The sequence below is a fragment of the Allobosea sp. GW822-FHT05A11 genome, from assembly GCF_058800455.1.
Genome location: NZ_JBXAMI010000004.1, coordinates 497797 through 611195, shown reverse-complemented (window position 1 = coordinate 611195; position 113399 = coordinate 497797). Strand labels below are relative to the sequence as shown.

The window sequence follows — 113399 nt, the reverse complement described above, 5'->3', positions numbered from 1 at the left end:
TCATAGGTCTCCGTGAAGCGGATATGCCGGGCAAAGCCGGAATGGGCGAGGCGCTTCACATGGTCGAGCACGTCGTGGACGTTGACCGCGTCGCGCTCGCTCGGCCGCTCGTCGCCGAACAATTCGACGCGCTCGACCAGTTTCACGATCCGGTCGGTCTCGTCGCAGATGAGCTGCGTCAGCATCCGGTCGGAATCCGGGATCGAGCCTTCGAGCAGTTGCGCGGCGCCCCGGATGCCCGAGAGCGGATTCTTGATCTCATGGGCCAGCATCGCGCCGAGCGCGGTGATCGAGCGCGCTGCACCGCGATGCGTCAATTGCCTGTCCATTTTTTCGGCAATTGTCCGTTCCTGCAGCATCAGCACGACCGCATCGCCCTGACTGGGCAAGGGAGAGGCAAAGACATCGACGATGTGATCGGTTCCGAGGCGCGGCGTGCCGAGATCGAGGCGGTATTCGCTGACGCTGGCACCGCGACGCTGCACCTCCTCGATCACCCCCAGCACGGGTGAGCCGAAAGCGACGAAATCGTCGATGCGCTGGCGCTTGAGCAGAGCGGCACTCGACTGGAAGAAATCCTCGGCCGCCGTATTCGCATACAGCACGGCATGGCTCTCCCCGATCACCAGAACCGGCATCGGCAGCACGTTGAGTGCCTGGATCTCGATCGGGTCGAGCAGGTAGGCGCTGCGGCCTCCAGGCCCGTTGTCGGTAAACATCGCCGTCATCGCCTCATCCCCTCGGCTCAAGCGGCTTCACGATCGCGGTCGGTCGAGAACAGGCCCGTCAGCGCCGCCAGGACCTGCTTGGGCTGATCCGAGGTCAGAAGGCTGCGGCGCAGCTCGGCATCGGGCCGGCAGCCCTCGGCCACAGCCTCGTCCGCATAGGCGGCGAGATGCTTGCGGGCGTGGCGCACACCATGGGCGATGCCGATCAAGGCCAGCAGGCCTTCGTAATGCTCGCAGGCCAGCGCCAGCTTCTCCGCCAGCGTCGGTGCCCGAAACGCGCGCCCGTCGAGCGCCGCGCCGATCTCGCCGACCAGCCAGGGCCGGCCAAGCGCGGCGCGCCCGACCATGACGAAATCGGCGCCCGACTGCGCGAGGCAGTCCCGCGCATCCGCGACGTCATGGATGTCGCCATTGGCCACCAGGGGGAAATCCCCGGCAGCGCGCACCGCCGCGATGGCCTGCCAATCCGCCGTGCCCTTGTAGAATTGCTGGCGCGTCCGGCCGTGGACCGTGATCATCCGCGCACCCGCCGCAACCGCGCGACGGGCAAGCTCCGGAGCGTTACGGGAGGCGTCGTCCCAGCCCAGCCGCATCTTGACCGTCACCGGCACGCTGGTGGCGGCAACCGCAGACTCGACCAGCGCGACGGCATGATCGAGATCGCGCATCAGGGCGGAGCCGGCCCAGCCACCCGTCACCTTCTTGGCCGGGCAGCCCATATTGATGTCGACGATATCGGCGCCATTGGCCTCGGCCAGCCGCGCCGCTTCCCCCATCCAGTAAGGGTCGCAGCCGGCGAGCTGGACGACATGCGGCGACACGCCCTCGCCCTCCGCGCGGATGCGCGCTTCCTCGCTGCCGCGCACGAATTCGTCGGAGGCCACCATCTCGGATACGACGATTCCGGCATGGCTGCGGGCTGCGAGCCGGCGCATGACGATATCGGTCACGCCGGACATCGGCGCCAGGAAGGCGCGGGACGCGATCGGGATACCTGCGATGTCCAAAGGGGCAGCCTGCTTTTAAGGCATTTCTCTGGATGCATATTTATTGGACAATGCTGCGGGAGCGCAAGCGCTTAGAGAGAAATGCTGCATTGCAACAGCGTCGCACCCCCTGCCCCATCGCAGCAGAATTGGTTATGCCATGCGGCCATGACCCGCTTGCAGCCAGAATCCAGCACCGTGCTCCGTCACTCCGATGCGCCCCAGCCCGTCGCTGCCCTGCTCGTCGCGGCTGGCCGCGGCCTGCGGGCCGGCGATGGCGAGCCGAAGCAATATCGCCTCGTCGAGGGGCGTCCCGTTCTCGCCCATGCGCTGACGCCCTTTCTGGCGGAGCCTTCGATCGCGCGCATCGCCGTCGTAATCGGCGAGGGCGACGAGGCGCGCTACACCAATGCCATGGCCGGCATCGACAGCTCCCGGCTTGCGGCCCCGACGCTCGGCGGCGCGACGCGCCAGGCTTCGGTGCGGCGCGGCCTGCTTGCGCTTGCCCGCGAGGGCTTCGACGGCATCGTGCTCGTCCATGACGCGGCCCGGCCCTTCGTCTCCCGCGCACAGATCAGCGCGGCCATCCACCGGCTCGGCGCCGGCGCCATCGCCGCGATCCCCGCCTTGCCCGTTACCGACACCGTGAAGCGCACCAGCGCCGACGGCCATGTCGCCGAAACCCCGCCGCGCGACCAGCTCGTCACCGTCCAGACGCCACAGGCCTTCCGCTTCAAACCGCTGCTCGACGCCCATGAAGCAGCCGAGGCGGCGCTGCTGCACGGCTTCACCGACGATGCCGCGCTGATGGAATGGGCCGGCCATCCGGTCGCGACCTTCCAGGGCGACCCGGCCAATGTGAAGCTGACGCATGCCGCGGATTTCCTGCGGGCCGCGGCGCACCCCGGCAGGACCCTCGTGACGCGAGTCGGCACCGGTTACGATGTCCATGCCTTCGGCCCCGGCGACCATGTCTGGCTTGGCGGTGTCCGGATCGGGCATGATCAGGGCGTCATCGCCCATTCCGATGGCGACGTCGCGCTCCACGCCTTGACCGATGCCCTGCTCGGCGCGCTCGCCGACGGCGATATCGGCACGCATTTCCCGCCGAGCGATCCGCAATGGCGCGGCGCGGCATCGGCCCAGTTCCTCGCCTTTGCAGCCACGCGGGTCCGCGAGCGCGGCGGGCGGATCGACTTCCTCGACCTGACCGTCGTCTGCGAGGCCCCGAAGATCGGCCCGCATCGCGAAGCCATCCGCGCCGAGATCGCGGCGATCGTCGGCCTCCCCCTCGGCAAGGTCGCGATCAAGGCGACGACTTCGGAACGCATGGGCTTCACCGGACGCCGCGAAGGCCTCGTCGCCCTGGCGACTGCGACGATCCGCCTGCCCGAGGAGGACTAGCCATGTTCGATCTCGATATCCGCTCGCTCGCGGCCGAACTGCTGAACATGAGCATGGAGCGTGGCTTCACCGTCGCCACGGTCGAATCCTGCACCGGCGGTCTCGTCTGCGGTGCGCTGACCGCCATCGCCGGCTCGTCCTCGATGGTCCAGGGTGGCCTGATCACCTATGCCAACGAGGCCAAGGCCGCGCTCGCGGGCGTGCCGATCCTCCTGATCGAGCAGCACGGCGCCGTGAGCGAGCCGGTGGCGCGCGCCATGGCGGAGGGCGGGCGCACGCGCCTCGACGCCACCTTCGCGGTCTCGATCACCGGCGTCGCCGGCCCCGGTGGCGGCAGCGCCGAGAAGCCGGTCGGGCTGGTCCATTTCGCCTGCGCCGGCCCCTCCGGGACGCGCCATCGCGAGCGGCGCTTCGGCGAGCAGTCACGTGACGAAATCCGTCGGCTCAGCGTGTTGGAAGCACTCGACCTGCTGCGCGAGACGGTGCTGACCGGGCCGTGACCGCTCAGGCGCCCAGCACGGGCGCCGTACCGCGGCCATAGACCAGATCGGCGCGCTTCTCGAAGGCTTCGGCAAACTTGCGGAAGGCCTTGTCGAACATCGCGCCCATCAGCAGGCCCAGCATCCGGCTGGCGAACTCGTAGGAGATGAAGAACCCGACTTCGCAGCCAGCCTCATGCGGCTTGAAGGTCCAGCGGTTCTCCAGATAGCGGAACGGTCCGTCGACATATTCGACGAGGATCTTGAGATTTTCCGGATCGAGCGTGACGCGGCTGGTGAAGGTCTCGCGGATCGCCTTGTAGCCGACGCTCATATCGGCCAGCAGCACCTCGCCGCCGCCTTCGCGGGGTGTGCGCCGGCGCACCGTCAGCCCCTCGCAGAGCGGCAGGAACTGCGGATAATTCTCGACATCGGCGACGAGCGCGAACATCTGCTCGGGCGAGTGCCTCACCCGGCGGGTGCTGTTGAACATCGGCATCGAGGGCGCGCCTTCTCAGCCGCGGCTGTTGTGGCCGATACCGATCTGGGCATCGCGCGCTGCACGCAGCTTGGCGAAATCCTCGCCCGCGTGATGCGAGGAACGGGTCAGCGGCGTCGAGGACACCATCAGGAAGCCCTTGGCATAGGCGATGGTCTCGAAGCTCTTGAACTCGTCGGGGGTGACGAAGCGGATCACCGCATGATGCTTGCGCGAGGGCGCGAGATACTGGCCGATGGTCATGAAATCGACCTCGGCCGAGCGCAGATCGTCCATGAGCTGGAGCACCTCGTTCCGCTCCTCGCCGAGGCCGACCATGATGCCGGATTTGGTGAAGATCGTCGGGTCGAGCTCCTTCACCCGCTGCAGCAGCCTGAGCGAATGGAAATAGCGGGCGCCCGGCCGCACGGTCAGGTACTTGCCGGGGACGGTTTCGAGATTGTGGTTGAAGACGTCGGGCTTGGCCGCCACGACGACTTCGAGCGCGCCGGGCTTGCGCAGGAAGTCCGGCGTCAGGATCTCGATGGTCGTGCCGGGAGAAGCGCTGCGGATCGCCCTGATCACCTGGGCGAAATGCTCCGCGCCGCCGTCCTTGAGGTCGTCGCGGTCGACCGAGGTGATGACGACATGCTCCAGCCCGAGCTTGGCGACGGCATCGGCCACCTTGCGCGGCTCTTCGGCATCGAGCGGCTGCGGCACGCCGGTCTTCACGTTGCAGAAGGCGCAGGCCCGCGTGCAGGTGTCGCCCATGATCATGAAGGTGGCGTGCTTCTTTTCCCAGCACTCGCCGATATTCGGGCAGCCGGCCTCCTCGCAGACCGTGACCAGTTTCTCGGCCTTCACGATCTTCTGCGTCTCGGCCCATTTCGGCGAGCCCGGCGCCTTGACGCGGATCCAGTCCGGCTTGCGCAGGACCGGGTTCTCCGGCCGCTTCTGCTTCTCGGGATGGCGCACTTCCGCGGCTTGCGCCTTCGGATTGCCGGCATTGGGCCGCGGATCGCGGTTCAGCAGGTCGAGAACAAGCGCCATAACAGGGTCCGGGCTTCAACAGCAGGAGCCGGCCAAAGCCGGCACCCTCTAGCTAATCCCCAAAGCGCTCTGCCGCAACTGCCGGCCCCGGCAACAGAGCTTCACCTGCGACCGCGGGCCGCGTTCCAGATCACGATGACGATGATCGCGCCGGCCACCGCCGCGACCAGTGTCCGCCAGAAGCCGAAGACCGGAATCTCCAGGAGCTCCGCGACCTTGGCGCCGACGAAGGAGCCGGCGACGCCGACAAGCATATTGGTGAAGAGGCCGTGATCGGACGAGGTCAGGCGCTCGGCGATCCAGCCGGCAAGCAGGCCGATCAGCAGCGTCATGAAGAAGCCATAGCCCGGCTGGGCCATGGTGGCGGCAAAGCTTTCCATCGCGGATATTCCCCTAGCCATGCGCGAATGCGCGCGTACCCAACGGCGTCGGCTGCCGCCGGTTCCACGGGTGATGGTATCTCAGGCGATGAAACGCGCCAGCAGGATAATCAGGATGGCGCCGATGACCGCCATGCCGGCATCGTCGAGGAAGCCATAGCCGGTATTCAGGCGCCAGCCGGTCAGGCGCACGATGCCCTGCCCGACCAGCATGCCGAGCACGCCGACGACCGCATGGCGGATCACGCCGCCGCCACCGACGATCAGGCTCGCGGCGAAGCCCGTGACGGTGCCGAAGGCGACGGTCGGCACGATGACGCTCCAGTCGAGCGGCAGCGTCCGGCGCGGCGGCAGGATCTCGACCTCCTCGTCGCGGACGACGCGATCGGGCTTGGGCGATTTGCGGGTACGTGGCGGCATCGGCGCAATATGGAGCGCAGGCGGGCTGCCGCCAAGCGTCGGCGCACCAACTCTTGTCATTCCGGGGCCTCGCGCAGCGAGGAACCCGGAACCCACGACTGGGTGAGCCGGCTGCAACGAGGCACACGATGTCCGACCCGGTCGTGGGTTCCGGGTTCGCGCCTGCGGCGCGCCCCGGAATGACAGTCGTGTAGCTTCAAGCTGGCGCCCGAAGAGGAAACCTCAGGCGTTCAGCACCTTGCCGTAAGCGTCGAGCACGCTCTCCTTCATCACCTCCGACAGGGTCGGGTGCGGGAAGATGGTGTGCATCAGCTCTTCCTCGGTCGTCTCCAGGTTCATGGCGACGACGAAGCCCTGGATCAGCTCGGTCACTTCCGGGCCGACGAGATGGGCGCCGAGCAGCTTGCCGGTCTTGGCGTCGAAGATCGTCTTGGCCAGCCCGCTGTCCTCGCCGAGCGCCACGGCCTTGCCGTTGGCGACGAAGTTGAAGCGGCCGACCTTGATCTCGTGGCCGGCGGCCTTGGCCTTCGCCTCGGTCAGGCCGACGCTGGCGATCTGCGGGTGGCAATAGGTGCAGCCCGGGATCATCAGCTTGTCCATCGGGTGCGGATGCAGGCCCTTGATCGCCTCGACGCAGATCACCGCCTCGTGCTCGGCCTTGTGCGCCAGCATCGGCGGGCCGGCGACGTCGCCAATCGCATAGACGCCCTTAACGTTGGTGCGGCAGAGATCGTCGATGACGATGCAGCCGCGATCCGTCTTCACGCCGAGCGCTTCGAGACCGAGGTTCTCGATATTGCCGACGACGCCGACGGCCGAGATCATCCGGTCCGCCGTGATCGTCTGCTTGCCGCCCTTCTCGTCCTCGATATGGGCGGTGACAGAGTCGGCCCCCTTCTCGACCTTCGTCACCTTGGCGCCGGTCAGGATCTTCATGCCCTGCTTCTCGAAGGCTTTTCGCGCGAAGGCTCCGATCTCGGCATCCTCGACCGGCACGACCTGCGGCAGCACCTCGACCACCGTGACCTCGACGCCCATCGTCCGGTAGAACGAGGCGAATTCGATGCCGATGGCGCCGGAGCCCATCACGAGCAGCGATTTCGGCATCTTCGCCGGAACCATCGACTCGAAATAGGTCCAGATCAGCTTGCCGTCCGGCTCGAGACCGGGCAGCGAGCGCGGCCGGGCGCCGGTCGCAACGATGATATGGTCGGCGGTATAGGTGCCCTCGCCCTTGGCGTTCTTCGGCGGCGGCGTCTGCGGCTGCATGGCCGGCTTCTTGGTCGGCGCGACGGCGATCGTGCCGGGCTTGGTCAGCTTGGCCTCGCCCCAGATCACGTCGACCTTGTTCTTCTTCATCAGGAACTGGACGCCGTTGTTCATCCGCGTGGCGATGCCGCGCGAGCGCTTCACGATCGCCTCCAGATCCGCCTTGAACGAGCCTTCCAGCGTCAGGCCGTAATCCTTGGCGTGCTGGCCGTAATGCAGGATCTCGGCCGAGCGCAGCAGCGCCTTGGTCGGGATGCAGCCCCAGTTCGAGCAGATGCCGGCGAGATGCTCGCGCTCGACGATCGCGGTCTTGAAGCCGAGCTGCGCCGCCCGAATCGCAGCGATATAGCCGCCGGGGCCGGAGCCGATGACGATGATGTCGTAGTCAGCCATGGTATCTCTCCCGCCGCTCAGACCAGCATCGCCATGGGCTTTTCGATATAGCCCTTGAACGCCGCGAGAAGCTCGGCACCGAGCGCGCCGTCGACGGCGCGGTGATCGGTCGAGAGCGTCACCGACATCACCGTCGCGACGGCTGGCTGGCCGCCCTTGACGATGACGCGCTGCTCGCCGGCGCCGACAGCCAGGATCGTGGCATGCGGCGGATTGACGATCGCCGCGAAGTCCTTGACCCCGAACATGCCGAGATTGGAAACCGCCGTCGTGCCGCCCTGATATTCCTCGGGCTTCAGCTTGCGGGCCTTGGCGCGGGCCGCCATGTCCTTCATCTCGTTGGAGATCTGCGACAGCGTCTTGTGGCAGGCATCACGGATGATCGGCGTGATCAGGCCGCCCGGGATCGACACGGCGACGCCGACATCGGCATGCTTGTGCTTGAGCATGGTGTTGTCGGTCCAGGAGACGTTGGCGTCCGGCACGGCCCTGAGCGCCAGCGCGAGCGCCTTGATCACCATGTCGTTGACCGAGAGCTTGTAGGCCGGCTTGCCGTCCTTCTCGGGCGCCGCGGCGTTGAGCTCTCCGCGCAGTTTGAGCAGCGCATCGAGCTCGCAATCCACGGTGACGTAGAAATGCGGAACCGTCTGCTTGGCCTCGGTCAGGCGGCGCGCAATCGTCTTGCGCATGCCGTCATGCGGGACCTCCTCATAGGAGCCCGGCTCGAACAGCTTCTTGACCTGTTCGTCGGAGGGACCGCTCGCGAGCGGCGCAGCCGCAGGCTTCGGCGCAGACGGTGCAGCAGCGGCAGCCGGAGCAGCCTTGGCACCACCGCCGGCCTTGGCAGCCTCGACATCCTTCTCGACGATGCGGCCATGCGGGCCGGAGCCCTTGATCGCATTGAGGTCGAGCCCGGCATCCTTGGCAATGCGGCGCGCGAGCGGCGAAGCGAAGGCACGGCTGCCATCGGACTTCGCCGGGGCGGATGTGGCAGGAGCTTCGGCAGCCTTGGCGGGCGCAGCCGCCGCCGGGGCGGCTTCAGCCTTCGCAGGTTCGGCCTTGGGAGCTTCCGCCTTCGGCGCGTCGCCCTTGGCGGGAGCCGACACGCTCTTGGCGTCCTCGCCCTCGCCGGCGATCACGCCGATCACCTCGTTGACCGCGACATCGGCCGTGCCTTCCGGCACCACGATCTTGGCGAGCACGCCCTCGTCGACCGCCTCGACCTCCATCGTGGCCTTGTCCGTCTCGATCTCGGCGATGATGTCGCCGGACTTGATCGTGTCGCCTTCCTTCTTCAGCCATTTGGCGAGATTGCCCTTCTCCATCGTCGGAGAGAGCGCGGGCATCAGGATGTTGGTCGGCATCGGTCAGGCTCCAATTTTCCGCCAAGTTTTCTTTGGACCCCGGCGACCTAGCTCCAATTTGCTGTCGTCCCGAAGCTTTTGAGCAGCCCAGCGCATTTCATACTGCCATGTATAAAATAGATCGCCGGAGGCTCGGAGATCTGTCTCGTGGGTCTTCCAAATATGCTGAGCAACTTCGACGATCGTCGCCTCACCGCCGTGCGCATCGATCGCAGTCGCAACAGCTTTTTTAAGCTGATCGCGATTCATCATTGCAGGCTCACCGATAGCAGACGGCCTTGGCCGCCGCGACGACCTCGCCGATGTTCGGAAGCGCGAGCTTCTCGAGATTGGCCGCATAGGGCATCGGCACATCCTTGCCGGTGACGCGGGCGACGGGAGCGTCGAGATAGTCGAAGGCCGCCTCCATGATCTTCATGCCGATCTCGGCGGTGACGCCGGACTGCGGGAAGCCCTCCTCGACCGCGACGCAGCGATTGGTCTTCTGCACCGAGGCGATAACGGTCTCGATATCCATCGGGCGGATCGTGCGGAGGTCGATGACCTCGGCCTCGATGCCCTCCTTGGCCAGCGCCTCGGCGGCGCCGAGCGCATAGGTCATGCCGATGCCGAAGGAGACGATCGTCACGTCCGTGCCGGGACGCACCACCTTCGCCTTGCCGATCGGGATCAGGAAATCGTCGCCCTTCGGCACGTCGAAGGACTTGCCGTACATGATCTCGTTTTCGAGGAAGATCACCGGGTTCGGATCGCGGATCGCGCTCTTCAGCAGGCCCTTCGCGTCAGAAGCGCTGTAGGGCATCACCACCTTGAGGCCCGGCACGTTCGAGTACCATGCCGCATAGTCATGGCTGTGCTGGGCGCCGACGCGGGCAGCCGCGCCGTTCGGGCCGCGGAACACGATCGGGCAGCCCATCTGGCCGCCGGACATGTAGAGCGTCTTGGCGGCTGAGTTGATGAGGTGGTCGATCGCCTGCATGGCGAAGTTGAAGGTCATGAACTCGACGATCGGCTTCAGGCCGGAGAGCGCCGCGCCGACGCCGATGCCGGCGAAGCCGTGCTCGGTGATCGGCGTGTCGATCACGCGCTTGGCGCCGAATTCCTGCAGCAACCCTTGCGTGACCTTGTAGGCGCCCTGGTACTCGGCGACCTCCTCGCCCATGACGAAGACGTCCTTGTCGCGGCGCATCTCCTCGGCCATCGCGTCGCGCAGCGCTTCGCGGACCGTGGTGCTGACGAGCTCGGCGCCGGCCGGGAATTCCGAGGAGGAATCGTAAGCCTTCGCCTGAGCCGGGACGGTGTCCGGCTTGCTGGCGGCGGGCACGTCCTCGCTCTTGGCCTCCGCCGGCTTGGCTTCGGCTTTCGGCTCGGCCTTGGCTTCAGGCGCAGCAGCCTTGCCACCACCGCTGGCCGCAGCCGCAACATCCTCGCCCTCGGCGGCGATGACGCCGATCGGCGTGTTCACGGCGACGTTCTCGGTGCCATCCGCGACGAGGATCTTGGCGAGCACGCCCTCGTCGACGGCTTCGACCTCCATGGTCGCCTTGTCGGTCTCGATCTCGGCGATGATGTCGCCGGACTTGACCTGATCGCCCTCTTTCTTCAGCCACTTGGCCAGTTTTCCTTCCTCCATGGTGGGGGAAAGGGCAGGCATGAGAATGTCGATCGGCATGAACGCACCCGGATTCTAAGACGCGGGGAAAAGGATGAAGGCCGGTAGCGCGGGGCGATCAGCCCCGCGGGGCTTCCAGCAGGATGTCGGTGTAGAGCTCCGACGGATCCGGCTCGGGATCGTGGGTCGCGAACTCGGCGGCGTCGTTGACGATCTCGCGCACCTTGGCGTCGATCGCCTTGAGTTCGTCCTCGGCGATCTTGAAGTCGCGGATCAGGCGCGCGCGGACCTGCTCGATCGGATCGTGCTCCTCGCGCATGCGCTGGACCTCGTCCTTGGAGCGGTACTTCGCCGGGTCGGACATCGAATGCCCGCGATAGCGATAGGTCTGCATCTCAAGGATATACGGCCCCTTGCCGGAGCGGGCGTGCTCGATGGCGCGCTGGCCGGCCTCGCGGACGGCACGGACGTCCATGCCGTCGACCTGCTCGCCGGGAATGTTGAAAGAGAGGCCGCGGCGGGAGAAATCGGTCTGGGCCGAGGCACGATTGACCGAGGTGCCCATGGCATAGCGGTTGTTCTCGATCACGAACACGACCGGCAGCTTCCAGAGTTCGGCCATGTTGAAGCTCTCGTAGACCTGGCCCTGGTTGGCCGCGCCGTCGCCGAAATAGGTCATCGAGACCGTGTTGTCGCCGCGATACCAGTCGGCGAAGGCAAGCCCCGTCCCGAGCGATACCTGCCCGCCGACGATGCCATGGCCGCCATAGAAATTCTTCTCGCGGCTGAACATGTGCATCGAGCCGCCCTTGCCGCGCGAATAGCCGCCGCGCCGGCCGGTCAGCTCCGCCATCACGCCGCGCGATTCCATGCCGCAGGCCAGCATATGGCCGTGGTCGCGATAGCCGGTGATGACCTGGTCGCCATCCTTGGAGGCCATCTGCATGCCGATGACGACGGCTTCCTGGCCGATATAGAGGTGGCAGAAGCCGCCGATCAGGCCCATGCCGTACATCTGACCGGCCTTCTCCTCGAAGCGCCGGATCAGCAGCATCTCGCGATAGGCGTGGAGATCTTCTTCCTTGGTGAAGGTCGGTGTGTTGCTGAGGCTTCCCCCGACCTTGCCGGCGCTTTCCTTGCCCGCACGGGCCTTTGCCGGCTTTGCAGCGGCTTTGGGTTGAGCGGGAGCTTTCGACTTACGCGCAGCAACAGCCATAGGCGGTCCTCCAAGGTCATCCGACTATTGTTGTAGAGGATCGGAAAAACCTTGGCGAGGACGCTATCTCGCAATGCAACATGATCTAACCCATTGAAAAAAATGGGTTGATACGTTTTAACTGGAATTGAGTTAATCGATACGTCTGCGACTAAGCGGCGGAGGTATTTTGCCTCAGCGGCCCATGATGACGACGTCGTTCTTATGGGTCCGGCCGAGGATCTCGCGGGCATTCTCTTCCAGGAGATCGCGATCGACGGCCTCGTTGCGCACCAGAGCGAGCCTCTGCTCCCAGGATTTGCGCTCGGCCGTGAGGGTGGCAAGCTCCCCCTCCATGTCGCGCAGCGACTCCCGGATCGCGCCGCGCGCCTCAAGGCCGCGTGCGCCGTGCTGGGCGTGGAACATGAAATAGGCCACGGCCGCCCCCGAGACCAGGTAGAGGGCCAATGTCACGAAGATAGACCGGAGTCCGCGGCGAATAACCATGGCTGGAACGCTAGGCCGGCTTGGTTTCCGCCGGGTTAACGCGGGCATCCGGAAGCGGACGAACCCCACCGCAAAATCGTGCGATCTGCACGGAACGAGTTGACCGGCGCCAATCGGCTCCGTATTCACCGCGCCGGTGAGGGCGGGTAGCTCAGTGGTAGAGCACGTGACTTTTAATCATGTGGTCGTGGGTTCGATCCCCACCCCGCTCACCACGGCCGAATAGCTGCTGCGGCCGTACAGCGCCGCCCCCCGCAGATTCACATCTTTCAGCCAAGCCGCCGGGTTACGCCGCCACCCTTGTATGGGCGCGCCGGCCGGCTCGCCGGCCCCGGCAGCAGATAGGCGCCGCCGCCCGCCCCGAGCGCCGGCCAACCCGGATCGGCATAGGCGTTGAGCTCCCAGCAGCGCAGGCGCTCGCGCTCCGCATCGGTCGTGGCATCCGAGCAGGCCGAGACCTGCGAGCGCTGCCAGAATGCGGATGCCGGCCCGCAGATCGCCGCGAGCATCACCGCCGACAGGGCGGCCGGAATCAGAAAACTACGCATCGCCTGCCCTTCCGGCGCCTTGCATCGAACTCGGGAACGCTCATGATGCCGGCTACGGCCTTGCCGAAGGCTTAAGCGGAAAGGCATCCGGACATGACCCGCTGCCGATGAGCGGCGGCCATGCGGCTGCAACGAGCGGAACCGGCTTGACCGGCCCGCGTTCGGATCGGCATCGGCAGACGTTCGATCGTCATGGAAGCGTGGCATCGCCCCCGCTTCGCTGCCCAGGAGAATACGCCCGTGAAGCTGCCCATCGTGATCCACACCGAAGAAGACTACGACCGTGCCCAGCAGCGGGTGGAAGAGCTGAACGCGATGCCTGACGGCGCGGAAAAGGAGCGGGAGCTGCACGCCCTCGCGGAGGCCATGCTGGCCTTCGAACTCCGCCGTGACGACGCCGACGACTGACGGGCACACATTCCTCAATATCAGGAATCGTTGCTCGCATTGAGTTCCTCCGGGCGCAGGCCCTCGTCCGGCGGCGTCGAGCGCTCCGGGCTGGCCGCCCAGGCGACAAGGATTTCCGCGATCACATCGGCACGCGAGCGGCCTTGCCGGTGAAGCTCGACATGTCGATCGAGCGCCGCGAGCGTGCGCTCGTCGACGGAAAGCGTGACAGGGAGTGTCGGCATCGGAACACCTCGCGCGGCCGAGGTTGGAACAGCGTCGCGGCTGCGGCGTTTCCAACAATGCGGCATTGGATCACGGCTTCGTCCGGCAAGCAATCGCCCGGTACAATCAAGCAAATGCCGCCGGATCGGCAGTTCGATGCACCTGCGTGACTTTCTGTGCGGGCTCATTCGGCCGAGGCCTTAAATTCCTTCGCCGCCGATCCGAACAAAACCGCTGCTCGATTGTTCTCAATATGAGCCGCTCTACTGGCGGAAGCATTTTGGAGGAAGATATGATCAGGCATCATCATTTCATGCTGTCGACAGTTGGTGTCGCGATGCTCGCTACAGCTGCCATGGCCCAAACCAGCGCGCCGACGCCGCCGTCCTCAGCGCCCGCCGCGCCGACGGCCGCGCAGACGAGTGCTAGCACACCGGCCCCGACCAATCTCGCCGGCCAGGGCAAGTGGCGCACGAGCAAGCTGATCGGCGTCGACGTGTACGGCCCTGACGACAAGAAGGTGGGTGACGTCACCGAGGTTATCGTCGACAAGACCGGCAAGATCGAGATGGTCACGATCGGCGTCGGCGGCTTCCTCGGTATCGGATCGAAGGATGTCGCGGTTCCCTTCGACCAGGTGACCTGGAGCGACCAGCCGATGGCCGCGGCAGCCCCTGCACCCGCTCCGTCCGGCAGCGCCGGCAGCACGGGCGGCGGCATGGCCTCTCCGCCGGCCGCGGCAGCCCCGAAGGCGCCGGCGATGTATCCGGATCACGGCAAGATCACGATGACCAAGGACCAGCTCAAGGCGGCTCCGAGCGTGACCTATTCCGGCACCTGACGGAGCAACGGCCTGAACCGGGCCGGATAGCTCGAAAGGCCCGCCTCACGAAAGCGGGGCGGGCCTTGTCCTGCCTGCATCAGGCCGTGGCGATGTCTCGCAGCAGCGGCGGTATGGCCTCTGGCAGATCGTCCGCGATCAGCCCCATTCCAAGCTTCTCCCCGGCAAGACCATGGAGCCAGGCGGCAGCGCAACCGGCTTCGAAGGCGGGCATGCCCTGCGCCAGCAGGCCGGCGACCAGCCCGGCCAGCACATCGCCTGACCCCGCTGTCGCCAGCGCCGCCGATCCCGTGACATTGATCGCGCCGCGTCCATCCGGCGCGGCGACGACCGTATCGGCTCCCTTGTAGACGATGACAGCTCCGGACAGCGCCGCGGCCTTCCGCGCCCGTTCGAGCTTCGAGGGCTCGGCGGCAATGGCGGGCTCTTTGCCGAACAGGCGCTGGAACTCGCCCTCATGCGGCGTCAGCACGGTCCCGCCGCTGCGCGCGCCCAGAAGGCGGGCGCCACCATCGGGGAGTCCCGCAAGCGCGGTCAGGGCATCGGCATCGAGCACCGCCGGCCTGTCGTCCGCAATCACGGCCCGCAGCAGATCGCCCGCGCGCCGGTCGAGCCCCAACGCCGGACCGGCCAGGACAGCGGAAACCCGGCGATCCCGGAGGAAGGCCTCCAGTGCTCCACGATCGGCGACGGTCCGCTGCATCAAGGCGTCCGGCCCGCGCGCCGCATGAACCGGCAAGGCCTCAGGCTCGCAGAGCAGGGTCGCGAGCCCGGCACCGACCCGCAGCGCCGCACGCGCGCTCAGCCTCGGCGCCCCGACACCGGCAACCCCGCCGGCCAGGACAGCGACCGCACCGCGCCGGAACTTGTGTGTATCGGCCTGGTGTTCCGGCCAGGCATGGCGCCAAAGCAAGGGATCGTTGCGGAAGGCCATGACCCCGACCGCTTCGAGCGCAGGCTGAGCCGGAATGCCGATATCGGCGACCGTCACGGGGCCGCAGAGCGACCGCCCCGGCTGTAGCAGATGGCCTGGCTTCAGCCGGAAGAAGGTGATGGTTTCGCTCGCCTTGACGGCAATGCCGTCCACCCGGCCGGTATCCCCCGATACGCCGCTCGGCATGTCGACGGCGATGACGGGGCGTCCCGCGCCGTTGAGACATGCCACCGCTTCGGCAAATGCCCCGGCCAGCGGGCGCGTCAGCCCGGCCCCGAACAGCGCATCGACGAAGACATCGCCCTGCCTGTCGGCAAGCGCGTTCAGCGGCTCGATCGGTCCGGCCCAGCGCTCCAGCGCGATCGCGGCATCGCCGCTGAAACCATCCGCGGAACCCGGCAGCACCACGCGAACCCTGAGCCCGCCTTCGCGCAGAAGCCGCGCCGCGACGAAGCCGTCGCCGCCATTGTTGCCCGGCCCGCAGAACAGCGTGACGGCTCCTCCCGCCCCTGCCCGCCTGAGAGCAGCCTCCGCCACCGCACTGCCCGCCCGCTCCATGAGCGCGATGCCGGGCGTGCCCGCCGCGATGGCCACGCGATCGGCGGCTGCCATCTGCTGCGTGGTCAGCAAGGCGAGCTCCGCCCTGTCCTTCATGTCGGCGCGTCTGTCGTCCATGCCGCATCTTCAGGCGCCGTCCGGCAGGCCGCAAGCTGCGGCGGAATGCCGCTTATGATCAACCGATATGCACTTGCCCATTTTTTATGCTGTTTATTGCCTTTTCGCCGGGCGCGTTGGCGGGCGCTGCCGCATGGCGGGGCGTCGGCGCCAATGCTATGAGCAGAAGCAAGGCTGCAGGCGTTCAGGGCTGCGGGGTTCGTTCCCGCGCCGGAAGGCTCCGCCAGCTACAGTCCGGCTCGGCCGGATCTCGAGACGCAAGGGAGGCCGGTCGGCGCATGAAAAAGATCGAAGCGATCATCAAGCCCTTCAAGCTGGACGAAGTGAAGGAGGCGCTCCAGGAGGTCGGGCTGCAGGGCATCACGGTCCTGGAAGCCAAGGGCTTCGGCCGCCAGAAGGGCCATACCGAACTCTATCGTGGCGCCGAGTACGTCGTCGACTTCCTGCCGAAGGTGAAGATCGAGATCGTTCTCGCCGACGAGATGCTGGATCGCGCCATCGAGGCGATCACGAAGGCCGCCCAGACCGGCCGGATCGGAGATGGCAAGATTTTTGTATCGAGCATCGAGGGGGTGATCCGCATCCGCACCGGCGAGACCGGCGCGGACGCGATCTGAGATCGTCTCCCCATCATCGGATAACGAGCCGCAGGCCGGATGGAGCCGGTTGCGGCAGCGTGAATGTGAACATGGCTGGCAAGAGGAATTGCTGAAATGAAAAGCGCCAAGGATGTCCTCAAGGCGATCAAGGACAACGACGTCAAATACGTCGACTTCCGCTTCACCGATCCACGCGGCAAGTGGCAGCACTGGACCTTCGACGTCAGCATCATCGACGAGGACATCTTCGCCGAGGGCACGATGTTCGACGGCTCCTCGATCGCCGGCTGGAAGGCGATCAACGAGTCCGACATGCTGCTGATGCCGGATCCGACCACGGCCGTGATGGATCCGTTCTTCGCGGCTCCGACCATGGTCATCAACTGCGACGTGCTCGAGCCCGCCACCGGCGAACCCTATAGCCGCGATCCGCGCGGTATCGCCAAGAAGGCCGAGGCTTATCTCAAGTCGACCGGCATCGGCGACACCGTCTATGTCGGCCCCGAGGCCGAGTTCTTCATCTTCGACGACGTCAAGATCGCCGCCGACCCGTACAACACGGGCTTCAAGCTCGACGCCGCCGAGCTGCCGACCAACGGCATGACCGATTACGAAGGTGGCAATCTCGGCCACCGCATCGCCACCAAGGGCGGCTACTTCCCGGTCCCGCCGCAGGACATGGCGCAGGACATGCGCGGCGAGATGCTCGCGGCCATGGCCTCGATGGGCGTCGCCGTCGAGAAGCACCACCACGAGGTCGCCTCGGCCCAGCATGAGCTCGGCATGAAGTTCGACACGCTGGTGAAGACCGCCGACCAGCTGCAGACCTACAAGTACTGCATCCACAACGTCGCCCAGAGCTATGGCAAGACCGCGACCTTCATGCCGAAGCCGGTCTATGGCGACAACGGCTCGGGCATGCATGTCCACCAGTCGATCTGGAAGAACGGCAAGCCGCTCTTCGCCGGCAACAAATATGCCGACCTGTCGCAGGAGTGCCTCTGGTACATCGGCGGCATCATCAAGCATGCCAAGGCGCTGAACGCCTTCACCAACCCCTCGACCAACTCCTACAAGCGCCTCGTCCCGGGCTATGAGGCCCCGGTGCTGCTCGCCTATTCGGCGCGCAACCGCTCGGCCTCCTGCCGTATTCCGTGGACGACCTCGCCGAAGGCCAAGCGCGTCGAGGTCCGCTTCCCCGATCCGATGGCGAACCCCTATCTCGCCTTCTCGGCCCTGATGATGGCCGGCCTCGACGGCATCGTGAACAAGATCGATCCCGGCCCGGCGATGGACAAGGACCTCTACGACCTGCCGCCGCGCGAGCTGAAGAAGATCCCGACCGTCTGCGGCTCGCTGCGCGAAGCGCTGGAATCGCTGAAGAAGGACAACGCCTTCCTCAAGGCCGGCGGCGTCTTCACCGACGACTTCATCGAGAGCTATATCGAGCTCAAGATGCAGGATGTGGCGCGCTTCGAGATGACGCCGCACCCGGTCGAGTTCGCGATGTACTACTCGTACTGAGGGATTTTCGGCCGGCTGCGCAGGCACCGGCCGAGACCGCAGGACATGGAAGGCCGGGGCGGCAACGCCTCGGCCTTTTCGTTGGGCGCGGGCGTCGCGAAGCCGGGTAACCTCGCCTTCACGCGTGATCGGGCAGGTTCGGCGGAGAATTGCTGGATGGCGGTGCTCAGGCTTGCAGACGATCTCGATCAACGGGCGCTTTCTCGGCCAGCCGCTGACCGGCGTGCAGCGCTTTGCGTTCGAACTGACCAGGGCGCTCGACCGGCGGATCGGCGCAGGCGCGCTTCCCGAAACGCTCAGGGATGCGCGCTGGCGCCTCCTCGCGCCGGAAGACGTCCCCCAGACCGATGAATTCCAGCATATCGCGCTCGAACGCTTCGGGCCGTTCTCAGGCCACCTCTGGGAGCAGACCGCGCTCGCGCGCCGGGCGGCGGGCGACATCCTCGTCGGCTTCGGCGGCAGCGGCCCCCTGCTCCACCGCCGGCAGCTCGTCGTCATCCACGACGTCACCATCTTCCGTCACCCGGAAGCCTTCAGCAGGGCGTACCGCGTCACCCACAAGGCCCTCGGCTTCGGGCTGACGCGAACGGCGCGCATCGCGACGGTCTCCCGGTTCTCGCGCGGCGAGCTCGGCACGATCTTTCATGTCCGCCCGGACAACATTCCGGTGATCTACAACGCCACCGACCATTTCTCCGGGCTGGTTCCGGACGAAACCGTCCTGCCGCGCCTCGGCCTCGAGGGCACGAACTTCTTCTTCATGCTCGGCACCCTGAAGCCCAACAAGAACATCGATTTCGCCATCCGCGCCTTCGATGCTCTCGGTGATCGCGGCTGGAAGCTCGTCATCGCGGGCGCTCTCGACCGGAGCGGCGTCTTCAAGGCCGATGCGCCTGCGAGCGCCGACAACCTGATCTTCACCGGGCGGCTGACCGATGCCGAGATCGTCGCGCTCGAACGCCGGGCCCGCGCCTTCGTCTTCCCCAGCCTCTACGAGGGTTTCGGCATCCCGCCGCTCGAAGCGATGACGCAGGGCTGCCCGGTCCTGGCTGCGGATATTCCGGCGGTCCGCGAAGCCTGCGGCGAGGCGGCGCTCTATTTCGACCCGCGCGATCGCGCCAGCCTCGAAGACGCGATGCGCCAGGTCATGGATGCCGGCGGCAATATGTCCGGGCTGGTCGAAAAGGGCCATGCCAACCTCGCGCGCTTCTCCTGGGACAAGAGCGCAGAGACCCTGCTGTCGACTCTGTCGGACATGGCCGCGCCGCGGCGCTGACCACGCGCGTCACGAGATATCCGGTGAAGCACCCGGGCGCCGGAGCAGCGCGGCGACGGTCGCGACCGTCGGCGGAATGCACAGCAGCATGACGGCCAACGACACCGGCAGCGATGTCTGCGGCGTGCCGGCATTGGCGATCCCGGCGATGGCGAACGCGGCGAGCGCGCTGCCCAGCGTGAGCCCGGGCCAGCGGAACGGCATCGACAGGAACAGCGGTGTCCCCACGATCATGGCCACGGCCGCCCCCGCGGCACCGCTGTAAAGCAACCCGGTCAGCGAGCCGCCGGACAAGGCCCAGCCGGCGAAGGAACTCAGGTTGAGCAGGATGGCGTCGGTCACGGCAAGCCCGATGATAGGCCTGAGACGCTGCGTCAGATGCGCAGGCGTCGGCAGCAGGTTCTGGACCCAGGCCCGCAGCAGCGCCAGGATCATCACGGCCGGCGCGGCAAGCAGGAAGGTCTCGCGCAGTTCGGCCTTGACCAGCCAGGTCGCGGCCGGCGCCAGCAGGCACAGGATCACTGCCGCCGTCACCAGCGAGCAGTTCGCAAGCTGTGCGTAGTAGCCGCCGAGGCGCTCCCGGAAGGCCAGCGAACCCGGCTCGCGGTCATAGCTCGCGACCAGTTCGGGATAGCGGATCGCATGGAGCGCCGAGACGACCAGAATGAAGGGCCGCTGCAGCAGGTCGAGCGCCAGCAGCGCGCCGGCCGCGCCCTGACTGCCGATCACCGCCGTAATCAGCGCCTTGAGCCCGAGCGGCGCCAGAAGGCTGGCCACGGAGGCTCCGGCCGAAACGCCGCCATAGGCCAGGTATTTCTTCAGCAGATGACGCTGCGGCCGATGGAGCCCTCGCGCCAGCGGGCCCCCGGCAAGCCGCGCCAGCACGACATAGGCGAGGCTTCCGGCCAGCATGCCGGCCACCGCGCCCGAAAGCGTCGGGGCAAGCATGGCTCCGCCGATCGTGCCGATCGCCAGGAGTGACGCCCGGGCAGCCTGCAGGATCGAGAACAGCCGAAAATCCTGCCGGAAGCGCAGCAGCGTCAGGTGCAGCTCCGAGCCGCCCTGGAACACCGCAAAAACGGCTCCACCGACGGCGATGCCCGGCGCAACCGCGCCCGACGCGAGAACGCCTGCTCCCGCGAGCAGGCAAAGAGCAGCGCAAACGGCGAAAGCATACGCGATGACCGAGCGCTGCGCCGTCTCGTCGGCACCGGGATAGAACCGGCTGCAGGAGAACCGGATCCACTCGAAGACGGCAATGCTGGCGAACTGGCTGATCGTGACGAAGAGCGAATAATGCGTGAAATCCCGCGCCGGCAGGATGCGCGAGACCAGGAGCAGCAGCACGAGCGCCAGCACGGCCTGATAGACATAGGCTCCAAGAGCGGCGATCTGGCCCACCGGCGCGACGCTCCGCTCAGGCCGCGCAAACAGGCGCGGCAGATGGCAGCGCGTCGCTATCGGCCAATCCGCAATCCGTGACGATGACGCGAAACATCCCATTGCCCTCCGGCCACAGGCCTAGGGCATAAAGGTTGATATTTCCGCGCGGCCGAGGGGCGGCTTTCAGGAGAAATGCAAAACCGCAAGCCCGGCCGAAGCGGCGATCGCCGCAAGCCACCAGACCCAGCGCGAGGCATGCGGATCGCTCGCCGCCAGGGGCGTGCCGATGACATCTTCATGACCGAAGGATTCGCCGGCGAGGCGTGCAGCACGCTGCAAACCCGCGATACCCGCAACCGGCACTGACTGACGCGACGCCACGGCCTTCTCCCCCTGTAGACCGATCATAGCGCATTGCGGAAATCCGCATAGGCCTGAACGTGCTGACCATCCTCGGCACGGATGGTTAACGTGGCCTGAACGGCTCGGTTCCGCCCCGCTCTTGCCCAAGCCGGCGACAGGGATGTGACAGGCATGCGATCGCCGGAGACGAGGCGGTTTCGATCCGGGGATGAGGCGTCTATAAGCTGCCCCTGACAGGGCATGACGGGCCGCAATGCGCTAGAGTTCGAAGGCGCGAATCAGGAAGCATTTGGTGGCAATGGCGGATAACGGCGATCTTTTCGGTGCGGAGCCGGAGCGGCCCGACGCGGCGAGCCCGAGGCCGGAAGCCCGCTCGCCCGCCGCTGCCCCCAAGGCGCCGCAGCCGCCCACATCCCCTGCCCGCAACGGCACCCTTTCGGAGACCGGCTACGACGCCTCCGCCATCGAGGTCCTCGAAGGGCTGGAGCCGGTGCGCCGCCGGCCGGGCATGTATATCGGCGGCACCGACGAACGCGCCCTGCATCATCTCTTCGCCGAGGTGATCGACAACGCCATGGACGAGGCGGTGGCCGGCCACGCCACCTTCATCGATGTCGAATTGTTCGAGGACGGCTCGATCGCCGTCACCGACAATGGCCGCGGCATCCCGGTCGACCCCCATCCGAAATTTCCGGGCAAGTCGGCGCTCGAAGTCATCATGACAACGCTGCATGCCGGCGGAAAGTTCGATTCCAAGGCTTACGAGACCTCGGGCGGCCTGCATGGCGTCGGCGTTTCCGTGGTCAACGCCCTGTCGGACCGGCTGGAGGTCGAGGTCGCGCGCGGCAAGACGCTCTATCGCCAGATCTTCTCGCGCGGCCTGGCGCAGGGGCCGCTGGAAACCGTCGGCGCCGTCGCCAACCGGCGCGGCACCCGCGTGCGCTTCCACCCCGACGCGCAGATCTTCGGCGAGGGCGCGGCCTTCTCGCCGGCCCGCCTGTTCAGGATGGCACGCTCCAAGGCCTATCTCTTCGGCGGCGTCGAAATCCGCTGGACCTGCGCAGCGTCGCTGCTGAAGCCCGAGGGCGACGTCGCCGCCGAAGCGGTGTTCCGCTTCCCCGGGGGCTTGCGCGACTATCTCGGCCGCGAGATCGAGGGCAAGGACCTCGTCGCCGAGCCGATCTTCTCCGGCAAGATCACCCGGGAAGGCAGCCACGGCTCGCTCGAATGGGCAGTGGCCTGGCTCGCGACCGGCGAGGACGGCTTCTCGTCGTCCTATTGCAACACGATCCCGACGCCCGAAGGCGGCACGCATGAGCAGGGCCTGCGCATCGCCCTGCTGCGCGGCCTGCGCGACCATGCCGAGCGCATCGGTCAGTCCAAGCGCATGGCGCAGGTCACCTCCGACGACGTGATGGCGACCTGCGCCGCCATGCTCTCGGTCTTCATCCGCGAGCCGGAATTCCAGGGCCAGACCAAGGACAAGCTCGCGACGCAGGAAGCCCACCGCATCGTCGAGAACGCGATCCGCGACGCCTTCGACCATTGGCTCGCCGCCGCGCCCCAGCAGGCGCTGCGCCTGCTCGACTGGTCGGTCGACCGGGCCGAGGAGCGCCTGCGCCGGCGCCTCGAAAAGGAAGTCTCGCGCAAAACCGCGACGCGCAAGCTCCGCCTGCCCGGCAAGCTCGCCGATTGCTCGAATGCCGGCGCGGCTGGCTCCGAGCTCTTCATCGTCGAGGGCGACTCGGCCGGCGGCTCGGCCAAGCAGGCGCGCAATCGCTCGAACCAGGCGATCCTGCCCCTGCGCGGCAAGATCCTCAACGTCGCCAATGCCACGCGCGAGAAGCTCAATGCCAACCAGCAGCTCGCCGACCTGATCCTGGCGCTCGGCTGCGGCATCGGCACCCAGTTCCGCGAGGATGACCTGCGCTACGAGAAGGTCATCGTCATGACCGACGCCGATGTCGACGGCGCCCATATCGCTTCGCTGCTCGTCACCTTCTTCTGGCGCCAGATGCCGCGCCTGATCGAGAAGGGCCATCTCTATCTCGCCGTGCCGCCGCTCTACCGGCTCCAGCACGGCGGCAAGAGCGTCTATGCCCGCAACGACGCCCATAAGGACGAGCTGATCGAGACGGTGTTCAAGGGCAAGAAGCCGGAGATCTCGCGCTTCAAGGGCCTTGGCGAAATGATGCCGGCCCAGCTCAAGGAGACCACGATGGACCCGAGCAAGCGCATCCTGCTCAAGGTCATGGTCGATCACGAGGCCAAGGAGGAGACCTCCGACACGGTCGAGCGCCTGATGGGCAACAAGCCGGAAGCGCGCTTCGTCTTCATCCAGGAACGCGCCGCCTTTGCCGGCGAACTGATCGACCTGTGAGTTACGAGCCCTGCATCCTTGCAGGGCTGGGGCTCACGCCCGGCGGGCTGCCCGAGCAGACATTTCCCGGCAGGGTTCGCGCATGTCGAACCCTCCTCACCTCCCGGACCGCCATGATCGCCGACACCATACCTCCTGGGACTGGCCACTGACGGCATGGGCGAGCCTGCTTCCCCTCCATCTCGACGCGACGGCGATCTGGCATCCCCGGCCGGACAGGTATCCTGGGACGACATCCGGATCTTCAACGCCATCGCCGTCGGCGGGTCGATGGCCGTGGCAGCGGCGCGCCTAGGCCTGAGTGAGGCAACGGTCGCGCGCCGGCTGAAGGCCTTCGAGACCGGGCTCGGATTGCAGCTCTTCACCCGCGAGGCCAACCGGCTCGTACCGACCGCGATCGGCATCGAGCTCGCAACCGAGGCGGCCCTCGTGGAAGCCGCCGCCAGGCGCTTCGCGATCCGCGCGGACACGGCTCGCCCGCAAGCCGACGCGCCCGTCCGCATCACCGCCACCACCTCGATCAGCCTGCTCCTGACCATGAACGCGACGGCGATCTCGCAAGCCGCGGGCGGGGTCGAGATCGTCATCATCAGCACGCGCAACCGGCTCGACCTGGCGCGCGGCGAGGCCGATATCGCGCTCCGCATGACCCGGGTTCCGGGCGAACCCGGCCATTACGCCCAGAAGGTCGGGCGGCTGATGCAGGCGCTCTATGTTCGCCGCGACATCGATCCCGCGACCGCGCCGATCATCTCGGTCAATCGCGAAACCTCCTCGCGGATCGACGACCACATCATGGCCTATGCCGCCGGCCGCCCGATCGCGGCGCGCGTCGGCGATTCGGCCGCGCGCTACGAAAGCGTCCGCTCGTCCGGGGCGCTGTCGATGGCGCCCTGCTTCATGGGCGATGCCGATCCGACCTTGCGCCGCCTCCAGCCGCCGCCCGAGCAGACCGGTGACGACATCTTCCTGGTCTCGCATGAGGTCTCGCGCCGCAGGCCGGGCGTCGCCGCGGTGCTGAGCGCCCTGCGTAAGCTGTTCAAGGAACAGCAGGGCCGCCTCATCGGCAGAACCGGCGAGAATGCAGGCGATCGCTAAATTCGTCCGCAATCCGGCAAGACTTGGCTAACCATCCTTTTACTGCTGAGGGCGCATGCTGCCGCAAAGCTCGTGATGTCACGGGCCGTGGAGAGTGCGCCATGCGCCTGATCGAACTGTTCTGGAAGAACAATCGCGGCACCATCGCCGCCGATATCACCAAGGCCGGCGCGGCCATCGCCTTCCTGTCGGTCATCGCCGCGAATTTCCTGTCGAGCCAGACCGCTTCGCTCGACAAGGACCGCCTGGCCCAGGTCAGCCTCGCCGCCTCCAAGCGCGACCCGATGACCACCGGTTCGATCGCGCGGGCGGCGGGCGACACGAAGCTCGACCCCTGCGCCCTGCCCCGCTGATCAGGATCACCCTTGTCATTCCGGCTTCGCGCCTGCGGTGCGCCCCGGAATGACAGGTATCAGCCGAGCCAGCGCAACAGTTCCGCCGTCACAACCTCGGGCGCTTCCAGCGTCGACAGGTGACCGCAGCCGGGCACGATCGCCAGCCTTCCGCGAGCACCGACGAGGCCGGCCATTTCCTGCGCTTCGGCAACGGGCGTGATCTCATCCTCCTGGCCCACCAGCACCAGCACCGGAATCGATAGACCTGCCAGCATCGGCCGCGAGTTCGGCCGCTTCATGATCGCCTTTTGCTGGCGCACGAAACCTTCGGCTCCGACGTCGTCGGCCATCCCGCGCACCAGCAGGCGCAGCGGCTCATCGGTCAGGCGCGCCGGCGCGACCAGTTTCTGCCAAAGCAGTGTCGTGACGTTGTCGAAAGCCCCCTTCTCCGCCAGCGCGATCATCTGCTCACGCGGCAGGTTGGTCTCGGGCGTCGCCGGCTTGGCGCTGGTATCGAGCAAGGCCAGCCGCGTCACGCGCTCCGGCGCCTGCCTGAGCACTTCGAACGCGACATAGCCGCCCATCGACAGGCCGCAGAGCGCGAAACGCGGCGGCGCGGCTTCCAACAGGCGTTTCACGATAGCTGATAGCGTGTCGTCGCGGGCGTGATCGGCGACCAGGATCGGGCGCCCATCGGCGAGCGCAGGCCATTGCGGAGCATAAAGTTCGGCATTGCAACTCAGGCCGGGAACGAGAACGAGCGGCTCCTTCATGAGGTTAAAGCAGTCCTTTCAAGGCTAGATGATTGACTTTGCCGCGTTTTCTTTGCATTCCACACGGGTCCGAAGGCGCGCAGGAACTGTCGTCGCGCCAACGCGGTGGTTGAGCAGGTCATCCCGCCGTGTTTCACCGACCCAGAAGAAGCACCATACGCGATGTCATTTGCCGAACTCGGCTTGAGTGAAAAGGTTCTGACGGCCGTCACCGCCGCAGGCTATAGCACGCCGACCCCCATCCAGGCCCAGGCCATTCCGCATGTTCTCGCCCGCAAGGACGTTCTGGGCATTGCCCAGACCGGCACCGGCAAGACCGCGGCCTTCACCTTGCCGATGCTGACCATCCTGGAAACCGGCCGTGCCCGGGCCCGGATGCCGCGCACCCTGATCCTGGAGCCGACACGCGAGCTCGCGGCGCAGGTGGAGGAGAACTTCACCCGCTACGGCGTCAACCAGAAGCTCTCGGTCGCGCTTTTGATCGGCGGCGTTTCCTTCGGCGACCAGGATGCCAAGATCACCCGCGGCGTTGACGTCCTGATCGCGACGCCCGGCCGCCTGCTCGACCATGTCGAGCGCGGCAAGCTCCTGCTGACCGGCGTCGAGCTTCTCGTCATCGACGAGGCCGACCGCATGCTCGACATGGGCTTCATCCCGGACATCGAGCGGGTCTGCAAGCTCGTGCCTTTCACCCGGCAGACGCTGTTCTTTACCGCAACGATGCCGCCGGAGATCACCCGCATCTCCGAGCAGTTCCTGCACAACCCGGTGCGCGTCGAGGTCTCCCGCCCCGCCACGGCAGCAGCGACGATCACCCAGCGCCTGATCGCCTCCAATGCGCAGGATTTCGAGAAGCGCGAGACGTTGCGCAAGCTGATCAAGGGCGCGACCGACCTGCAGAACGCGATCGTTTTCTGCAACCGCAAGCGCGATGTCGCGACGCTGCACAAATCGCTGCAGCGCCATGGTTTCCCGGCAGTCGCGCTCCACGGCGACATGGATCAGTACGCCCGCATGGCGGCGCTCGAATCCTTCCGCACCGGCGAAAATCCGATCCTCGTCGCCTCGGACGTCGCGGCGCGCGGCCTCGATATCCCCGCCGTCAGCCATGTCTTCAACTTCGACGTCCCGACTCACGCGGAGGACTATGTCCACCGCATCGGCCGCACCGGTCGTGCCGGTCGCGAAGGCGCTTCCTTCACCATCGTCACCCGCCATGACGACAAGCTCGTCGCGGCGATCGAGAAGCTGACCGGTCAGGCGATCGCCTTCGAAGGCCCCGGCCTCGACGCCCTGCCCCCGGGCGAACCGCGCGACGAACGTCGTAGCGGCCGCCGGGACGACAAGCGCTCCTCCTCGCGCGGCGGCCGTGGCCGTCCCGAACGCGGGGCACGCGCCGATCCCGGCGCCGCGCGGCCGGATGCCGATGAGACCGTGGCCGATACGCAGCGCAAGCCGCGCCGCGTGCCGATCCGGCCGGATTCCGAGACGGCAGCGCCTCCGCCTGCCGCGCGCAATCAGGATGCCCCCCGCCGCGGGCGCGGCTCGCATGGCCGCGACGACGATGACGGCCCGCAGGTGAAGGGTCTGGGTGATCATGTCCCGGCCTTCCTGCTGCGCCCGGCGCGTGTCGGATAACGTTACGGCATCAACCGGTTTTTAACGATGTCGACCTAGATTGCCCTTCGCTGCGACGGGCTGACCTTCGCAGCGGACGGGCGCATGCCGCCGTAGATACGGACAGGATGTCCCGCTTCGATTGTTTTGATCGAAGCTGACGTGGCCGAAGGCCGCGAACCGGCTTCATACCGGAATGGCGATGGCATGGACGACCTGGTTTCGGTTCCCGCCCGCACTGATGATCTCGCCGAGCGCGTCGTCGCGGCGATGCGGCAGCACGGCTCGCCGAGCTACCCCCGCGCCTTCGAGGTCTGGTACGCCCATCTGAGCGGCGAGATGCCGGCCGTCAGCATCGCGATGAGCGCCATCGTCACCGGCAGCGACGGCCAGGTCACCGCGGCCGATATCGACAGCCTCTACGAACGCTTCATCTCGACCGAGCGCTTCTCGCGCCAGGCCGAGCGCACCAGCCTGCAGGTTCTCGGCGAGATCGAGGCGATGATGGGGCTGGTCGACAAGGCGCTCGGCTCCAGCGAGCTCTATCACGGCCGCCTCTGCGCCATGTCCGAGGATGTGCCGCCGGCGACGGATCGCCACAAGCTGCGCGAATGGGTCGAGGCGCTGGTGATGTCGACCCGCGAGGAGGTTTCGCGCAAGGCACAGCTCGAAGCGGAATTACGCAACAGTTCCAACGAGATCCGCAACCTGCGCGAGGCGCTGGAATCGACCCGCGCCGAGGCCCTGACCGATCCGCTGACCGGCCTCGCCAATCGCCGCCATTTCGAGGAGATGCTGCAGAAGTCGATCGATCAGGCGACGCTGCGCCGCGAGCCCTTCGCGCTGGTCATGGCCGATATCGACTTCTTCAAGCGCTTCAACGACGCCCATGGCCATCTCACGGGCGACCAGGTGCTGCGCCTCGTCGCGCGCACGATGAAGGACAAGTTCAAGGACAAAGCGATCATCACCCGCTTCGGCGGCGAGGAATTCGCCATCATCCTGCCCGAGGCCGACCTGATCGCCGGCAAGTTCGGCGCCGAGACCGTGCGTCAGGCGCTGCTGACCCGCGAACTGATCAAGCGCTCGACCAACGAGAATCTCGGCCGCATCACCATCTCGCTCGGCGTCTCCAGCTATCGCCGCGGCGATACCGCCGGCTCGCTGGTCGACCGGGCCGACCAGTCGCTGATGCAGGCCAAGCGCGACGGCCGCAACCGCACCGTCACCGAGGATGCCCTGGAGACGGCCAGCCGCGTGGCCTGAACAAGACGGATTCCAGCGGGCTTGGACTCAGGACGCCGCCAGCGCGCTCTCGCTACGCGGCTTGATCTCGACCGATTCGCCACAGCCGCAGGCCGAAACCTGATTGGGGTTGTTGAAGACGAAGGTCGACGAGAACCGGTCGGTCTTGAAATCGAGTTCGGTGCCGAGCAGGAACAGCACGGCCTTGGCATCGACGACGACCGTCGCGTCCTTGTCGGTCACGATCTCATCGCCCTTGCTGGTCGCACGGGCGATCTCGAAGGTGTACTCCATGCCGGCGCAGCCGCCCTTCTTGACGCCGACCCTGAGGCCGAGCGCCGGCGCCTCGCCGCCCGCAGACTGCGCCATAATCTCGCGGATACGGGTGGCCGCGGCGTCGGTCAGCGAAATGACCTTCAGGCCCGGTATCGAAAACATCTGTTTCCCTCCTCGACCGGGTTCAAGGCCCGGTGAAGCAAGATTGTTCCCAGTAACATAGGGATCGGCAGGGCTTTCGTCGAGATGCCGCCAGCGCGTCATGCGCTTCGTATCCGCCCCCTGCCCGCCCCACGCATTGCGGAACCGCCCCGCTCATGCACTCTGGCGCTCAAGATCCCCGAGGCCCCAAGACCTCTTCCGACAAGACCTCTTCCAAACGGCAGGAAACCCATGGCGCACCGTCTGCACCGCCCCGAATCGCTGCACGCCCTCGTCCGCGACATGGTCGTGAAGGCCGGCTGGACCGAAGCGGAGGCGCAGGAGACGGCCGATCATCTCGTCCTCGCCAATCTCAGCGGCCATGACAGCCACGGCGTCGGCATGCTGCCGCTCTATTTCCAGTCGCTAGCCGACGGCAATCTCAGCCCGGCTTCACAGCCGCAGACACGCGTCGACGCCGCGCCCTTCCTGATCATCGACGGCAAGATCGCGCTCGGCCAGCCCAACGCGCGCAACGCCGTCGACCGGGCCATCACGATGGCGCGGACCGGCGGCGTCGCCATCGTCAACCTGCTCGATTCCCATCATATCGGTCGCATCGGCCATTATGCCGAAGTCGCCGCGGAGGCAGGGCTGATCTCGTTCTTCTGGGTCAATGTCGCGGGCCGCCCACCGATCGTCGCGCCCTATGCGGCGAAGGAAGCCCGCTTCGGCACCAATCCCCATGCGATCGGCATCCCCGTCCCCGGCGGCGAGCCCCTGATCCTCGACTTCGCCACCAGCCGCATGGCCCATGGCAAGGCCCGCGTCGCCCTCAACAAGGGTGAGCAGGTGCCGCCCGGCTACATCATCGACGGCGAGGGCCGCCCGACCACCGACCCCGCCCATGTCTTCGCCAGTCCCGATCATCCGCTCGGCGCGCTCCTGCCCTTCGGCGACCACAAGGGTGCCGGCCTGTCGCTGATCGCGGAACTGCTCTCGGCCGGCTTGATGGGCGCAGCCCGCATCGACCAGAAGCCGCAGAAGACCTGGGTGATCAATTCGCTCTTCGGCGTCATCATCGATCCGGCCCGGCTGGAGCCGGACGCGGAGCTGCGCCGCAGCCGCACCGAGAGCTATCTCGCCTTCGTCCGCGCGGCGAAGCCGCAGGACCCGGCCAGCCCGGTGCTGGCGCCCGGCGACAAGGAGCGCAAGGTCAGGATCGAACGGCAGGCGGCCGGCATCCCGCTCGATGATGAGACCTGGTCGCAGATCGTGGCCGCGGCCGCGAAGCACGGCATCGACGCCGAGAGCTACTGAGCCAGGAGTTACCAACGCAATGTCGCCTGCGGCCTACAACGCCTTCTGCGCGAGCCTCCCCGCCACGAGCCATGTCGTGCAATGGGGCGGCGCCGATGTCTGGAAGGTCGGCGGCAAGGTCTTCGCCCTCGGCCGGCAGCAGGAGGACGGCGAGATGGCCGTCTCCTTCAAATGCTCGCCGATGGCCTTCGACATCCTGGGCGAGCAGCCGGGCCTCAGGCCCGCGCCCTATCTCGCCTCGCGCGGCATGAAATGGATCCAGTGGCTTACCGGCGAGAGCATGCCGGACGATGCCCTGCAGGACTATCTCGCCGAGAGCCACCGCCTCGTCGCCGCCGGGCTGACGAAGCGGGCGCGGGCCGAACTGGGGCTATAGCAGCGCCTCGCCGCGGAACATCGGCACGCAGCCACCACCGACCCGCGAGCGGAAGCCGTCCGCAGCGCGACGCGACGTGACGTTCAGGCGGCTCGGCCGCCCCATCTCGACGCCCTGCGTGATGCTGTAGGCAGCCTCGTCCCCGCCATCGAGCGACAGGAGCAACGCACCGAGCGTGGCGCTGGCGCTGCCGGTCGCGGGGTCTTCCCAGGTGCCGGCCAGCGGCGCGAACATCCGCGCCCGGACCGCATTGCCGTCGCGGGCATAGAGGAACAGCGACAGCCGCCCCTGCAATTCGGCATGCTGGCCCTCAAGCGTGCGGAAGGCGGCGAGATCAGGTGCGGCACCGGCCAGCGCGGCGGGCGCGACCTCTGCCAGCACGAATTTCACGCCAAGCGAAGCCTGGACCGGCTTATGACCGCTGGTGACGATGTCGGAGAGCGAGAGACCCGCACAGGCGGCGATCCGGTCCGCCGGCAGTTCGACACCGAGCGACAGAGCCTGCGGCGCGGCGATGACGGCGCCCGTTACAGCTCCGGTCGCATCACGCTCGACGGCGATCTCGACCAGCCCGGCCATCTGCTCGAAGCGCAGGACGCCGTTGCGGTCGCGGCCATGACGCGCCAGCACGCAGGCGGTGCCGACATTGGGGTGGCCGGCGAAGGGCATCTCGGCGGTGCGATGGAAGATGCGCACCCGCGCGTCATTGGCAGGATCGTCCGGCGGCAGGACGAAGGTCGTCTCGCTATAGTTCATCTCCGCCGCGAGCGCCTGCATCTGGGCATCGGAGAGCCCACGTGCATCGGTGAAAACGGCGAGCGGATTGCCGCCGAAGGCGCGATCGGTGAAGACGTCGACGGTCTCGTAGGGAAAGCTGGGCATGGCGGGCTCCGGTGGCGACAATCCTGCGCCCCGTCTTGATGCCATCCTTCTCCGGCCGGGAATAATGAAGGTCGATCATGCGATCGATCACGCGCGCGCGACCGCCACCGTCACAGCAGGAAATGCAGGCCGAAGCCGATAATGACGAAGCCGGTCGCGACGATCTGCGCGATGAAGAGCGGCTTCAGCCGGAAGGCCTGCGCGGCCTGGAATTCGGCGCGTTCCGAGCGCGACATCCGCTCGCGGGCCTTGAACTGTTCAGCCAATGCCGAGGGATCGCTGCTCGCCCCGTCGCGTTCGAGGTCCATCCGCACGGTGATGAAGCCGATGACGAGACCGAGCACACCCAGACCGAAGAAGCCGACGAGCCGCAGCGAGGCGTAGAACACGCCGATCAGCAGGGCGGCCAGGAAGGGAAAGACCAGATAATCCCACTTCGTCTCGCGCATAAGGCATCATGCGCGAGAGCAGCGGACGGGTCCAGCCTCACCACATGTCGAGCGCGACCCGGGCCTCGTCGGACATGCGCGACTGGTCCCAGGGCGGATCGAAGGTCATGTTGACCGTCACGCCAGCGACGCCGTTGACGGTGCTAACGGCATTCTCGACCCAGCCCGGCATCTCGCCGGCGACCGGACAGCCCGGCGCGGTCAGCGTCATGTCGATCGTGATCTGACGGTCGTCGGCGATATCGACGCGGTAGATCAGGCCGAGTTCGTAGATGTCCGAGGGAATCTCGGGATCGTAGACCGTCTTCAGGGCGGCGATAATATCATCCGTCAGCCGGTCGATCTCTTCCGGCGGCAACGCGGTGCCCTTGCCCATGGCGGGGGCGTTCGGCTTGATCTCTTCAGCGACGCTGTCGGTCATCTCTTCAAAATCCCGGTCAGGCGAACAGGCTCTCGGCCTTCCGCAGGGCATCGACCAGCTTGTCCACCTCTTCGAGCGTGTTGTAGAGCCCGAAGGAGGCGCGGCAGGTCGATGTCACTCCATATCGTGCCAAAAGTGGCATGGCGCAATGGGTGCCAGCCCTGACTGCGACACCGGCACGGTCGATCACGGTCGCGACATCATGGGCATGGGCGCCCTTCATCTCGAAGGCGACGATCGCGCCCTTCTCCCTCGCCTTGCCGAAGATGCGGATCGAGTTCATCTCGCCGAGCCGCTCCATCGCGTAGGCGCCGAGCTTGGCCTCATGCGCTGCAATATTCTCGCGGCCGAGCGCCATCATGTAGTCGAGCGCGGCACCCAACCCCACCGCCTCGACGATCGCCGGCGTGCCGGATTCGAAGCGGTGCGGCGGGTCGTTATAAGTCACTGTGTCTTCACTGACGGTGACGATCATCTCGCCGCCACCCTCGTAGGGCGGCAGCTTGTCGAGCCATTCCTTCTTGCCCCAGAGAATGCCGGAGCCGGTCGGCCCATAGGTCTTGTGGCCGGTGAAGGCGTAGAAATCGCAGCCCAGTTCCTGCACGTCGACCGGCAGATGCACCGCGCCCTGGCTGCCGTCGACCACCAGCGGAATGCCGTAGGAGCGGCAGATCGCGGCAACCTCGGCGATCGGGATGATCGTGCCGATCGCGTTCGACATCTGCGTCAGCGACACGACCTTGGTGCGCGGCGAGATCAGCTTCTCGAATTCTGCGATGAGGAAATTGCCGTCCTCGTCGATCGGCGCCCATTTGATCACGGCGCCATGGCGCTCGCGCCAATAGTGCCAGGGCACAATGTTGGAATGATGCTCGAGGATCGAGAGGATGATCTCGTCGCCTTCCTGGATCTTCAGGTATCGGCCGAGCGACGAGGCCACCGTGTTGAGCGCGCCGGTGGAGGAGCGCGTGAACACGATCTCCTCCAGATGCGCCGCGTTCAGGAAGCGGCGCGCACTTTCGCGAGCCGCCTCATAGGCTTCCGTCGAAGCGTTGGCGAGATAGTGCAGGCCGCGATGGACATTGGCATAGTCCTCCCGCATCAGCCGCGTCATCGCCTCGATCACCGCTTCCGGCTTCTGGGCCGAGGCGGCGTTGTCGAGATAGACCAGCGGCTTGCCATAGACTTCCCGGCTGAGGATCGCGAAATCCTTGCGGATCGCCTGGACGTCATAGGGCTTCGCCAGCGCGTTCATGGCTCAGGCCTTTCCGGGCGAGGCCGGGGCCTTGTCGGCGACCAGCACGCCGCCATGGCCCCAATCCTCGCGCTCGATCTCCTGGATCACGATATGGGTGTTCTGCGGGTCCTTGCCGAGCACGCGCACCAGCGTTTCGGTGAAGGTCTTGACGATCTCGGCCTTCTGCGCGCGGGTCGCGCCCTTGGTGATCTGGACGTTGATATAGGGCATCAGACGGTACTCACCTCGGAAGCGGCCTCGCGGGCCTTGAGCCACGTTTCGACCTCGGTCATCACGAGATCGCGCACATCCTCATCAGTGATGAACTCGACCGCCTCGCCGGCGAAGGCCTGCAGCACCAGCGCCTCGGCCTGCGGCCGCGGCAGGCCGCGCGCCATCAGGTAGAAGAGCTGGTCGCCGTCGATCTGCGCGACGGTCGCGCCATGGCCGCAGACCACGTCGTCGGCGAAGATCTCGAGCTCGGGCTTGTTGTACATCGAGGCGCCGTCGTTCAGCAGCAGAGCATTGCTCTTCATGCTGCCATCGGTCTTCTGGGCATGCTGGCGCACGATGACCTTGCCCTGGAAGACACCGGTGGCCTCGCCGCTCGCGATCGTCTTGAACAATTCGCGGCTGGTGCCGTGCGGCACCTCGTGGTCGACGATCAGCGTCACGTCCGAATGCTCGGAGCCACGCAGCAGGTTGACGCCGCGCAGGCCGGTCTCGGTGTGCTCGCCGGCATAGCGGACGAAATGCTGCTGGCGCACCGTGCCGGCATTGCAGATCAGCGCGAAGGAATCGAATTTCGCCTGCGCTCCGACCGTCGCGAGCAGGCTCTGCACCTCGACCGTCGCCGCCTGCTGGCGGGTGACGATGCGGACGTGCTGGATCTCGCTCTCGTCGCCGGTCTCGAAGACGATCGCGCCGTTGATCTGTTGCGCGGCCTTGCCCGCCGCTTCGCTGACCTCGACGACCGTGCCCTTGGCACCCTTGCCTGCGAGCACAACCGAACGATGGAACACCGCACGCTCTTCCTCGCCCGAAGCGAGCGCAACGATCACGATCCGCTGCTCCAGCTCGGTGCCCTCGGCGATCTCGACGAACACGCCGTCGCGCATCAGAGCGGTGTTGAGGGCAAGGCCCGTATCGTCGTTACCGACCGAGGGGCCGGCGAGGATACGGGTCAGGTCCTCGCGCGGCGACACCAGCGCCTCGGCGAGCGACTGCACCGAGACGCCCTCGGGGATCGCGTCGAGCGTGGAGAGTTCCGGCACAAAGATGCCATCGACCAGTACAAGGCGCAGGCCGTCGAGCTTCAGCTCCGCAAGGCGAGCCTTGACCGCCGCCGTGACGGCGGCGCCGCCGGCAAGCGGGCGCGCCTCGCGCAGCAGCGTGCGCAGGTCAGTATAGCGCCAGGATTCGAGCCGGCGATGCGGCAGGCCCTTGGCCTCGAAGCCGGCGAAGGCATCCTCGCGCAGCTTGCGCACGGCCGGCCCACCGGGCAGCTCGGCCTTGCTGTCGGCATATTGCTGGACGAGCTGCTGTTCGGCAGCCGTCTTCAGCGGGGTGACGATGGCCATCAAGCAGCCTCCCCATAGGCCGCATAGCCCGACTTCTCGAGTTCGAGCGCCAGCTCCTTGCCACCGGTCTTCACGATCCTGCCCTTCGACATGACGTGGACGGTATCCGGCACGATATGGTCGAGCAGGCGCTGGTAGTGGGTGATGACCAGGAAGCCGCGGTTCTTGTCGCGGAGCGCGTTCACGCCCTCGGCGACGATGCGCAGCGCGTCGATGTCGAGGCCGGAATCGGTCTCGTCGAGGATGCACATGGACGGCGAAAGCAGAGCCATCTGAAGGATTTCCATGCGCTTCTTCTCACCGCCGGAGAAGCCGACATTGAGCGGGCGGCGCAGCATGTCCTTGGCGATTCCGAGCTTGTCGGCGGCGGCGTTGACCTGCTTGATGAAGTCCGGCGTCAGCAGCTCGTCCTGCCCGCGCGCCTTGCGCTGCGCGTTCATGGCCGCCTTCAGGAAGGTCATGGTGGCGACGCCGGGGATCTCCAGCGGGTACTGGAAGGCCAGGAAGATGCCGGCGGCAGCGCGAGCGTCGGCCTCCATCTCCAGCACGTTCTCGCCGTTGAGCAGGATCTCGCCGTCGAGAACCTCATAGTCCTCCTTGCCGGCGATGACATAGCTCAGCGTCGACTTGCCTGAGCCGTTCGGCCCCATGATGGCTGCGACCTCGCCGTCGTTCACGGTGAGGTTCAGGCCGTTGAGGATCTGCTTGTCCTCGTCGGCGATCTTGACGACCAGATTGCGAATTTCGAGCATTGATGAAACTTCCTAGCTATTTGGCCGCCTGCGCGAAGCGCCCCAGGCCGCCGATAAATCTATCGCGATCAGACTGAAATCTGTCCGCCCTGAAGGTAGTGCCTTGCGTAAGCTGCAACATGATCGGAATCGTAACCGGGCATGAGAAGCAGAAGCACGGCCCTGTTCTCTTGAGACAAAGCTTGGTCCGTTGTCGGGGAGTAGGTCATATCGAAAACGTCGTGACCGAAGACCTCGATGCTCAGCGATGACCCATCCTGGCTACCGCATTCGATATTTCGACCTTCGCCGCGCACCGAAACGACACACCCTTCCACTTCCGACAATTCGACCAGATAGCCGCGCAACGATTTAGCCGTAGAAACTGCCGCTTCGTGGTCGAACTCGTCCTGGTAGTTTGGCAGCGGTGGCCGCGACTCGGGAGGTGGATTCCGAACGGCAACGACGGGCTGAATGCTGTCGGTTTCGGACGACATCACCCCACGCTTCCCTCGAGCGAGATGGTGATCAGCTTCTGCGCCTCGACGGCGAATTCCATCGGGAGCTGCTGCAGCACCTCCTTGACGAAGCCATTGACGATCAGCGCCACCGCCTCCTCCTCGGAGAGGCCGCGCTGCTGGCAGTAGAACATCTGGTCCTCGCCGATCTTCGACGTGGTCGCCTCGTGCTCGAAGATCGCGGTCGCGGTCTTGGCCTCGATATAGGGGATGGTGTGCGCGCCGCACTGGTCGCCGATCAGCAGCGAGTCGCAGTTGGTGAAGTTGCGCGCGCCGGTCGCCTTGCGATGGGCCGAGACGATGCCGCGATAGGTCGAGTCCGACTTGCCGGCGGCGATGCCCTTGGCGATGATCTTGGAGGTCGTGTTCTTGCCGAGATGCAGCATCTTGGTGCCGCTATCGACCTGCTGCATGCCGTTCGACACCGCGATCGAGTAGAACTCGCCGCGCGAGCCGTCGCCGCGCAGGATGCAGGACGGATACTTCCAGGTGATCGCCGAGCCGGTCTCGACCTGCGTCCACGAGATCTTCGAGTTCTTGCCGCGGCAATCGCCGCGCTTGGTCACGAAGTTGTAGATGCCGCCCTTGCCCTCGGCGTCGCCGGGGAACCAGTTCTGCACGGTCGAGTACTTGATCTCGGCATCGTCCAGCGCGATCAGCTCGACCACGGCGGCGTGGAGCTGGTTCTCGTCGCGCTTGGGCGCCGTGCAGCCTTCGAGATAGCTGACATAGGCGCCCTCGTCGGCGATGATCAGCGTGCGCTCGAACTGGCCGGTATTCTGCTCGTTGATGCGGAAATAGGTCGACAGCTCCATCGGGCAGCGGACGCCCTTGGGAATGTAGACGAAGGAGCCGTCGGTGAAGACCGCGCTGTTCAGCGTCGCGAAATAGTTGTCCGTCACCGGCACGACCGTCGCGAGGTACTTCTTCACCAGCTCGGGATGCTCCTGGATCGCCTCGGAGATCGAGCAGAAGATCACGCCGGCCTGCGCCAGCTCTTTCTTGAAAGTGGTGACCACCGAGACGGAGTCGAACACCGCATCGACCGCGACGCGGTTCTCAGGGGCGACGCCGGCCAGGATTTCCTGCTCGCGCAGCGGAATGCCGAGCTTCTTGTAGGTCTCCAGGATCGCCGGATCGACCTCGTCGAGCGATTGCGGCGAGGCGCCCTTCTTCGGCGCGGCGTAGTAGTAGAGGTCCTGGTAGTCGATCGGCGGATAGTTCACGCGCGACCAGGTCGGCTCGGTCATGGTCTTCCAGCGACGGAAGGCATCGAGCCGCCATTCCAGCATCCATTCCGGCTCGTTCTTGCGCGCCGAGATGTAGCGGACTGTGTCTTCGGTGAGGCCCTTGGCGGGCTTGTCGACCTCAAGCTCGGTGACGAAGCCGTATTTGTACTCGGTCACGTCAATCGACTTGACCTGATCGATGGTCTCCTGGACCGCTGCCATTTCTCAGTCTCCAGTGCGGGTTCAAGGCCCGCCGGTTTGGTCTTCGTGTTGCGGAACGCTTCAGGCGGCAGCCTTGGCGCTCCGATCGGGTTGCGCGGCCACGAGCTTTTCGTAGGCCGCGAGAAAGAGATCGATATCTGCCTCGCAGGTGGTCCATCCGAGCGACGCCCGCAAGGCCCCCGCGCTCATGACCGGGGCGATTTTCATCGCATCGAGCACATGCGAGCGCTTGACCTTGCCGGACGAGCAGGCCGAACCGGACGAGAGCGCCACCCCGGCAAGATCGAGCCTGATCAGCACGGTCTCGGCCTTGAGACCCGGCGTCGCGAAGGCGCTGGTATTGGGCAGGCGCAGCGCAGCCTGAGCGAAGATCGCAGTTTCCGGCGACAGCGCAGCAAGCCCTGCCTCCAGACGATCGCGTAATCCGGAAACCCGCACGGCCTCCTCGGCCAGGACCTTGCCGGCAATCTCAGCCGCCGCGCCGAAGCCGATGATTCCCGGCAGGTTTTCGGTTCCGGCACGCCAGCCGCGCTCCTGCCCGCCGCCGCGCATCGGCTTGTCGGCGAGTTCGAGCGCTCCCGTGCGGAAGACGATCGCGCCGATGCCCTTGGGCCCGCCGATCTTGTGCGCCGAGAGCGTCAGCACATCGGCGCCGAGTGGCATGATGTCGATGGCGATCTTGCCCGCCGCCTGCACGGCATCGCTATGCATGATGCCGCCATGGCGATGCACGATGGCGGCCGCCTCGGCGACCGGCTGGATCACACCGGTCTCGTTATTGGCGAGATGGATCGACACGAGCGCGCGGGCGCCGGGATTCTCGGCAACGAAGCGGGTCAATCGCGCGTCGAGCCAGGCGAGATCGACCAGCCCGCTGCCGTCGACCGGGATTTCTTCCGCTATGCCGCGCGGGAACCGATGCCCCTCGCGCACGCAGGCATGTTCGGTCGCGCCATGAAGCAGAAGCGTCGCGGGCGTCCGCACGCAATCGCGCCCGCCATCGCAATCCATCAGGCCGGGCGAGAGCACCGCGACATTCGCTTCCGTGCCGCCGCTGGTGAAGACGACGTTCGAAGCCTTGGCACCGACGAGCCTGGCGACCTGCTCGCGCGCCCGCTCCATGGCGGCCCGCGCGGCACGTCCCTCGCCATGGACGGAGGACGGATTGCCGGGCAGCGTCAGCGCATGCGCGACCGCTTCCACCACCTCGGGTCGCACCGGGGTCGTGGCATTATGGTCGAGATAGGCGCGTCCCGCCGTCACGATCCTGCCTGCTCCATCCTCGTCATCGGCGCCCACTGATACGAAATGCTTGAAATCGCACCTGTGCGCCGTGCTATAGCCGCCCATCCGAACCGGCCGGAACGGTCGAAACGCGGCTCGCAGAAGCGGTCCACCGTTTTGTTCTCGACTTGTTCACGGCTGTTAGAACTATTCTAAGCGCTCTTCATCTAGGGCGCGCATGGTGGCGCCGTCAAGGGTGGCCGGGTTTCGGGCAGGCATGCGCCCGCTTTCTGCCCGCCCGCGCCGGCACTGCCGCAAGAAGCGGTGAGACGATGCCAGAGGTTATCTTCAACGGGCCGGCAGGCCGGATCGAGGGCCGCTACCAGCCGGCCAAGAAGCGGGGTGCACCGCTCGCGATCATCCTGCACCCGCACCCGCAATTCGGCGGGACGATGAACAACCAGATCGTCTACAATCTGTTCTACACCTTCGTGAACCGCGGCTTCTCCGCGCTGCGCTTCAATTTCCGTGGCGTCGGCCGCAGCCAGGGTCATTTCGACCATGGTGCCGGCGAGCTCTCGGACGCGGCCGCCGCGCTCGACTGGATGCAGGCGCTCAACCCCGAAGCCAAGAGCTGCTGGATCTCCGGCGTCTCCTTCGGCGCCTGGATCGGCATGCAGCTCCTGATGCGCCGCCCGGAGATCGAGGGCTTCCTCTCGATCGCGGCGATGGCCAATCGCTACGACTTCTCGTTCCTGGCGCCCTGCCCGTCCTCCGGCCTGTTCGTGCATGGCTCGGAAGATCGCGTCGCGCCGGTCAAGGAGGTGATGGCGGTGATCGAGAAGGTGAAGACCCAGAAGGGCATCCAGATCGAGCATGCCGTGGTCGAGGGCGCCAACCACTTCTTCGACGGCCGCGTCGAGCAGTTGATGGAGCAGGTCGGCGTCTATCTCGACGGCAAGGTCGGCCCCGAAATCCTCAAGAGCGAGCAGGAGCAGGCCTGATCCTGCCGGCTCACGGAGCCGGATGGGTCAGCCCTCGGCCCGATACCATGACGGGCAGCGTCATCTGCGCTGCCCGCGCCTCCGCCAGGATCCAGTCGCGGAACAGCCTGATCTTGCGCTCGCGCTGGCGTTCCGTCGGATAGACGATCCAGTAGGCCCAGGCGTCGCGCACGACATGCTCGACGGCGTAGACGAGCCGTCCGGCCGCGATGTCGTAGGCGAAGAGTTCCGGCACGGCCATCGCGACGCCATGGCCGCGCATCGCCGCCTGGACGCTCATCGCCTGCATCTCCAGTGACATCGTCCGCCCGCCCGGCCGGGGCATGTCGAGACCGAGATCGGCGAACCAGTCCTTCCACGCCCCCTCGTCGGCGCTCAGCAGCGGCGCCCGCAGCAGGTCGGCCGGCTCGCGCAATTGCAATTGCTCGCGCAGTTCCGGCGAGCAGAGCGGCGCGTAATGGCAATCGAACAGCTTCTCCGCCGTCACGCCCGGCCATGAGCCCGGCCCGTAGCGCACGGCGAGATCGACGGCCTCGGTGGTGAAGTCGACGAGATGCTGCGAGGTCCGAACGCGGACGGCGAATTGCGGGTTCTCCATCTGGAACTGTGCCAGCCGCGGCGACAGCCAGGTGATCGCCATCGTCTGCAATGAGGAGATCGTCAGGACCGTCTGGTTCTCCTCGCAGATATCGCGGAACACCGTCCCGATATCGGAAAGCGCCTTGCCGACCGGGCCGGCCAGCCGCTGGCCGATCGCAGTCAGCACGACCTGGCGCGGCTGACGCAGGAAGAGCGGCGCCCCGACCCGGTCCTCCAGCAGCCTGATCTGGTAGCTCACCGCCGCCTGCGTCATGCCAAGTTCCTCGGCGGCGCGGGTGAAGTTCTGGTGGCGTGCCGCAGCCTCGAAGACGCGGACCGCGGCAAGAGGCGGAAGCTTGGGCGGCGGCGGATGCGAAGGCATGCCGAAGCATAAGCTCTCTTTATGACAGGTGGCAATCTTCCGCTTTGTCGCCGCGCCGCATCTGGCCCAGATTGACCTCACATCAGCGGGCGGCAGCGCCTGCCTCCGAGAGGATACCATCATGACCTGCGCCTCCCATGCGGCGCCGCTGGAGACATCCGGCGGCTCGTCCCTTCTGCACGGCCTGCTCACGCTCTGGCAGCGCCATCGGAAAACCGAACGCACACAGCACCGGCTCGCGACGCTCGACAGCCGCGCGCTCTGCGACCTCGGGCTCCCGCGCGACATCGTGGAGCTGCCACACCCGCACGACACCGCCGATATCTGGCTCGGCCGCATTCCCGGATAAGGTTGAGAGCGCCTTTGCCGCAAAAGCGATTTCCACTTTTCGGCCCGATGCTCTAGACGACGGCGGAACGACATCCAGCAGATCGCAAGCCGCCATGACCACCTACAAGTCCGATTTCCTGCGCGTTCTCGACGAGCGCGGCCTCATCCATCAGGTCTCCGATCCGGCAGGCCTCGATGCTCTGTGCCGCCAGGGAACCCAGACGGCCTATGTCGGCTATGACGCGACCGCGACGAGCATTCATATCGGCAACCTGATCTCGCTGACGATGCTCTACTGGTTCCAGGAGACCGGCCACCGCCCGATCACGCTGATGGGCGGCGGCACCTCCATGGTCGGTGACCCCTCCTTCCGCGACGACCAGCGCAAGCTGCTGACCGTCGAGGAGATCGCGACCAATATCGAGAGCATCAAGCGCGTCTTCGGCCGCATCCTGCGCTATGGCGACGGGCCGACCGACGCCATGATGGCCAACAACGCCGACTGGCTCTTGAGGCTGAACTATGTCGAGTTCCTGCGCGATGTCGGCCGGCATTTCTCGGTCAACCGCATGCTCTCCTTCGACTCGGTGAAGCTCAGGCTCGACCGCGAGCAGTCGCTGTCCTTCCTCGAATTCAACTACATGATCATGCAGGGCTACGACTTCACGGAGCTCAACCGCCGCTACGGCTGCCGCCTGCAGATGGGCGGCTCCGACCAGTGGGGTAACATCATCAATGGCGTCGACCTCTCGCACCGGATGGGCGGCCCGCAGCTCTACTGCCTGACCACGCCGCTCTTGACGACCTCGTCCGGCGCCAAGATGGGCAAGACCGCCAATGGCGCCGTCTGGCTCAATGCCGACGTCTTCAGCCCCTATGATTTCTGGCAGTATTTCCGCAACACCGAGGACGCCGATGTCGGCCGCTTCCTCAAGGTGTTCACGCGCTTGCCGCTGGACGAGATCGCCCGGCTCGCTGCGCTCGGCGGCGCCGAATTGAACGAGGCGAAGAAGATCCTCGCCACCGAGATCACGGCGATCGTCCATGGCCGCGAGGCGGCCGAGGCTGCAGCCGAGACCGCACGCAAGACCTTCGAGGAAGGCGGGCTTGCCGCCGACCTGCCGAGCGTCGCGATCGCGCGGGCCGAGGTCGAGCCGGGCATCGGCGTGCTCACCGCCTTCGTCAAGGCGGGGCTTGTGCCCTCGACCGGCGAGGCCCGTCGTCAGGTCAAGGCCGGAGGCTTGCGCGTCAACGACGTGGTCGTGACCGATGAGCGCGCGCTGCTCGGCCTCGGCGATCTGACGTCAGAAGGCGTGATCAAGCTCTCCTTCGGCAAGAAGAAGCACATCCTGCTACGCCCGGAGTAAGCTCTTCGCCTGTCATCCCGTGCGCGGTGCAGCGCGAAGCGATGCGCCGCAGACACGGGACCGTTTTACGAGAAGGCGCCTCTTTCTGGTGACGGTCCCGCATCTGCGCAGCAGCACTTCGTGCCGCAGCGCGTGCGGGATGACCGGCGGATAGCAATGCCGCACCTTACTTGTCAGGCCCTTCAGCGCGGCTGCGTCTGCCTCGGCTTCTGCGCCGGCGCGCCGCCGAGGGGATCGACGAAGCGGCGCAGGATGCCGGGCGCCAGGGCCGAGAGCGGATTGATCGACATGGTCGGTGCGCTGGCGGCGCCGGAGATGCGGAAGTTCACCGCGAAGAGCCCGCCATACTGGCTGCCGCCGCCGAGCAGCGCGCCGACGACGGGCACCTGGGCGAAAGCGTTGTTGAAGGCATAGCCGGGCACGAAGGTCCCGCCGATATCGACGCGGTCGCGGCCATAATCGACATGCCCCTGCAAGGTGAATCCGACCTGCTGGCCCCAGATCACCATGTCGGAAACGTCGAGCCGGCTGGCCGAGCGGGTGAATTCGGCCTTGAGTTTGGTGAAGGCGACCTCGCTCACGTCGATGTGCTGCTCGGCCGCGCCATCGCCCGCGAAGGCCCGCGACGACTGCGCGCCGACGACGCGGCGCAGCGCCGGCTCATCCCGAACCATGAAGTTGCGGAACAGCAGGTCGCCGCTCTGGTTCTCGCCCGGCCCCAGCGTGAGTACGAGATCACCGCCATGGGCCTTGTTGTAGAGATCGAGGAAGCGCAGCAGCGAGCCACCGTTCTCCGACTGGACGACCAGTTGCCCGCCCTCGCCCTGGCGGCCCTGCCGGGCGGAAACATCGGCCTTGCCGATCCGGCCCTGGAAATTCGCGGAGCGGATATCCCCCCCGCGCTTCGCGAGTTTCAGCGTACCGCTGGTGATCGCCTCGCTGTTGAAGCCGGTCAGGATCGGCACGTCGAGATCGACGTCGTAATCGCCGCCCTTGGCCCCGGACTTAGCCCCCTTGCCCGACGATCCCGGGCGCTGCAGGTCCTTGATGAAGGGGCGCAGGTCGGCGACCGCTCCCCGCACCGTCAGCTTGACGACGTTGCCATCCCGCCGTGCATCGACCTTCAGGTTGTCACCCGGCGACAGGCGGAACTGGGAGAAACTCGCGCTGTCCAGCCCGTTCTGCTTGTTCAGCTCGATCCGCCCCTTGATCAGGGCCGAGCCCGCCTCGAGCGAGAAATCCTCAAGGTCGGGGCCATCCGCATCCGCGACATAGGCGAAACCGACCTTGCCAGGCCGCCCCGACGGCTTGCTCAGCCCGGGAACGACACCGTCGAGCGCGACCTTGGCGAGATCGATCTCGACGCGCGGCGGCTGCTCCGCGCCCTTGCCGAGCGGCTTGACCACTTTCACCGGTAATGTCCCGGAAATCCCGCTGTCAGTGCCGAAGCCGCGTCGCTGCCGGGCCGCGGCATCGAGCGCGAGCTGCAGGACCGCTTCGCCCTGCCCCTTGCCGTTCTGCTTGAGCTCGACCTGCGCCTTGTCGCCGCCGACTCGCGCCTCGCCGCGCAGCGACAGCCCGTTGCGGTCGAGATTGACGGCGAAGTTGCCGGCGTCGAGTTTCTCGGTTCCCAGAAGCGTGTCGGAAGCGACGCTCGCGAGCGATCCGGTGCCGGTCACGACGACCTCGTCCGGCTTGAGGTCATCGGCAAGCGGCAGGGTGATGCCGACCTTGAGGTCGCTCGTGCCCTTGATCGCCGCCGGATCGATCTTGCCGGGGTTGAACTCCTTCAGGGCCGGAAAGGCGAAGAGCGCCGCCAGCGCATCCATCGAGCCGACCGATCGGAAGCCGATCCGCGCCTGTGCGCGGTGCACATGATAGTCGGGCATAGCGAAGCTGCCCTCGCTCAACTCGAGCTTACGGCCACCGCCGAGCTCGGCCGTTGCCTTGCCGATGGCGAGCTGGACGGTGCTGCCACCGACCCGGCCGGACACGGTCGCGTCGACCAGAGGCGGCAGGCCGGGATCGGGGAGATAGCGGACGCGGTCGGCATCGATCATCACCGAGAGCGCGGCATCCGGCATGCCCTCGCCCCTGAGCAGGCGGGCGTGATCCTCCGGTGCCAGGTCGAGATCGACCGACAGCGACTTGATGCGGCCCGCCGCGAGCTGCCGCCGCAACGTGCCGTGCACATCGGGCGAAGTGAAAGCAGGCCAGATCGCGAGCAGCGCGCGGGGATCGGAATCGCTCGCCTTGATCGCGAAGCGCTGCAATGGCGAGCCGTTCACCCGCTGAACCATGGCAGACATGTCGACGGTGGCGAGCGGCCCGCGCAACGAAACGGAGTCAATGGTCACGGCATTATTGGCAGGGTCGAGCTTGACCGCGGCCTTCAGGCTGTCGATCTGGACCGGCGGATCGGCGTCGACGCCGGCAAGCTGGCCCTTGGCATCCAGCGCAATGCGCCAGCCGCCATTATCCTCGCGCAGCGAGCCCGTCGCCGAAAGCTGCGTCGCGCCGGCCTTGATTTCGCTGCGCACGATGTTGAGCTCGGACAGGTCGGCGCCGCTCGCCATCTCGATATCGGCCGAATCCAGCGCGAAGGACGAGACCGGGCTTTCGGGAAAGCGCAACGTGCCGGACCGAACCGCGATCCGGGCGGTGATCGACTTCTTGCCGTCCGGGGACTGCCGCAAGATGGCGCGCCCCTGCAGCGGCAGGCCCTCGACCAGAACGCCGCCCTTTCCGAAGGCGAGCGCGACCGCTTCCGCCGGCTCGAAGCGCAGGATGTCGATATCGGCGCGCTGCGTGCCGTCGGCCTCGGTCGACAGGTCGATGGCGAGCTCCTTCCAGCGTTGGCCGGTGCGCCCCTTCATCGTCATCCGCGTGCCGCGGTCGGCGATGCGGGTCAGCTTGATCTCGACATCCTCCAGCCCGGCCTTCTGGCGCCCTTCCGGGTCGACCAGCGAGAGCCGCGCCCCGTTCATGCCGGCTTCCTCGAGCGATCCGAGAATGCCGTCGCCGCGCGCCAGCGTCGAAATCGCTCCCATGATGCCGGTGAAGGCGTTCCACTGCGCCGCATCCGGGACGCTCGGCTGCGGCGGCGTCTCGGCCGGCGCCGAATCGGCGTTGACCACGAGGGCGCCGTCCTTGGTGACGCCGAGGCGGACATTGACGCCGCGCAGGTCGACCGAGACGAGCTTGATCTCGCCCCTGAGCAGTGCGAGCGGCGCATAGCCGAGAACCGCTTCCGGCGCCCGGATCACGGCGCCGCTGACATGCTGGAACGAAACCTGCCGGACGCGCAGTTGCGAATGCCCGTCGATGCGGCCGAGCTCGGCCGAGGCTGCCGTGACCTTCCAGTCCGGTCCCAGGCGCGCCTCGATGGCAGCCGTGATGCGCCCTTCCAGCCCCGACAGCGGTACGATGCCCGTGACCATGAGCGTCGCTGCCGCCCCCGCCAGCACCAGCACGGCGACCGTGACCGCGACGCAGATGGTGACGAGACCCGCCTTGGCGCGCCGCTTCACGATCGCGACATCGCAGGCTTCGCTCGCGGGCAGCGCTTCGCCTTGCCCCGCAGCCACAGCCCTTGCTTCCTGGTCTGCCAAAATCCGCGTGGTCCTCTTCGGCGCCTGCGCCGGCTCGTGTCAGGGTGCGGCCGATCGCCCCTTGCCGCAATCCCTGAAGGCGGCATGCATGTCGATGCGGTCAGACGAAGCGATTCGGCAATCCGGAAACGGAATCACCCGACGATTCGCAGGTTTTTGCCGCGAGCCGTCCCGCCATGCCGGGTCACGCGCTCCATGCAGCGAGAAGGCGACGAAAGGAAGGCGGCGGCCATGGCATTGCAGGAAGGCGACAAAGCGCCGGATTTCACGCTGCCCCGCGACGGCGGTGGCGAGATCGACCTTAGCGCGCTGCGCGGCAGCAAGGTTGTGCTCTACGCCTACCCCAAGGACAACACCCCCGCCTGCACCGAGGAGGCCATCGCCTTCAATCGCCTGCGCCGGGAATTCACGGCTTGCGGCACCGAGATCATCGGCGTTTCGCCCGATTCGGCGAAGAAGCACGGCAATTTCAAACGCAAATACGAGCTCGACTTCCCGCTCCTCGCCGACGAGACGCAGGCTCTGGCGAACGCCTACGGCATCTGGGTCGAGAAGAGCCTGTATGGCCGGAAATACATGGGGGTCGAACGCTCGACCTTCCTGATCGATTCCGAAGGGCGCCTCGCCCGGATCTGGCGCAAGGTGAAGGTTGCCGGTCACGCCGAAGAGGTGCTCGCGGCCGCCCAGGAACTTTGAAGCATCGCAGGAGCGTTGTGCGTGCCGGGATTTGCGAAAGATTAACCCTAACAATGTCTGATGAGGGTATCGGCAGCGTGATTATCGGTTCCGCGTATGCATCATCAGTCCCAGACAGCTCCCGCCCTCCCGACCATCGGCCTGGTCTCCCACAAAACCTATACGGTGCGCCGTTCCACCATGCTCGCAGGACTCGCCTGGCTCGCCCTGAGCACGGCCTGCAGCGGCGGTGCCGGCTGGTACATCCTCAGCAGGGATGATCTTGCCGCGAGGCTGATCGCCCGCGAGACATCGCGCCAATACGCCTATGAGGATCGGATCTCCGCGCTGCGGGCCGATATCGACCGCTACGCCAGCCGCGCCCTCCTCGATCAGGACGGTGTCGAATCGCGCGTCGACGAACTTGCCAGCCGGCAGGCCGAGATCGAATCGCGCCAGTCGCTCGTGGCGGCGCTCACCGACACGTTGCAATCCAATGGCCTGATGCCGGCCGCGAAGCTGCCGCTGCGCTCGCAGGTCATCAAGCCCGGCGAACCGATCCGCGCTTCCGGCGTGACCAGTTTCGCCCCCATCCTGCCGGGCAAGCCGACGCCCGCGCCCGAGACACCTTCGCTGCGCGGCGCCGATGGCGGCTGGCAGTCCGGCGAAACCCCGGCCGAGCCCCCGGCGAAGCGTGTCGATGCCGCCTTGACGAAGCTTGACGGCGCCATGGCCAGGACGTCCAACGCGCAGCTCTCGACGCTGAAGGAGATGGACGAGACCCTCGCCGTGACGCAGAAGCGCCTGCGCAGCGCGCTCGCCGAAACCGGGCTTGACGCCGATCGCCTCGCCGCACCGGCTGCCTCGGCCGGCGGCATGGGCGGCCCCTTCGTGCCGGTGAAGCTCGACCCGTCGGAGAGCCCCTTCGCGGCCACGCTCAGCGCCCTCCAGCCGCGCGTGGCGTCGGTCCTGCGCCTGCGCGGCGTGATCGAGCAATTGCCGCTCTCCCGGCCGATGGCCGGCGATCACGACTTCACCTCGAATTTCGGCTACCGCACCGATCCCTTCACCCGCGGTCTCGCCATGCATACCGGCGTCGATTTCCGGGCCGAGACCGGCTCCTCCGTCCTGGCGACCGCACCGGGCAAGGTCGTGGTGGCCGAGTACAATGGCGGCTACGGCAACATGGTCGAGGTCGAGCACGCCAATGGCCTGAGCACCCGCTACGCCCATATGTCGGCGATCTCGGTCTCGACCGGGCAGATGGTGAAGGCGGGGACCGTGGTCGGCCGGGTCGGCACCACCGGTCGCTCGACCGGACCGCACCTGCATTACGAAACCCGCATCAACGACGAGCCGGTCGACCCGACCCGCTTCCTGCGTGCCGGCGGCAAGCTGCTCGCGAAGGCGCTCTGACAGGACCAGCCCGAAATGAAAAAGGCCGCGCTTCGGGCGCGGCCTTTTTTGTTCGCCTTGGCAGCCGAGACTAGTCGATATCCTCGACTTCAACCTCGGTGCCATAGACGCGCTGTGCCAGCGACGCCTCCATGAAGGCATCGAGATCGCCATCGAGCACCTCCGACGGCGCCGTCGAGCTGACGCCGGTGCGCAGGTCCTTCACCAGCTGGTAGGGCTGCAGCACATAGGAGCGGATCTGGTGGCCCCAGCCGATATCGGTCTTGGAGGCCTGCTCGGCATTGGCCTTGTCCTCGCGCTTCTTCAGCTCGACCTCGTAGAGGCGCGCGCGCAGCATGTCCCAGGCCTTGGCCCGGTTCTTGTGCTGTGAACGCTCCTGCTGGCAGGACACCGCGATTCCGGTCGGGATATGCGTGATGCGCACCGCCGAATCCGTCGTGTTGATGTGCTGGCCGCCGGCTCCCTGCGCGCGATAGGTGTCGATGCGGCAGTCGGATTCGTTGACGTCGATGACGATGCGGTCGTCGACGACCGGATAGACCCAGATCGACGCAAACGAGGTCTGCCGCCTGGCATTCGAGTCAAAGGGCGAGATGCGCACCAGCCGGTGCACGCCTGATTCGGTCTTCAGCCAGCCATAGGCGTTATGACCCTTGAACTGCAGCGTCGCCGACTTGATGCCGGCCGTATCGCCGTCCTGGTACTCGAGCGTCTCGACCTTGAATTTCCGCCGTTCGCCCCAGCGCCGATACATGCGCAGCAGCATCTCGGCCCAGTCCTGGCTCTCGGTGCCGCCCGCGCCGGGATGAATCTCGACATAGGTGTCGAGCATGTCGGCCTCGCCCGAAAGCAAGGTCTCGACCTGCAGCCGCGCCGCTTCGTCCTGCACGGCCTTGATCGCCTGCTCGCCCTCGGTGACGGTGGCCTCGTCGCCCTCCATCTCGCCGAGTTCGATCAGCGTCAGCGCGTCGTCGAGCTCGCGCTCGAGCTTGCCGATGCCCTCGATCTGGGTTTCCAGCGAGGTGCGTTCGCGCATCAGCTTCTGCGCGGTTTCAGCATCGTTCCAGAAATCGGGCCCCTCGGAGAGGGCGTTGAGTTCCGCTAGGCGGCGTTGAGCGACATCCCAGTCAAAGATGCCTCCTCAGCAGTCCGATCGACTGCTTGGCGTTATCGAGTTGCGTCTGGATTTCGGGGCGCATGATTCCGTCTGGACGTCCTTGTGGGCTGAACTTGAGCGCTGAGATAGGGGCGAAAGCCGGCGCTGTAAACGCCCCAGCAATCATCAGCTCGCCGGATCGAGGCGACTATGATCGTCGGCCCGAAAGGAAAAACGCCCGGAGTCGTCTCCGGGCGTCAAAAAACCTGCTGTCAGCTCAGTAGAGCCCGCCGGTGCCGGAACCGACGGCGCGGCCGCCGCCTCCCGGCCCGACATTGAGCGGCGCGCTGCCATCGCCGGCGGCACCGATCACCGAATAGCTGTCCGGCGGCGCCGTGCCCGGCTTGAAGGCTTCGAGAATGCCGCCCTCGCCGCCGGCGCGCATGCCGGTGCGGGGGTCGACGCGGATCAGCTTGATGCCGGCCGGCACGCGGAACGGCGTCGCCGGCTTGTCCTTCAGCGCCGCGCTCATGAAGTCGCGGAAGATCGGCGCGGCATACTGGCCGGCCGTCGCCGAGGTGCCGAGCGACTTCGGCTTGTCGAAGCCCATATAGACGCCGACAGCGAGGTCGGGCGAGAAGCCGACGAACCAGACGTCCTTGGCATCGTTGGTCGTGCCGGTCTTGCCGGCGAGCGGCTTGCCGACCGACTTGACCACCGTCGCCGTGCCGGCGTTGACCACGCCCTCGAGGATCGAGACCATCTGGTAGGCGGTCAGCGGGTCGAGGACCTGCTCGCGGTTGTCTACCAGGCGCGGCTCCGGCTGGTTGGCCCATTTCTCGGCGTTGCAGCCCTCGCAGACCCGCTGGTCGTGCCGGAAGATCGTCGATCCCGAGCGGTCCTGGATGCGGTCGATCAGGGTCGGCCGGATTCGCTTGCCGCCATTGACCAGCATCGAATAGCCCGCGGTCATCCGCATCACGGTCGTCTCGCCGGCGCCCAGCGACATCGACAGAACCGGCTGGAGATCGTCATAGACACCGAAGCGGCGTGCATATTCGGCGATCAGCGGCATGCCGACATCCTTGGCGAGCCGCACCGTCATCAGGTTCTTCGAGAACTGGATGCCGTAGCGCAGCGTGCGCGGCCCGGTCGATTTGCCGTCGTAGTTCTCCGGGCGCCACATGCCGAGCCCCGCCCCCTGATCGATCTCGATCGGCGCGTCCAGGATGATGCTGGACGGGGTGTAGCCGTTGTCGAGAGCGGTCGCGTAGACGAAGGGCTTGAACGAGGAGCCGGGCTGGCGCAGCGCCTGCGTCGCGCGGTTGAACTCCGACTGATCGTGGCTGAAGCCGCCGACCATCGCGAGCACGCGGCCCGAGAACGGGTCCATCGCGACGATGGCGCCGTTGACCTCGGGCAATTGCCGCAGCCGCGCATAACCCGGCCGGCTCTCCATCGGCTCGACATAGACGACGTCGCCGACGGAAACGACCTGCGAGATGCGGCCGCGGCGGGTCCATTTGATGCCGTCGGCGGCGAGCGTCAGGATCTGGCGCTCCTTGTTGAGATGGCCGGCAGTATCGCGCAGCGGATGCAGGCCGAGCTTGGCGCTGTCGCCGTTGACGTCGAGCACCACCGCGAGCCGCCATGGCGCCACGTCGCCGAGCACCGGCAGTTCGCCGACCACGGCACCCCAGTCTTGGCCGCCAAGGTCGATCTTCTGGATGGCGCCGCGCCAGCCGCGTGCCTCGTCGAAGCGCACCAGCCCATCGACCAGCGCCTTGCGGGCCATCAACTGGGTCTTCGGGTCGACGGTGGCGCGGACCGAGAGGCCGCCTTCGAGCAGCTTCTTCTCGCCGTAGCGGTCCTGCAATTCGCGCCGGATCTCCTCGGCGAAGTAGCCGGCAGCGATGTTGTTGGGCGAAACCGTGCGCGGGTTGACGCCGAGCGGCTGCTTCTTCGCCTCTTCACCCGCCTCGCGCTTGGCATAACCGTTCTCGACCATGCGATCGATGACGTAGTTGCGGCGCTCGATCGCGCGGTCGCGGTTGCGGAAGGGATGGAGGTCGGAGGGCGCCTTCGGCAGCGCTGCAAGGTAAGCAGCTTCCTGCAGGTTCAGCTCATGCACCGACTTGCCGAAATAGTTCAGTGCCGCGGCGGCGATGCCATAGCTGCCCTGCCCCGGCGCCGGGGCGCCGAGATAGATCTCGTTCAGGTAGAGTTCGAGGATCTTGTCCTTCGAATAGGTCGATTCGAGCTTCAGCGCGACGAGCGCCTCGCGGATCTTGCGTTCGATCGACTGCTCGGGGCTGAGGAAGAAGTTCTTCGCAACCTGCTGGGTGATCGTCGAGGCACCCTGCGGCCGACGATTCGCGCCTCGGTTGCGGAAGTTCGAGATCGCGGCACGAACCAGACCTTCCGGATCGACGCCGATATGCTTGTAGAAATTCTTGTCCTCGGCCGAGAGATAGGCGTCGATGAGCAGCTTCGGCACGGCCTGGATCGGCAGATAAAGGCGGCGTTCGCGCGCATATTCGGCGATCAGGCTGCCGTCGCCCGCATGGACGCGCGTCATCACCGGCGGCTCGTAGTTCCTGAGCTGGGCATAGTCCGGCAGATCTTGCGAGTAATGCCAGATCAATCCGCCGGCGATGGCGGCGCCGATCACGAAAGCGATCGCACCGGCGGCGAACAACCATCCGAAGATTCGCAGAATGAACCGCATCTCAGGCCCTGGACCCCGTAATTCTCACCGGCGGGCGCCGGATCGGGGCGCTTCGCAAATCAAAGCTATAACATGACGGAGATGGCGGAACCGTGGCTTCGCGACCACATTCCGCACCATCCGGCAGTCCTCGGAACGCTACGCAGGCACGCCGCCGACGATTCGGCCGCTTCCCCATCCCTGCCGCCGATCCCGGCCGGGCGCAACCGGAGCGACTAGTTCCGGTTCTCGGCCGCCTTGCCGACGGAAGCCCGCTCGCGGGCGAAATAATCCTCGATCGCGGAAGAAACGGCGGTCACCGCCTTGCCTCGCCATTCCGGCGAATTGAGCAGTTCGGCATCCTTCGGGCTCGACATGTAGCCGAGCTCGATCAGCACCGACGGCACATCCGGCGCGCTCAGCACCCAGAACCGTGCCGAGCGCAGCGGGACCTTGTGCATCTTGATCGAACCGCCGAGCTTCTCGACAAGATTGCGCGCGAAGACACCGGTGAAGGTCCGCGTCTCGCGCCGGGCGAGATCCTGCAGGATGCCGGCGACATCCTGCAGTTCCTCGCTGGTTTCCAGTCCTGCGGCGGCATCCGCCTCGTTTTCCTTGGCCGCAAGCCGGGCGGCCTCGGCGTCCGTCGCACGCTCCGAGCGGGTATAGACGGTGGCGCCGCGGACCTCCTGGGCCTGGGTCAGCGAATCGGCATGGATCGAGACGAACAGGTCGGCCTGCTCGCCGCGCCCGATCTGCACGCGATCGCCGAGCGAGACGAAACGGTCGTCGTCGCGGGTCATGACGACGCGATAGCGGCCGCTGGCCTCGAGCTGCTCCTTGAGTGCCTTGCCGAAGGCGAGAACCACCACCTTCTCGGCGATGGCAGCGACCGTCGCACCCGGATCGATACCGCCATGGCCGGGATCGATCACGATGGTGCGGCGCGTCTCGCCGGCAGCCTTTGCGGGCGCCGTAGCAGGAGCAACCGGTCCCGGCCTGCGCACCTTGTCGGCCTCGGCCAGGAACTCCGCCCGCGCGACCTTCTTCAATTCGATCGTCAGTTCGCCGAAGCCGCCCCGCACCGTCTTCACCTCGGCCTTCGCGATGACGGCGGGATGCGACAGGTCGATGATGATTCGGGCCTTGTCGGCGGTGAACAGGCCGTAGCGATAGCCGCTGACGAAGCCGGCGCTGCGCTTTACCGAAGGCCGGATCTGGAAATTGGTCGAGGGCAGTTCGACGATGGCGCGGTCCGGAGAGACCTGCACCCAGGCATCGACCGCGACGGCCGAGGACAGCATCATCGAAAGGCTTACGGTCTCGCCGTTCTGCTCGATACGGGCGTCGGTCGCGACCGGATACTCGCTCTGCGGCCGCGGCTCGGCCTTCGTCTCCGCCCAGGCCGGCGAAAAGCCGGTCGCCAGCAGGCATGCGACGGCGAGCGCGCACCGCAGCGCCCGGGATCGCCACGGCGCATCGCAACGGCTCGAATCGGCGCGGCGGATGCACGAGAACAGGTGAAAGATCCCGCTTATTGTTACGAGGGTTTAACCATAACGGGGCTGAAATCCTAACAGCCCGTTACCATCTCTTCCCGAGACCGTGAACCGCCCTGCCGAGGGCGGCGTGAGATGCACGCGTCATGTGACTTGCAAATCACTATCACCTGTCTGTAATGGAACAGGTTGCTTGTCAGCCTGCCCGAGGGACACATCCGGATCGTGCGATCCGTCGGCGTCCGAAGCAGGCTGGGCTACCGCTCCGGACCGGAGTGGCGGCAACAAGACGACCGCAACGGATCGTCCGCAGACGGTTGGCATCGGGATTGCGTGTTTTCTGCGCCCTGCCCTGTCTTGCGAGCGTGCAAACGCGATGCGCCTGGCCGCCCGGCCGGAGCATCGCAGGTCAGGACAGATGACGGGGCATAAGACGCCGCTAGCACCATCGGTGAACCGTCCGAACCTGCGGAACCGCGCCGGGCTTTGTGCCCGGGTGGCTGTTCCGAGCCGCCTTCCTGTCTCGACCGCTTCCTCCCTCCTGCAACACGCCGGCTCATCCCGGTCTTTTCGCGGCGCCCCTGCCCGCGGCGGCGGACTAGCATCCGTAGCCGCGCGGCCCCGGTCGGCGGCCGCGCCAATGGAACTGTCTTATGGCCAACAAGATGCTTATCGATGCCACCCACCCGGAGGAGACCCGGGTCGTGGTGGTCCGCGGATCCCGCGTCGAAGAGTTTGATTTCGAATCCGCCAGCCGAAAGCCGCTCCGCGGCAACATCTATCTCGCCAAGGTGACGCGCGTGGAGCCTTCGCTCCAGGCCGCCTTCGTCGAGTATGGCGGCAACCGCCACGGCTTCCTCGCCTTCTCCGAGATCCATCCCGACTACTACCAGATCCCGGTCGCCGACCGGCAGGCGCTGCTCGACGACGAGGCCCGTGCCGAGCGTGACGAGGAGCGCGACGAGGAGAAGCGCGAGAAGCGCGGTCGCCGCGACCGTGGCCGCCGCGGCGATCGCGACAACCGCGCCAAGAAGGCCGCCGCCGACGAGACCGTTTCGGCGGAAGTCGAAGCGACCGACGAGGACGTTCAGGTCGAGACCGACGGCAAGGAAGCCGCCATGGTCAACGAGGGCGCGCCCGCCTTCGGCGAATTCTTTGCTCCTGACGTAGCCGAATCGACCACCGAGGACGCCGCTGCGAACGCTGCGCCCCTGACCTACGAGACCGTCTCCGTCGAAGCGACCGAGGTTTCGGTCGAAGAGCCGGAGGGCTCGGACACCGAAGCCCGCAAGCCCTCCGAGGACGACGGCGACGACGAGAACGGCAACGAGGAGACCGAAGAGGCTCCCGAGCAGCTCGGCGGCGGCGACGCCCTCGACGACATGCCGGAGCGACGCCAGCGCAGCCACCGCCGCCAGTACAAGATCCAGGAGGTGATCAAGCGCCGCCAGATCATTCTGGTCCAGGTCGTCAAGGAAGAGCGCGGCAACAAGGGCGCGGCGCTCACCACCTATCTCTCGCTGGCCGGCCGCTATTCGGTGTTGATGCCCAACACCGGCAAGGGCGGCGGCATCTCGCGCAAGATCACCAATGCCGAGGACCGCAAGCGCCTCAAGGAGATCGCGACCGAGCTCGAGGTTCCCGAGGGGATGGGCCTGATCCTGCGCACGGCCGGCGCCTCGCGCACCAAGGTCGAGATCCGGCGCGACTACGAATACCTGATGCGGATGTGGGAGAGCGTGCGCGAGCTGACGCTGGCCTCGGTCGCTCCGGCGCTGGTCTATGAGGAGGGCAACCTCGTCAAGCGCTCGATCCGCGACCTCTACAACAAGGATATCGACGAGGTTCACGTCGCCGGCGAGGAGGCCTATCGCGAGGCCAAGGACTTCATGCGCATGCTCATGCCGAGCCAGGCCAAGAGCGTGAAGGCCTATCGCGAGCAGACCCCGCTCTTCGCCTCCTTCGGCGTCGAGAGCCAGCTCGACGCGATGTTCTCGAACACGGTCACGCTGAAATCCGGCGGCTATATCGTCATCAACCAGACCGAAGCGCTGGTCGCGATCGACATCAACTCCGGCCGCTCGACCCGCGAGCACAATATCGAGGACACCGCCCTCAAGACCAATCTCGAGGCGGCGGAGGAAATCTCCCGCCAGCTGCGCCTGCGCGACCTCGCCGGCCTCATCGTGATCGATTTCATCGACATGGAGGAGAACCGCAACAACCGCGCCGTCGAGAAGAAGCTGAAGGAGTGCCTGAAGGACGACCGCGCCCGCATCCAGGTCGGCCGCATCTCGGCCTTCGGACTGCTCGAGATGTCGCGCCAGCGCATCCGCACCGGCGTGCTCGAATCGTCCTCGGTGCCCTGCCCGCACTGCGCCGGCGCCGGCATGATCCGCTCGACCTCTTCCGTCGCGCTGCAGATCCTGCGCGCGCTGGAGGAGACGCTGATCAAGAGCGCCGCGCACAATCTCACCGTCCGGACCCGTCCGGAGGTGGCGCTCTATGTGCTGAACCAGAAGCGCGCCCATCTCGCCGATCTCGAGACCCGCTTCGCCATCGCGATCACGATCTCGACCGACGCGAACCTGCTGGGCACGCGCTATTTCGAGGTCGAGCGCGGCGAATTCGTCGGCAATGAGGGGCGCGTCGTCCCGACCAGCTTCAAGGCCGAGGCGATCGCGTCGGATGTCGACGACGAGGCGCTGGATGCCGCCGCGGAAGCGGCCGCTCTCGACGCCGAGACCGGCGGCACCGAGACCGCCGCCGCCGAGGCTCAGGACCAGTCCGAGCGTGGCGAGGGCGAGAATGGACGCCGCCGCCGTCGCCGGCGCCGCCGCCGGCGTGGCGGCGAGCGTGACGAGCAGGGCCAGCAGCTCGACGGCGCGCAGGGTGACGACGAAGGCGACGAGAGCGAGGAAGACGGCGACGACGCCGCCATCCCGGCCACGGCCGACCCGGCTGCCGAAGCCGCGGTCGAAGTCGCCCCGGAACCGGTCGTCGAGGAGCCTGCGGCCGAGCCCGCCAAGCCGAAGCGCAGCCGCGCCCGCAAGCCGAAGGCCGAGGCCGCCAAGGAGACCGAAGCCAAGACCGAGACGGTCGCGGCCGAGGTTGCTCCGATCGAGGCCGAGAAGCCCAAGCGCAGCCGCTCGCGCAAGAAGGTCGTGCCGATCACCGAGGGGGGCGAAGCCGCTGCGGAAGCTGCTCCGGCTCCTGTCGAGACCAAGGCCGAGGTGCCGGTTGCTGCTCCCGAGACCGCGGCGGCCCCGGCCGAGCCCGCTCCGGCGCCGGAACCCGCCCCCGTTCGTGCACCTGCCGAGGAGCCCGTCGCGGTCGTGCTGACCGAGCCGGACCCGGACCGGCCGAAGCGTGGCGGCTGGTGGAACAGGCTCGCCGGCCGCTCCTGATCGCGCCGCCGAATTCCAACGCGTGAAAGAAGCCCGCTGCATTGCGCAGCGGGCTTTTCCGTTTCACGGGTTCGGCAAATCCGCTCAGCCCACGGCCGGCACCAGCGGGGTCGGCGGCGGCACGGTCGAGATCGCCGCAGCCGCGTGGCTCTGGGCGCCGCCCTCGCCGCCGCGCACGGTCACCGCATTCGAGGCGAAAGGCACGCGAGCATCGTTCAGGGCGCGGTAGACCCGCTTCAGCGCCTCGCGCTGCAGCATCGAGGACTGGTTCGGCTTTCCGGTGAATTTCAGGCGGATGACGATAGCGCTGTCGGTGATGTCGGCGACGCCCTGCATCTTCAGCGGGGCGATGAAATGCGGCCCGTACTCGGGGTCCTCCATCAGCGCGATGCCGGTCTTCTTGATCGCTTTGCGCGCCTGCTCGATATCGGCGGAATGGTCGAGGCGGACATTGAACTTGATGGTCGCCCAGTCGCGGCTGGCATTGGTCAGTGACTGGACCTGGCCGAAGGGCACGGTGTGGATCTGACCGCTCTGGTGGCGCAACTGCATCGAGCGCAGCGAAATCTTCTCGACGGTGCCCTTGAGCCGGCCGGTATCGACATATTCTCCGACCCGGAACGCATCCTCGAGCATGAAGAACACGCCCGAGACGATGTCGCGCACCAGCGCCTGGGAGCCGAAGGAGAGGGCGAGACCGAGGATGCCAAAGCCGGCGAGCAGCGGGCCGATATCGACGCCCAGCCGCGACAGCACGATGAGGATGGTGAGGCCGAGCACCGCGCCCAGAACGACGCCGCGCAAGACCGGCAGCACCGTCGCCAGCCGGCTCGGCACGCTCTCCTCATGCGGAACGTCCTCGTCGCCGGGTCCGACGACGTGTCGCCGCGGCGTATAGGCGTCGAAGAATGCATGCAGGAAGACCAGCGCGACCCAGCCGACGAAGGCGAAGATCGCGACACCGGCCGTCTGGCGCATCACGGCGGCGAACTGTGCCGAACTGACGCCGAGCAGCAAGCCGGCCCAGAGGCGCGACAGCACGAAGAAGCCGGCGGCCCATAGCACGCCGACAGCCGCCGCACGCAGGGCCGCGCCACTTGCGCGCGTCATCGGGGTGACACCTTGCTCCGCCTCGCGCCGCATCGCATGGCAGCGCAGCAGGCTGGCAACGCCGACGGCAAGGATCGGGATCAGGACGATCGCCACCTGCGTCATCGCCGAGGCCTCGGCCCAGCGCCCGCCATTCGACATCATCGCGGCGGCGCTGCTGACCATCCACAACAAGGCCGTCGTGGCGATGTAGAACCAGGCCGTACCGCTCGCAATCAGCCGCCGGATCGGGCCCGGTTCGGAGGAACCCGACAAGACCAGCGCGGCCAGATCGTGCCGCCCGTCATGGAACCACCAGATCTTGAACAGCGTGATGAGAAGGCCTGTCAGCGCAATCAGCCCCGTCACGGGCCGCGGCCCCGCGCTGACGTGATGGGAGAGCAGGATGCCAGTCACGATCAGCGGCGTCAGGATCGCGTAGACGACGAGCCGCCGGAAATGCACCTCGGCGCGCGGCAGCGGCATGATCCGCCGTTCCGGCGCGCCAGGTGCGAGCAGGAAGCGGCCGACGGCCATATAGAGCGCGCCGATCGCCGCACCGTTCGCGCCGGTTGTGAGGGCGATATTGGCGAGATCGCTCTCCGGGAGCCAGGCATTGCGGGCGACCCGCGCCACAGCCAGAGCGATCAGAATGGTCGCGACATCCTGGAGCAGGCCCCAGGACGAGGCGATGAGGCGGGGCGTGAACTCCGGCCCCGCAGGCTGCATCTTGCGCGCGTACCAGCGGGCGCTCGCGATCCGGAAGGTGAAAGCGGCCGCGAGCGCCAGGCAGATGATTCCGAAAAAGCGCCAGCCGGCGGTTGCTCCTTCGCGGCCATTGAGATTGCGCAGCCAGACACGTCCCCAGCTGTCCGGCAATTCGCCGATCGCGGGAATGGAGGCGCCGCCATATTCGACGCCGTCGATAAAGCGGTCGACGAGGGCACTGACCTCGGCCTGGAAGCCCTCCTCGTCCGCCATCGACGGAGCGGGCGCGGGCTGAGCGGCGGGCTTTGCCTTGCCGGCGGGCTCCGCTGGCGCTGTCGTAACGGGCGTGGCCGTAGCGGCGCCGCCGACCCTGATCTCGACCTGCCGCCCCGGAACGGACAGGGCATCGACCATCTTGCGGATCGTCTCGGGTGTCTCGTCGCCGCGCAGGTTGAGAACGACCGAGGATTGGCCCTGAGCCGAAGCGGGAGTGATCGGTGACAGGAATGCGAAAGCAAGCGCCAGCCAGCCGAGAAGAACGGCCCATCGGATAACGCTTCGCCGCGGGACGGATGCGCCCGGTGCAGCGACGTTCATGACAAGCCTCCACGCTATCCCACGGCGGCAGAATGTGAGGCTTCCCTGAAATCTGGCAAGCGGTTTCCGAGGCCGCGCGCGCCGTCGCTCAGCGCTTTTTCATCCAGGCGCCGATGCGCGTCACCGCCTCCTCGCATTCACTGAGCGAACCGGCGAAGGAGAGCCTAATCGTGCGCGCCCCGCGGGCCTCGTCGAAATCGAGCCCGGGCGTGATTGCGACGCCGGCCTCTTCGAGGACGCTGCGGCAGAAGGCCATGGAATCGTTCGAGTGCCGGCCGATGTCGAGATAGATGTAGAAGGCCCCATCCACCGGCAGGAAATCGCCGAGACCGATCTCCGGCAATGCCTTCAGCAGGAAGCTGCGGTTGGCGGCATAGCCGGCCTTGATCGCCTCGCATTCCGCGGTCGCGTCGAAAGCCGCCTCGCCCGCCACCTGGCTGAGATACGGCACCGAGATCGAGAAATTCTGCTGCAGCCGTTCGATCGTGCGCACGAGACGCTGCGGCACCACGAGCCAGCCGACGCGCCAGCCGGTCATGCAATAATACTTGGAGAACGAGTTGACGACGATCGCGTCGGGGTCGGCGGCGAGCGCCGTCGTCGCCGGCGTCTCGTAGGTCAACCCGTGATAGATCTCGTCCGAGATGTACCAGAGCCCAAGCTTGCGGCAGCAGGCCGCGACATCGGCAATGGCTTCAGGCGTCATCACCACGCCGGTCGGGTTGGCCGGGCTCATCGTCAGCACCCCGGCAAGCGGCTTTTCGCGATGGGCGCGCTCGATCAGGTCCGGCGTCAGGGCGAAGCGCGTCTCGGGGCCGACCTCGATCGCCACCGGCTCCAGCCCGAGCGCGATCAGGATGTTGCGATAGGCCGGATAGCCCGGCGCCGTGATCGCGATCCGCGCGCCCGGCTGAAAGCAGGCGAGGAAGGCGAGGATGAAACCGCCGGACGAACCCGTCGTCACGACGACGCGCTCGGCCGCCACCGCGACGCCATAAGCATCCTGATAGTGGCGCGCGATGCGATCCCTCAGCGAATCCGTGCCGAGCGCCTGCGTATATCCGATCCGGCCGTGTTCCAGCGCCCGGCTGGCGGCCGCGCGGATCGTGGCCGGCGTCGGCGCCGAGGGCTGTCCGACCTCCATATGCACGACCGAGCCACCGCGGCGCTCGATCGCTGCCGCCTGGTTCATCACATCCATGACGATGAAGGGCGCGACGCGCTCGGCGCGTTCGGCCAGGGCGGGCAAGGCGGCGGGCACGATCAGGGGCTTCGACATCGGCTTGTCCGGGTTCGCGAGGAGGCGTGATCGCGTAGCCGAGCCGAAGGCGGCCTGCAACCATCGGCCGCGACCGCTGGCAGAGCTGTGATTTGACCTTCACCCCGCGAGGACCCACAAGCTCGCGCCCAGACGCATTGCTTCCGCCGGCGTAATCCAGGCCGGCGGCTCTGAAAGGATGACGAGATGGCTTTCCCGACCCTGACCAGCTTGGCACGCGCCTGCCTGCGGCCTGCCGCCGTCGCGCTGAGCCTCTGGCTCGCGGCCTCTGCCGCGCCGGCCATGGCGCAGGGCCAGCCGCTCTCGCCCGAGCAGCGCAAGGCGGTGACCGACCTGATCCGCGAGACGATCCTGAAGAACCCCGAGATCATCCAGGACGCCCTGATCGAGCTGGAGCGGCGCAACACGGTCGCCCAGGCCGATGCCCAGCGCAATGCGGTCGCCGCCGAGAAGGCCCGCATCACCGATCCCGCGACCTCGGTCATCATCGGCAATCCCGAGGGCGACATCACCCTGGTCGAGTTCATGGATTACAATTGCGGCTTCTGCAAAAGGGCGATGGAGGACGTTACCGCGCTCTCCAAGGCCGATCCGAAGCTGCGCGTCGTGCTCAAGGACTTCCCGATCCTCGGCCCTGATTCGGTCGAGGCCAGCCGCGTCGCCGTCGCCGCGAAGAACCAGCTCCAGGGCCCGAAATATTTCGAGTTCCACAACAAGCTGATGGCCGTGAAGGGCAAGGTCAACGCCGCCAAGGCACTCGAGATCGCCAAGGAGGCCGGTGCCGATCTCGCCCAGTTGAAGAAGGACATCGAGGCTCCCGCCACCAAGGCCGCGATCGCCGACACCGTCGCGCTCGGTGACCGTCTCGGCCTCACCGGCACGCCCGCCTTCATCATCGGCGACGAGATCGTCTTCGGCGCGGTCGGCCAGGCCGCCCTCAAGGCGAAGATCGATTCCGTGCGCCGCTGCGGCAAGACCGACTGCGCCGGCTGATCAGCCATTTCAATATGATCCAGTGGGCCGGCAGGGTGCTTCAGGCTTCCCCTGCCGGCTTTCAACGTTTATGAGGGCGGCTCCTGCCGCCCGCGCGCGGTGCCGGAATCAACGCCCCCGATGGTCGCCGTCCACGTCCTGAACGGACCCAACCTCAACCTGCTCGGAACCCGCGAGCCCGGAACCTATGGCGCGGTCACGCTGGCCGGCGTCGAGGAACGTTTGCGCCGCAGGGCCGAGGCGGCCGGCGTGGAGCTGACCTTCCGCCAGACCAATTTCGAGGGCGAGCTCGTCACCTTCATCCAGCAAGCGGGGCTGGCCGGCGCCGGCGTCGTCATCAACGCGGGCGCCTATACCCATACGTCGGTCGCCCTGCGCGACGCGATCAAGGGCGTCGATGCACTGGCGATCGAGGTCCATATTTCGAACGTACATGCGCGCGAGGAATTCCGGCACCATTCCTACATGGCGCCGGTTTGCGTCGGGGTGATCTGCGGCTTCGGCGTCGCGAGCTATGACCTGGCTTTCGACGCGATCGTGCCGCTGCTGGAAAAGCGGGCGGCGAAAGCCGCCTGAAGCCCATTGAACGGGAGGCGGCTAAGGCCGCCGCTCCCATCCGAATATCCGAAGAAGACGGTGATACCCGCCATGGCGACCAAGAGCCCGATCGACCCCGAACTTGTCCGCGAGCTCGCCGAGCTTCTGAACCAGACTGATCTCACCGAGATCGAGGTCGAGAAGGGCGATCTGCGCGTCCGCGTTGCCCGCAACATCACCGCGACCGTCCAGGTCCCGGCCGCCGTCGCCGCTCCGGCGATGGCGATGCCGGCTCCGGTCGCAGCGTCCGCCTCGGCCGAGGCCAAGCCGACCGCCGCCCATCCCGGCGCCGTGCCCTCCCCGATGGTCGGCACCGCCTATCGCCGGCCCTCGCCCGATGCCAAGCCCTTCGTCGAGGTGGGCAGCGTCGTGAAGCAGGGTGAGCGCATCCTGCTTGTCGAGGCGATGAAGACCTTCAACGACATCGTCGCGCCCCGCGCCGGCAAGGTCACGGCCATCATGGTCGAGGACGGCCAGCCGGTGGAATACGGTGAGCCGCTGCTGGTGATCGAGTGAGCGTGGCGCCGCGCGCCGTCGGGTCCGATTTGGGTTTCAAGATGTTCGACAAGATCCTGATCGCCAACCGTGGAGAGATCGCGCTGCGCGTGCTGCGCGCCGCCAAGGAGCTCGGTATCGCAACCGTCGCGGTGCATTCCACCGCCGACGCCAACGCCATGCATGTGCGCCTCGCCGACGAGAGCGTCTGCATCGGCCCGCCGCCGGCCCGCGAGAGCTATCTCAACATCCCCGCCCTGATCGCGGCCTGCGAGATCACCGGCGCCGATGCGGTCCATCCCGGCTACGGCTTCCTCTCGGAGAACGCCCGCTTCGCCGAGATTCTGGAGCAGCACAACATCGCCTTCATCGGCCCCAAGGCCGAGCATATCCGCAGCATGGGCGACAAGATCGAGGCCAAGCGTACCGCCAAGCGCCTCGGCATTCCCTGCGTGCCGGGCTCCGAAGGCGGCGTCGCGGATGACCAGGAGGCACTGAAGATCATCCGGGAGATCGGCTTCCCGGTGATCATCAAGGCCGCTTCAGGCGGCGGCGGCAAGGGCATGAAGGTCGTTCGCAGCGAGGATGAACTGTCCGTGCTGCTCTCCACCGCCCGCAGCGAAGCCAAGGCCAATTTCGGCGACGACGCCGTCTATATCGAGAAATATCTCGAGAAGCCGCGCCATATCGAGATCCAGGTGCTCGGCGACGGTCGCGGCCATGCGATCCATCTCGGCGAGCGCGACTGCTCGCTGCAGCGGCGCCACCAGAAGGTCTGGGAGGAAGGCCCCTCACCTGCCCTCAATGCGGGCGAGCGCGACCGCATCGGCGAGGTCTGTGCCAAGGCGATGCGCGAATTGCAGTATCGCGGCGCCGGCACGATCGAGTTCCTCTACGAAGACGGCGAGTTCTACTTCATCGAGATGAACACACGCATCCAGGTCGAGCATCCAGTCACCGAGATGATCACCGGGATCGACCTCGTCAACGAGCAGATCCGCATCGCCGCCGGCGCGCCGCTCTCGCTCAAGCAATCGGACATCGTCATCGAGGGCCACGCCATCGAATGCCGGGTCAATGCCGAGCATCACGCGACCTTCCGCCCCTCGCCCGGGAAGATCGCCTCGTTCCACACGCCGGGCGGCCTTGGCGTGCGTGTCGATTCCGCCGCCTATCAGGGCTACACGATCCCGCCGCATTACGATTCGCTGGTCGGCAAGCTAATCGTCCACGGCCGCAACCGCGACGAGTGCCTGATGCGCCTGCGCCGCTCGCTCGACGAGTTCGTCGTCGACGGCGTCGACACGACGCTGCCGCTGTTCCGCACGCTGGTGCGCAACCCGGACATCCTGAACGGCGACTACAACATCCACTGGCTCGAGAAATTCCTCGCCGCCGGCGGCATGGGCGAGCCGGAAGCCTGAGGCTTCATGCAGTTCCGAAACGACAAAGCCCCCCGCATCGCGAGGGGCTTTTTTGCATTGCTGTTCCTTCAAACCTGAAGCGCGGGTCATCCCGGGCGGAGCGAAGCGCAGACCCGGGATCCATGCCGGAGCGCTTCCAGGAAAGGTTCAGGCATGGATCCCGGGTCTCCCTACGGTCGCCCGGGATGACAGCGCGTTCCTGGAAAGCGCCACGGCGCTTCAGATCGTCTCCAGCAAGCCCTTGATCAGCGCCTGGCGCGGCGCGATCGACGAGATCAGCCCGTATTCCTGCAGCGTATGCGCGCCATCGCCATCGATGCCGAGCCCGTCCAGGGTGGGCACGCCGAGCGCCGCGGTGAAGTTGCCGTCCGAGCCGCCGCCGGTCATCGGGCAATCCTGCAGGTCGAAGCCAGCGTCAGCGGCAACCTTGCGGGCCAGCGCGAACAGCTCCGCCACCGCGGCCGACTTCTCATAGGGCGGCCGGTTCATGCCGCCGGTGATGCGCAGCGCGACATCGGGATCATGCGGCTTCAGGCTGAGGATGCGATTCTCCATCATCGTGCCGTCGGGGAGCGTGGTGACGCGGCAATCGACGCTGAACCAGGCGTGTTGCGGGATGACGTTGGCCGCCGTGCCGCCACCGACCAGCGCGACGCTCGTCGTGATGCCGCGTGCGTAATCGGTCATGCCCTCGACGGCAAGAATCTGGTGCGCCGCCTCGCGGATGGCGCTGCGCCCATCGGCATGGCGCGAGCCGGCATGGGCCGGCCGGCCTTCCAGCCTCACGTCGAACCGGCCGACGCCCTTGCGCGCGGTGACGATCTTGCCGCCCTCACGGGCCGGCTCGGTGACCAGCACCGCCTTCGATCCCCGGCCGATCTCCTCGATCAGCCCCCGGCTGGTCGGCGAACCGATCTCCTCGTCGGGCGTGAACAGGAAGACCATCGGCCGCTTGGCCGAACCGGCCGCCGCGACCTGCTTGAAGGCCTGCAGGGCGAGCCAGGCGCCGCCCTTCATGTCGTAGACGCCGGGACCGTAGAGCCGATCGCCATCGACCCTGACGGGCAGTTCCTTGGCGCTGGTCCCCACCGGATGCACCGTGTCGAGATGCGACATCACCGCGACGGCGGGCTGGCCGTTGTCGAGCCCGGCGCGCAGCACGACCATATCGCCGAGGCCGTCGCGGCCAGGAATGCGCTCGACCGCGATCGGCAGCCCCGCAACATCTTTCTGGACAAGGTCCATCATGCCGTTCACGCCGGCTGGATGGCTGGTGGGACTTTCGAGCGCGACCCAGACGGAGAGCGCGGCGGCGGAATCTTGCTGTTTCATGGGGCGATGTTCACCGAAGAAGCCCTTGCCACGCAAGGCGGTTCGCATGCGTCTTGCGCAGGCCGGAAACGCAAGCCGGGGTAGCGAGGGACCGAGCGGGCGGGCGAGGCTGCAGCGGGAGGCGCAAGCCTCTCCACCTGGCCCTATCGGTCGATGACCGGAGGTCCCCAACGGAAGCCCTGCGATGGCCTCTCGCTGCCCGCAACCGAAAACCCGCGAATTCTCCCGAGGCGGACGCGAGAAGCCCTTTTCCGGTGATCGTTTCGCAGAGACGATGAATTCTGCTCTTGCCAAGCCGGATCGCATTGATTAGACCCCGGCTCACCAACGCGGCGCGGCCCAAAGCGCCCTGTCGTTGGGGGATCGTCTAACGGTAGGACCCCAGACTCTGACTCTGGTTGTCTAGGTTCGAATCCTAGTCCCCCAGCCACTCGCGTGGCTCGGCCAAGCCGAAATCACCATTTTCAAGCGGCTCAACAGGCGCTTTCGGCGTGCATCGATCACCGGTCGCAGGGCGCTTCCCTTTCGGTCATGAAACCGCCGCCGCGGCGCCCTCCAGGAACACGTCGAGGCAAAGCCGCGCGTGACGCGCGCGCTCCTCGACCGTCAGCAGCCGGTCGCCGGGAAAGCGCTTGATCAGCACGGAGAAGATCATGTCCATCAGCATCCGGGCCAGCGCATCGGCCGGAAAGGCGCGAAGCCTGCCCTTCGCCCGCTGAGCGACGAGCCAGTCCTCCAGAAGCCGCAGGGCCGGTTCGGAGCCCTCCTGCACGATCATCTCCCCGATCTCGCTGAAACGGTCGGAATCGGCGAGGACGAGCCTGACGAAGGCCAGCCGCTCGCGATTGTCGATCTCGTCGATATCGAGCCGGAAGATCGCAGCCAGCGCATCCGGCAGCGGCAGGTCCTCGTCGGGATCGCGCGGCAGCGCCAGCATCGAGCGCCGGTGATCGGCCACCATCACGCGGAAGAGGTCGGTCTTGGCCGGAAACAGCCGGTAGAGCGTCCGCTTCGAGACGCCGCAGCGCGCCGCAACCGCATCCATCGTCGTGGCGCCATAGCCGGCATCGAGGAACAGGTCGCGGGCGGATTGCACGATTCGCTGCCGCTCGGCCTCGTCGGAACGCGTCTTCGGGCGTCCGCGCGCCCGGGTCGACGCGGATTTTTCGCTCATTTCGCAGCTTGTCTCGATCATGTCCGTCATCAAGCCGCATTCTTGGGTTTGACAGTGGCGGAAATCAAGAGATAAGAAACCCTTCAGTTTCCAAAAAGAGATCCCGCATGCCGGCCGAGCGCGCTCCTTCCTCTTCCCGCCACGCCTTACCGAGCGCGCTGCTCCTCGCAGCGGTGCTGGCCGCCTGCAATTCCGAGAAGGCGGCGGCACCCCCGCCGCAGCCGCAGATCCAGGTCAGCGTCGTCACATTGCATCCGCAGCCCGTGGCGATCACGGCCGAGCTGCCCGGTCGCGTCTCCGCCAGCCTGATCGCCGAGATCCGGCCGCAGGTGAACGGCATCATCAAGTCGCGGCTTTTCCGCGAGGGCAGCGAGGTCAAGACCGGCGACGTGCTCTACGAGATCGACCCCTCCCCTTATCAGGCCGCTCTCGACAGCGCCGTCGCCGCCCAGCACAAGGCCGAGGCCGCCGTCGCCAATGCGCAGGTGCGGGCCGATCGCTATCGCGAACTGCTCCAGCGCAACGCCGGCAGCAAGCAGGACGCCGACGACGCTGCCGCGACGCTAGGCCAGGCCCAGGCCGATGTCGCGGCCGCCAAAGCCAATGTCGAGGCCGCCCGGATCAACCTCGCCTATACCAAGGTGACGGCGCCGATCGACGGGCGCATCGACAAGTCGGCACTGACCCAGGGCGCGCTGGTCACCGCCAACCAGGCGGCGGTGTTGACCACGATCCGCAAGCTCGACCCGATCAATGTCGACGTCACCCAGTCGAGCACCAACCTGCTGAAATTCCGCAGCGACATCGCCTCGGGACGCCTGAAATTCACCGGCCCGAATGTCGCGGTGAAGCTCAAGCTCGATACCGGCGACGCCTATGCGCAATCCGGCAAGCTCGAATTCGCCGAGGCGAACATCAACGAGACCACCGGCACCTTCAGCGTCCGCGCCGAGTTCCCCAATCCGGAGCGGCTGCTGCTGCCCGGCATGTTCGTGCGGGCGGAAATCCAGGAAGGCATCGCCGAGAACAATTTCCTGCTGCCCCAGCGCGCCGTCGGGCGCAACACCAAGGGCGAGGCGACCGCGAAATTCGTCTCGGCCGAAGGCAAGGTCGAGGAGCGGGTGCTGGTGACCCGCCGCAATATCGGCAACAACTGGCTGGTCGACAGCGGCGTCAAGGACGGCGAGCGCATCATCGTCGAGGGCGGCCAGCTCGTGCGGCCGGGACAGACCGTGACGGCGAACGAGGTCAGCGTCGACGAGGCCACCGGCGAGCTGAAATCAGCCAATCGCCGGGCCGAACTGCCGGCCGGCAACACGGCGAAGAACTGACCCCATGTCGCGCTTCTTCATTGAACGGCCGATCTTCGCCTGGGTCGTCGCCATCGTCATCATGCTGGCGGGCCTGCTCGCCCTGCGTACCCTGCCGATCTCGCAATATCCGCAGATCGCGCCGACGACCGTCCAGATCAGCGCCAACTATCCCGGCGCCGACGCGCAGACCGTCGAGAACTCGGTGACCAAGGTCATCGAGCAGGGCATGACCGGCCTCGACAACCTGCAATACATGACGGCGACCTCGACCTCGACCGGCAACGCCCAGATCACCCTGACCTTCAACAGCCAGGCCGATCCCGACGTCGCGCAGATGCAGGTGCAGAACAAGCTGCAGCTCGTCACCCGGCAATTGCCCTCGGTGGTGCAGAGCACCGGCATCTCGGTCGCCAAGGCCTCCACCGGCTTCCTGATGGTCGTCGCCTTCGTCTCGAAGGACGGGCGGATGTCGACAACGGACCTCGCCGACTATGTCGACTCGACCCTCAACGACACGCTGAAGCGCGTCGAGGGTGTCGGCACGACCCAGCTCTTCGGCGCCGGTTACGCCATGCGCATCTGGCTCGACCCGGACAAGCTGCGGAAATATGCGCTGATGCCCGCCGACATCGCCGCGGCGATCGAGGCGCAGAACACGCAAGTGTCGGCCGGCCAGCTCGGCGGCCTGCCCCAGGTCAGCGGCCAGCAGCTCAACGCCACCGTCACCGCGCTGTCGCGGCTCCAGACGGTCTCGCAATTCGAGAACATCATCCTCAAGAGCGGCGCTTCCGGCTCGATCGTCCGGCTGAACGACGTCGCCCGCGTCGAGCTCGGCGCCAAGAGCTACGACACCGTCTCGCGCTATAACGGCCAGCCGACGACCGGCCTCGCCATCAGCCTCGCGACCGGCGCCAATGCGATCGACACCGCCAAGGCGGTGACCGCGACGATCGAGCGCCTGAAGCAGACCTTGCCGGAAGGCGTCGAGGTCACCTACCCTTACGACACCACGCCCTTCGTGACGCTCTCGATCGAGAAGGTCGTGCACACGCTGTTCGAGGCGATCATCCTCGTCTTCATCGTGATGTACGTCTTCCTGCAGAACCTGCGCGCGACCTTCATCCCGATGCTGGCGGTGCCGGTCGTGCTGCTCGGCACCTTCGGCGTGCTGGCGCTCGCCGGCTATTCGATCAACACGCTGACGATGTTCGCGATGGTGCTCGCCATCGGCCTGCTCGTCGACGACGCCATCGTCGTGGTCGAGAATGTCGAGCGCGTGATGCAGGAGGAGAAGCTCTCGCCCAAGGAAGCGACGATCAAGTCGATGGGCGAGATCACCGGCGCGCTGGTCGGCATCGCCACCGTGCTCTCGGCCGTGTTCGTGCCGATGGCCTTCTTCGGCGGTTCGGTCGGCGTGATCTACCGGCAGTTCTCGGTGACGATCGTGACTGCGATGGCGCTCTCCGTCGTCGTCGCGCTGGTGCTGACGCCTGCGCTGTGCGCGACGCTGCTCAAGCCGGTCGGCGATCACGGCCCGCGCAAGGGCTTCTTCGGCTGGTTCAACCGCAATTTCGAGCGCACCACCAACGGCTACCGCTCCGGCGTCGCCGGGATGATCAGGCGGCCGCTGCGCTTCCTGCTCCTCTTCCTGGTGATCACCGGCGGCATGGTCTGGCTCTTCGCCCGCATGCCCTCCTCCTTCCTGCCCGACGAGGACCAGGGCATCCTGCTGACCAGCGTGCAGCTGCCCGTCGGCGCCACGCAGGACCGGACGCTGCGCGTGCTCGATGAGGTCCAGAAGCATTATCTCGAAAAGGAGAAGGACCTCGTCGAGGGCGTGCTGACGGTCGCGGGCTTCGGCTTCGGCGGCCAGGGCCAGAATGTCGGCCTCGCCTTCGTCAGGCTGAAACCCTTCGCCGAGCGCGTCGGCAAGCAGGCGACGGCCCAGGCCATCGCCGGCCGCGCCATGGGTGCGTTCCGCTCGATCAAGGACGGCACGGTCTACGCACTGGCTCCGCCGGCGATCCAGGGCTTCGGCAACACCGCAGGCTTCGATTTCTACCTGCAGGACATCGCCGGCGCCGGCCACACGCGCCTGATGGAGGTCCGCAACCAGTTGCTTGGCCTCGCGGCGCAGAGCAAGCAGCTCACCGGCACCCGCCCGAACGGGCAGGAGGATACGCCGCAATACGCGGTCGAGATCGACCAGGAGAAGGCGAGCGCGCTGACCCTGCCGCTCGCCGCCATCAACAACACCCTGTCGACGGCCTGGGGCTCGGCCTATGTCAACGACTTCATCGACCGTGGCCGGGTGAAGTCGGTCTATGTCCAGGCGGATGCCCCCTTCCGCATGCAGCCCGGCGATATCGGGCGGTGGTATGTGCGCAACCAGGGCGGCGAGATGGTGCCGTTCTCGGCCTTCTCCAGCGGGCGCTGGGACTACGGCTCGCCGCGGCTGGAGCGCTATAACGGCTCCGCCGCCGTCCAGATGCAGGGCGCCGCCGCAGCCGGCGTCAGCTCCGGCGCGGCGATGGACGAGATCGACCGCCTGATGACGCAACTGCCGAACGGCTTCAGCCATGAATGGACCGGGCTGTCCTTCCAGGAACGCCTCTCGGGCAGCCAGGCCGTAGCGCTCTACGCCCTCTCGATGCTGGTCGTGTTCCTCTGCCTCGCCGCGCTCTACGAAAGCTGGTCGGTCCCCTTCGCCGTCATGTTGTCTGTCCCGATCGGTATCTTCGGCGCCCTGCTCGCGGCGACGCTCTTCGGCCAGACCAACGACGTCTATTTCAAGGTCGGCCTGCTGACGACGATCGGCCTGGCAGCCAAGAACGCGATCCTGATCGTTGAGTTCGCGATCGAGCAGGAAGCCAAGGGCAAGGGCCTCGTCGAGGCGACGCTGGAGGCGGCCCGCCAGCGCCTGCGGCCGATCCTGATGACCTCGCTCGCCTTCGTGCTCGGCGTGACGCCTTTGGCAGTCGCCACGGGCGCTGGCTCGGGCAGCCAGAACGCGATCGGCATCGGCGTGATGGGCGGCATGATCGCCGCGACCGTCCTTGGCGTGTTCTTCGTGCCGCTGCTCTATGTCGGCGTCGTGCGCCTCGTCCGGCGCTGGCGCCGCACGGAGCCCGCGGCAGCGACAACCGCCGAATGAATGGCCGGCAACGGCTGCGCCCTCCCGAGGAAGCTGCTAGACTGACGCGATGACTGAATTCCCCCACATCATTCGCTCGCCTCTATCGCAGTCCTTCACCCATGACGGCCTGACCGTGCGGGTGGAAATCTACAAGATCGAGGGCACCGACGGCTGGACCCTCGAACTCATCGACGAGGATGGCGGTTCGACCGTCTGGCAGGACGCCTTCGCCACCGATGCCGACGCCTTCGCCGAGTTCACCGATGGTGTCGAGCAGCTCGGCCTCGACCGGCTGATCAATCCCGACGACGACGACCTCGCCACCGTGCACTGAACGGGGCGCCGCCTCACCATGCGCTATACCGACGAACTCGATGCGCTCCGGGCCGCCCGCGACGCGCTGCGCCGCCGGATCGCGGAGCGCCTTGCTCTGGAAGCTGGCGCACCTGTCGAAGGCGCGTCGCTGGAAGCCTGGCTGACGGCCGCCGACGAAGCAATCGAGACCTGGGAAAGCGAGGGCGAGGAGGCGCAGGATTCCCGCGCCTTCCGCCCGATAGGACCGTTGCAGGACTTGCTGGGGGACCATGCCGCGCTCGTCGAGCGGATCGCCGAGACGCTCGACCGGCGCCTGTCCTAGCTCAGTCCCAGCATCCGCCGCGCCAGCCCCGGATCGCCACCACCCGCGAAATCGTCGAAGGCGGTCTCCGTCACGCGGATGATATGGTCGGCGATGAAGCGGGCGCCCTCGCGGGCGCCGTCTTCGGGATGCTTCAGCGCGCATTCCCATTCGAGCACGGCCCAGCCATCGAAGTCGTATTGCGCGAGCTTGGAGAAGATCGCCTTGAAATCGACCTGCCCGTCGCCGAGCGAGCGGAAGCGCCCGGCCCGGCCGATCCAGGGCGAGAAGCCGGAATAGACGCCCTGCCGCCCGTCCGGGCGGAACTCGGCATCCTTCACATGGAAGGCGCTGATGCGCTCGTGGTAGATGTCGATGAAGGCGAGATAATCGAGCTGCTGCAGCAGGAAATGCGAGGGATCGTAATTGATCCGGCAGCGCTTGTGCCCGCCGAGCCGGTCGAGGAAGAGCTCGAAGGTGGCGCCGTCGAAGACGTCCTCGCCGGGATGGATCTCGAAGCCGACATCCACGCCCTGCTCCTCATAGGCATCGAGGATGGGCCGCCAGCGCCGTGCCAATTCGCCGAAGGCTTCCTCGACGAGCCCCACCGGCCGCTGCGGCCAGGGATAAAGGAAGGGCCAGGCGAGCGCGCCGGTGAAGCTGACCGAGCCCGACAACCCGAGCCGGCGCGAGGCTTTCGCGGCGAGCTTCATCTGCTCCACCGCCCAAGCCTGCCTCTCCTTTGGCTTGCCGCGCAGTTCCACGGGCGCGAAGACGTCGAAGGCGGCATCATAGGCTGGATGAACCGCGACGAGTTGGCCCTGAATATGGGTCGAAAGCTCGGTGATCGCGACGCCGTTCTCGCGCGCCACACCGGCGATCTCGTCGCAATAATCCTGCGAGGCAGCCGCCTTCTCCAGATCGAAGAAGCGCTTGTCGCCGCTGGGCAATTGCACGCCGCGATAGCCGAGCCCGGCCGCCCAGGCCGTGATGCCGGTCCAGCTGTCGAACGGCGCCTTGTCGCCGGCGAACTGGGCAAGAAAGATCGCGGGGCCCTGCATCGTCGCCGGCATCGTCTGCTCCTTCATAAGATCGGCACAGCTTCGCCCGAGGACCGGCCGGTCGTCCAGATCGGGGCGGCGCGATCTCCGTCTCTCCTTCAATTTAACTTCTGCCTAAATTGAGCTTAAGTTCGGTCTTGAGCTGTTTCGAGACCATCCCATAGCCTGCATCGCAACGGCCACCACAAGGCCGAGCGGGAAACGACAGGAGGCTGCGATCGCCCTGCCCTGGCACAGGTTGAGCCCGGACGAGCTCGCGCTGCTCGAGGCCACCTTCTGGTCCGGGGGCGCCGCCCGCCATGCGCTCGCCGACAGCCTGCAGTTCTCGCGCAGCAAGACCAACGCGATCGCCGCCGGGCTGATCGAGGAAGGCCTGCTCGACGAGGCCGGCGTCCAGCATTCCACCGGCGGCCGGCGGCCTGAAACCCTCTGCGTCCATCGCCGCATCGGCGTGCTCGTCGGCATCGATATCGGCGCGACCAGCCTCGACATCGCCCTGCTCCGCCCCGATCTCGGCATCATCGCCCGCCACGCGCAGGAAGCCGATGTGCAGGCCGGTCCCGGCCCGATCATGGCGCGCCTGCGCACCCTCCTGCCGGCGATGCTCGCCCAGAACGGCATCGCGCCCGACCGTGTGCTCGCCGTCGGCATCGGTGTGCCCGGCCCGGTCAATTTCGCCGCCGGCCAGCTCGTCAACCCGCCGCTGATGCCGGGCTGGGACAGCTACGCCATCCGCGAGGACCTGCGCGAGATCACCGACGCGCCGATCTTCGTCGACAACGACGTGAACCTGATGGCGCTCGGTGTGCTCTGGCGCCAGCGCAAGCAGATCGAGAACTTCCTCGTCATCAAGGTCGGCACCGGCATCGGCTGCGGCATCGTCTGCCATGGCGAGCTCTATCGCGGCTCGAACGGCTCGGCCGGCGATATCGGCCATATCTGCGCCGACCCCGAAGGCCCACTCTGCCGCTGCGGCAATCGCGGCTGCGTCGAGGCCATGGCCGCCGCCCCCGCCATCGTCGCGATGGGGCTGGAAGCGGCCCAAGCCGGCCGCAGCCCCGCTTTGGCAGACCGCCTCGTCACGAAAGGCCAGCTCGAAGCGGCCGATATCGGCGCCGCCAGCCGCGCCGGCGATGCCGAGGCCGACGCGATCGTGCGCCGTTCCGGCCGCCTGATCGGCCAGGTGCTGGCAGCACTCGTCAATTTCTACAATCCCTCGCATATCTTCATCGGCGGCGGCGTCTCGGCGATCGGCCCGATGTTCCTCGCCGCGATCCGCCAGAGCGTGAACCAGCGCTCGCTCGCCCTCTCGACGCGCCATCTCGAGATCACCTCCGCCCCGCTCGGCCCTGAGACCGGGCTGATCGGCGCCGGCGTGCTCGCCATGCGCGAGGCGCTCCGTGCGGGAGGCCCGGCATGAGCCAGACCGCAGGCCTCGCTGTCGGTTTCGACGGCATCGTCAAGCGCTTCGGCCCGGTCGAGGTGCTGCATGGCGTCTCCTTCGATCTCGAACCCGGCAAGGTCTACGGCCTCCTCGGCGAGAACGGCGCCGGCAAGTCGACGCTGATGAAGATCCTTGCCGGCTACGAGCAGCCGAGCGAGGGGCGCGTCCTGATCGACGGCGAGCCAGCAGCCTTCGCCGGTTCGCGCGAAGCCGAGGCGAAAGGCATCGTCCTGATCCACCAGGAATTCAACCTGGCGGACGACTTGACCATCGCCGGCAACATCTTCCTCGGTCATGAGCGCCGCAAGGGCTGGCTGCTCGATGAAGAAGCGATGCGGAGCGGGGCACAGGCTGCCCTTGATCAGGTCGGGCTGGCGCGTTCGCCGGACACGCCGGTCCGGCGCCTGATCGTCGCCGAGAAGCAGCTCGTCGAGATCGCCAAGGCTTTGTCGCGCAAAGCCCGCCTGCTGATCATGGACGAGCCGACCGCCACACTGACGCCGTCGGAGGCCGGAAAGCTCTTCGCCTTGATCGAGCGGATGCGGGCCGAGGGCATCACCGTCATCTACATCTCGCACAAGCTCGACGAGGTCGAACGCATCACCGACGAGGTCATCGTCATGCGCGACGGCCGCTTCGTCGGCCGCGCCCCGACCGCCTCGCTCACCCGTCACGCCATGGCGACGATGATGGTCGGGCGCGAGATCGCCGATCTCTTTCCCGAGAAGATCGCTGCCGATTCCGCGTTGCCGCCGGCCCTGGCGGTCGAGAATTTTTCAGTGCCGGGCTGGGCCAGCGACATCTCGTTTACGGTACGGCCGGGCGAAATCCTCGGCTTTGCCGGGCTGGTCGGCGCCGGGCGGACCGAGCTTTTCGAGGGCATACTCGGCCTGAGGCCGGCCACCGGCACGATCAAACGCGACGGCAAGCCGATCCAGCTCGGTTCGCCGCGCGAGGCCACCCGACACGGGCTCGCCTATCTGAGCGAGGACCGCAAGGGCAAGGGCCTGCATATCGACTTCCCGCTGCGCCCCAATCTCACGCTGATGGCGCTGGAGCGTTATGCGAAGCCGTTGCTCGATCATGAAGCCGAGCAACGCGCGCTGGAAGCCGCCGTCGGCGAATTCGGCATCCGCGCCGGCGCGCTCGGCATGAAGGCGGCTTCGCTCTCGGGCGGCAACCAGCAGAAGCTGGCGCTCGCCAAGGTGCTGCATCCCGAACCGCGTGTACTGATCCTCGACGAGCCGACGCGCGGCGTCGATGTCGGCGCCAAGCGCGAGATCTATTTCCTGATCCAGAAGCTCGCCGCCCAGGGCCTTGCCCTCATCGTCATCTCCTCGGAGCTGATCGAACTGATCGGCCTCGCCCATCGCGTCGCGGTGATGCGCGAGGGCCGGCTGGTCGCAACGGTCGAGGGCAACGAGATGACCGAAGCGACGATGATCGCCCATGCCACAGGGACCCGCCATGTCGCAGCCTGACACCGCAGAGCGAGCCGAGGCCCGCGCCCGCGAGGCGACCGTCCCGCTCGGCGACCGCATTGCCGCCTTCGGGCCGATCATCGGCCTCGTGCTGCTCTGTGCGGCTGGCGCCACGTTGAACAGCGATTTCGCCACGCTCGACAACGCGCTGAACGTGCTCACCCGCACGGCTTTCATCGGCATCATCGCTGTCGGCATGTGCTTCGTCATCATCCTCGGCGGCATCGACCTCTCGGTCGGCTCGATGGCGGCACTGATCGCCGGCTGCGTCATCCTCTTCATCAACTGGGCGGCCGGTGCCTTCGGCTCGCCGCTGATGGCGGTGATCGGTGGGGCTGCGCTCGCAGTCGTGCTCGGCGGCATCTTCGGGCTGCTGCACGGCATCCTGATCGCAAAGGGCCGCATCGAGCCCTTCATCGTTACCTTAGGAACGCTCGGCATCTACCGGGCATACCTCACCTATTTCGCCGATGGTGGAGCGCTCACCCTCGACAACGCCTTGGCCGATCTCTACGCGCCGGTTTATTACGGCAGCTTCCTCGGCGTACCGATCCCGGTCTGGGTCTTCCTGCTGGTCGCGCTGCTCGGCGCACTGATCCTGAACCGCACGATCTTCGGGCGGCATGTCCAGGCGATCGGCTCGAACGAGACCGTGGCACGCTACGCCGCCGTCGATGTCGAGCGCGTCAAGATCCTCACCTACATGCTGCTTGGCCTCTGCGTCGGCGTCGCCACGCTGCTCTATGTGCCGCGCCTGGGCTCGGCCTCGCCGACGACCGGCCTGCTCTGGGAGCTTGAGGCCATCGCCGCGGTCATCGTCGGCGGCGCGGCGCTCAAGGGCGGCCACGGCAGCATCACCGGCACGGTCATTGGCGCGATCCTGCTCTCGGTGATCAGCAACATCCTCAACCTGACGAGCCTGATCAGCGTCTATCTCAACGCCGCCGTGCAGGGCTTCGTCATCATCACCGTCGCGTTTTTGCAGAAAGGCCGCCGCTGAAGGCGGTCAACCAGGGAGAGAAGCGATGTCCACGCAGACCAGACGCAGCCTCATGCTCGCCACCGCCGCGGGCCTCGCCTTCGCCGCGACGAGCGCGGCAGCCGAGCCCGTCAATCTCGGCGTTTCCATTCCCGCCGCGACGCACAGCTTCATGGGCGGCATCAACTACTGGGCGAACCAGGCGAAGAAGGATCTCGAGGCCAAGCACAAGGACCTCAAGATTACCATCCGCACCGCCGCCAACGCCGTCGAGCAGGCCAACCAGCTCCAGGACCTGAGCACGGTCACCAAGATCAACGCGCTCGTCGTCTTCCCCTTCGAATCGGCGGCGCTGACCCGGCCGGTCGCCAATGTGAAGGCGAAGGGCGCCTATGTGACCGTGGTCGACCGCGGCCTGACCGACACCTCGGCGCAGGATGCCTATGTCGCCGGCGACAACACCGCCTTCGGCAGGATTCCGGCCGAGTACATCGCCAAGACGCTCGGCGGCAAAGGCAATGTCGTGGCGCTCCGCGGCATCCCGACCACGCTCGACAACGAGCGCATGGACGCCTTCAACGCCGTGCTGAAGGGCCATCCCGACATCAAGCTGCTCGACGCCAAATACGCCAACTGGAACCGCGACGACGCCTACAAGGTCACGCAGGATTTCCTCACCCGCTTCAAGGATATCGACGCCTTCTGGGCCGCCGATGACGACATGGCCTTCGGCGCGATCCGCGCTATCGACCAGGCCGGGCGCAAGGACATCAAGGTGATCTTCGGCGGTGCCGGGGCCAAGGACATGGTCAAGATCATCCTCGACGGCAAGGATCCGCGCATCCAGGCCAATGTCAGCTACTCCCCGAAATTCATCTATGAATCGATCAAGTTGACGGCGGAAGCCCGCCTGAAAGGCGAGAAGCTGCCGGCGACCACGATCATCCCCTCGGTGCTGATCGACAAGAGCAACGCCAAGGAGTTCTACCACCCCGACTCGCCGTTCTGAGCGGCAGCATCCTCCGGCCGCCGCTCCGGCGGCGGCCGCATCTCCAAGAACATCAGGTCACGCGATGAACGACGAACCCGCGCCAAGGCTGCGCTATGCCATGATCGGCGGCGGCCGCGATGCCTTCATCGGCGCCGTGCACCGCCATGCCATCGCGCTCGACGGGCAGGCGGAGCTGGCTGCGGGCGCCCTTTCCTCGACGCCCGAGCGCGCCCGTGAATCCGGCCGTGCGCTGGGCATCGCCGATGCGCATAATCATGCAAGCTGGCAGGCCCTGCTCGAAGCCGAGCTCGCCCGCCCTGCAACCGAGCGCATCGATCTCGTCGTGATCGTCACACCCACTGACACGCATTTCCCGATCGCGCAGGCCTTTGCGGAGGCCGGCTTCCACGTCGTCTGCGACAAGCCACTGACCCATACCAGCCAGCAGGCCGGGACGCTGGTCGAGACGGTCGCCCGCCAAGCCACCGTCTTCGGGGTCACCTATAACTACACCGGCTATCCCATGGTCCGTCAGGCGCGCGAGATGGTGCGCTCGGGCGCACTCGGCGCCATCCGCAAGGTCGTGGTCGAGTATAATCAGGGCTGGCTCGCGACCGCGCTTGAGGCGACCGGCAACAAGCAGGCGAGCTGGCGCACCGACCCGGCCCGCAGCGGCATCGCCGGTGCGCTCGGCGATATCGGCTCCCACGCCGAGAACCTCGTCTCGACTGTGACCGGACTGCAGATCGAGGAGCTCGTCGCCGATCTCGGCGCGCTTGTGCACGGCCGTGCGCTCGATGACGATGCCAGCATGCTGCTGCGCTTCAAGGGTGGCGCACGCGGCGTCCTCGTGGCCTCGCAGATCAATGCCGGGCTGGAGAACGATCTGCGCCTGCGCGTCTCCGGCGAGAACGGCACGCTGGAATGGCGGCAGGAGGAGCCGAACCGGCTCGTCCATCACCGCCGCGAGGGGCCGACCGAGATCTTCACGCGCGCCTCGCCCTGGCTCTGCGAATCGGCGCGCCGCGCCGGGCGCATTCCGGCGGGCCACCCCGAAGGCTTCATCGAGGCCTTCGCCAATATCTATCGCGGCGTCTTCGCCGATATCCGGGCGCGCAAGGCCGGCGCGACAGTCGACCCGCTCGACGCGGACTATCCGACGGTCGGCGACGGCGCGCGCGGCGTGCGCTTCATCGAATGCGCCGTGGCGTCCTCGGCTGAGCGGCGCTGGCTGCCCTTCTCAGGTTGAGCTCAGCGTCCGCCTGACGCTATCGCGCCAGCCGGCGACCTTGCGCTTGCGCTCGCTGGCGGCCATGGCCGGCGAGAAGCGCCGTTCCAGCCGCCACATGTCGGCGAATCGATCGGGCTCCGGCAGCAGGCCGGCATCGAGCCCGGCGAGATAGGCCGCGCCGAGCGCCGTCGTCTCCAGCACAGTCGGCCTGTCGACGGGCAGGTCGAGGATGTCGGCGAGCCGCTGCATCGTCCAGTCTGAGGCGACCATGCCGCCGTCGACCCGCAGCACCGACTGCTTGCCCGCGCCGGCGTCCGGCCAGTCGGCCCGCATCGCCTCGACAAGGTCGAGCGTCTGATAGCAGACGCTTTCCAGCGCGGCGCGTGCGAACTCGCGCGGCCCGGAATTGCGGGTCAGTCCGAATAGAGCGCCGCGCGCATGCGCGTCCCAATGCGGGGCGCCCAAGCCCACGAAAGCCGGCACCAGATAGACGTCCTGCTCGGGATCGGCGGCCTCTGCCAACGGCCCGGTCTCGCTCGCCTTCTCGATGATGCCGAGCCCGTCGCGCAGCCATTGCACGGCGGCACCGGCGATGAAGATCGAGCCCTCCAGCGCGTAGGTCCGCTGGCCGTCGAGTTGGTAGGCGACGGTGCTGAGCAGGCGATGTTTCGAGCGCACCGGCGTGTCGCCCGTGTTGAGCAGGGCGAAACAGCCGGTGCCGTAGGTCGATTTCACCATGCCGGGCGAGAAACAGGCCTGCCCGATCGTCGCCGCCTGCTGGTCCCCGGCAATGCCGCGCACAGCGATCGGCGCCCCGAAAAGCTCCGGCGCGGTATCGCCGAAATGCGCGGCGCAGTCGCGCACTTCAGGCAGCAGCGCTGCCGGAATGCCGAACAGGTCGAGCAGATCGGAATCCCAGATGCCGCGGCCGATGTCGAACAGCATGGTGCGTGCGGCATTGGTCGCATCGGTCGCATGCACGGCCCCGCCGGTCAGCCGCCAGAGCAGGAAGCAGTCGACCGTACCGAAGGCAAGCTCGCCCGCTTCCGCCCGGCGCCGGGCTCCTGGAACGTTATCGAGCAGCCAGGCAATCTTGGTGGCGGAGAAATAGGGATCGATGCGCAGGCCGGTCCGCTCCGCGACAAGCTCTTCATGACCGGCAGCGACGAGCGCCGCGCAGGCCTGCGCCGTGCGCCGGTCCTGCCAGACGATGGCGCGGTGGATGGCCCGGCCCGTCCGGCGGTCCCAGATCAGTGTCGTCTCGCGCTGGTTGGTGATGCCGATGCCGGCGATGTCCGCGGCGCTCGCGCCGCCCTTGGCAAGGGCCTCCCTCGCCGTCGCGAGCACGCTGTCCCAGATATCCTCCGGCTCGTGCTCGACCCAGCCCGAGGCCGGGAAATGCTGCGGGAACTCGCGTTGGGCGCTGGCCACCACGCCGAGCGACGCATCGAACAGGATCGCCCGCGAGGAGGTCGTGCCCTGGTCGATGGCGAGGATATGTCTGGCGGCCATGTCGGTTCCCTGCCCTGTCTTGCGTCAAGCCGGCGGAGACTGGCCGATCAGCCGGTTCCCGCGCAAGCGGTCCGGTGTCCGGCAAGTCTCCCAGCGGGCAAGGTTCTGCTTGGCATGTCGTCTGCCCTGTAGTTAGCTTGATCACGAAGCAGGGCCGCGCCGTGTTGCGGCCCCTGTCCGTGCTCCAGGGCATAGGGCAGGTTGAGGGATTGGGATCGGTGGCGGTCGAGGACCGGCAACAACGGGACGTCACGTCAGTGGCGCCTCCGCAAAGAAGCAACGCCGGTCCGCAGCGGGCCGGTGCGGTTCCGTCTGTCACGCCGTTCAGGAGCTTCGAGCAGCCCTCTGCCCCGCGTCCACCATCCGCGACCTATGCGGCGCTCGATCTCGGCACCAATAATTGCCGCCTGCTGATCGCCCGGCCGGCGCAGCACGGCTTCCGCGTCGTCGATGCCTTCTCCCGCATCGTGCGCCTCGGCGAGGGCCTGGCCGCGAGCAGCCGCCTCGCCGATGCCGCGATGGACCGCGCCGTCGAGGCGCTGAAGATCTGCCGCGGCAAGATGGCGAATCGCGGCGTCACCCGCGCCCGGCTCGTCACCACCGAAGCCTGCCGCGCCGCCACCAACGGGCTGGAGTTCATCCGCCGCGTCGCGGCGGAGGCGGAACTGGCACTGGAGGTCATCGACCAGCGCACGGAAGCCGCGCTCGCCGTCTCCGGCTGCGCTGCTCTGACCGATCCGGCCGCCGAGAGCGTCATCGTCTTCGACATCGGTGGCGGCTCGACCGAGATCGTCTGGCTCGGCGGCCGCAGCGAGGCGCGCGATCCCGCCGCCCGCATCCGCGAATGGGCCTCGCTTCCGATCGGTGTCGTTACGGTCGCCGAGCGCTATGGCGGCATCGAGGTCAGCCGCGAGTTGTTCGAGCGGATGGTCGATGACTGCGCGCAGGCGCTGGCGCCCTTCGCGAAGAAGGCGGCCGGGGCCAAGGACGCCCGCAGCTTCCACCTGCTCGGCACCTCCGGCACGGTCACGACGGTCGCCGGCATCCATCTCGACCTGCCGCGCTATGACCGGCGCGAGGTCGACGGGCTGTGGATGCATCAGCGCGACATCCTCACGGTGATCGACCGCCTGATCGAGATGGACTATGCCGCCCGGGCGGCGAATGCTTGCATCGGCCGCGAGCGCGCCGATCTGGTGCTGGCCGGCTGCGCGATCTTCGAGGCGATCCGCCGCGCGTTCCCGAGCGAGCGCGTCCGCATCGCCGATCGCGGCCTGCGCGAGGGCATCCTGCTGCGCATGATGCATGAGGACCGCGCCTGGTGGCGGCGGAAATAGGTTCGACACGATGAGCACCGGAAAATCGGGCGGCAAGACCGGCGGCAAGCCTGCCGGCGCGCGCGACATGCGCGTCAAGGTCAAGAAGGCCGGCAAGCTCAAGCATTCCTCGCAGCTCTGGCTCGAGCGCCAGCTCAACGACCCCTATGTCAAGCGGGCCAGGGAGATGGGCTACCGCTCGCGCGCGGCCTTCAAGCTCGAGGAGATGGACGACCGCTACAAGTTCCTGAAATCCGGACAACGCCTGGTCGACCTCGGCTGCGCGCCGGGCGGCTGGTGCCAGATCGCCGCCAAGCGCATCGGGCTGGAACAGGGCAAGGGCTATATCGTCGGCATCGACCTGCTCGCCGTCGACCCGATTCCCGGCGTCGACCTGATCCAGATGGATTTCATGGCCGAGGAGGCGCCTGCCCTGCTGACGGAGCGCCTCGGCGGCCGTGCCGACGGCGTGATGTCCGACATGGCCGCCAATACCACCGGCCACAAGAAGACCGACCACCTCAAGATCATCGCGCTCGCCGAGGCCGCGGTCGAATTCACGCATGACGTGCTGGCGCCGGGCGGCTTCTTCCTCGCCAAGCTGTTCCAGGGCGGCGAGAGCGCCGAACTCCTTGCCATGCTGAAGCGCGACTTCACCACGGTGCGCAACGTCAAGCCGGCAGCGAGCCGCGCCGATTCCTCCGAGCTTTACGTGCTGGCGACCGGGTATCGGCGGAAGAATACGGAAGATGGCGGGCGCGACGAAGCCGAATGACGGTCGGCCTGCCGCATTTTGCCGATATCGATGCGTTCGACGACTGGCGCGGCCAAGCGAATGACTGGCTGCCTGCGGCGCTCGATATCGCCGGCGCGGCGGGATTGCCCGTGGCCGATGTCACCGTCTTCGGCACCGGGACGAACCTCGTCATCGGCCTCGGCCCGACGCTGATCCTGAAGATCTTCCCGCCCCTGCTGCGGAGACAATTCCTGGCGGAGCGTGCCTCGCTGGGGCTGCTGGCGAACAGGCTATCGCTGCCGGTTCCCGAGCTCGTGGCAGAAGGCGAGCGCGACGGCTGGCCCTGGCTTGCGATGACGCGGCTCGACGGCGCGCTCGGCTCGAAAGTCTGGCCCGGTCTTACCGAAACCGCGAAGGAGCGGATCCTGGCCGAGATCGGCGCGACGATCGCGGCGGTTCAGGCTGTGCCACCCGGTCCGATCGCCGCGCTCGGCCCTGATTGGCCCGCCTTCATCAGCGGCCAGATCGCGCATTGCCGGGCGCGCCAGATCAGGCTCGGCCTGCCCGCGCGTTATCTCGAAGAGCTGGACGAGCTTCTGGCGGCAGCGTCGACCGCCGTTCCCCGCGACATCGATCCGGTTATCCTGACGGGCGAATACATCCCAGAGAATTTTCTGCTGGCAGAGGGTGGCGACGGCTGGCATCTCGCCGGCCTGTTCGACTTCGGCGACGTCTTCGCCGGTTTAGGGGAGTATGATCTGCTCGGTCCCAGCGCCTTCATGACCGAAGGCCGGCCCGGCCGGGTGCGCGCGCTCTTTGCAGGCTACGGTTACGGTCCGGACCGCATCGACGACGCGCTGATCCGGCGGCTGCTGATTCTCACCTTCCTGCACCGCGCCAGCGATCCGGTGGGCAAGATCGCGATCGCCGACTGGCCGACGAAGGCGAAGACTCTGGAGCAGCTCGGCCGGATGATGTGGCCGCGCTGACGTCGCCCCGCTGCCGCCGGACAGGAACCTGCCGTCACTCCGGGAAGACATCCCGTGGCAGATGGTTGGGATCGTAAGCGCCCGGCGCGTTCCGCGTCACGGAAGCCCAGATCCAGAAGCCGAAGCCGCCGAGGCCGAAGAGCGGCCCAGCCACCTCGAAAAACCCGGCCCTGCCGCTCAGGCCGATGTAAAGAACCGTCAATCCGGCGCCGCCGAAAATCACGGCGGCGATCAGCGTAACGACGATCAGGAAATGGTGGCGCCCCTCGGGAATGCCGCGCCGGAACGCGATAGCACCATACCCGCCCGCGACGAGGCGGCGGTGCAGATCCTCGATGAAGGCGATGAAGGTGGTATCGCGCTGCGGATCGTCCACGCCCCAGGGGCTGCTGGAATGGACGAAGAGCGGCCGGCCGGCACTGAAGGTCAATTCCGCCAAGGCTTCCCACGGCGAACGCGGCCCGCCATTGACCGCCTGCAGGCGCACGCTCGTGAGATTGGCGAAGGGCCGCAAGCCCGATCGACCATCGAGCTCATAGGCGATGCCGTCCTCGCTGAGCGTCAGTTCGGTTTCGGCCAACTTGAGCCGGGCCGCGCCGTTGCCGACGCAGAGATTGTAGCGCGTCTTGTCCGGGGGAGCGGGCGCCGCTTGCATGCCCTGACCTTGCGGCAAGACAGGGAATCTCGCAAGTTAGTCGAGCGGCTTCTGCTCCGCGATCGCCTCGGCGGTGACCTTGCGCGCGCTGACCGGGACATGGCCGGAAACCTCGGCGCCGGCATCCGGGGCGAGCTGCATCATCCAGAACACCGACGACGCCGAGATCAGGCCGACGATCAGGAAGGCCGGCCAGAAATCCCCGGCTGCAAGCGTCGTGCCGCCATGCAGGACATGGGCGCTCTCCAGGGCGAAGGCACCGATCGTGACGCCGATGCTCAACGAGAGCTGCTGGGCCACGCCGGACAGGCTGGTCGCGCTCGACATCTCGCGGTTGGAGACGTCGGCATAGCTCAGCGCGTTGATGCCGGTGAATTGCAGCGAGCGGAAGCAGCCGCCCACCAGCAGCACGGACAAGATGATCGCGTGCGGCGTCGTCGGCGTGAACAGGCCGGAGGCCGCGAGGAAGGCGGCGCCGATCACGGCGTTGACGGTCAGCACCCGCCGGAAGCCGAAGCGCGTCAGGATGGACTTCGCCAGCGTCTTCATGATCAGCGCGCCGGCCGCCGAGACGAAGGTGATCAGGCCGGACTGCAGCGCATCAAGCCCGAAGCCGAGCTGCAGCATCAGCGGCAGCAGGAACGGGATGGCCCCGATGCCAGTCCGGAAGACCGAGCCGCCGATCACGCCGGTCCGGAAGGTCGGAATCCGGAACAGCGACAGGTTGAGCACCGGATAGGGCACGCGCTGCGCATGGAACCAGTAGGCCGCCAGCGCCGCCGCGCCACCCAGCACGCAGGCATAGGACACCGCCTCCGGCACCAGATGGCGGCCGCCCGTATTGAGCCCGAGCATCAGGCTGGCAAAGCCGAAGGAAGAGAGCAGGAAGCCGCGGATATCCAGGGGCGGAACGTCCTCCTCGCGAACATCCTCGAAGAACAGGCTCGCCAGCACCAGGCCGACGAGGCCGATCGGGATGTTGATGAGGAAGATCCAGCGCCAGTCGAAATAGGTGGTGATGAAGCCGCCGAGCGGCGGCCCGACGACAGGCCCGACCAGAGCCGGAATCGTCAGATAGGCGAGTGCCCCCACGATCTCCGACTTGCTGACGCTGCGCAGGATGACGAGGCGCCCGACCGGCACCATCATCGCCCCGCCCATGCCCTGGATGAAGCGCGCGCCGACGAAGGCACCAAGCGAGTTGGAGACCGCGCAGAGCAGCGAGCCCAGCATGAACACGCAGAGCGCCGAGCGGAAGATCGTCCGGGCGCCGAAGCGATCCGCCATCCAGCCGGAGATCGGGATGAAGACGGCGAGGCTGACGAGATAGGAGGTCAGCGCCAGCTTCAGCGCGATCGGGTCCTCGCCGAGCGATTTCGCGATCACCGGCAGCGAGGTCGCGATCACCGTCGAATCGGTGTTCTCCATGAACAGCGCACAAGCGACGATCAGGGGCAGGAGTTTGGAGCGCTGCAAGACGTCGGACCTTAGGATTTCGGGCCTTCCGCGCCGCCGAATTAGGCGCGTTTGAAATCATAAGCTCGGCTATTAATGCCATGTGCACGAAGTGACGAGAGCGAAATCGCGGTTTATCGGCCGATTTGCCTGCTGCCTGCGCGCTTCCGCCATGCGCCAGAATTATGGCTCGGCGGCAAGCACAACGCCGCCATGCATTGAGCTCCCTCCTTCGCTGCCTGTGGCAGTCCCATCTCCCTGATGCCCGGCTGGAACCGGGCCGTCGCGAGGGGCGCGCGCCGTCAACCTCGGAGAAGCGCCATGATCAGCATCTCACCTGTATTCGCCGCCGCCCATCGCCTGTCCCCCGGCCTGCCCGTTCTCGGCATCGCCCTCCTTGCCGGCTTGAGCGGGGCGCCGAATCCGGCCGCAGCCGCCTCCGCTGGCTGGCAAAACGGCTGCCAGTTCAAGACGATTCCCGGAAGCGGCGGCGAAGGCCTGCGCTATGACGAATGCCTGCGGCTGGAAACCTGCCAGCAGATGGCCAATGCCGCAGGGCGGACCATCTTCGCGGCCGGCTGCTTCGGCATCGCGCCTGACGCGCCCGTCCATCCCGTAGCGGCTCGCCTGGCTCGCTGATCCGGGCGACGCTGGCGGAAACGGCGCAGCCTTTCACTCGCGCCGTTTCCGCACTGCAAAAGAATCCGTCCCGATGCACTAGCGGCCCCGCCACGCCCGTGCTAACGGGCCTCGTCAACTCGGCAATGGGCCTTTCGCCCTGCCCCTTTGAAAAGCCGGCCTCGCCCGGCGGTCGGAGTTGACGATGACGCTTTCCCTCGACGGTCTGATTCGCGACGGCCTTACCTTCGACGACGTGCTGCTCGAGCCGGGCCCGTCCGAGGTCATGCCGGCGGATGTCGACATCCGCACCAGGCTCACCCGCACCATCTCGCTGAACCTGCCGATCATCGCCTCGGCCATGGACACGGTCACCGAGGCCCGCATGGCGATCGCCATGGCGCAGGCCGGCGGCCTCGGCGTCATCCACCGCAATCTCGACGCCGACCAGCAGGCCGCCCAGGTCCGCCTCGTCAAGAAATTCGAATCGGGGATGATCGCCAACCCGATCACCATCCATCCCGACGAGACGCTGGCCGACGCGCTGGCGCTGATGAAGAACAACGGCATCTCCGGCATTCCGGTCGTCGAGCGCGGCCCGCAGGGCCACCACGGCAAGCTCGTCGGCATCCTCACCAACCGCGACGTGCGCTTCGCCGCCAACCCGGCCCAGCCGGTTTCGGAACTGATGACCAAGGAGCGCCTGATCACGGTGCGCGAGGGCGTCAATCCCGAGGAGGCGCGCCGCCTGCTGCACCAGTTCCGCATCGAGAAGCTGCTCGTCGTCGACGATCACTATCGCTGCATCGGCCTGATCACCGTCAAGGACATGGAGAAGCAGGTCGCCCACCCGAACGCCGCCAAGGACGCGCATGGCCGCCTCCTCGCCGCCGCCGCGACCACGACCGGCGACCAGGGCTTCGAGCGCTCGGAAATGCTGATCGATGCCGGCGTCGACCTGATCGTCGTCGACACCGCCCATGGGCATTCGGCCAAGGTGCTGGAAGCCGTCAGCCGGGTGAAGAAGCTCTCCAACTCCGTCCAGGTCATCGCCGGCAACGTCGCCACCGCCGGAGGTGCGCAGGCCCTGATCGATGCCGGCGCGGACGCCATCAAGATCGGAATCGGCCCGGGCTCGATCTGCACGACCCGCATCGTCGCCGGCGTCGGCGTGCCGCAGCTCACCGCGATCATGGATGCCGCCTCCGCCGGGGCGAAGGCCGGCGTCCCGGTCATCGCCGATGGCGGCATCAAGTATTCGGGCGACCTCGCAAAGGCGCTCGCGGCCGGTGCCTCCTGCGCCATGGTCGGCTCGCTGCTGGCCGGCACCGACGAGACCCCCGGCGAAACCTTCCTGTACCAGGGCCGCTCCTACAAGGCCTATCGCGGCATGGGCTCGGTCGGCGCGATGGCGCGCGGCTCGGCCGATCGCTACTTCCAGCAGGACATCAAGGATTCGCTGAAGCTCGTACCGGAAGGCATCGAGGGCCAGGTCGCCTACAAGGGCCCGGTCTCGAACGTGCTGCACCAGCTCGCCGGGGGCCTGCGCGCCGCTATGGGCTATGTCGGCGGCAAGGACCTCGCCGACTACCAGGCCAAGGCGCGCTTCATCCGCATCACCAGCGCCGGTCTGCGCGAGAGCCACGTCCATGACGTGACCATCGTGCGCGAGAGCCCGAACTACCCGACCCGCTCTTGAGTCATCGCGGGCATTGTGCAGCACTGGCCCGACTCATCCGGGCCGGTGCGACACGAGGCGACGCGCAACCATGACTCTCAAGCTGATCTATCCGACGCTGGCGATGATCTTCTGGATCTTCGTCGTCGGCGTCGTCCTCGCCCTGCGTCGCAAGACCGCCTTCACCAGCGGCGCCGTCCGGCCCGACGAGGTCACGGTCTCGACCGAGCGCTACCCCGTCCCGGCCCGGCTTGCCGCAGCGAACTTCACCAACCAGTTCGAAACACCGGTGATCTTCTTCGCACTCGTGATGATCGCGATGGAGACCGGCGCGACCGGCTATGTCATGGCGCTCCTGGCCTGGCTCTATGTCGCGACCCGCGTCGTCCACACCCTGATCCATATCGGCCCCAACCCGCTGAAGCTGCGCGGCGCGATCTACGGCATCGGCGTCATCGCGCTGTTCTGCATGTGGCTCGGCGTCCTCATCTCCGTGCTCTGAGAGACCGGGCCTGCCTCGCCTCGCTCCCGTTAAGCATTCCACCCGTTTCCGCCGGCTGCGAGCCGGGAAGCGTTGAAGCTTAACGAAAAGTAAACTACACCCCGAATGGCGGCGGACGGTGGACAAGCGTAGTTTGGAGTGACGCGATGTTGCGTGTCCGTGAAGTCCCGGCGCGGGTTTTCGCCCGCGACGGTGAAGTTCTGGCTGCCGTTTCCGGCAAGACGAAGATCGCAAGGCGCAGCCCCGCGGCACGCCTCCTGGCGCTCGCCGCGCTCGGGGTCGCGCTCGGCTCCGGGGGCATCGTGCTGACGGCCTCGATGGTCCAGGCCGAGGGCGATGCCGGCACGCGTGAATTCATCATGCAGGAAGCCGCGCGCCGCACCGAGCAGACCCGCATGCGGAATGCCGCCTACACCTCGACACGCTATGCCCCGCAAGCCAATGCCTATGCGCCCGCCGGCCATGGCTGGCGCCTGCCGCTCATGCAGACATTGCCGGACGGTCGCCTCGCCCACCCGCCGGTCGACCTCAACCCCTTCCGCAAATCGGCCCGGAAACCCGCCGAGCGGCGGCGCAAGGTCGCGGGCACCGCGACCGCCTCGCTCGATACCGTCACCGGCGCGGCAAACCGGGCCCAGACCTTCTGCGTCCGCCTTTGCGACGGTTTCCCCGCTCCCATCGGCTATCTCCGCGCGGCCGGTGACATGAAGGCCCATGAAGCGCTGTGCCAGGCGGCGAATCCCGGTGTTCCGGTCAAGGTCTTCAGGATGGCCGCCGGCGCGACCGGCATGGCGGCCGCCGTGGCGGCCGACGGCAAGCGCTATGGCGCCCTGCCAATGGCCTTCAGCCATGAGAAAGCGGCCGACCCTGCCTGCCGGTCCCCCATCGTCCAGGCCGGCGAACGGCGGATCTCCCTGCTGCGCGACATCACCTTGCGGCCGGGCGACAGCGTCGTGCTCGACGGCAAGGTTTCGACCTTCACCGGCGGTTCGAGCTGGCCCTATAGCCGGCGCGACTTCCGCGACTTCCGCACAGCGTCGGAACTCAGCAAGTCCCAACGCAAGCAGATCGACGAGCGGGTCGGCATTTCCCGAATGGAAGCGGAGGCGCGCAGCGTCCGCCGCCAGATGCGGGTCCGCGAGGCGCGTCTGCAAGACGATACCTTCGCCAGCGACGCGATCCTGCGCGGCACGGTCGATCCGACGGCACGCGAGTCGGTCCGGCTGATCCCGCTGCCGACGCGATAAGCGTTGAGACTTTCGACGCTCCTTGTCCGTCCGGGACTTCGCGCCTCGGGGGCGCCCCGGAATGACAACGGCTTGGGCCTGATGCGAGCCGGTATTGCGCCCCTGTTCGACAGGAAACTGACGGCCCCAGCCGCGGCAGGTCGCCTCATTCAAAAGATGTACGACCGGATCGCGCGCGAAATCTCTTCGTCTTTCCAAGGCAATGCTTGATTTATTAGAATTCGTCAAAATAAGAAGTTAGCTAGAATTCGTCTAAGGCATTGATATCATAGGATTACTTCATTGACGCCCCCTGCCGGGCGTTCTATCGCTCGCCCGTCGCGCTGATCGCGCCCATCGACGGAGCAGAAGAATGATCGCAAAGACCTATCTCCACGCCCTGGCGCTGTCGTCCTGCCTGCTGGCCGCCCCGGCCTTCGCGCAGGGTGTGAACCTCTACACCACCCGCGAACCCGCCTTGCTCAACCCGGTGCTGGAAGCCTTCACCAAGGACACCGGCATCAAGGTCAACGCGGTCTTCCTGAAGGACGGCCTGCAGGAGCGCATCCGCGCCGAAGGCGCCAACAGCCCGGCCGACGTCATGCTGATGGTCGACGTCGGCGAGATCAACGCCGCGGTCGATGCCGGCATCACCCAGCCGATCAAGTCCGCGGTCGTCGACAAGACCGTCCCGGCGCAGCTTCGCCCCGACAACAACTGGGTCACGCTGACCAAGCGCGCCCGCGTCGTCGTGGTCTCGAAGGAGCGCGTCAAGCAGGACGCGATCACCTATGAGGACCTCGCCGACCCCAAGTGGAAGGGCAAGTTCTGCATCCGCGCCGGCCAGCACCCCTATAACAACGCGCTCTTCGCCGCCTATCTCGCCCATCACGGCGCAGAGAAGACCGAGACCTGGCTCAAGGCCGTGCGCGCCAACGCCGCCCGCAAGCCCGGCGGCGGCGACCGCGACGTCGCCCGCGACATCCAGTCGGGCCTCTGCGACATCGCCATCATCAACACCTACTATATCGGCCTGATGAGCCAGGCGAAGAACGAGCAGAAGGGCTGGTTCGACGCGATCCAGCCGCTCAAGACCACCTTCGCCGGCGGCGGCACCCATGTGAACGTCTCGGCCGCCGCGCTGGCCAAGAACGCTCCGAACAAGGAGAACGCGGTCAAGCTGGTGGAGTACATGCTCGGCGACAAGGCGCAGGCCCTCTACGCGAACGGCAATTTCGAGTTCCCGGTCAACGCGGCCGTGACCGACTCCGCCGCCGTCAAGCTGCTCGGCGCCGTCACCCCGGACAAGCTGCCGCTCTCCGAGGTGGCCAAGCAGCGCAAGGCCGCGGCGAATCTTGTCGACAAGGTCGGCTTCGACAATTGAGCCTGAGCCAACCGCTCAATCAGCAGCGACGGTCGCCATTCTCGTGGCGGCCGTCGACGCGTTTTGCCTATGCGGCGATCGGAGGCGCGGCGCTCGTGCTGCTGCCGCTGCTTGCGCTCGTCGCGACCGCATTGTCCTCGCGGCAGGCGGCCGAGATCTGGCCGCATCTCGCCGCCAACGTCCTGCCGACAGCCCTCGTCCAGACCAGTCTGCTGCTGGCCGGCATCGGCACGGCCTGCGCCGTGATCGGCGTCGGCACCGCCTGGCTGGTGACGCAGTATGATTTCCCGGGGCGGCGCTCGCTCGAATGGCTGCTCGTGCTGCCGCTGGCGCTGCCGACCTATCTGACCGCCTATATCTACGTCGAGTTCCTCGGCTTCCAGGGGCCGCTCCAGAGCGCGTTGCGCGCCGCCACCGGCTGGCGCTCGCTGCGCGACTACTGGTTTCCCGATCCGCGCAACCTGCCGGGCGCGATCGCGATCATGGCGATCGTGCTCTACCCATACGTCTATCTCAGCACGCGCGCGCTGTTCAGCGTGCAGGGCGCCAGCATCGTCGAGGCCGCGCGCAATCTCGGCGCGGCGCCCGGCCGCCTGTTCTGGCGCATCGGCCTGCCGCTCGCGCGCCCGGCTTTGGCCGCCGGCCTGACCCTCGTCCTGCTGGAGACGCTGAACGATATCGGTGCCACCGAATATCTCGGCGTCCGCTCGCTGACGCTCTCGATCTACACGACCTGGGTCAATCGCGGCTCGCTGCCCGGCGCAGCCCAGATCGCCTGCGTCATGCTACTGATCGTCTTCGCGCTGATCCTCGCCGAGAGGAAGCTGCGCGGACAGCGCCGCTTCGCCCTGCCGGTCCGCCAGCCCCGACCGGTGACGCGCCGGCCGCTGCATGGTCGCAGCGCCGCTCTGGCCGCCCTCGCCTGCGCCCTGCCCGTGCTGTTCGGTGCCGCCTTGCCGATCGGCTATCTCCTCACCGAAATCCTGCAGCGTGGCCTGCTGGCCCAGTTCGACGCCGCGCTGTTGCGGCTTCTCGGCAATGCATTGCTGCTCTCCGGCCTCGCATCGATCCTGGTCGTGGCGCTCGGGCTCGGCATCGCCACGGCCAGCCGCAGTGGCCGCGAGACCTGGCTGAAGCCCCTCGCCCGCATTGCCAGCCTCGGCTACGCCGTGCCGGGCACCGTGCTCGCGCTCGGCCTGCTGATCCCGCTCGCGGCCTTCGACAACCTGCTGGCCGATGCCGCATCCGCCCTGTTCGGCCTCAAGCCGGGCCTGATCCTGATCGGCTCCGGCGCCGCGCTCGTCATCGCCTATACCGTGCGATTCCTCGCCATCGGGGTCTCCGGCGTCGAGAGCGGGCTGGCGCGGGTCTCGCCGCGGATCGACGATGCAGCCCGCGCGCTTGGTGCCGCCGGGCCGGAGGTGCTGCGCCGCATCCACTGGCCGCTGGCCCGACCGGCCATCGCCGCAGCCGGGCTTCTTGTCTTCGTCGACTGCCTCAAGGAATTGCCGGCTACGCTGCTGCTGCGCCCGCTCAATGTCGACACGCTGGCGACCGTGGTTTACGGTCATGCCTCGCGCGGCGTCTTCGAGGATGGCGCGCTGGCGGCGCTGCTGATCATCCTGGCCGGGCTCTATCCAGCCTTCGTCCTGGCGAAAGCCGGCACGAATCGCGCGGGATAGCCGGCTTTCCCGCCTCGACAAGCCCTCGGCATCGGCCTAAACCCTGTGCCGCCAGGGGGCTGGCTGAATTTCGGCCCGGTGCCGATTCGGAAGTCCATGACCAGACGCGCTGCGATCATCGCCTTCAGCCTCGTCGTCGCCATCGGCCTGCTCGGTTCGCGGTCGTGGGACGTTGCGCTGGGCCGTGTCCAGCGCGCGGCCGTCAGCGCGATCGAAGAGCGGACCGGCTTCGTCGTCAAGGCGATCGAGCGCGCCGAAATCGCCCTGCTCCCGCTACCCCGCATCAGCCTGTCGCAGGTCGCCTTCAGCCAGCGCGACGGTGCGCTCTCCGGCGAGGCCGTACGGGTCAAAGCGCAGTTGCGGCTTCTGCCGCTACTGGGCGGGCGGATCAGCTTCGACCGGGTCGATCTGATCGCGCCGCGGATCGACGTCGCCGTTCCTGCCGGAAGCGACGGCGTCACCGAATGGCTCAGCACTCCGCTCGCCGAATTCGAGCGGCTGCAAAGCCAGAGCAAGATCGTCATCCGCTCGGGCTCTGTCTTCCTGCGGGCGAATGGTGCGATCCAGAGCGTCGTACGCGATCTCGATCTCGTCATCGACGAGCGCAGCCTCAACGAGCCTCTCGCCCTGTCCGGCTCGCTCAACTGGCGCGGCGTACCGACCGAGGTGAGCCTGCTCTGGCCGATGGTGGGAGGCAGCGCCAAGACCGCTCTCTCGGCGACCTCCTCCTTGCTGAAGCTGCGCTTCGAGGGCACGCGCTCCGGCCCCGGCGCACCGGTAATCAACGGTCTGCTTGCCCTTTCCACACCTTCGCTTCCCGAGCTTTTCGGCTGGTTCGGCGAGGAATCGCGGCTGGCCTCGGCGCTTGGCACCGTCGCCGTCTCGGCCGACATCCAGGTGAAGCCCCGCGAGGTCTCGTTCAACAACGCCATCGTCAGTCTCGACGGCGAGCGCCTCGACGGCGCGATCAAGCTTGCCGATGCCGGTGGACGCTTCGCGCTGTCGGGCACACTCGCCGGCGTGACGCTCGATCTCGGCCGGCTTGTCGATCGACTGCCGGTCCCGGTCGTCGATGCAGCCGATACCGCGCCCTTCGACCTCGATGCCTGGACCGCGCGCGACATCGATCTGCGGATATCGGTCGACTCCGTCCGTCTGAAAGGCGCAAAGCTCACCGACGTCGCGACCTATCTCCTGGTGAAGAAGGGTCGGTTCGAAACCGGCCTGCTGCGGGCCAGCGCCTATGGCGGCAGCGTCAAGAGCCGTTTGCTCGCGGTCGGAGTTCCCGCCGGCGTCGACGTCAAGCTCCAGGCCGGCCTCGACAAGGTGAATATCGGCCAGGCTGCTTCCGACCTGCCGCAACTGGCGCGCCTCAGCGGCACCGGCGGCCTGCAGCTCACGCTCGATGGCGTCGGGCGCTCCTTCGACGAGTTGCTGGGCTCGCTCACCGGACGGGCCAACCTCGCGGCCCGGCAGGGCGAGATCGGCGGCGCCGCCTTCGGCGAACTGCTCCGCCGCGCCGAACGCAGCCCGGCCCAGGCCCTGCGCGAATGGCGGCAGGGCAAGACGCCGTTCGAGACGATCTCGGCCAATGCCGGGATCGCCGGCGGGCTTCTCGCCCTGACCGAGGCGCAGATGACCGGCTCGAACTACCGCTTCAACCTGGCCGGCAGCGCCTCGCTGCGCACCCGCAACCTCGACATGACCGCGCTGCTCACCTCGCCGAACGGCAACCTGAAACTGCCCTTCCGGCTCAAGGGCCCGATCGATGTTCCCGCCTTCGATATCGAGGCCGAGGCCTTCCTCAGCCCCGCCGGCGCCTCCCTCGTGCCGACGCTGCTCACCCGGTAGCTCCCAACCCGCTTTCGCGCTCCCCCGAAATCCGCTCTGATGCGGCCGGACCTTGTTGCGGCAGCGGGAAGGATGCGGCGATGAAGATGTGGCTCATGGGCGCTCTCGCGCTCGCAGGATGGATGACGGCAGGCATGGCCGACGCGCAGGAACCGACGGTCGAGAAGAAGGTCTTCGAGCTCGCGAACTTCACCACCCAGAGCGGACGGGCGCTGAAGAATGTCCGCGTCGGCTGGGAGAGCTACGGCACGCTCAACGCCGACAAATCCAATGCCGTGCTGATCTGCCATTTCTTCTCCGGCAACTCCCATGCGGCCGGCAAATACGACGCCAGCGACGCAGCGCCGGGCTACTGGGACGCGATCATCGGCCCCGGCAAGGCGATCGACACCAACAAGTATTTCGTCCTGTCCTCGGACACGCTGGTGAACCTCAACACGGGCGACCCCAAGACCACCACCACCGGCCCGGCCTCGACCAATCCCGATACCGGCAAGCCTTATGGCCTCGATTTCCCGGTCGTCACGGTGCGCGACTTCGTCGAGGTCCAGAAGGCGCTGGTCGAAAGCCTTGGTATCAGAAAGCTCGCTTTGGTCGCCGGCCCCTCGATGGGTTCGCTCCAGACCTTCGAATGGGCGACGAGCCATCCCGAGATGGTCGCCAAGGCCATGCCGGTGATCGGTGCGGCTGAGGCCGATGCGATGCTGATCGCCTGGCTCGACGTCTGGGCCGCGCCGATCCTCGTCGATCCCAACTGGAACAATGGCGATTACTACGGCAAGGCCCCGCCGCTCGCCGGCCTCGCCAAGGCGCTGACGGCAGTGACGCTACAGGCGAACCACCAGGACTGGGCCAATGCCACCTTCGGCCGCCGCCCGGCCAAGGAGGGCGAGGAGCCCGGCAAGGCGCTCGCCAACAAGTTCCAGGTCCAGAGCGTGCTCGACAATGCCGGCATGGCCCGCGCGAAGGTCTCGGACGCCAACCACTTCCTCTATCTCGTCAAGGCGAACCAGCTCTTCGCCGCCGGCGGCACTTCGCTGGCCGACGGCATGGCCAAGATCAAGGCGCCGATGCTGCTGATCACCCAGCCGAAGGACCTCGTCTTCACGCCCGACATGGTCGCGACGACCGTGAAGGCGGCGAAGGAGGCCGGGCGCGACATCACCCACGCCACCATCGACGGCACGCGCGGCCATCTCGACGGCGTGATCTCGATGAAGCAGGCCGAGGGCGCGATCCGGGCGTTCCTGGAGAAATAGGCGATAGCAGCCGGCCGCTCACGCCGCGGCCGGCTCCTCCATCCGGTGGACGATCCGGTCGATCAGGCCCCATTCCAGCGCCTCTTCCGCCGTCATGAAGCGGTCGCGGTCGAGCGTGCGCTCGACCTCCTCGTAAGTTCGCCCGCAATGCTCGGCATAGAGCCGGGTCAGCCGGTGCTTGGTCTGCCGCATCTCCTCGGCATGGATGAAGATGTCGGAGGCCTGCCCCTGGAAGCCGCCGAGCGGCTGATGGACATGCAGGCTCGCATTGGGCAGCGCCCCGCGTTCGCCCGGCTCCCCCGCCATCAGCAGGAACGAGCCCATCGAGCGCGCCGTGCCCATGCACAGCGTATGCACCGGCGAGCGGATGTAGCGCATCGTGTCGTACATGGCGAAGCCGCTGGTCACCACGCCGCCCGGCGAGTTGATGTAGAGATGGATCGGCTTCTTCGGATTCTCCGCCTCGAGGAAGAGGAGCTGCGCGCAGACCAGCGCGCTCATCGCGTCGTTGACCTCGCCGTTGAGGAAGATGATCCGCTCGCGCAGCAGCCGCGAGTAGATGTCGAACGAGCGCTCCCCGCGGCTCGACTGCTCGACGACCATAGGGACGAGTTGCATCGCTTCGCGCATCGGCGAACTCCAAAATCTTGGGGAATGGATGGTGAGGTTTCGCTTCGCCTTAAGCAGCGGCACGCATCAGCGGCGGCGCATTGCTGTTCGCCGGGATCAGATCCTGTCCGACGCGGCGATCGGTCAATTCATGGATCACATGCAGGCTGCTTCCACCGGCCTCGTTGGCGTCGATCCGGAACGTGACCACGCTTGCCAGAAACGGCGGCTCGCTGTCGCGCATCCGGTAGCGCAGCGCCTCGCCCGGCGTGACGATGCTCGGCTTGGGATCGGCCAGCTCCGCCTCGGGCAGCCAGTGCTCACGCAGGCCGGGCGTGCTGAGCGCGCGCCAGAGCTTCTCGGGCGGCTCGTCGAACCGGAATTCGAAGACGAGAGGATCAATCGCCGCTTCGCTGTCGTCGCCGCTCATTGATCCATCTCCCTGAGCAAGGTCCTGAGATCGTCGATCCGCGCCGGCCAGAAGGCGCGGTATTTCGTCAGCCAGCGCGCGACCAGCGCGAGCCCCTCCGGATCGACCCGGTAGTTGACGAAGCGTCCCTGCCGCTCCTCGCGAACGAGGCTCGCCCCCCGCAGGACCGCGAGATGCTGAGACATCGCCGGCTGGCTGATCGCCATGCCCTCGCGCAACGCGCTGGCATTCAGGCTGCCCGCCGTAAGCTTGTTGAGGATGGCGCGCCGCGTCGGATCGGCCAGTGCCTTGAAGATCTCGTTCTCGATCATGCAATCACATAAGCATTCACTTATGTGATACGCAAGAGCTTTTGTTCGGGTCACCCGCCCAAGCCCGCCAGCATCGCCGCCTCGTTCTCCCGGATGCGAGGCGTGAGCCCTGTGCTAGCCTGTCACGAGCACCGAGCAGGGCACGAAAGGGTACGCGATGAGGATGACGAGACCGGGAATTCTCCTCCTCTGCGCCGTCCTGTCGTCTCCCGCATGGGCCGCCTGTACGGAGCCGCCGGCCGGTTCGGCTCAGGCTCCTGCCCTGTCACCGCCGCTGAGCCAGGCCGTAACCGGCGCCGGCCGCCTGCAATTCCATTCAGCGCCGGACAGCGCATGCCCCATGAAGGGCGTCTTCATCATCCCGAAGGACGCGGTCATCACTTATGCGCAGACACGGGATGGCTGGTCGTCGGTGATGTATCTCAATCCCAGAACCGGCAGCGACGTCAGTGGCTGGGTCAGGTCTGCACGATTGAAGACGGTCGGGACCATGGGGCCGAAGCACTGATTGCTGCGCACGAAGCTACGAAATCTGCAATGGGTCGCGATCAGGCACCAGACCGTTCTCCATTCGCGAGCTGTTCCGGGGTTGGCTCTTCGTCGGACGACGCGTCCGCGCCACGCTGACCCACGACGCCGAACGGCTTGGAACGGGCATATTCGACGTCCCGCGATATCGCGGTATCCGTCTTGATGGGATGGCCTCGGATTCGATCTCGAAGCATCCTTATGGGCGCCTCAACGAAAAGGTCCGACAGCCAAGCTACGGCAAGGGAGAGCGCAATCACCGCTGCCACAGTCCAATAGGAGGCCGGAAGAAGCGCATACGCGAAAACCAGAACAACATACTGCTGCAGATAGAGCGGGAAAGACAGGTCGCCGATCCGTCGGTCGATGCGGCTCCAGGGTACTGGTAGCTTCACGGGGATGAGGATGAGGAAGATGAGCGTTAGAATGAAGAACAGGATGAAATGAACGGTGTTGTGCGCTTCGGTAAGCTGCCGCGCCGGCAAAAATGAGGGCATGCTCATTTCTGTGCAGGTCCAGAGGCATAGAGCGAACAGGGCAGCAACGATGCCGTAGCTGAGCCATGACGGTGCACGCGTGGCGAGATAGGCCGCTATCCCGAGAGCAAAGTAAGGCACGAATCCAAAGAGACCGGGCCCCTTTTGGTTCAATGCGGCCGTGAACATGAGAGCTGCCACGATCAAAAGCGTGACATAGGACAGGCGTCGCTGATAGGCCCCGATCCACAAGGTGACACCCAGAAGGCTGTAAAAGAAAACCTCGACTCGCAAAGCCCAGACATATGGGATGAAAGGCGGTCGATCCTGGCCGTAACCCGGTAACATCATAAAGAAATTGGCGAATATATTATCCAAAGATAGAATTTGATCTTCAGAATACGGTACAAGCTTATTCGGTAGAAAATTTGCAATCAGGGCCGCAGCCATGGCAATTGCGCCAATGGATAGCGCTAAGGACATCACATATTGAGGCACGATACGCAGGGCGCGGTTTGCAGCGAACTGCAAAGGTCGCTTCCAATAGATATTCTCCGCAGCCTCTGTGATGACGAAACCGGAAAGAGCGAAAAAGACGAGAACCGCAACTGAACCAGTTGCCCAGCTCCAGTTTGCCTGCATCTCGGCTGGCCCGACATGGCCGACATGTTGGAGGAGAACAAGCAGAGCCAGTAATGTCCTAAGCGTCCCAAACGGTCTGTAAGGCATAGCTGCCTCCCCCTGGTCCGTAATCGAGCCGATCACACGAAAAGGTTCTTGATGGTTGGCAAGAACGCGGGCGGTTCCAGGCGGCGGGGCGGCCTCAACCCGAATGACCGGAAGGTCGATCAGAGAGCTGCAAAAGCGGTCTAGCGGATGAAGCCGGAAGAGCTCGATGCGATGCGTCGTAACGGCGAGGATGAATGACCGCAACGGATCGAAAGCAGCCCTTCCAACCCGTCCCTACCCCGCCTGCGCGGCAGCCTTGATCCCGTCGATCACGAACTGCACCGCCAGCGCCGCCAGGATCACTCCCAGCAGGCGCGTCAGCACGATATTGCCGGTGACGCCCAGAAGCTTCGCGATCGGCGTCGCCGAGAGGAACACCAGAAGACAGGACAACACCACCAGCCCGCAGATCACAGCCAGCGTCGCCAGCAGCAGCGGGTCGCCGCCGGCGCGGCCGGCAAGCAGGATCATCGCCGTCAGCGCGCCCGGCCCCGCCATCAGCGGGATCGCCAGCGGGAAGGCCGCGACATTGCGGATATGGTCCTGGGTGATCGCGGTATCCGCCGTCTGCTGCTTGCGCTCTGTCCGGCGCTCGAACACCATCTCGAAGGCGATCCAGAACAGCAGCAGCCCGCCCGCAATGCGGAAGGCCGGCAGCGAGACGCCGAGCGCCTTCAGCACGATGTCGCCCGCCACGGCGAAGAAGGCCATGATGCAGAAGGCGATGATCGAGGCGCGGATGGCGACCTGCCGCCGCTCGCTTTCCGACATCCCGCGCGTCAGCGACAGGAAGATCGGCGCAAGGCCTGGCGGGTCGAGCGTCACCAGCATGGTGACGAGGGCTGCGGTGGCGAATTCGACGAACATGGCGCCACATCAGCATGCCGCAGGCCCGCCGTCACGCACCAAGAAAGGCCGGAATATGGCAGCGCGCCGGAAGGCATCCGAAAATCATCCGTAAGCCACTGAATTCGCTTGGATAATTTTTGCTTGGACAGCGCCCGCTTTTGCTGGCTTCTCCTGCCGGAATCGGATAGCCAGAAGGCTGAAAAACCAGCAGGAATCGGGACATTTTCCCTTGAGCGACGATACCGACGACAAGCGCGACAACGCCCCGGATTTCGGCGGCGACATCAAGCCGATCGCGATCACCGACGAGATGAAGAAGAGCTATCTCGATTACGCCATGAGCGTGATCGTGAGCCGCGCTCTGCCCGATGTCCGCGACGGCCTGAAGCCGGTCCATCGCCGCATCCTGTTCTCGATGCACGAGAACAAGAACGTGCCCGAGCGGCCCTATACCAAATGCGCCCGCATCGTCGGCGACACGATGGGTAAGTACCATCCGCACGGCAATCTCGCGGTCTATGACGCGCTGGTGCGCATGGCGCAGGATTTCTCGCTGCGCCTGCCGCTGATCGACGGCCAGGGCAATTTCGGCTCGATGGACGGCGACAGCGCCGCCGCCGATCGTTACACCGAGGCCCGCCTCGACAAGGCGGCGATGCCGCTGCTCGAGGATCTCGACCTCGACACCGTCGATTTCCAGCCGAACTACGACGGCAAGGAGCATGAGCCGACGGTCCTGCCGGCGCGCTATCCGAACCTCCTCGTCAACGGCGCCGGCGGCATCGCCGTCGGCATGGCCACCAATATCCCGCCGCACAATCTCGGCGAGGTCATCGACGCCTGCGTCGCCTATATCGACGATCCCGAGATCTCGATCGACGACCTGATCGAGATCGTGCCGGGCCCGGATTTCCCGACCGGCGCCTCGATCATGGGCCGCAGCGGCATCCATTCGGCCTATCACACCGGCCGCGGCTCGATCGTGATGCGCTCGAAGACGCATATCGAGGAGATGCGCAAGGAGCGCGAGGCGATCGTCGTCACCGAGATTCCCTATCAGGTGAACAAGGCGACGATGGTCGAGAAGATCGCCGATCTCGTGCGCGAGAAGCGCATCGAGGGCATCTCCGACCTGCGCGACGAATCCAGCCGCGAGGGCGTGCGCGTCGTCATCGAGATCAAGCGCGACGCCGTCGCCGATGTCGTGCTGAACCAGCTCTACCGCTTCACCCCGCTGCAGACCTCCTTCGGCGCGAACATGGTCGCGCTGAACGGCGGCCGTCCGGAAGTCCTCAATCTCAAGGACTTCATCTCGGCCTTCGTCGAGTTCCGCGAGCTGGTCGTCTCGCGGCGCACGCGCTACCTCCTGAACAAGGCCCGCGAGCGCGCCCATGTGCTCTGCGGCCTCGCCACCGCCGTCGCCAATATCGACGAAGTCATCCGCCTGATCCGCACCGCACCGACGCCCGCCGCCGCGCATGAATCCCTGATGGCACGCGACTGGCCGGCCGAGGACATCGCGCCGCTGATCGCGCTGGTCGACGATCCGCGCCACCCCATCAATCCGGACGGCACCTACCGGCTCTCGGACGCGCAGGCCAAGGCGATCCTCGAGCTGCGCCTGTCGCGCCTCACAGCTCTCGGCCGCGACGAGATCGGCGACGAGTTGGAGAAGCTCGCCAAGGAGATCGCGGATTATCTCGACATCCTGCGCTCGCGCGCCCGCATCCAGTCGATCGTCAAGGACGAGCTCGCCGAGGTGAAGGCCGCCTTCGCCACGCCGCGCCGCACCGAGATCCAGGACTGGGGCTCCGACCTCGACGACGAGGACCTGATCGCCCGCGAGGACATGGTCGTTACCGTCAGCCATGGCGGCTACATCAAGCGCGTGCCGCTCTCGACCTACCGGGCACAGCGCCGCGGCGGCAAGGGCCGCTCCGGCATGGCGACCAAGGACGAGGATTTCGTCGCCCGTCTCTTTGTCGCCTCGACCCATACGCCGGTGCTGTTCTTCTCCTCGGAAGGTCAGGTCTACAAGGAGAAGGTCTGGCGCCTGCCGCTTTCCGCGCCGAACGCCCGCGGCAAGGCACTGGTCAACATGCTGCCGATCGAGGCCGGCGAGCGCATCACCACGATCATGCCGCTGCCGGAGGACGAGGCGAGCTGGGAGACGCTCGACGTGATGTTCGCGACAGCCTCGGGCGGCGTGAGGCGCAACAAGCTCTCCGACTTCGTCAACGTCAACCGCGCCGGCAAGATCGCGATGAAGCTCGACGAGGGCGACCACATCGTCGACGTGCAGATCTGCACCGAAGGCAACGACGTGCTGCTGACGACCGCCCTCGGCCAGTGCATCCGCTTCGCGGTGCCGGAGGTCCGCGTCTTCAAGGGCCGCGACTCCACCGGCGTGCGCGGCATCAACCTGGCCAAGGGCGACGAGGTGATCTCGCTCGCGATCCTGCACCATCTCGACGCCACGCCGGACGAGCGCGCCGCCTATCTCAAGCGCGCTGCGGCTGCCCGCAGGGCACTGACCGGCGAGGCCGAGGACGGCGCGGAAGCCACCGTGGCGGTCGATGCCGACGCCGAGGAGAGTGGCGGCGATATCGAGCTCGGGCTTGAGAAATACACCGCCATGGGTGCGGCCGAGCAGTTCATCCTGACCATCTCGGAGCGTGGCTACGGCAAGCGCACCTCGTCCTTCGAGTACCGGGTCACCGGGCGCGGCGGCAAGGGCATCGTCGCGATGGTCGTGAACGACCGCAACGGCAAGCTCGTGGCGTCCTTCCCGGCCCTCGACTCAGACCAGCTCATGCTCGTCACCGATGGCGGCCAGCTCATCCGCGTGCCGGTCGATGCCGGCCCGGACAACCGCATCCGCATCGCCGGGCGCTCGACGCAGGGCGTGACGGTGTTCAACACCGCCAAGGACGAGAAGGTCGTCTCGGTCGAGTGCATCAACGACGATGGTGAAGGTGACGAAGACGCCGAGGCAGGCGACGCGGCGCCGGGCGGCGAGCCCACGGAAGGCTGATCCGTCAGTCTGTTGCGGCCATGGCTTCAGGCAATATCTGAAGCCATGGCGGGGCGGACTCGCCAGACTGGCCCTGGTAGGCGCGTCATTCTCGGGCGAAGCAAAGCGCAGACCCGAGAATCTCCTGCCGAAGAGGCGCTCCTTCGCGAGATGCTCGGGTCAAGCCCGAGCATGACGAGGCTGGCCATTCCGGCAGCCCTCGTTTGACTCAAGCCCCGCCCCGCGCTCCCATCGCCCCATGAAGGCTCGTTCCGTGCCCGTCCGCACCCCCGCGATCACGCCGGAGATCATGCTGCGCGCCTATGCCGCTGGCATCTTCCCGATGGCGGAGAGCGCCGACGATCCCGGCCTGTTCTGGGTCGAGCCGGAATTGCGCGGCATCATTCCGCTCGACGGCTTCCACCTCTCCACGCGGCTTGCCCGCACGGTGCGCTCGGACCGCTTCGAGATCAGGGTCGATACCGCCTTCGACGCCGTGATCGCGGCCTGCGCCGAGTCCAAGCCGGACCGCGCGGAAACCTGGATCAACCCGCGCATCCTCGAAATCTTCGGCGCGCTCTTCACGCTCGGCCATGTCCACACGGTCGAATGCTGGCGCGAAGGCCGGCTGGTCGGTGGCCTCTATGGCCTCTCGCTGGGCGGCGCCTTCTTCGGCGAGAGCATGTTCCATCGCGAAACCGACGCCTCGAAGGTCGCGCTGGTCCATCTCGTCGCCCGATTGAGGCATGGCGGCTATCGTTTGCTGGATACCCAGTTCCAGACCGGCCATCTCGCGCAGTTCGGCACGATCGAGATTCCGCGCGACGGCTATCGCCGCCTGCTCGACGACGCCCTGCTGCATGCCGGCGACTGGCACGCCTGGCCTGCTTCAACAGCGATGAACGGCCGGGAGGCCCTCGCCCGGATCTGAGCGCCGGATCGCCTTACCGGCAGGATCAGCCGCCGCCGGCGGTCGGATCGCGGCCCGGCGAGGGATTGGTCGGGAAGAAGCGCTGGCTCGGCCGCTGCGGCTGGACCGGCACGCCGCGTGGCGGCTCGACATCGATACGCCCGCCGCGCGGCGGCGAAGCAGGCTGCTGCGCGGCTGGTGGCTGGTTGGGCGTGCGGGGCCGGCGCGGGTCTTCGGCCGGTGGCGCCTCCGGCTCCTTGGGGTCGACGACGAGCTCGGTGCCGCCTTTGCAGTCGGTCAGCCAGGCATCGTAGATCGCGTGCTCGACGCCGTGCAGGCCCGGGCTCGCCGCATACATCCAGCCGGTGAAGATGCGCCGGTACTCGTTCTTGACCGTGACCTCGTCGACCTCGACGAAGGCGTCGGTCTGCGGTGCCTCGGTCGGCGGGCGCGTCCAGCAGACCCGCGGCGTCAATTGAAGTGCGCCGAACTGCACGGTCTCGTCGATCGCCACCTCGAAGGAGATGATCCGGCCGGTGATCTTGTCGAGCCCGGCGAAGACCGCGGTCGGATTGCGGATGCGGTCGGCCTGTGCCGGGCCCGTGGCCGCCAGCGTCGCCAGAGCGCTCGAGGCGAGGCCTGCCAGGATCGGGAAACGAAAGAACGACGGCATGCGGGCGCGAATCTCTTCGACGGCGCGGAAGGACCGCGATGGCGCGCAGTAACACGGCAATCGCAGCGGAAAAAGGGCATGGCCCCGGAAAGCTTGGGGTATGCCGGGCAAACCTCCGGCTGGCAGCAAAAAGGCCACCCCGAAAGGGGCGGCCCGGTATTTGGCAAGCTCGGCTTGCAGGCCTTCTCTCAGCGGCCGGGCGTCCAGGCCTGGTAGTCGCCGGTTGCGGCCGGGCGCTCGCCCTCCGCGAGCGTCGAGCCCTGCGGGCGATAGGCCAAAGCCGTGCCGGTCCAGTTCTGCTGGTGCGGCTGCTGCCACTCGCGCGGCTGGTAGCTTTCCTCGGAGGGGGCGACATCGACGGTATGATGCAGCCAGCCGTTCCAGCCCGGCGGTACCTTGGAGGCTTCCGCATCGCCCTTGTAGATCACCCAGCGCCGCTGGAAGCCAAGCGCCTTGTCCTTCACCCCACCGGCGGTGCGGTAATAGACATTGCCGAACTCGTCTTCTCCCACCCGCTCGCCGAAGCGCCAGGTGTGGAAACGCGTGCCGATCGTCTGGCCGTTCCACCAGGTGAAGATCTGCAGCAGCCAGTCCTTCATCGTCCTCAAGTCCGTGCGCGCGATGCTGAAACAATCGGGCGACTTATGGCTCCCGCACCGCCTGCTGTCCAGTCCGCGATAGGCCGGCCGTGCCGACCACGCGATGTTCGCCCCTGGCGGCAGCGCAATCGAATGCGGCCCCTCGCCGTAGGCGCGGCTTCCCCTGCCCGACTTGCCCGCCGCGAGCCGCGGATCGGTAAATCTGTGCACCTGTGAGTCGCTCGCCACGATTCGGCCGCGATTCGGATCGGCCCGCCGCGCTGCATTCGCCGGAAGTGCTCCGAGATCAGCCACTTCCGGGGGGCTTTGAAAGCGGAGCACACGGCCGGGCCCCGGACCCACCGGATTTAGCGTCCGTCAACCATGATAGCGGGGATTTTAGGGACTGCGCTTCCTCCCACACTGTGGCAATCTTGCCGAGCAGCATCCGATTCCCCGGCGATTTCCGAGGCTTAGCGGGCGCCTTGCAACTTATCCCCGTAACCCACATATCTCTACCAGATGTCGTGTCCACAGGGATCGATAGACACTATTCCTTGACGCCAAGCCGGCATCTGCACTAGATTTTGACCATCGCATGACGGCCGGCGGCACCCCCTCTGGATGACTGCGAAACCTAGTTTTCCAGTGTGTTCCGGGCCTGCCGCCGCATCCGCCATCAACAGCGGAAGCGAACGGATTTGCGCGGGCATTTTGGGCGCGTCCGGGACCATCGGCGGGGCAACACCGCCGGGACCCACAGGGCATCGAACCGAGTTTGGGCTGATATCAGGAGCCGGTGATCAACCGGCCGCGCGTGGCTTCAAGGCAAGTCCGCGGCAGATCAAGGGATGAAGATCATGCGCATCGAGCGCCGCTACACCTCCGCCGGACAGTCGCCCTATGCCGCGATCCCGTTCCGATCGGCCGTCAGCGAGATCAAGAACCCGGACGGCTCCGTCGTCTTCCGGCTGGAAGGCATCGAGGTTCCCGAGGCCTGGTCGCAGGTCGCCAGCGACGTGCTCGCGCAGAAGTATTTCCGCAAGGCCGGCGTGCCGGCGCGCCTGAAGAAGTTCGAGGAGAACGACGTCCCCTCTTTCCTCTGGCGCTCCGTCGCCGACGAGGCCGCTCTCGCCGAATTGCCCGAGGACGAGCGCTACGGCTCCGAGATTTCCTCCAAGCAGGTCTTCGATCGCCTCGCCGGCTGCTGGACCTATTGGGGCTGGAAGGGCGGCTACTTCACCTCCGAGGAGGATGCCGCTGCGTTCCATGACGAATTGCGCTTCATGCTCGCCACCCAGCGCGTCGCGCCGAACTCGCCGCAATGGTTCAATACCGGCCTGCACTGGGCCTATGGCATCGACGGCCCCAGCCAGGGCCATTTCTACGTCGACTTCAAGACCGGCAAACTGGTGAAGTCGAAGTCGAGCTACGAGCATCCGCAGCCGCATGCCTGCTTCATCCAGGGCGTGCAGGACGACCTCGTCAACGAGGGCGGCATCATGGATCTCTGGGTCCGTGAAGCCCGCCTGTTCAAATATGGTTCCGGCACCGGCTCGAACTTCTCGATGCTGCGTGGCGAGGGCGAAAAACTCGCCGGCGGCGGCAAGTCCTCCGGCCTGATGTCCTTCCTCAAGATCGGCGACCGCGCCGCGGGCGCGATCAAGTCGGGCGGCACCACCCGCCGCGCCGCCAAGATGGTCGTGGTTGATGCCGACCATCCGGATATCGAGGCCTATATCGACTGGAAAGTGAAGGAGGAGCAGAAGGTCGCCGCCCTCGTCACCGGATCCAAGACCGTCAAGAAGCACATGAAGGCCGTGCTCAAGGCCTGCGTGAACTGCGAAGGCGATGGCGACAGCTGCTTCGACCCCGAGCAGAACCCGGCCCTGAAGCGCGAGATCAAGCTCGCCCGCAAGGCGCTGGTGCCTGACAACTACATCAAGCGCGTCATCCAGTTCGCCAAGCAGGGCTACAAGGACATCTCCTTCGACACCTATGACACCGACTGGGATTCCGACGCCTATCTCACCGTCTCCGGCCAGAACTCGAACAACTCGGTCTCGCTGACCGACGACTTCCTGCGCGCCGTCGAGAACGACAACGACTGGAACCTGACCGGCCGCACCACCGGCAAGGTCATGAAGACCCTGAAGGCCCGCGACCTCTGGGAGAAGATCGGCTACGCCGCTTGGGCCTCGGCCGATCCCGGCCTGCACTTCAACTCGACGATGAACGACTGGCACACCTGCCCGGCTTCCGGCCGGATTCGGGCGTCCAACCCGTGCTCCGAGTACATGTTCCTCGACGACACCGCCTGCAACCTGGCCTCGGCCAACCTGCTGCAGTTCTACGATACCGAGACCAAGGCCTTCGACGTCGCGGCCTATGAGCATCTCTGCCGACTCTGGACCGTCGTGCTCGAGATCTCGGTGACGATGGCGCAGTTCCCGAGCCGTGAGATCGCCGAACTCTCCTACGAGTACCGCACGCTCGGCCTCGGCTACGCCAATATCGGCGGCCTGCTGATGACTATGGGCCTCGGCTACGATTCAGACGAGGGCCGCGCGCTGGCCGGCGCGCTGACCGCGATCATGACCGGCGTCGCCTATGCGACCTCGGCCGAGATGGCGGGCGAACTCGGCCCCTTCCCCGGCTACAAGAAGAACGCCAGCCACATGCTGCGCGTCATCCGCAACCACCGCACGGCGGCCCACGGCCTCGCCGACGGCTATGAGGGTCTGAGCGTCACCCCGGTTCCGCTCGACCACGCGACGCTGGCCCGCCTCGGCGGCTCGGCCGTCACCATGGCGGAGCGCTCGCGCATCGTCTGGGACGAGGCTCTCGAGCAGGGCAAGCGCTATGGCTACCGCAACGCCCAGGCGACCGTGATCGCGCCGACCGGCACGATCGGCCTGGTCATGGATTGCGACACCACCGGCATCGAGCCCGACTTCGCCTTGGTGAAGTTCAAGAAGCTCGCCGGCGGCGGCTACTTCAAGATCATCAACCGCGCCGTGCCGGATGCGCTGCGTGCGCTCGGTTACCGCGAGGCCGATATCGCCGAGATCGAGGCCTATGCCGTCGGCCACGGCTCGATGAAGCAGGCTCCGGGCGTCAACCCGGGCTCGCTCAAGGCCAAGGGCTTCACCGACGAGAAGATCGAGGCGGTCGAGAAGGACTTGAAGAGCGCCTTCGACATCAAGTTCGTCTTCAACAAGTGGACGCTGGGCGAGGATTTCCTCACCGGCACGCTCAAGGTCCCGGCCGAGAAGCTCAACGACATGTCGTTCGAGCTCCTGCCCTTCCTCGGCTTCAGCAAGGCCGAGATCGAGGCCGCCAACGTCCATGTCTGCGGCGCGATGACCCTGGAAGGCGCCCCGCATCTCAAGACCGAGCACTACAACGTCTTCGATTGCGCCAACCCCTGCGGCCGCATCGGCAAGCGCTATCTCTCGGTCGAGAGCCATATCCGCATGATGGCGGCCGCCCAGCCCTTCATCTCGGGCGCGATCTCCAAGACCATCAACATGCCGAACGACGCCACGGTCGAGGACTGCAAGAGCGCCTATATGCTCTCGTGGAAGCTGGCGCTGAAGGCCAACGCCCTCTATCGCGACGGCTCCAAGCTCTCGCAGCCGCTGAACTCGGCGCTGATCTCGGATGAGGATGACGAGGCCGACGACGCGGTCGAGACGCTGGTTGCCCAGCCGATGGCGGCCCGCGCGACCCAGATCTCGGAGAAGATCGTGGAGCGCATCGTCGAACGCATCGAGCGCAAGCGCGAGCGCGAGAAGATGCCGGATCGCCGCACCGGCTACATCCAGAAGGCCACGGTCGGCGGCCACAAGGTCTATGTCCATACCGGCGAGTATTCGGACGGGCGCCTCGGCGAGATCTTCATCGACATGCACAAGGAGGGCGCGGCCTTCCGGGCGATGATGAACAACTTCGCCATCGCGGTCTCGCTCGGCCTGCAATATGGCGTGCCGCTGGAGGAGTATGTCGAGGCCTTCACCTTCACCCGCTTCGAGCCCTCGGGCTTCGTCGCCGGCAACCAGTCGATCAAGAACGCGACCTCGATCCTCGACTACGTCTTCCGCGAGCTGGCGATCTCCTATCTCGGCCGCAACGACCTCGCCCATGTCGACCCGAGCGAAATCGGCCATGACGTGATGGGCAGCGGCGTCGGCCAGGACAAGGCGCCGGATGCGACCGCTCCGATCACATCGACGCCGCTGGCCTCGACGGGTTTCCGCCGCGGCAAGCCGATCTCCTTCCACGCGATCCAGGGCGGCGTGGCGGCTCCGGCGGTCGAGACCGTCGCCCGCGGCGGCGCGGCTCTGACCGCACTCGCCACCATCGGCGCGACCGCGCTGAAGGAGGAGCCGGAGACCTATGGCGAAGCGGAGATGGCCAAGCTCGGCTTCTCGGCTCCGGCCGCCCAGCCGACGGCCTCGGAGCGGCGGGCCGAGGCAATCATGAAGGGCTATGTCGGCGACTCGTGCGGCGAATGCGGCAACTTCACCCTGGTCCGCAACGGCACCTGCCTGAAGTGCAACACCTGCGGTTCCACAACCGGGTGCTCGTAGGATCGTGCATACATTGAAGTTGATGTAGGCGCTCCGGAAGTTTGGTCGGATTCTACCCAAAGCGCGCCTCGATGAGAGCTGAAGTCCGCCTCACCCCCAAAATGCCCCGCCGCGACAACGCGGCGGGGTCTATATCCCGGGAGCCAGCTTTCATCGCCCCCCGCTCGAAGCTGAGGCCGATCGACCCGGGTAGCTTCGGCACAGTGACGGGAGTCGTGCGTCGTTGGAGAAAGAACGGGTCGACGCTGCCGGGGACCTGCTGAAGAGCGTGATCCCTCGCGATAGCTTCCGAGCACCGGAAGTTATCGAGGCCTTCTCGATAGCCAATGGATGGCGCGAACGGCATCTCGATGCGATCAGGCAGATCCGGGCTCAGCTCGCGGCTGCCAACCGCGCGCTCCAGACAGGTGGTGTCACGGCCGCGCGCCTCAAGCGCATGCCGGCAATCAGGAGGAAGCTGCGGAGGCTCAGCTACAAGCTCTCCGAACTCCAGGACCTGGGCGGATGCCGGGTCATTCTCCCCACCATAGACGACGTGAAGCGCTTCAGCGATCGACTTCAACGGTCCGATCGCCACCAGCTTCGCCATACCGACGACTACATTCGCAGGCCCAAGAAGGATGGCTACCGCTCCCTCCATCTGCTGCTCGATCACGATGATCCGCGTTTCCTTGAGCAGCAGGGGTTGAGAATCGAGCTCCAGGTACGCACCCACCTTCAGCATGCCTGGGCCACCGCCGTGGAAGCGCTCGGCCTTTATTTGAGAGTGAACATCAAGGGCGGTGAAGGGAGTGAGGCATGGCGCCGCCTCCTTATGCTGATGTCCTGCGAATTCGCCGAGAGCGAGGGGTGCGCCCCAGTTCGCGGTGCACCGAGCGGGAGCGAACGCCGCAGCGAGATCATCGAACTCGATAGGCAGATCGGAGCGCAAGCCAAGCTGGATAATCTCGCCCACGGATTTCAGATAATCGACCGCTTCGTGTTCGATCGCTACGCCAAGCACTTGCTCCTGCGATACGACCACGCGGCCAAGCGGGTTGATATGGAGGCGTTTACCGAGGCCCCCGACAGCACCCGGGTTTACGGGGATATCGAACGTCGCCTGGCTGTAGACAGCGTCGACGATGAAGATCCATCCAGCGATACCGTCCTGGTCAGCCTGGGGCAGCTCAAGGACTTGAAGAAGGCGTTCCCGAACTATTTCGGCGACGTCCGGGTTTTCCGGGATCAACTCGGACACATCTGCCGGGGCCGTGGGGTAGCGACATACGACCTTCCGAAGCAAGCCCTCGCCCCACCTCGGCCTCGCGAGATGATTGACCCTGCTTGGCTAAGGCGACCTCGCTTCGACAAGCCACGGAGCGCTTAAGGAAAACGCGGCAGACTTCAGCGGTTCGGTCGTAATCAGCATCGGGACACGGACTACTACTCCCGGTCCCGGCAAGTCTCTCGATACCTATAAGCCAAGAATCAAAAGGAGTTAGCCTAGAGGGGCTTGGCGAGGGATGTTCAGATCTTGTAAGACCCTCTCCAAGGAGACGAATGTGCGATACAGCGTGTACTGTGATGAAAGCCGCCATACAGGTGGGCCAAACGCTCGCTTTCAGGTCATCGGCGGCCTTTGGTTACCCACAAGTGAAAAAGCGAGGGTGAACTCTGAGCTGAGGAGCCTTCGCAAGGGGGCGGGCCTCAATGGAGAGGTCAAATGGACTAAAGTTAGCAGACTGAAACTCGGCGGCTATCGAAAGCTTTCGGAGTATTTCTTTTCGGAGCCGTCCCTCAAGTTCAGAGCCATAATCGTCGATCAAGAGAAAGTTGATTTTCTTCGACATCATGATGGCGATTCAGAGCTTGGATTCTATAAATTCTATTATGAAATGCTAGAAAAATGGCTCATTCCTGAAAATGAATACCTAATTCTTCTTGATTTCAAAAACAACAAAGACGCGACGAGATTCACTGATTTGCGAAGGGTAGTACAGAATTACGGCGCCACTCGAAACATCAAACTGCACGACCTGACAGTCATTGATTCGCGAGAATCCAACCTCGGCCAGTTGTGCGACCTGCTGACCGGAGCCGTTTCCACGGACGCAAACACGGCCTCCGTTGGAGACGCTAAGGGCGCGCTGATTCATAGGATGGCTGAACTTCGAGGGGTCCGCAGGCTCAGCGAGGGATCGTGGACTCCAGAATTTAGCAAGTTCAACGTGTTTCGCATTGACTTGTCGCGGAGTCGGTAATGCAGCTTTCGAGCATTACGTTTCTTTCCATTCCGCCTTTCGACGAACTCGACAGCGAAGTGCGGCAGGCCGAGATCGCAAAATTTGGAGAGTCTGCGTATCTATTTACTTGTGTTTCCGGCGGAAAATCGTGTGAACATCCGCTGCATGACGGTCTTACAGTTACATTCTACGCTGACCGCTTTGAGCATGCGTTCCACACATCATCAGATCGAGCGCGACGCGCGCACGACAAGGACAAGATCGCATGCGATCGGATCGAGCGTTTACCTTGGATCCTACCTATGATCAGCGGGCAGGTAAGCGGCATCGTGTGCAAGGAAGGCAAGGATCCGCAGACACGCCAGAAGAAGCGGGCGTATTTCTGCTATGAACCTGGATATATTGTATGGCTGAATCCGACGAAAACCGGGAACTGGAGGTTTTCGAGCGCCTACCCAATCCCTGCGCTCGAGATTAAGCGCACGACCCTTCCTTACAAAATTATCTGGCAGAAAACGGAGGAAGAAAAAGAAAAAGCCCCGTGATTCAGGCTCACAGGGCGGAAGCCATATCCAAGGCCATAAGGCCCGGAGGAGCCGGATTTCTCCGGTTGGATAGAAGATAGGTTTTGAATGGACGTCTGTCAAGACAACCACCTTCGAGAGCGACGAGGAGTAGTTATCCGATTATGTCCGACGGATTCGCCGATGATCGGCATTGAAACTATGTTAGTGCCGCCATCCGAAGGCGTACTACCCAACGGTTTCGGCAAGGCCAAGTCGCATTTTGTGATTTGCTCGGCCGTGTGAGGAACTCAAGGACATGGCCGCCGCTCCGGCGGAGCCATCCCGAGGGCCACCATGAGCTACGACCATTCCAGACATGAGAACCGTCTTCGTGCGAGCGCCCTTCTCGAGGAATTGAAGCGCAAGCTTACCGACGTCGGTACCTCCACCCTCGACGTGAAAACCATGACGGCCGCTTCGTCACTGGAATGGTGGCGGCTGTCGAAGGCCGAAGGCGTTCATGTCTATCAGGTGGACAATGCCTGGCACGCTGACGTCACCTTCACGGGCGTCTCCTCGGGCGTACCGATGATGATTGGCAGCCCTGGAAGCTACGAGAGCCAGTCTGCGGCATTGAAGGCAGCCGTTCGTCAGCTCTCGATCCTCGCCGTGAACGACAAGCTCCCGCAGCCCCGCCCCCGGGAAGGTTTCCGCTGGTTCAAGTTCGATAGTGTCGAGGTGCCGGTGAACGCGGAACTGATAGAGACCTTTCCCGAAAGGCTGGCAGCCGAGGAATACACCGATTTCAAGGCGAAAGGCCGCCTCGCCTGGTTCCGGCACCAGCTCGCGGGCGACAAGCCAATGACGGCGAAAATTTTCCAATCGCTGGAGCAGGACAATCAGAACAGAATCAGGATCGCGTGCGCTATCGCCCTTAGCCTCGGCATGCACCAGTTCTCGATCGAGGATGGCCTTTGGAGCGAGTTTTCGCCCTCGGAAGGAACAACTTCGACGATGTGG

The 113399-nt window shown here is 66.3% G+C and carries 101 protein-coding genes and 2 tRNA genes (2 of these 103 only partly in view); 54 read left to right on the top strand and 49 right to left on the bottom strand.

The window, feature by feature from the left end; genetic code table 11:
• On the bottom strand, positions 1-719 hold the 5' portion of the coding sequence (locus tag AC1RLU_RS16845; protein WP_082617450.1) for a two-component system sensor histidine kinase NtrB. The gene continues 415 nt to the left of window position 1, outside the view; only the first 719 of its 1134 coding nucleotides appear in the window; its start codon is at positions 717-719; the stop codon falls past the left edge of the window.
• Between the two features lie 26 nt (positions 720-745).
• A complete protein-coding gene (gene dusB, locus AC1RLU_RS16840; RefSeq protein ID WP_492796890.1) occupies positions 746-1735 on the bottom strand; it encodes a tRNA dihydrouridine synthase DusB in 990 nt (329 codons plus the stop codon).
• 147 nt (positions 1736-1882) lie between these two features.
• Here dusB and AC1RLU_RS16835 point away from each other — a divergent pair, with 147 nt between their 5' ends.
• Together AC1RLU_RS16835 and AC1RLU_RS16830 are read left to right on the top strand one after the other, a co-directional pair.
• Complete coding sequence (locus tag AC1RLU_RS16835; protein ID WP_091859472.1) at positions 1883-3118, top strand: bifunctional 2-C-methyl-D-erythritol 4-phosphate cytidylyltransferase/2-C-methyl-D-erythritol 2,4-cyclodiphosphate synthase; 1236 nt, start codon at positions 1883-1885, stop codon at positions 3116-3118.
• Positions 3119-3120: 2 nt separating this feature from the next.
• On the top strand, positions 3121-3618 hold the full coding sequence (locus AC1RLU_RS16830) for a CinA family protein (protein WP_061967828.1): 498 nt from the start codon (positions 3121-3123) through the stop codon (positions 3616-3618).
• Positions 3619-3622: 4 nt separating this feature from the next.
• Here the strand turns inward: AC1RLU_RS16830 and AC1RLU_RS16825 are convergent, their stop codons facing one another.
• From AC1RLU_RS16825 to AC1RLU_RS16780, 10 genes are all read right to left on the bottom strand, one after another.
• Positions 3623-4096, bottom strand: coding sequence for a type II toxin-antitoxin system RatA family toxin (locus tag AC1RLU_RS16825; RefSeq protein WP_492796889.1), 474 nt, complete (start codon positions 4094-4096; stop codon positions 3623-3625).
• 15 nt (positions 4097-4111) lie between these two features.
• A complete protein-coding gene (gene lipA / locus AC1RLU_RS16820; protein WP_492796888.1) occupies positions 4112-5125 on the bottom strand; it encodes a lipoyl synthase in 1014 nt (337 codons plus the stop codon).
• Positions 5126-5226: 101 nt separating this feature from the next.
• Entirely contained in the window at positions 5227-5505 is a 279-nt protein-coding gene (locus AC1RLU_RS16815; RefSeq protein WP_061967823.1) for a GlsB/YeaQ/YmgE family stress response membrane protein, read from the bottom strand.
• An 81-nt stretch (positions 5506-5586) separates the two neighbouring features.
• The gene (locus tag AC1RLU_RS16810) at positions 5587-5985 is read right to left on the bottom strand and encodes a GlsB/YeaQ/YmgE family stress response membrane protein (RefSeq protein ID WP_492796886.1); all 399 of its coding nucleotides are present in this window, start codon (positions 5983-5985) and stop codon (positions 5587-5589) included.
• 162 nt (positions 5986-6147) lie between these two features.
• On the bottom strand, positions 6148-7587 hold the full coding sequence (gene lpdA / locus AC1RLU_RS16805) for a dihydrolipoyl dehydrogenase (RefSeq protein ID WP_492796885.1): 1440 nt from the start codon (positions 7585-7587) through the stop codon (positions 6148-6150).
• Between the two features lie 17 nt (positions 7588-7604).
• On the bottom strand, positions 7605-8951 hold the full coding sequence (locus tag AC1RLU_RS16800; RefSeq protein ID WP_492796883.1) for a pyruvate dehydrogenase complex dihydrolipoamide acetyltransferase: 1347 nt from the start codon (positions 8949-8951) through the stop codon (positions 7605-7607).
• Between the two features lie 3 nt (positions 8952-8954).
• Positions 8955-9203: a hypothetical protein gene (locus tag AC1RLU_RS16795; RefSeq protein ID WP_492796882.1), complete on the bottom strand. Its 249-nt coding sequence runs from the start codon at positions 9201-9203 to the stop codon at positions 8955-8957.
• 7 nt (positions 9204-9210) lie between these two features.
• Complete coding sequence (locus AC1RLU_RS16790) at positions 9211-10623, bottom strand: pyruvate dehydrogenase complex E1 component subunit beta (protein WP_061967816.1); 1413 nt, start codon at positions 10621-10623, stop codon at positions 9211-9213.
• 58 nt (positions 10624-10681) lie between these two features.
• The gene (pdhA, locus tag AC1RLU_RS16785; protein ID WP_061967814.1) at positions 10682-11779 is read right to left on the bottom strand and encodes a pyruvate dehydrogenase (acetyl-transferring) E1 component subunit alpha; all 1098 of its coding nucleotides are present in this window, start codon (positions 11777-11779) and stop codon (positions 10682-10684) included.
• Between the two features lie 174 nt (positions 11780-11953).
• On the bottom strand, positions 11954-12232 hold the full coding sequence (locus AC1RLU_RS16780) for an FtsB family cell division protein (RefSeq protein WP_244492834.1): 279 nt from the start codon (positions 12230-12232) through the stop codon (positions 11954-11956).
• Positions 12233-12405: 173 nt separating this feature from the next.
• Here AC1RLU_RS16780 and AC1RLU_RS16775 point away from each other — a divergent pair.
• Positions 12406-12480, top strand: a tRNA-Lys gene (locus tag AC1RLU_RS16775).
• 54 nt (positions 12481-12534) lie between these two features.
• Here AC1RLU_RS16775 and AC1RLU_RS16770 read toward each other — a convergent pair.
• The gene (locus tag AC1RLU_RS16770; RefSeq protein ID WP_492796879.1) at positions 12535-12813 is read right to left on the bottom strand and encodes a hypothetical protein; all 279 of its coding nucleotides are present in this window, start codon (positions 12811-12813) and stop codon (positions 12535-12537) included.
• 240 nt (positions 12814-13053) lie between these two features.
• Here AC1RLU_RS16770 and AC1RLU_RS16765 point away from each other — a divergent pair, with 240 nt between their 5' ends.
• Positions 13054-13221 carry a hypothetical protein gene (locus tag AC1RLU_RS16765; protein ID WP_156407096.1) on the top strand — a complete coding sequence of 56 codons (168 nt, stop codon included), beginning with the start codon at positions 13054-13056 and terminating at the stop codon, positions 13219-13221.
• A gap of 20 nt (positions 13222-13241) precedes the next feature.
• Here the strand turns inward: AC1RLU_RS16765 and AC1RLU_RS16760 are convergent, their stop codons facing one another.
• A complete protein-coding gene (locus tag AC1RLU_RS16760) occupies positions 13242-13445 on the bottom strand; it encodes a hypothetical protein (RefSeq protein ID WP_091859500.1) in 204 nt (67 codons plus the stop codon).
• A gap of 272 nt (positions 13446-13717) precedes the next feature.
• On the opposite strand from AC1RLU_RS16760, the gene AC1RLU_RS16755 reads away from it, so the two are divergent.
• Positions 13718-14266, top strand: a complete 549-nt coding sequence (locus AC1RLU_RS16755; protein WP_061967806.1) for a PRC-barrel domain-containing protein — start codon at positions 13718-13720, stop codon at positions 14264-14266.
• Between the two features lie 79 nt (positions 14267-14345).
• On the opposite strand, the gene AC1RLU_RS16750 is transcribed toward AC1RLU_RS16755, so the two are convergent.
• Complete coding sequence (locus AC1RLU_RS16750; protein WP_492796876.1) at positions 14346-15875, bottom strand: NAD(P)H-hydrate dehydratase; 1530 nt, start codon at positions 15873-15875, stop codon at positions 14346-14348.
• Between the two features lie 278 nt (positions 15876-16153).
• Between AC1RLU_RS16750 and AC1RLU_RS16745 the strand changes: the two genes are divergently transcribed.
• From AC1RLU_RS16745 to AC1RLU_RS16735, 3 genes are all read left to right on the top strand, one after another.
• Positions 16154-16492, top strand: a complete 339-nt coding sequence (locus AC1RLU_RS16745) for a P-II family nitrogen regulator (protein WP_061967805.1) — start codon at positions 16154-16156, stop codon at positions 16490-16492.
• A 96-nt stretch (positions 16493-16588) separates the two neighbouring features.
• On the top strand, positions 16589-17998 hold the full coding sequence (gene glnA, locus AC1RLU_RS16740; RefSeq protein WP_061967803.1) for a type I glutamate--ammonia ligase: 1410 nt from the start codon (positions 16589-16591) through the stop codon (positions 17996-17998).
• Between the two features lie 172 nt (positions 17999-18170).
• Entirely contained in the window at positions 18171-19274 is a 1104-nt protein-coding gene (locus tag AC1RLU_RS16735) for a glycosyltransferase family 4 protein (protein ID WP_492796874.1), read from the top strand.
• Positions 19275-19283: 9 nt separating this feature from the next.
• On the opposite strand, the gene AC1RLU_RS16730 is transcribed toward AC1RLU_RS16735, so the two are convergent.
• Both AC1RLU_RS16730 and AC1RLU_RS16725 read right to left on the bottom strand, forming a co-directional pair.
• Positions 19284-20675, bottom strand: coding sequence for a hypothetical protein (locus tag AC1RLU_RS16730; RefSeq protein WP_492796872.1), 1392 nt, complete (start codon positions 20673-20675; stop codon positions 19284-19286).
• A gap of 165 nt (positions 20676-20840) precedes the next feature.
• Positions 20841-21038, bottom strand: coding sequence for a hypothetical protein (locus AC1RLU_RS16725; RefSeq protein ID WP_139163581.1), 198 nt, complete (start codon positions 21036-21038; stop codon positions 20841-20843).
• 280 nt (positions 21039-21318) lie between these two features.
• Here AC1RLU_RS16725 and parE point away from each other — a divergent pair, with 280 nt between their 5' ends.
• From parE to AC1RLU_RS16710, 3 genes are all read left to right on the top strand, one after another.
• Entirely contained in the window at positions 21319-23400 is a 2082-nt protein-coding gene (gene parE / locus AC1RLU_RS16720) for a DNA topoisomerase IV subunit B (protein WP_492796971.1), read from the top strand.
• Between the two features lie 156 nt (positions 23401-23556).
• Positions 23557-24498, top strand: a complete 942-nt coding sequence (locus tag AC1RLU_RS16715; protein ID WP_492796871.1) for a LysR family transcriptional regulator — start codon at positions 23557-23559, stop codon at positions 24496-24498.
• A gap of 101 nt (positions 24499-24599) precedes the next feature.
• Positions 24600-24851 carry a hypothetical protein gene (locus tag AC1RLU_RS16710; protein WP_492796869.1) on the top strand — a complete coding sequence of 84 codons (252 nt, stop codon included), beginning with the start codon at positions 24600-24602 and terminating at the stop codon, positions 24849-24851.
• A gap of 59 nt (positions 24852-24910) precedes the next feature.
• Here AC1RLU_RS16710 and AC1RLU_RS16705 read toward each other — a convergent pair whose 3' ends face one another.
• Positions 24911-25606 (bottom strand): alpha/beta fold hydrolase, encoded by a 696-nt coding sequence (locus AC1RLU_RS16705; protein WP_492796867.1) that lies wholly within the window; start codon positions 25604-25606, stop codon positions 24911-24913.
• 162 nt (positions 25607-25768) lie between these two features.
• Here AC1RLU_RS16705 and AC1RLU_RS16700 point away from each other — a divergent pair, with 162 nt between their 5' ends.
• Complete coding sequence (locus AC1RLU_RS16700) at positions 25769-27244, top strand: DEAD/DEAH box helicase (protein ID WP_492796865.1); 1476 nt, start codon at positions 25769-25771, stop codon at positions 27242-27244.
• A gap of 186 nt (positions 27245-27430) precedes the next feature.
• Entirely contained in the window at positions 27431-28489 is a 1059-nt protein-coding gene (locus AC1RLU_RS16695) for a GGDEF domain-containing protein (protein ID WP_142115599.1), read from the top strand.
• Between the two features lie 27 nt (positions 28490-28516).
• Here AC1RLU_RS16695 and AC1RLU_RS16690 read toward each other — a convergent pair whose 3' ends face one another.
• Positions 28517-28906 (bottom strand): HesB/IscA family protein, encoded by a 390-nt coding sequence (locus tag AC1RLU_RS16690; RefSeq protein WP_492796863.1) that lies wholly within the window; start codon positions 28904-28906, stop codon positions 28517-28519.
• Positions 28907-29137: 231 nt separating this feature from the next.
• Here AC1RLU_RS16690 and AC1RLU_RS16685 point away from each other — a divergent pair, with 231 nt between their 5' ends.
• Positions 29138-30205: a malate/lactate/ureidoglycolate dehydrogenase gene (locus AC1RLU_RS16685; protein WP_492796861.1), complete on the top strand. Its 1068-nt coding sequence runs from the start codon at positions 29138-29140 to the stop codon at positions 30203-30205.
• Positions 30206-30224: 19 nt separating this feature from the next.
• Positions 30225-30581, top strand: coding sequence for an MmcQ/YjbR family DNA-binding protein (locus AC1RLU_RS16680; RefSeq protein ID WP_091859526.1), 357 nt, complete (start codon positions 30225-30227; stop codon positions 30579-30581).
• Here AC1RLU_RS16680 and AC1RLU_RS16675 read toward each other — a convergent pair.
• The 10 genes from AC1RLU_RS16675 to AC1RLU_RS16630 form a co-directional block, all read right to left on the bottom strand.
• Positions 30576-31463 carry a PhzF family phenazine biosynthesis protein gene (locus tag AC1RLU_RS16675; RefSeq protein ID WP_492796859.1) on the bottom strand — a complete coding sequence of 296 codons (888 nt, stop codon included), beginning with the start codon at positions 31461-31463 and terminating at the stop codon, positions 30576-30578. The genes AC1RLU_RS16680 and AC1RLU_RS16675 overlap by 6 nt on opposite strands.
• Before the next feature lie 110 nt (positions 31464-31573).
• On the bottom strand, positions 31574-31912 hold the full coding sequence (locus tag AC1RLU_RS16670) for a hypothetical protein (RefSeq protein WP_061967778.1): 339 nt from the start codon (positions 31910-31912) through the stop codon (positions 31574-31576).
• Between the two features lie 37 nt (positions 31913-31949).
• Complete coding sequence (locus tag AC1RLU_RS16665; protein ID WP_061967776.1) at positions 31950-32333, bottom strand: SUF system Fe-S cluster assembly protein; 384 nt, start codon at positions 32331-32333, stop codon at positions 31950-31952.
• Positions 32334-32349: 16 nt separating this feature from the next.
• Entirely contained in the window at positions 32350-33588 is a 1239-nt protein-coding gene (locus AC1RLU_RS16660) for a cysteine desulfurase (RefSeq protein ID WP_492796857.1), read from the bottom strand.
• Positions 33589-33591: 3 nt separating this feature from the next.
• Complete coding sequence (locus AC1RLU_RS16655) at positions 33592-33801, bottom strand: tautomerase family protein (protein WP_061967772.1); 210 nt, start codon at positions 33799-33801, stop codon at positions 33592-33594.
• The gene (gene sufD / locus AC1RLU_RS16650; protein WP_492796855.1) at positions 33801-35150 is read right to left on the bottom strand and encodes a Fe-S cluster assembly protein SufD; all 1350 of its coding nucleotides are present in this window, start codon (positions 35148-35150) and stop codon (positions 33801-33803) included. Before sufD ends, AC1RLU_RS16655 begins: the two co-directional genes overlap by 1 nt.
• Positions 35150-35902, bottom strand: coding sequence for a Fe-S cluster assembly ATPase SufC (gene sufC / locus AC1RLU_RS16645; protein ID WP_061967769.1), 753 nt, complete (start codon positions 35900-35902; stop codon positions 35150-35152). The genes sufD and sufC overlap by 1 nt, the downstream gene beginning before the upstream one ends.
• Positions 35903-35970: 68 nt before the next feature.
• Positions 35971-36378 (bottom strand): hypothetical protein, encoded by a 408-nt coding sequence (locus tag AC1RLU_RS16640; RefSeq protein WP_492796853.1) that lies wholly within the window; start codon positions 36376-36378, stop codon positions 35971-35973.
• Positions 36378-37850: a Fe-S cluster assembly protein SufB gene (sufB, locus tag AC1RLU_RS16635; RefSeq protein ID WP_061967767.1), complete on the bottom strand. Its 1473-nt coding sequence runs from the start codon at positions 37848-37850 to the stop codon at positions 36378-36380. Before sufB ends, AC1RLU_RS16640 begins: the two co-directional genes overlap by 1 nt.
• A gap of 60 nt (positions 37851-37910) precedes the next feature.
• The gene (locus AC1RLU_RS16630; RefSeq protein ID WP_492796969.1) at positions 37911-39116 is read right to left on the bottom strand and encodes a cysteine desulfurase family protein; all 1206 of its coding nucleotides are present in this window, start codon (positions 39114-39116) and stop codon (positions 37911-37913) included.
• A gap of 290 nt (positions 39117-39406) precedes the next feature.
• Here AC1RLU_RS16630 and AC1RLU_RS16625 point away from each other — a divergent pair, with 290 nt between their 5' ends.
• On the top strand, positions 39407-40078 hold the full coding sequence (locus tag AC1RLU_RS16625) for an alpha/beta hydrolase (RefSeq protein ID WP_492796851.1): 672 nt from the start codon (positions 39407-39409) through the stop codon (positions 40076-40078).
• Positions 40079-40088: 10 nt separating this feature from the next.
• Here AC1RLU_RS16625 and gcvA read toward each other — a convergent pair whose 3' ends face one another.
• Positions 40089-41039 carry a transcriptional regulator GcvA gene (gene gcvA, locus AC1RLU_RS16620; protein ID WP_492796849.1) on the bottom strand — a complete coding sequence of 317 codons (951 nt, stop codon included), beginning with the start codon at positions 41037-41039 and terminating at the stop codon, positions 40089-40091.
• Positions 41040-41160: 121 nt separating this feature from the next.
• Between gcvA and AC1RLU_RS16615 the strand changes: the two genes are divergently transcribed.
• Both AC1RLU_RS16615 and tyrS read left to right on the top strand, forming a co-directional pair.
• The gene (locus AC1RLU_RS16615) at positions 41161-41388 is read left to right on the top strand and encodes a hypothetical protein (protein WP_492796847.1); all 228 of its coding nucleotides are present in this window, start codon (positions 41161-41163) and stop codon (positions 41386-41388) included.
• A 94-nt stretch (positions 41389-41482) separates the two neighbouring features.
• Entirely contained in the window at positions 41483-42736 is a 1254-nt protein-coding gene (gene tyrS, locus AC1RLU_RS16610; RefSeq protein ID WP_492796845.1) for a tyrosine--tRNA ligase, read from the top strand.
• A gap of 182 nt (positions 42737-42918) precedes the next feature.
• Here the strand turns inward: tyrS and AC1RLU_RS16605 are convergent, their stop codons facing one another.
• Positions 42919-46323, bottom strand: a complete 3405-nt coding sequence (locus AC1RLU_RS16605) for a hypothetical protein (protein ID WP_492796843.1) — start codon at positions 46321-46323, stop codon at positions 42919-42921.
• A gap of 255 nt (positions 46324-46578) precedes the next feature.
• Between AC1RLU_RS16605 and AC1RLU_RS16600 the strand changes: the two genes are divergently transcribed.
• Positions 46579-47043 (top strand): peroxiredoxin, encoded by a 465-nt coding sequence (locus AC1RLU_RS16600; protein ID WP_492796842.1) that lies wholly within the window; start codon positions 46579-46581, stop codon positions 47041-47043.
• 96 nt (positions 47044-47139) lie between these two features.
• Positions 47140-48438: a M23 family metallopeptidase gene (locus tag AC1RLU_RS16595; protein WP_492796840.1), complete on the top strand. Its 1299-nt coding sequence runs from the start codon at positions 47140-47142 to the stop codon at positions 48436-48438.
• Positions 48439-48508: 70 nt separating this feature from the next.
• Here AC1RLU_RS16595 and prfB read toward each other — a convergent pair.
• The 3 genes from prfB to AC1RLU_RS16580 all read right to left on the bottom strand — a co-directional run bounded on the left by prfB (position 48509) and on the right by AC1RLU_RS16580 (position 53548).
• Positions 48509-49637, bottom strand: a protein-coding gene (gene prfB, locus AC1RLU_RS16590) for a peptide chain release factor 2 (protein WP_113586906.1) whose coding sequence is annotated in 2 segments (ribosomal slippage) — positions 48509-49567 and positions 49569-49637 — 1128 coding nt in all. Because the reading frame shifts where the segments join, the coding sequence is not laid out codon by codon here.
• A gap of 174 nt (positions 49638-49811) precedes the next feature.
• Entirely contained in the window at positions 49812-52262 is a 2451-nt protein-coding gene (locus AC1RLU_RS16585; RefSeq protein WP_091859561.1) for a penicillin-binding protein 1A, read from the bottom strand.
• 215 nt (positions 52263-52477) lie between these two features.
• Complete coding sequence (locus AC1RLU_RS16580; protein WP_492796838.1) at positions 52478-53548, bottom strand: N-acetylmuramoyl-L-alanine amidase; 1071 nt, start codon at positions 53546-53548, stop codon at positions 52478-52480.
• Positions 53549-54393: 845 nt separating this feature from the next.
• Here AC1RLU_RS16580 and AC1RLU_RS16575 point away from each other — a divergent pair.
• On the top strand, positions 54394-57147 hold the full coding sequence (locus tag AC1RLU_RS16575) for an Rne/Rng family ribonuclease (RefSeq protein WP_492796837.1): 2754 nt from the start codon (positions 54394-54396) through the stop codon (positions 57145-57147).
• Positions 57148-57231: 84 nt separating this feature from the next.
• Here AC1RLU_RS16575 and AC1RLU_RS16570 read toward each other — a convergent pair whose 3' ends face one another.
• The gene (locus AC1RLU_RS16570) at positions 57232-59541 is read right to left on the bottom strand and encodes a mechanosensitive ion channel family protein (protein WP_492796836.1); all 2310 of its coding nucleotides are present in this window, start codon (positions 59539-59541) and stop codon (positions 57232-57234) included.
• Positions 59542-59629: 88 nt separating this feature from the next.
• Positions 59630-60820 carry a pyridoxal phosphate-dependent aminotransferase gene (locus tag AC1RLU_RS16565; protein WP_492796834.1) on the bottom strand — a complete coding sequence of 397 codons (1191 nt, stop codon included), beginning with the start codon at positions 60818-60820 and terminating at the stop codon, positions 59630-59632.
• Positions 60821-61006: 186 nt separating this feature from the next.
• Here AC1RLU_RS16565 and AC1RLU_RS16560 point away from each other — a divergent pair, with 186 nt between their 5' ends.
• The 4 genes from AC1RLU_RS16560 (at position 61007) to accC (ending at position 64329) form a co-directional block, all read left to right on the top strand.
• Entirely contained in the window at positions 61007-61813 is an 807-nt protein-coding gene (locus tag AC1RLU_RS16560; protein WP_061967744.1) for a DsbA family protein, read from the top strand.
• A gap of 120 nt (positions 61814-61933) precedes the next feature.
• Entirely contained in the window at positions 61934-62389 is a 456-nt protein-coding gene (gene aroQ, locus AC1RLU_RS16555) for a type II 3-dehydroquinate dehydratase (RefSeq protein ID WP_061967742.1), read from the top strand.
• Positions 62390-62461: 72 nt separating this feature from the next.
• Positions 62462-62926, top strand: a complete 465-nt coding sequence (gene accB / locus AC1RLU_RS16550) for an acetyl-CoA carboxylase biotin carboxyl carrier protein (RefSeq protein ID WP_492796832.1) — start codon at positions 62462-62464, stop codon at positions 62924-62926.
• A 41-nt stretch (positions 62927-62967) separates the two neighbouring features.
• Positions 62968-64329, top strand: coding sequence for an acetyl-CoA carboxylase biotin carboxylase subunit (gene accC, locus AC1RLU_RS16545; protein ID WP_061968307.1), 1362 nt, complete (start codon positions 62968-62970; stop codon positions 64327-64329).
• A gap of 219 nt (positions 64330-64548) precedes the next feature.
• Here the strand turns inward: accC and AC1RLU_RS16540 are convergent, their stop codons facing one another.
• The gene (locus AC1RLU_RS16540) at positions 64549-65661 is read right to left on the bottom strand and encodes a M20 family metallopeptidase (RefSeq protein WP_492796831.1); all 1113 of its coding nucleotides are present in this window, start codon (positions 65659-65661) and stop codon (positions 64549-64551) included.
• A gap of 356 nt (positions 65662-66017) precedes the next feature.
• Between AC1RLU_RS16540 and AC1RLU_RS16535 the strand changes: the two genes are divergently transcribed.
• Positions 66018-66091: transfer RNA gene (locus AC1RLU_RS16535), tRNA-Gln, on the top strand.
• Positions 66092-66190: 99 nt separating this feature from the next.
• On the opposite strand, the gene AC1RLU_RS16530 is transcribed toward AC1RLU_RS16535, so the two are convergent.
• The gene (locus tag AC1RLU_RS16530; RefSeq protein ID WP_492796829.1) at positions 66191-66835 is read right to left on the bottom strand and encodes a TetR/AcrR family transcriptional regulator; all 645 of its coding nucleotides are present in this window, start codon (positions 66833-66835) and stop codon (positions 66191-66193) included.
• 107 nt (positions 66836-66942) lie between these two features.
• Between AC1RLU_RS16530 and AC1RLU_RS16525 the strand changes: the two genes are divergently transcribed.
• Genes AC1RLU_RS16525 through AC1RLU_RS16510 form a run of 4 tightly spaced genes read left to right on the top strand, consistent with a single transcriptional unit; the run spans position 66943 to position 71921 of the window.
• Positions 66943-68166, top strand: coding sequence for an efflux RND transporter periplasmic adaptor subunit (locus AC1RLU_RS16525; protein ID WP_113586899.1), 1224 nt, complete (start codon positions 66943-66945; stop codon positions 68164-68166).
• Between the two features lie 4 nt (positions 68167-68170).
• Positions 68171-71302, top strand: coding sequence for an efflux RND transporter permease subunit (locus AC1RLU_RS16520; RefSeq protein WP_492796827.1), 3132 nt, complete (start codon positions 68171-68173; stop codon positions 71300-71302).
• 49 nt (positions 71303-71351) lie between these two features.
• Positions 71352-71618, top strand: coding sequence for a hypothetical protein (locus AC1RLU_RS16515; protein ID WP_091859585.1), 267 nt, complete (start codon positions 71352-71354; stop codon positions 71616-71618).
• A gap of 18 nt (positions 71619-71636) precedes the next feature.
• Positions 71637-71921 (top strand): hypothetical protein, encoded by a 285-nt coding sequence (locus AC1RLU_RS16510; protein ID WP_492796826.1) that lies wholly within the window; start codon positions 71637-71639, stop codon positions 71919-71921.
• Here AC1RLU_RS16510 and AC1RLU_RS16505 read toward each other — a convergent pair.
• Positions 71918-72973, bottom strand: a complete 1056-nt coding sequence (locus AC1RLU_RS16505) for a sugar phosphate isomerase/epimerase family protein (protein WP_492796824.1) — start codon at positions 72971-72973, stop codon at positions 71918-71920. The genes AC1RLU_RS16510 and AC1RLU_RS16505 overlap by 4 nt on opposite strands.
• Before the next feature lie 226 nt (positions 72974-73199).
• Between AC1RLU_RS16505 and AC1RLU_RS16500 the strand changes: the two genes are divergently transcribed.
• The 5 genes from AC1RLU_RS16500 (at position 73200) to AC1RLU_RS16480 (ending at position 79105) form a co-directional block, all read left to right on the top strand.
• On the top strand, positions 73200-74381 hold the full coding sequence (locus AC1RLU_RS16500) for an ROK family protein (protein ID WP_061968301.1): 1182 nt from the start codon (positions 73200-73202) through the stop codon (positions 74379-74381).
• A complete protein-coding gene (locus AC1RLU_RS16495; protein WP_492796823.1) occupies positions 74378-75886 on the top strand; it encodes a sugar ABC transporter ATP-binding protein in 1509 nt (502 codons plus the stop codon). The genes AC1RLU_RS16500 and AC1RLU_RS16495 overlap by 4 nt, the downstream gene beginning before the upstream one ends.
• On the top strand, positions 75873-76886 hold the full coding sequence (locus AC1RLU_RS16490) for an ABC transporter permease (protein ID WP_142115620.1): 1014 nt from the start codon (positions 75873-75875) through the stop codon (positions 76884-76886). Before AC1RLU_RS16495 ends, AC1RLU_RS16490 begins: the two co-directional genes overlap by 14 nt.
• Positions 76887-76911: 25 nt before the next feature.
• Positions 76912-77874, top strand: a complete 963-nt coding sequence (locus tag AC1RLU_RS16485) for a substrate-binding domain-containing protein (protein ID WP_142115621.1) — start codon at positions 76912-76914, stop codon at positions 77872-77874.
• Positions 77875-77938: 64 nt separating this feature from the next.
• Complete coding sequence (locus tag AC1RLU_RS16480) at positions 77939-79105, top strand: Gfo/Idh/MocA family protein (protein ID WP_492796821.1); 1167 nt, start codon at positions 77939-77941, stop codon at positions 79103-79105.
• Here the strand turns inward: AC1RLU_RS16480 and glpK are convergent.
• The gene (gene glpK, locus AC1RLU_RS16475) at positions 79097-80599 is read right to left on the bottom strand and encodes a glycerol kinase GlpK (protein ID WP_492796819.1); all 1503 of its coding nucleotides are present in this window, start codon (positions 80597-80599) and stop codon (positions 79097-79099) included. The two genes, AC1RLU_RS16480 and glpK, sit on opposite strands and share 9 nt — an antisense overlap.
• Before the next feature lie 257 nt (positions 80600-80856).
• Between glpK and AC1RLU_RS16470 the strand changes: the two genes are divergently transcribed.
• The 3 genes from AC1RLU_RS16470 to AC1RLU_RS16460 are packed head-to-tail and all read left to right on the top strand — an operon-like array spanning position 80857 to position 83640.
• Positions 80857-81936 carry a Ppx/GppA phosphatase family protein gene (locus tag AC1RLU_RS16470; protein ID WP_492796817.1) on the top strand — a complete coding sequence of 360 codons (1080 nt, stop codon included), beginning with the start codon at positions 80857-80859 and terminating at the stop codon, positions 81934-81936.
• Between the two features lie 10 nt (positions 81937-81946).
• The gene (locus tag AC1RLU_RS16465) at positions 81947-82690 is read left to right on the top strand and encodes an RlmE family RNA methyltransferase (protein WP_492796816.1); all 744 of its coding nucleotides are present in this window, start codon (positions 81947-81949) and stop codon (positions 82688-82690) included.
• The gene (locus AC1RLU_RS16460) at positions 82687-83640 is read left to right on the top strand and encodes an aminoglycoside phosphotransferase family protein (protein WP_492796814.1); all 954 of its coding nucleotides are present in this window, start codon (positions 82687-82689) and stop codon (positions 83638-83640) included. The genes AC1RLU_RS16465 and AC1RLU_RS16460 overlap by 4 nt, the downstream gene beginning before the upstream one ends.
• 34 nt (positions 83641-83674) lie before the next feature.
• Here the strand turns inward: AC1RLU_RS16460 and AC1RLU_RS16455 are convergent, their stop codons facing one another.
• The gene (locus AC1RLU_RS16455) at positions 83675-84295 is read right to left on the bottom strand and encodes a hypothetical protein (RefSeq protein WP_492796813.1); all 621 of its coding nucleotides are present in this window, start codon (positions 84293-84295) and stop codon (positions 83675-83677) included.
• Between the two features lie 36 nt (positions 84296-84331).
• A complete protein-coding gene (locus AC1RLU_RS16450; protein ID WP_061967714.1) occupies positions 84332-85771 on the bottom strand; it encodes a DHA2 family efflux MFS transporter permease subunit in 1440 nt (479 codons plus the stop codon).
• Positions 85772-86071: 300 nt separating this feature from the next.
• Between AC1RLU_RS16450 and AC1RLU_RS16445 the strand changes: the two genes are divergently transcribed.
• From AC1RLU_RS16445 to AC1RLU_RS16410, 8 genes are all read left to right on the top strand, one after another.
• A complete protein-coding gene (locus tag AC1RLU_RS16445; protein ID WP_492796811.1) occupies positions 86072-86389 on the top strand; it encodes a hypothetical protein in 318 nt (105 codons plus the stop codon).
• Between the two features lie 184 nt (positions 86390-86573).
• On the top strand, positions 86574-88067 hold the full coding sequence (gene guaB / locus AC1RLU_RS16440; RefSeq protein WP_061967710.1) for an IMP dehydrogenase: 1494 nt from the start codon (positions 86574-86576) through the stop codon (positions 88065-88067).
• Between the two features lie 70 nt (positions 88068-88137).
• A complete protein-coding gene (locus AC1RLU_RS16435) occupies positions 88138-88548 on the top strand; it encodes an MAPEG family protein (protein ID WP_492796810.1) in 411 nt (136 codons plus the stop codon).
• Between the two features lie 146 nt (positions 88549-88694).
• Positions 88695-89795, top strand: a complete 1101-nt coding sequence (locus tag AC1RLU_RS16430; protein ID WP_492796808.1) for a DUF2865 domain-containing protein — start codon at positions 88695-88697, stop codon at positions 89793-89795.
• 352 nt (positions 89796-90147) lie between these two features.
• Positions 90148-91158 carry an extracellular solute-binding protein gene (locus tag AC1RLU_RS16425; protein ID WP_492796806.1) on the top strand — a complete coding sequence of 337 codons (1011 nt, stop codon included), beginning with the start codon at positions 90148-90150 and terminating at the stop codon, positions 91156-91158.
• Positions 91159-91253: 95 nt separating this feature from the next.
• Positions 91254-92840, top strand: a complete 1587-nt coding sequence (locus tag AC1RLU_RS16420; protein ID WP_492796804.1) for an ABC transporter permease — start codon at positions 91254-91256, stop codon at positions 92838-92840.
• A 96-nt stretch (positions 92841-92936) separates the two neighbouring features.
• Positions 92937-94691 carry an AsmA family protein gene (locus AC1RLU_RS16415; RefSeq protein WP_492796803.1) on the top strand — a complete coding sequence of 585 codons (1755 nt, stop codon included), beginning with the start codon at positions 92937-92939 and terminating at the stop codon, positions 94689-94691.
• An 80-nt stretch (positions 94692-94771) separates the two neighbouring features.
• The gene (locus AC1RLU_RS16410; RefSeq protein ID WP_492796802.1) at positions 94772-95950 is read left to right on the top strand and encodes an E22 family MetX-like putative esterase; all 1179 of its coding nucleotides are present in this window, start codon (positions 94772-94774) and stop codon (positions 95948-95950) included.
• A gap of 18 nt (positions 95951-95968) precedes the next feature.
• Here AC1RLU_RS16410 and AC1RLU_RS16405 read toward each other — a convergent pair whose 3' ends face one another.
• Genes AC1RLU_RS16405 through AC1RLU_RS16395 form a run of 3 tightly spaced genes read right to left on the bottom strand, consistent with a single transcriptional unit; the run spans position 95969 to position 97300 of the window.
• Positions 95969-96580: an ATP-dependent Clp protease proteolytic subunit gene (locus AC1RLU_RS16405; RefSeq protein ID WP_091859633.1), complete on the bottom strand. Its 612-nt coding sequence runs from the start codon at positions 96578-96580 to the stop codon at positions 95969-95971.
• A gap of 49 nt (positions 96581-96629) precedes the next feature.
• Positions 96630-96989, bottom strand: coding sequence for an SRPBCC family protein (locus AC1RLU_RS16400; protein ID WP_492796800.1), 360 nt, complete (start codon positions 96987-96989; stop codon positions 96630-96632).
• The gene (locus tag AC1RLU_RS16395) at positions 96986-97300 is read right to left on the bottom strand and encodes an ArsR/SmtB family transcription factor (protein WP_492796798.1); all 315 of its coding nucleotides are present in this window, start codon (positions 97298-97300) and stop codon (positions 96986-96988) included. The genes AC1RLU_RS16400 and AC1RLU_RS16395 overlap by 4 nt, the downstream gene beginning before the upstream one ends.
• Positions 97301-97640: 340 nt before the next feature.
• Here AC1RLU_RS16395 and AC1RLU_RS16390 point away from each other — a divergent pair, with 340 nt between their 5' ends.
• Positions 97641-97808 (top strand): hypothetical protein, encoded by a 168-nt coding sequence (locus tag AC1RLU_RS16390; protein WP_210184322.1) that lies wholly within the window; start codon positions 97641-97643, stop codon positions 97806-97808.
• A 40-nt stretch (positions 97809-97848) separates the two neighbouring features.
• Here the strand turns inward: AC1RLU_RS16390 and AC1RLU_RS16385 are convergent, their stop codons facing one another.
• Entirely contained in the window at positions 97849-99033 is a 1185-nt protein-coding gene (locus tag AC1RLU_RS16385) for an acyltransferase family protein (RefSeq protein WP_492796797.1), read from the bottom strand.
• A gap of 234 nt (positions 99034-99267) precedes the next feature.
• Entirely contained in the window at positions 99268-99900 is a 633-nt protein-coding gene (locus AC1RLU_RS16380) for a MarC family protein (RefSeq protein ID WP_061967694.1), read from the bottom strand.
• A 292-nt stretch (positions 99901-100192) separates the two neighbouring features.
• Between AC1RLU_RS16380 and gyrA the strand changes: the two genes are divergently transcribed.
• Positions 100193-102916 (top strand): DNA gyrase subunit A, encoded by a 2724-nt coding sequence (gene gyrA, locus AC1RLU_RS16375; RefSeq protein WP_492796967.1) that lies wholly within the window; start codon positions 100193-100195, stop codon positions 102914-102916.
• 238 nt (positions 102917-103154) lie between these two features.
• A complete protein-coding gene (gene aat, locus AC1RLU_RS16370; protein ID WP_492796795.1) occupies positions 103155-103826 on the top strand; it encodes a leucyl/phenylalanyl-tRNA--protein transferase in 672 nt (223 codons plus the stop codon).
• A gap of 25 nt (positions 103827-103851) precedes the next feature.
• On the opposite strand, the gene AC1RLU_RS16365 is transcribed toward aat, so the two are convergent.
• Together AC1RLU_RS16365 and AC1RLU_RS16360 are read right to left on the bottom strand one after the other, a co-directional pair.
• Entirely contained in the window at positions 103852-104478 is a 627-nt protein-coding gene (locus AC1RLU_RS16365; protein WP_061967689.1) for a DUF2155 domain-containing protein, read from the bottom strand.
• Positions 104479-104666: 188 nt separating this feature from the next.
• Positions 104667-105077 carry an NADH:ubiquinone oxidoreductase subunit NDUFA12 gene (locus AC1RLU_RS16360; RefSeq protein WP_061967688.1) on the bottom strand — a complete coding sequence of 137 codons (411 nt, stop codon included), beginning with the start codon at positions 105075-105077 and terminating at the stop codon, positions 104667-104669.
• Positions 105078-105916: 839 nt separating this feature from the next.
• Between AC1RLU_RS16360 and AC1RLU_RS16355 the strand changes: the two genes are divergently transcribed.
• The 5 genes from AC1RLU_RS16355 to AC1RLU_RS16335 all read left to right on the top strand — a co-directional run.
• On the top strand, positions 105917-109648 hold the full coding sequence (locus AC1RLU_RS16355) for a vitamin B12-dependent ribonucleotide reductase (RefSeq protein WP_492796965.1): 3732 nt from the start codon (positions 105917-105919) through the stop codon (positions 109646-109648).
• 223 nt (positions 109649-109871) lie between these two features.
• Entirely contained in the window at positions 109872-111017 is a 1146-nt protein-coding gene (locus AC1RLU_RS16350; protein ID WP_492796793.1) for a RelA/SpoT domain-containing protein, read from the top strand.
• Between the two features lie 175 nt (positions 111018-111192).
• Positions 111193-111891 (top strand): DUF3800 domain-containing protein, encoded by a 699-nt coding sequence (locus AC1RLU_RS16345; RefSeq protein WP_492796791.1) that lies wholly within the window; start codon positions 111193-111195, stop codon positions 111889-111891.
• Positions 111891-112418, top strand: coding sequence for a hypothetical protein (locus AC1RLU_RS16340; protein WP_492796789.1), 528 nt, complete (start codon positions 111891-111893; stop codon positions 112416-112418). The genes AC1RLU_RS16345 and AC1RLU_RS16340 overlap by 1 nt, the downstream gene beginning before the upstream one ends.
• Positions 112419-112733: 315 nt before the next feature.
• Positions 112734-113399, top strand: the 5' portion of a protein-coding gene (locus tag AC1RLU_RS16335; RefSeq protein WP_492796787.1) for a hypothetical protein. 6 nt of this gene lie beyond the right edge of the window; 666 of the gene's 672 nt are visible here — the first part of the coding sequence; the start codon lies at positions 112734-112736; its stop codon lies beyond the right edge, outside the window.

What these genes read in the sequence shown, in the direction of transcription:
- gcvA (WP_492796849.1), bottom strand. Translation starts at nt 41,039, where the DNA reads ATGCCTTCGCATCCGCCGCCGCCCAAGCTTCCGCCTCTTGCCGCGGTC.
- AC1RLU_RS16715 (WP_492796871.1), top strand. Translation starts at nt 23,557, where the DNA reads ATGGGCGAGCCTGCTTCCCCTCCATCTCGACGCGACGGCGATCTGGCA.
- AC1RLU_RS16540 (WP_492796831.1), bottom strand. Translation starts at nt 65,661, where the DNA reads ATGAAACAGCAAGATTCCGCCGCCGCGCTCTCCGTCTGGGTCGCGCTC.
- AC1RLU_RS16800 (WP_492796883.1), bottom strand. Translation starts at nt 8,951, where the DNA reads ATGCCGACCAACATCCTGATGCCCGCGCTCTCTCCGACGATGGAGAAG.
- AC1RLU_RS16395 (WP_492796798.1), bottom strand. Translation starts at nt 97,300, where the DNA reads ATGATCGAGAACGAGATCTTCAAGGCACTGGCCGATCCGACGCGGCGC.
- AC1RLU_RS16655 (WP_061967772.1), bottom strand. Translation starts at nt 33,801, where the DNA reads ATGCCCTATATCAACGTCCAGATCACCAAGGGCGCGACCCGCGCGCAG.
- AC1RLU_RS16665 (WP_061967776.1), bottom strand. Translation starts at nt 32,333, where the DNA reads ATGACCGACAGCGTCGCTGAAGAGATCAAGCCGAACGCCCCCGCCATG.
- sufB (WP_061967767.1), bottom strand. Translation starts at nt 37,850, where the DNA reads ATGGCAGCGGTCCAGGAGACCATCGATCAGGTCAAGTCGATTGACGTG.
- AC1RLU_RS16755 (WP_061967806.1), top strand. Translation starts at nt 13,718, where the DNA reads ATGATCAGGCATCATCATTTCATGCTGTCGACAGTTGGTGTCGCGATG.
- AC1RLU_RS16830 (WP_061967828.1), top strand. Translation starts at nt 3,121, where the DNA reads ATGTTCGATCTCGATATCCGCTCGCTCGCGGCCGAACTGCTGAACATG.
- AC1RLU_RS16405 (WP_091859633.1), bottom strand. Translation starts at nt 96,580, where the DNA reads ATGCGCGAAGCGATGCAACTCGTCCCTATGGTCGTCGAGCAGTCGAGC.
- AC1RLU_RS16580 (WP_492796838.1), bottom strand. Translation starts at nt 53,548, where the DNA reads ATGATGCTGTCCTCGGCCGTCGCGGTCGATGCCTGGGTGCAGGTCTCT.
- AC1RLU_RS16640 (WP_492796853.1), bottom strand. Translation starts at nt 36,378, where the DNA reads ATGTCGTCCGAAACCGACAGCATTCAGCCCGTCGTTGCCGTTCGGAAT.
- AC1RLU_RS16400 (WP_492796800.1), bottom strand. Translation starts at nt 96,989, where the DNA reads ATGAGCGGCGACGACAGCGAAGCGGCGATTGATCCTCTCGTCTTCGAA.
- AC1RLU_RS16675 (WP_492796859.1), bottom strand. Translation starts at nt 31,463, where the DNA reads ATGCCCAGCTTTCCCTACGAGACCGTCGACGTCTTCACCGATCGCGCC.
- AC1RLU_RS16360 (WP_061967688.1), bottom strand. Translation starts at nt 105,077, where the DNA reads ATGAAGGACTGGCTGCTGCAGATCTTCACCTGGTGGAACGGCCAGACG.
- AC1RLU_RS16560 (WP_061967744.1), top strand. Translation starts at nt 61,007, where the DNA reads ATGGCTTTCCCGACCCTGACCAGCTTGGCACGCGCCTGCCTGCGGCCT.
- parE (WP_492796971.1), top strand. Translation starts at nt 21,319, where the DNA reads ATGGCGGATAACGGCGATCTTTTCGGTGCGGAGCCGGAGCGGCCCGAC.
- AC1RLU_RS16760 (WP_091859500.1), bottom strand. Translation starts at nt 13,445, where the DNA reads ATGCCGACACTCCCTGTCACGCTTTCCGTCGACGAGCGCACGCTCGCG.
- AC1RLU_RS16700 (WP_492796865.1), top strand. Translation starts at nt 25,769, where the DNA reads ATGTCATTTGCCGAACTCGGCTTGAGTGAAAAGGTTCTGACGGCCGTC.
- AC1RLU_RS16745 (WP_061967805.1), top strand. Translation starts at nt 16,154, where the DNA reads ATGAAAAAGATCGAAGCGATCATCAAGCCCTTCAAGCTGGACGAAGTG.
- AC1RLU_RS16685 (WP_492796861.1), top strand. Translation starts at nt 29,138, where the DNA reads ATGGCGCACCGTCTGCACCGCCCCGAATCGCTGCACGCCCTCGTCCGC.
- AC1RLU_RS16495 (WP_492796823.1), top strand. Translation starts at nt 74,378, where the DNA reads ATGAGCCAGACCGCAGGCCTCGCTGTCGGTTTCGACGGCATCGTCAAG.
- AC1RLU_RS16595 (WP_492796840.1), top strand. Translation starts at nt 47,140, where the DNA reads ATGCATCATCAGTCCCAGACAGCTCCCGCCCTCCCGACCATCGGCCTG.
- AC1RLU_RS16530 (WP_492796829.1), bottom strand. Translation starts at nt 66,835, where the DNA reads ATGAGCGAAAAATCCGCGTCGACCCGGGCGCGCGGACGCCCGAAGACG.
- AC1RLU_RS16680 (WP_091859526.1), top strand. Translation starts at nt 30,225, where the DNA reads ATGTCGCCTGCGGCCTACAACGCCTTCTGCGCGAGCCTCCCCGCCACG.
- AC1RLU_RS16600 (WP_492796842.1), top strand. Translation starts at nt 46,579, where the DNA reads ATGGCATTGCAGGAAGGCGACAAAGCGCCGGATTTCACGCTGCCCCGC.
- AC1RLU_RS16565 (WP_492796834.1), bottom strand. Translation starts at nt 60,820, where the DNA reads ATGTCGAAGCCCCTGATCGTGCCCGCCGCCTTGCCCGCCCTGGCCGAA.
- lpdA (WP_492796885.1), bottom strand. Translation starts at nt 7,587, where the DNA reads ATGGCTGACTACGACATCATCGTCATCGGCTCCGGCCCCGGCGGCTAT.
- AC1RLU_RS16585 (WP_091859561.1), bottom strand. Translation starts at nt 52,262, where the DNA reads ATGCGGTTCATTCTGCGAATCTTCGGATGGTTGTTCGCCGCCGGTGCG.
- AC1RLU_RS16425 (WP_492796806.1), top strand. Translation starts at nt 90,148, where the DNA reads ATGATCGCAAAGACCTATCTCCACGCCCTGGCGCTGTCGTCCTGCCTG.
- AC1RLU_RS16750 (WP_492796876.1), bottom strand. Translation starts at nt 15,875, where the DNA reads ATGGACGACAGACGCGCCGACATGAAGGACAGGGCGGAGCTCGCCTTG.
- AC1RLU_RS16790 (WP_061967816.1), bottom strand. Translation starts at nt 10,623, where the DNA reads ATGCCGATCGACATTCTCATGCCTGCCCTTTCCCCCACCATGGAGGAA.
- pdhA (WP_061967814.1), bottom strand. Translation starts at nt 11,779, where the DNA reads ATGGCTGTTGCTGCGCGTAAGTCGAAAGCTCCCGCTCAACCCAAAGCC.
- AC1RLU_RS16445 (WP_492796811.1), top strand. Translation starts at nt 86,072, where the DNA reads ATGATCAGCATCTCACCTGTATTCGCCGCCGCCCATCGCCTGTCCCCC.
- aroQ (WP_061967742.1), top strand. Translation starts at nt 61,934, where the DNA reads ATGGTCGCCGTCCACGTCCTGAACGGACCCAACCTCAACCTGCTCGGA.
- AC1RLU_RS16365 (WP_061967689.1), bottom strand. Translation starts at nt 104,478, where the DNA reads ATGCCGTCGTTCTTTCGTTTCCCGATCCTGGCAGGCCTCGCCTCGAGC.
- AC1RLU_RS16525 (WP_113586899.1), top strand. Translation starts at nt 66,943, where the DNA reads ATGCCGGCCGAGCGCGCTCCTTCCTCTTCCCGCCACGCCTTACCGAGC.
- AC1RLU_RS16415 (WP_492796803.1), top strand. Translation starts at nt 92,937, where the DNA reads ATGACCAGACGCGCTGCGATCATCGCCTTCAGCCTCGTCGTCGCCATC.
- AC1RLU_RS16355 (WP_492796965.1), top strand. Translation starts at nt 105,917, where the DNA reads ATGCGCATCGAGCGCCGCTACACCTCCGCCGGACAGTCGCCCTATGCC.
- AC1RLU_RS16520 (WP_492796827.1), top strand. Translation starts at nt 68,171, where the DNA reads ATGTCGCGCTTCTTCATTGAACGGCCGATCTTCGCCTGGGTCGTCGCC.
- guaB (WP_061967710.1), top strand. Translation starts at nt 86,574, where the DNA reads ATGACGCTTTCCCTCGACGGTCTGATTCGCGACGGCCTTACCTTCGAC.
- accB (WP_492796832.1), top strand. Translation starts at nt 62,462, where the DNA reads ATGGCGACCAAGAGCCCGATCGACCCCGAACTTGTCCGCGAGCTCGCC.
- AC1RLU_RS16410 (WP_492796802.1), top strand. Translation starts at nt 94,772, where the DNA reads ATGAAGATGTGGCTCATGGGCGCTCTCGCGCTCGCAGGATGGATGACG.
- AC1RLU_RS16380 (WP_061967694.1), bottom strand. Translation starts at nt 99,900, where the DNA reads ATGTTCGTCGAATTCGCCACCGCAGCCCTCGTCACCATGCTGGTGACG.
- AC1RLU_RS16825 (WP_492796889.1), bottom strand. Translation starts at nt 4,096, where the DNA reads ATGCCGATGTTCAACAGCACCCGCCGGGTGAGGCACTCGCCCGAGCAG.
- AC1RLU_RS16385 (WP_492796797.1), bottom strand. Translation starts at nt 99,033, where the DNA reads ATGCCTTACAGACCGTTTGGGACGCTTAGGACATTACTGGCTCTGCTT.
- AC1RLU_RS16480 (WP_492796821.1), top strand. Translation starts at nt 77,939, where the DNA reads ATGAACGACGAACCCGCGCCAAGGCTGCGCTATGCCATGATCGGCGGC.
- AC1RLU_RS16435 (WP_492796810.1), top strand. Translation starts at nt 88,138, where the DNA reads ATGACTCTCAAGCTGATCTATCCGACGCTGGCGATGATCTTCTGGATC.
- AC1RLU_RS16670 (WP_061967778.1), bottom strand. Translation starts at nt 31,912, where the DNA reads ATGCGCGAGACGAAGTGGGATTATCTGGTCTTTCCCTTCCTGGCCGCC.
- AC1RLU_RS16625 (WP_492796851.1), top strand. Translation starts at nt 39,407, where the DNA reads ATGCCAGAGGTTATCTTCAACGGGCCGGCAGGCCGGATCGAGGGCCGC.
- AC1RLU_RS16710 (WP_492796869.1), top strand. Translation starts at nt 24,600, where the DNA reads ATGCGCCTGATCGAACTGTTCTGGAAGAACAATCGCGGCACCATCGCC.
- sufD (WP_492796855.1), bottom strand. Translation starts at nt 35,150, where the DNA reads ATGGCCATCGTCACCCCGCTGAAGACGGCTGCCGAACAGCAGCTCGTC.
- AC1RLU_RS16815 (WP_061967823.1), bottom strand. Translation starts at nt 5,505, where the DNA reads ATGGAAAGCTTTGCCGCCACCATGGCCCAGCCGGGCTATGGCTTCTTC.
- AC1RLU_RS16770 (WP_492796879.1), bottom strand. Translation starts at nt 12,813, where the DNA reads ATGCGTAGTTTTCTGATTCCGGCCGCCCTGTCGGCGGTGATGCTCGCG.
- AC1RLU_RS16505 (WP_492796824.1), bottom strand. Translation starts at nt 72,973, where the DNA reads ATGCCGGCGACGATGCAGGGCCCCGCGATCTTTCTTGCCCAGTTCGCC.
- sufC (WP_061967769.1), bottom strand. Translation starts at nt 35,902, where the DNA reads ATGCTCGAAATTCGCAATCTGGTCGTCAAGATCGCCGACGAGGACAAG.
- AC1RLU_RS16810 (WP_492796886.1), bottom strand. Translation starts at nt 5,985, where the DNA reads ATGACAAGAGTTGGTGCGCCGACGCTTGGCGGCAGCCCGCCTGCGCTC.
- AC1RLU_RS16390 (WP_210184322.1), top strand. Translation starts at nt 97,641, where the DNA reads ATGAAGGGCGTCTTCATCATCCCGAAGGACGCGGTCATCACTTATGCG.
- AC1RLU_RS16695 (WP_142115599.1), top strand. Translation starts at nt 27,431, where the DNA reads ATGGACGACCTGGTTTCGGTTCCCGCCCGCACTGATGATCTCGCCGAG.
- AC1RLU_RS16460 (WP_492796814.1), top strand. Translation starts at nt 82,687, where the DNA reads ATGACGGTCGGCCTGCCGCATTTTGCCGATATCGATGCGTTCGACGAC.
- AC1RLU_RS16485 (WP_142115621.1), top strand. Translation starts at nt 76,912, where the DNA reads ATGTCCACGCAGACCAGACGCAGCCTCATGCTCGCCACCGCCGCGGGC.
- AC1RLU_RS16430 (WP_492796808.1), top strand. Translation starts at nt 88,695, where the DNA reads ATGTTGCGTGTCCGTGAAGTCCCGGCGCGGGTTTTCGCCCGCGACGGT.
- AC1RLU_RS16340 (WP_492796789.1), top strand. Translation starts at nt 111,891, where the DNA reads ATGCAGCTTTCGAGCATTACGTTTCTTTCCATTCCGCCTTTCGACGAA.
- AC1RLU_RS16795 (WP_492796882.1), bottom strand. Translation starts at nt 9,203, where the DNA reads ATGATGAATCGCGATCAGCTTAAAAAAGCTGTTGCGACTGCGATCGAT.
- AC1RLU_RS16705 (WP_492796867.1), bottom strand. Translation starts at nt 25,606, where the DNA reads ATGAAGGAGCCGCTCGTTCTCGTTCCCGGCCTGAGTTGCAATGCCGAA.
- AC1RLU_RS16510 (WP_492796826.1), top strand. Translation starts at nt 71,637, where the DNA reads ATGCGCTATACCGACGAACTCGATGCGCTCCGGGCCGCCCGCGACGCG.
- AC1RLU_RS16575 (WP_492796837.1), top strand. Translation starts at nt 54,394, where the DNA reads ATGGCCAACAAGATGCTTATCGATGCCACCCACCCGGAGGAGACCCGG.
- accC (WP_061968307.1), top strand. Translation starts at nt 62,968, where the DNA reads ATGTTCGACAAGATCCTGATCGCCAACCGTGGAGAGATCGCGCTGCGC.
- AC1RLU_RS16835 (WP_091859472.1), top strand. Translation starts at nt 1,883, where the DNA reads ATGACCCGCTTGCAGCCAGAATCCAGCACCGTGCTCCGTCACTCCGAT.
- AC1RLU_RS16660 (WP_492796857.1), bottom strand. Translation starts at nt 33,588, where the DNA reads ATGAACGCGCTGGCGAAGCCCTATGACGTCCAGGCGATCCGCAAGGAT.
- AC1RLU_RS16570 (WP_492796836.1), bottom strand. Translation starts at nt 59,541, where the DNA reads ATGAACGTCGCTGCACCGGGCGCATCCGTCCCGCGGCGAAGCGTTATC.
- AC1RLU_RS16490 (WP_142115620.1), top strand. Translation starts at nt 75,873, where the DNA reads ATGTCGCAGCCTGACACCGCAGAGCGAGCCGAGGCCCGCGCCCGCGAG.
- AC1RLU_RS16455 (WP_492796813.1), bottom strand. Translation starts at nt 84,295, where the DNA reads ATGCAAGCGGCGCCCGCTCCCCCGGACAAGACGCGCTACAATCTCTGC.
- aat (WP_492796795.1), top strand. Translation starts at nt 103,155, where the DNA reads ATGAAGGCTCGTTCCGTGCCCGTCCGCACCCCCGCGATCACGCCGGAG.
- glpK (WP_492796819.1), bottom strand. Translation starts at nt 80,599, where the DNA reads ATGGCCGCCAGACATATCCTCGCCATCGACCAGGGCACGACCTCCTCG.
- gyrA (WP_492796967.1), top strand. Translation starts at nt 100,193, where the DNA reads ATGAAGAAGAGCTATCTCGATTACGCCATGAGCGTGATCGTGAGCCGC.
- AC1RLU_RS16690 (WP_492796863.1), bottom strand. Translation starts at nt 28,906, where the DNA reads ATGTTTTCGATACCGGGCCTGAAGGTCATTTCGCTGACCGACGCCGCG.
- glnA (WP_061967803.1), top strand. Translation starts at nt 16,589, where the DNA reads ATGAAAAGCGCCAAGGATGTCCTCAAGGCGATCAAGGACAACGACGTC.
- lipA (WP_492796888.1), bottom strand. Translation starts at nt 5,125, where the DNA reads ATGGCGCTTGTTCTCGACCTGCTGAACCGCGATCCGCGGCCCAATGCC.
- tyrS (WP_492796845.1), top strand. Translation starts at nt 41,483, where the DNA reads ATGACCACCTACAAGTCCGATTTCCTGCGCGTTCTCGACGAGCGCGGC.
- AC1RLU_RS16465 (WP_492796816.1), top strand. Translation starts at nt 81,947, where the DNA reads ATGAGCACCGGAAAATCGGGCGGCAAGACCGGCGGCAAGCCTGCCGGC.
- AC1RLU_RS16615 (WP_492796847.1), top strand. Translation starts at nt 41,161, where the DNA reads ATGACCTGCGCCTCCCATGCGGCGCCGCTGGAGACATCCGGCGGCTCG.
- AC1RLU_RS16515 (WP_091859585.1), top strand. Translation starts at nt 71,352, where the DNA reads ATGACTGAATTCCCCCACATCATTCGCTCGCCTCTATCGCAGTCCTTC.